Genomic DNA, 115,343 nt, shown 5'->3' with positions numbered 1-115,343 from the left:
AATACCCGTTTGCAGGTTGAGCACGGTATCACTGAATGCCGTTACGGTATCGACTTGGTGGAAGAGCAGATCGCCATCTCCTTTGGTTCCAAGCTGCGTTTGAATGAGAAGACCACCAAGCCGTATCAGTGGGCCATGCAGTGCCGCATCAACTGTGAAGACCCGCAAAAGAATTTTGAGCCGAATTCCGGACGTATCACCCGGTATGTGTCTCCGGGCGGGCAGGGCATCCGCATCGACTCCTGCGTGGGTGACGGATACCGTTTCCCGTCCAATTACGATTCGGCGGCCTCGCTGCTCATAGCCTATGGCAACTCATGGAAGAAGGTCGTTTCTTTGATGAAACGTTCGTTGCGTGAGTACATGGTCGGCGGGTTGAAAACGACCATTCCTTTCCATCGCAAGATTGTCGATCATCCAAAGTTTATCGATGCGGTTTATGATACCAACTTCGTTCGTCAGCACTATGCCGAACTCATGGATTATTCGGATCGTGAACCTGATTTCCTGCGCATGACCCGTCTGGTGGCCGAGATTTCGGCCATGGGTTACAATAAGTATGTACAGCTTGGGGAATACCGGAACCGGGACGATAAGCGCGTAGGCCGTTTTGAACTGGCCGATGCCCCTGAAGTTTCCTCCTGGTTCGAACCGCGCTTTACCCGGAGTATGGACCGGGAGGCCATTCTGGACGGCCTGCGGACTGATCGTGAGGCAGGTATCATCCATATGACTGATACCACTACGCGTGACATTACCCAGTCCAACAGCGGCAACCGTTTCCGTCTGGCGGAGGATGCCATTATCGGCCCCTCCCTGGACAAATGCGGGTTCTTCTCCCTGGAAAACGGAGGCGGGGCGCATTTTCATGTGGCCATGCTTGCCAACATGACCTACCCGTTTGCAGAAGCGGCGGCGTGGAACAAGTTTGCACCCGATACGCTCAAGCAGATTCTTATCCGGTCCACCAATATCCTGGGATACAAACCGCAGCCCAAGAATGTCATGCGGCTTACCGGAGAAATGATCAACGAGCACTACGATGTCATTCGTTGTTTTGACTTTCTCAACCATGTCGAGAACATGCAGCCCTTTGCCGAAGTGGCCATGAATTCGAAGAAGAATATCTTCGAACCTGCCATATCCTTGTCCTGGGCCAAGGGCTTCGATGTGGAACGCTACCTGACCGTGACCGATAATATTATTGCCATGTGTGCTTCTGCGGCAGGCGTCAGCAAGAAAAAGGCCGTGAAGATGATCATTCTCGGCCTCAAGGATATGGCTGGCGTTTGTCCTCCCAGGTTCATGCGGGAACTCATCGGTGCCATTACCAAGAAGTATCCCGAATTGGTCATTCACAGTCACCGGCATTACACCGATGGTTTGTTCGTACCAACTATGGGTGCGGCTGCCGAGGCTGGCGCGCACATCGTGGATGTGGCCATTGGCGCCAGTGTCCGTTGGTACGGCCAGGGTGAGGTCTTATCCACCGCCGCCTACATAGAGGACGAAATAGGCCTCAAGACGCATCTCGACAAGGACATGATCCGAGCGACCAATTTCAAGCTCAAGCAGATCATGCCCTACTATGATCGTTACACCGCCCCGTATTTTCAGGGGATCGACCATGACGTGGTCCGCCACGGCATGCCCGGCGGAGCCACTTCTTCCTCACAGGAAGGAGCGCTCAAGCAGGGCTATATCAAGCTTTTGCCCTACATGCTCAAGTTCCTGGAAGGGACTCGGAAGGTCGTCCGCTATCACGATGTGACGCCAGGCTCCCAGATTACCTGGAATACGGCCTTTTTGGCCGTGACCGGCGCTTACAAGCGCGGAGGCGAACGGGAAGTACGCAGGCTCCTCAACATCCTGGACGTTGTCACTCTGTGCAATGAGAATGATCTTACCGGCCTCGAACGCGAGGCTCGGCTTGATTTGTACCGCGACTCTAACGACGCTTTCCGCAACCTGCTGCTCGGCAAGTTCGGCAAGCTGCCTTTGGGCTTCCCCGAAGACTGGGTGTACAATTCCGCTTTCGGCTCCAGTTGGAAAACCGCAATCAAGGAGCGTACCGAGAAGTCTCCCCTGGTAACTTTGGTGGATGTGGATCTTGAGGCCGAGATGAAGGCCTTGCAGACTCGGCTCCACCGTCAGCCCAGCGAGGAAGAGTTCATCATGTATCTCAACCATCCTGGCGATGCCATCACGACCATCGATTTCTGCGAAAAGTTTGGTAACATCAACAACCTGCCTGTAGATGTGTGGTTTGAAGGGCTTGAGAAAGGCGAGGTTTTGAACTTCCAGGGCAATTGCAGAAAGCCGCACCGCATGCGTATTTTGGATATCTCCGAGCCGGATGAGAACGGTATGGCTGTTGTACGGTATGTCCTTGATTCAGAGATCATGAGCCATCAGGTCAAGGTGGCTGAGCCTGAAGTCGGCGGCAAGGAACGCATGGAAAAGGCCGACCCTGCCAATGAGTATCATGTAGGCTCGCCCAGCAACGGCGATCTGTGGGTCACGCATGTTCGTCCTGGTGACAAGGTCAAGGCGGGCGAGGAGTTGTTCAACATCTCAATAATGAAACAAGAAAAGTCTATCGTGGCCCCAGTCAGCGGCACGGTCCGCCGTGTGATCAAGTCTGCGAACTATACTGAAGATAAAAAGATGATCCCGGTCGTGGAAGGAGAACTGCTGGTCGAACTCGGACCAGAGGTCGGTGTTTGTCCTACGTGTAAGTTTGATGTCCCCAACGAAGATTGCAACTTCTGTCCTAACTGCGGCCAGAAAATATAAAAAAATACAAAGCCCCCTGCAAAGTGGTATAAAAACATACCTCAGCAGCCAGTGGCGTTGACATGGTATTCGCATGAAGGCCGACACACGTTAACAGTGTGTCGGCCTTCATTTTTATTTTCCCTGGCTGCCTTTTTTGCGCCTTTTTTATTCTTTGCTGGTAGAGATTTATAAGCAAAAAAGGTATAGTGGTCCAACCAATAGAGTCATTGACGAACGCCTGTTTTACCCTGTAAACGGTAACTCGAAGCGTATGTCCTGATTGTGTATTTTTGATAATTCACCATAGAGAGAGTCGTTTGTTTTGGTTCGTATGTGATCTTTAAGCCAAGAACCAGGCAGGCTTTCCAGGAGGAAGAAATGGCCAAGACCCAGAGTGCTGATGCCGAGAAGGCCGTGGCAGGCAAAGCCAAGAAAGTCGATGCAAAGGTTGAGACTCTTAAGAAAAAATTGGTTTTGAACGGAGCCGATATCAAGAAGATTGGCGAAGATGCCGAACTTCTCGTTGGCGGCAAGAACTACAATACCGCCATCATCAGTCAGATACCCGGAATCCGGGCACCTGAATTCAGGGCGATTTCTTCGCATGTTTTTCACACCATTCTTGATGATACCAAGGTCAATGCAGCCGTTGTCCGTTCGACTGTGGACAAGGAATACAATAAGATCGACTGGAATTCTGACGCGGTGAATGAGGATTCTGACTATCTCCAGCATTTTGTCCGGGAAGTGGGTAAAAAGATTCGTGAGCAGTCTGAAAAACAGTCGGGGACACCCATCCGGCTGCGCACCTTCATTAATAATGTCGTTGAAGGCTTTGCCACTTCTCCCGAAGGTATCGACCAGTTGCGTATGCGTTCGGTTTTGGTCCAGTCGGCTATCCTGTCCGTTGAATTGCCTGATGATATCGGCAAGGAAATCAAGGAAGCGTACGATTCCATATGTAAGGAAGCCGGATTGGACGATGTACCAGTCGCTGTTCGTTCATCGGCAGCCGGTGAAGACAGTCGCAAAAAGGCGTTTGCCGGTCTTCAGGATACCTATCTGAATATTGTTGGTGCTGATGAGTGCCTTGAAGCCTACCATTGGGATTGTGCTTCTGCCTATAATTTGCGCTCCATGACCTACCGTCGTGAGGCCATTCTCGATGCTATTACCAAGGCCGAGGAAACCGGTAACGATGCCATTGCCGAACTGGCCAAGAAGGAGTGGGCCATTGAGCATACCTCCTTATCCGTCTGCATTATGCGTATGATCAACCCGGTCATATCCGGTACGGCGTTCAGCGCGGATACGGCCACGGGGTGCCGGGGTACAGACCGTAACGATCTCGTGTCGATCGACGCCAGCTACGGCTTGGGCGAGGCGGTTGTCGGCGGTATGGTTACTCCTGACAAATTTTATGTTTTCCAGCGTGATGGGGGTCGTGAGGTCGTTATCCGTTACATGGGCTGCAAGGAAAAGAAAATCGTCTACAAGGAAGACGGTAGCGGAACGCATGTGGTTAAGGTGTCGGAAAGCGAGGTCCATCGATGGGCTTTGTCCATTGCTCAGGCCGAGACGGTTGCCCAGGGTGTGCGAGCCATTTCCAGGGCGTATGACGATATGATCATGGATACGGAATTCTGCATCGACAAGACGGATCGGCTCTGGTTTGTGCAGGCGCGTCCGGAAACTCGCTGGAACGAGGATCTTGAACACCATCCTGACACCATTTTCATGCGTCGTCGTGAAGTGGATAAAAAGGCTATTGATTCCGCTGAAGTCATTCTGGAGGGCAACGGCGCTTCCCGTGGTGCCGGCCAAGGTACGGTCAAATACCTCCGCTCTGCACTGGAATTGAACAAGATCAACAAGGGCGATATTTTGGCGGCTGCACGCACCGACCCGGACATGGTGCCGGGTATGCGTATCGCTTCGGCCATTCTGGCCGATGTCGGCGGTGACACCAGTCACGCGGCCATTACATCTCGCGAGTTGGGCATTCCAGCCATCATCGGTATTCAGCGTCTTGAGGCCCTGCGGTCCCTGGAAGGACAGCAGGTCACGGTTGACGGCTCACGAGGCAAGGTCTATCGCGGCGAACTGCCCTTGGTGGAAGTGGGCGGTGAAATCAATATTGCAAAACTGCCCACCACCAAGACCAAGGTCGGTTTGATCCTGGCCGATGTGGGACAGGCCTTGTTCCTTTCGCGTTTACGTCAGGTGCCTGATTTTGAGATCGGCCTGCTTCGCGCCGAGTTCATGCTCGGGAATATCGGTGTCCATCCAATGGCGCTCGAAGCCTATGACAAAGACGTCCTGAACGACTTGGTCGAAGACAAGATCATGCAGATGGATAGACGGCTGACCAAGGTAATGAAAGAGCAGCTCGACACCGGACTCATTACCATGCCGTTGAAACTTCGTGAATATGTCGGCCTGATTACCGGGCTGACCAAGAAGATGGAAGCACTGGCCGAGCAGGAGGGGGCGCGAAGCACCGATCAGGTCCTGGCCATGCATCGTCGTCTGCGCGAGATGGATCACAAGCTTGACGAACACATTTCTCATGCCACTGATCGTCTTGACATCCTTAAAACCTCCATTGATCCGGAAGCACATGTTGCCGTGGTGTTCGGATATCAGGATCTGCTTGAACCCACTCCGGCGATTCGGACCGAGGCATGGAAAATTCGCCAACAGCATGAAAAGATCGTGTCCGAGTACGTGGCTCGTTTGAAGACGGACCCGGAATTTGTGGCCCATATCGATAAGATCACCAGGCTGCGCGAGGAAGTCGCCCTCAAGATGGGCTTGAAATCCGAAATGGATGAGGTGGCAACCCTGCCGGATCGGATTCGTACCTTGCTCGAATCGAGGGGGTACACCACTGGCAAGGAAAACTATATCCAGACCCTGTCCCAGGGATTGGCATTGTTCGCGATGGCCTTCTACGGCAGCAACATCGTCTACAGAACCACGGACTTCAAGTCCAATGAATACCGCAATCTGCTCGGTGGATTGCTGTTCGAGGCCCATGAAGACAATCCCATGATCGGGTACCGTGGCGTATCCCGAAACATCCATGACTGGGAATTGGAGGCATTCAAGCTTGCCAGGGGCATTTATGGCGGCAGCAACCTGAGTATCATGTTCCCGTTCGTCCGCACCTTGGAAGAGGCGCGCAGCATGAAGCGGTATCTCAAGCAGGTGCACAACCTGGAATCCGGCAAGGATGGACTCAAGGTCATTCTTATGGCCGAAATCCCGAGTAACGCCATTCTGTGCAAGGAATTCCTCAAGGAAGTTGATGGGTTCTCCATTGGTTCCAATGATATGACGCAGATGGTTCTTGCCACCGACAGGGACAACGCCAGTTTGCAACACATATATGATGAAGAGGATCCGGCGGTCGTCTGGGCGATTCTGTCCGCCATTTTTGCCGGTCAGAAGGTCGGCAAGAAGGTTGGCTTTTGCGGGCAGGGCGTTTCCAACAGCGTCATCCTGCGCGGTCTGGTCGCCATTGCCGGCATCGTGTCCGCATCAGTGGTGCCCGATACATACCATCAGACCAAGTTCGACATGGCAGCGGTGGAAGCTGAAAACATCAAGACCCGTGATCTGGGGGCTTGGCTCAAGCAGCAGCATATGCTCAATCTTCAGAAACTGCTTGAGGGGAACAGCTATGGTCACATACTGAAGAAATACAAGTCCCCCGAAGACTTCATGGAGTGGTATGAGGGTGAGTTGGATCGCTTCAGCGAACAGTTGCGTGACCACATGGAGACCCCGAAGGAAGAGTTCTACCGTCAGGAGATGGAGCAGTTCCGTTCCGTTTTCCACAAGCCGGTTATCTATGCCAGTTGGGATTGGCATCATACGGTGGAGGACGCCATGCGTCACGCCGGTTTCAATTCCTTTGAAGAACAGGAAGCGGCGCTGGAACAACAGCGTAACAAGAAATGGTAGCCTTTGGCTGAACATAGCAAAAGGCCCCGGTCGTGAAGACTGGGGCCTTTTTTTGTCAGGACATATGCGAGGATCAGGCTATCTTGTCGGTGATGCTGCCAATGCCTGTGTCCGCAGCGGAAACAACGGCCTGTTGGATATCAATGTCGGTGCCTGTGGAGCTGAAATCCGTTCCGGCGCCGAAAAATTCTTCAGTGCGGGAAGCCACTTCAACACCGGCCACAGCCTGTTCCATGGAATCTATGCCTCGGGTGTTCAGGCCGGACGAAATTTCGTTGTCTGAACCGGTGAGCGATTCCGGGGCTGAAAACAGATTGTCCATCGCCATGGTCTGGACAGTGTCAGCTGAAATACTGATATCGGACATGATGACCTCCGAGTGTATAGCCATTTGTCCTATGTAGTATGCCTCAGCCCTCGGATGATGGCAAGCCTATGCGTTGGGGAAACGCCAAATACGCCCCGGCAGTCAGGCAGGGGCGTATTTGTTGGCGTAGGAGAAGGGCCTAGTAAACTTCGTTGAGAAAGCCTTGTCCGAGATTCTTCAGCGACTTGGTCAGTTTGATCAAATCGTCATCGGGTATCTTGCGGATGACCTTTCCATCCGAGTCCAGAACTTCCACTTGAATAGTGTCATTGTTCTCCAGGACATTGAACTTGAGCTTGATGTCATTGGCCTCAAGATGCTTTTCGGCCTCAGCGATCAATTCGTAGAGTTCTTCCTTCGTGCGTCCGGTGGATTGCTTGTCCTTTTCGGTCTTTGTCGGTGCACTGTCTGTGTTGGCGCTTTGAGACGTGTCTTTCTGACCAGGAGGTCTGGACACGGTCTTCGCCGGCACCACGTTCTCCGAACGCAGTCCTTGCTTCATCTCGATAGTCATTTCGGGGATATTCATGGTCTCCCTCCCTGGTGTTACACGAATCATCCCAACCTAATTTGCCTCTTACGTTTTATATCGGCATTAGCATCGATTTCTTTAGGTAATAAATATTTTTTTATGAGAAACGTTCCTGTTCGATAGTATTGTTAGTCGTTGACTGTGGTTTGAAATTTGAATATGTTTTCAAAATGTTGAAATGCGTTGAAATATCATCGTTTTTATAAAGCCATTAGCGGTTTCTTCTCTTTGCAGGTGAAGCCGTTTTTCCCATACGTGTCAGAGGGGCAATGCCTTTTTTGTTGAAACACTATTTTGATCCGGATTGGGATCCATCCAAACTGAAACCGGAAGAGCAGGCCGATGGCAGTGTGGATCATCATGAGTTGAATTTTGTCCAAAGCGTTGCCGCTGGGGATGTTATTGCCGAGTGGATTCCTCTCGATGAATCCAGCAGCGAAATCGACGAACGGTTTGTATCTGATGACAAGGTGTTTCCCGCAGGCCGAGGCACAGGACTGAAACGTAACTTTCCTGACAAGCTCTATGCAGCCGTCAACGGCTATGCGTGCTACAAGGAAGGCATCATTCTTGTCCGTGAGACGCTGACAGTTCGCGCTGATATTGACTATCGTACTGGAAATATAGAATTTGTTGGTAATATCACCATAGAAGGTTCCGTTCGCGGCGGATTTTCCATACTCGGCGAGGATGTGAAGGTTGTTGGGCAGGTGGAAGGGGTGCTTATCGAGGCCCGCAACAACTTGGACTGCCGCGGTGGTGTCAAGGGCGGCAAGACGGCGCACCTTGAGGCCGGTAACGACATCAAATTGGCATTTTGTGAATATGCGACTGTTGTCGCAAGTAATGATGTTCTGGTCAAAGGTGCTCTGATGCATAGTAACGTCTATGCCGGAAGACGTTTGGCAGTTGGGGGACGGCTCACGGGTGGAAATATCTGTGCTTACGAATACATCTATGTAGGAGAACAGCTTGGTGGCGGGATGGATACCGACACGTCTCTGGTCTTGGGATACGACCCCTCATTGCTGCATGCCGACAAGAAGTACAACGAGCGAATCAAAATTGTGCATGCGGATATTGCCTCTTTTGAAAAGATATTGAACAAGGGTGAAGAGTTCAGGGCAGAATACAGACCCAAGTTGGAATCGGCCCGCAAGGAATTGAAATTGTTGATGGCCTTGAAGGTGAAGCTTTGGGAAGGGATTTATGCCACGGAGCGCCTTGGCGAATGCAAGGTCCTTGTGCCCGGCGTTGTTAAACCCGGAGTGGAGATCAGTATAGGGTCTGCTTATCTCAAAGTTGATGATTTTTTGGAAGATGTGTTTTTCTATTATGAAAACGATGAAGTTAAAATCGGTACTTCTACCGGTAAAATCAAAAGATAACATATGGATATTGCAACTTTAATCGGTCTTGGCGGGGCATTCGGTCTTGTTGTCGCAACAATTTTCATGGGTGGCAATGCAGCCGGTTTTATCGATGTTCCTTCGATTGTCGTTGTGATCGGGGGTACCTTTGCCGTTACCTTTGTCATGTTCCCCATGGGTGTCGTCATCAATGCCATCAAGGTCGGCATGAAAACCCTGCTTTTCAAATCCAATGATCCGCAAGAGATTATCCGGCTTATCACCTCCTTGTCTGAAACTGCACGTAAGGAGAGTCTTGTTGCTCTTGAAAAAGTTAATATTGACGATGCGTTCTTGAAGAAAGGAGTGATGCTCGTCGTGGATGGTTCCAGTGAAGGTCTGGTCCGATCTGTGATGGAGATAGAATTGGAATTCATGAAACAACGTCACCGCCAGGGGCAGGCCGTGTTCAAGGGCATGGGTACCATGGCACCGGCGTTCGGCATGATCGGAACCTTGATTGGACTGGTCAATATGCTGTCAAATCTATCCGACCCGTCTTCCATTGGCCCGGCCATGGCTGTCGCCCTCTTGACCACCTTTTATGGGGCCATCATGGCCAACTGTTTATTTTTGCCCATGGCCACCAAGCTTGAGGAACGATCCGCAGAAGATGTCCTGTTCATGCAGATCATGATCGAAGGGGTGTCCTCCTTGCAAAGGGGCGACCATCCTTCCATGGTCAGGGAAAAGCTTCAGGCGTTTTTGTCTCCCGCATTGCGTCAAGAATCCGCATAGGTTCTCTCCGGAGTCCCAATGGCCAAACAAGCAGAAGAAGCCGTACGCAGAAAGCCTTCCGAAGATCCGCCTGGTGATGAGGGGCTGCCTCCGTGGATGGCGACATTTGCGGATATGGTGACGCTTTTGTTGTGTTTTTTTGTACTTCTGCTTTCTTTTGCCGAACAAAGTGAAGAGAAATACCGGGATGCTTTGGGCTCCTTGAAAGGGGCTTTCGGCGTGCGGGAAGTGCGAGCCGTGTCCGAGGATATGGCCCAGTTCAACACCAGTGCAACGGTCAAGGAGCTGGCAGCCAGTATCTCTCACGACGAGCGTTTGCTTCTCGGTGTGGTCATGCGCCTCAAGTCTTTGCTTGAGGAAGTGGATGTGAAGATGATGGAAGGCGCCGGTGTTTCCGCCGATCGTGATGGAGTGGTCTTCAGCGCCAGTTCTGCGGCACTTTTCTATCCGGGCACGGCAGATCTCAAGCCCGAAGCATCGGAACTCCTGGATAGGGTGATAAAGGTTCTCAAGGATTACAAGTTGAATATCGTAGTCCGTGGCCATACCGACGACACTCATATCTCAACAAAGAAGTACCCTTCCAATTGGGAGCTTTCGGCTTCCAGGGCGGCCGTGGCCTTGGACTACATCATCAATCAGGGCGGTATAGAAATCAATCGGGCCAAGGCGGTGGGATATGCGGACACGAGGCCGTCAGTTCCCAATGATTCTGAAGAAAATCGTCTGAAGAATCAGCGAGTTGAGTTTTATTTGCACATGCCCCAGCGGGATGCTTGGTAGAAGGTGTTTGATGGCTGAAAAAGAGGTGTTGGAACAGCAGGGAGGTGGGCCGAAGCCCGATCCGCCCAAGCCGGAAGAAGGGATTCCGCCGTGGATGGCGACCTTTGCCGACATGGTGACACTGCTTTTGTGCTTTTTCGTGCTGCTTCTCTCCTTTACCAATCAGGATGTCACGAATTTCAGGAAGATGATGGGGTCCATCCAGGAGGCCCTTGGTGTTCAACATGAAGATGCGGGAGCATATTCGGTTCCCTATGCAGACACGAGCTTCAATGAGCGTAAAAGTGTGCGGGAAAACCGGGAAATTGTCGAACTCGGAGCGCGTATCAAAAAGGCCATTCGGGCCAAGGATTTGAATCATATGGCCAAGGTGAGCAGCGACAAATCGGGTGTCATGCTCAGGTTGGGCAACCAGATTGTGTTTAAGAAGGGGTCTGCCGAATTGGCTGAAGACGCCCAAAAGGGGATGCAGGTAGTCATCGATGCTATGGAAAATACAGACTTTAATCTGGTGATTCGGGGTAATACCGATGGAGATCAGGTCGAGTCAAAGCTGTACCATTCCAATTGGGATTTATCAGCAGCTCGGGCAGCGCGTTGCCTACGGTATATTCTGGAGCATTCGGATATCTCGGCGAATCGTATGAAGGCAGTAGGGTATGCCAGCGCAAAACCTATCCTGCCGAGCACCTCTGAAGAGAACCGCATGGCCAATAGGCGAGTTGAATTCTATTATATCCCCACGGGGCGATCGAAGTGGTAATGAATTGATTTTTTGTCATAAAAAAACCCCGCCAAATAAAGGCGGGGTTTTTTTATGACATGGGATATCGGGTGGTGGAGGCGGGGGGAGTCGAACCCCCGTCCGAGAACGATCCGCGAAAGCGTCTACAGGTTTAGGCCCGGAATAGTGTTTCGCCTAGAGGATTGCACCGGGCCAAACAGCCCCTAGACTAGTTCTCCTATTATTTCGCACCACAGCCGAAGGAACCCAATTGTGATGCTAGCCCTATAGTTTGTCGATTCTATCCGCTTATAAGGCGTCAGCAGTAGAATCGTGACACGCTAGGTGTCAGGTAGCAATTCTGCCCTTAGGCAGCCATTGCGTAGTCGTAATTGTCGTTTGCAATTATCTTGTGGTCGATTTTTACGAGGCCATCGACCAACCTCGACCTGCGGCTTCGGCTTCAACTATCCCCGTCGAAACCAGTGCGCCCCCATGTCAAAGAACTGTACGGACAAGTTGTATATAAGCAGTCTAATGGTTTTGGCAACTAAAACAATTGAGATTTATATCAAGCCGAAAAGTTTTATTGTTTTATAAAAAGGCATAATTACGTGTTGTTAGATTGTTCTCTAGAAAAAAAATAGAAAATATCTAGATAAACGAAGCGAATAATTGTGAGATCGTCTGTAGGAAAATGCAGTCCAGTACGGGATTGAAGGGTCGGAAAAGAGGGATTGAAAATGAAAGGCCAGATTCCTGCAGTTTGAAAGAGGGGCATATGTGTCAAAGGCGTGGGGGGGGCAGGCTGGCAATTCCAAATCAATTGCTAGGATTATTTGATAGCTGGAGAGATTGCTTGAGTGCGAGGGGAAAAGCGGATGCTTTGCCGGACGGAACAACTGAGCCGCGGAGGATCGCGTGCCTTGAGGCTAATCGAGTGTACGGCGATATCGTTTCAAGCCAATGGCGACAACGACAAACCAAAAAAATAGAATGGGCCAGACATGTTGGATGGAATCTTCAAGCCCATTGCCTTTGAGAAGAATTCCACGAATGAGGCGAAGATAGTGGGTCAGCGGCAGGATCGACCCAACGACTTGCGCCCATTGCGGCATTCCTCTGAAAGGAAACATGAATCCTGAAAGAAGTAGTGATGGCAGGAAGAAAAATATCGACATTTGAACAGCTTGGAGTTGGTTCCTTACAACCGTGGAAATGGTGACGCCTACGGAGAGGTTGGCCCCAATGAAGAGCAGAGAGAGGGCAAATACCAAGGGAACACTTCCATGCATCGGCACATTGAACAGGAGCCGGGCAGCCAATACGATGAGTGTTATCTGGATGTAGCCGACAAAGATGTAGGGAACGATTTTGCCCAGCATGACTTCGAGAGGTCTGACCGGCGTGGCGAGGAGGTGTTCCATGGTGCCGCGCTCGGATTCTCTGGTAATGGCCAGCGAGGTTATCATGACAAGGGTCATGGTCAAAATGACGCCCATCAAACCCGGAACTATGTTGTACTGACTAATTGCTTCCGGGTTGTAATCATTATGGATTCGTATATCCACCGGAGCCAGTCCCTGATTGAGATTCGCTGCGTTCCCCTTGAGTTCCTTGGCCAGTGCGCGCCGAACAATCTCAGGGAATGAACCGGCTGCATTGCCTGTGGCCATCGGGTCTGTGGCGTCTGCTTCAAGCAGGAGAACCGGCCTGTCTCCACGAAGAATGTCTCGTCCGAATTGTTCGGGTATGGTGACGACGAACTGTACAACTCCTTTGCGGATGAGATCGGTTGCTTCAGCACGGGTTTTGGGAAAGCTCGTGACGTCGAAAAAGGTGCTGGTCTGCATTCCGGTGACAATTGATCGTGAAAAGGGGGAATTGTCGGCAGAAAGCACTGCTGTGGGCAGATGGCGGGGGTCGGAATTGATGGCGTAGCCGAAGAGGATTAGCTGAATGAGGGGAATACCTATCAACATGGCAAAGGTAAGCCTGTCTCGCCTCATTTGCACGAATTCCTTGCCCACCATGGCAATGAATCGTTTGAAGGAAAAAAGGCTCATCCGAGGCCTCCTTTACTCTGTTGCATGAGGTCGATGAAAACTTCTTCCAGGCTTGTATCGATCAAGGACCATTTATATGGCTGTTTTTGAAATGGGGCTATACTGTGTTCGAGAGCCTTTGCATTTCTTCCGCTGACATGGAGGGTGTTTCCGAATGCAACAACCTGATCGATACCAGGGAGCGGTTTGAGCTGTTCTGAAAGGTCATGCAGTGTCCCTTCCTGGTTATCAAAACTGACGCTCCATGTGCTCAATCGAGCGTTGGAGATCATCTCCTCCACAGTTCCCCTTGCAAGGAGTTTGCCGTATGCTATGTATGCAAGCCTGTGACATCGTTCAGCTTCATCCATATAGTGCGTGCTGATAAGGGCCGTGATTCCCTGGGCGGCAAGGGTGTGAACCTGATCCCAGAAATCCCGACGGGCACCCGGATCAACGCCTGCGGTCGGTTCATCCAACAGCAGGAGCTGAGGGGAGTGGAGAGTACAGACTCCAAGGGAAAGCCGTTGCTTCCAGCCCCCTGAAAGCGTCCCGGCCAGATGCTTTTCGAAAGGGCCGAGTCCCATTCGCTCAATACATTCACGTGTTTTTCGTGACGGGTTTTCCAGCCCGAAAATACGAGCCGTGAATTCGATATTCTCCTTGACTGTCAAGTCTTCGTAAAGACTGAACTTCTGTGTCATGTAACCCACGTGCGGTTTAATGCTGGCAGACTCGGTAATCACGTCATATCCAAGGCATGTCCCGGAACCGGAATTGGGTTTGAGCAGTCCGCAGAGCATGCGGATGGATGTTGTCTTGCCCGAGCCGTTCGGCCCGAGGAAGCCGTATATCTCCCCTTTGCGAATCCGCATGTCCAGATTGTTGACCACAGTTTTTGAACCAAACGATTTGGTCAATCCCTGGACATCGATGATAATATCAGAGGACATACAATTGATGGTCCCTATTGGAGGACGAGAGTGGGAATGGTGACGTCGACCGGCTGTCCTGGATGGAGTTTTTCAGCATCCTCTTGAGATGGTCTGGCCTTGAGCATGAAAACGAGTTTTGCCCGGCTTTGGCTGGAATAGATCACCGGGGGGGTAAACTCGGCAGAAGGGGAGATATAGGAGATCGTTGTATCGACGGGCTTTTCAGCGCCGTCATAGGTAACGATGGCCTTTTGTCCGGTTTGGATTTGGCTCACGATAGTTTGGGGCACATAAAAGCGGATTTCGATATTCTCGGGTGGCAACAGTGATACCACGGCCTGCCCTGAAGGCACCCATTCGCCCATGCGAAAGAGTGTGTCGAACACAAATGCCGAGCTAGGAGCGGTGCGGACTTTCTGGTTGTAGTTCCAGAGCGCCTGGACAAGCTTGGCCTGCTTTTGCATGATTTCCGATGCCGCGGCTCGAATGACATCGCTGCGCGCACCTAGACCAGCCGTTTGCAGCTCCGAGTTGATTTCACTTACTTGTTGTTTTTTCTGATCATAGTCGCTTTTTGATCGATCCAGTTCCTCTTGTGAAATGGTTTCCTCGGCAATGAGCTGGACCCGTCTCTTGTATTCAACCTTTGCCAAATCCGCTGCTGCTTTTGCCTGTCGCAGGCGGGCTTGGATTGAGGCTATCTCGGTTGGACGCTGACCTTTCTCCAGGTTGGCAAGATTGTCTTGAGCCCGTTGCAGGTCGTGTGTTGCCTCGTCAACGGCCGCTTTTTCAAAATCCCGTTCCAACCCAAAGAGAGGGGCGTCTTTTGAAACAGTCTGTCCTCGGGTGACGTTGAGTTCATCAAGTGTGCCGCCTATTGGAGCAGCCACGTGAACATATTCCCCTTCAACATAGCCCTGAAAGACATCCTGTGGTTCGCTTGAACAGGCTGCAAGAGAAAGAAGGGTGCAAATCGCAAACATAAAAAGTGCATTCTTGTTCATGGTATACCGATTTTGTTTATTGAAACAAATACGCATGTTCAATGAAAAATACAATGAAAAGAGGTCGGGAGGCAATCATTCTGACATAAGTTCTAGTATGAACGCATCGGTGAGGCGTTTTTGCCGTCTATGAAAAGTGAAGGGGGGAGAAAAAAAGAATCCCGTAAAACCTTTATGATTTTACGGGATTCTTATTCCATTCGTGGTAGCGAGGAGAGGACTTGAACCTCCGACTCTGCGGATATGAGCCGCATGCTCTGACCAACTGAGCTACCTCGCCACGTTTGTTTCGCCGAAGCGGAAACAGTCTATAGAACGTCTTTTTGTGCTTGGCAAGTGGAAATTCGGACTTATTCCAATTTTTTGGAACATCTTACAAAAACAGGAGAATCAGTGGCGCGAGAGCCAGTCTGTATATGGCAAAGGGACGAAGGGTAAGCCTGCCGAGAAGGTAGATGAACCCTTTGACGGCCAGCCAGGCAGAGACGAACGAGACCAAAAATCCGATGAGCAGGAAGGCCATGTCGTTGCTTTCAAACAATTGGTAATTCTTCAGGAAATCATAACCTGTGGCAGCGAACATGATGGGAACCGCAGCGATGAATGAGTATTCGGCGGCCACGGTGCGCTTGGCTCCAAGGAGCATTCCTCCCATAATGGTCGAAGCGGAACGGGAAAAACCGGGCCACAGAGCCAGGCATTGAAACAGTCCGATGCCCAGGGCAAGTTTAGGCGTGATATCATCCAAAGATGCAGTTGATTCATCCTTGCTGACGCCTTCGACCGCGAAAATGAACACCGCGCCCACTGCAAGCGCCACAGCGACTGTGGTTGGCGAGAAAAGGTACTGCTTGATGTAGCCGTGAGTCAGCAATCCGAGCACCGAAGCAGGCAGAGAGGTGAGAAATAGCAGCCACAGGCCGTATATCCCGGAGAATTTTCGTTTTGGGTCCGGGATGATGAGACCTATGAAGCGTTGCCAATAAAGAACAACGACGGCCATGATTGCACCGAGTTGGATAACGATTTCAAATGTTTCGGCCTTGGGGCCGGTAAAACCCAAGAGATGCCCCGTTATGATCAGGTGGCCGGTGCTGGAAATGGGGAGAAATTCGGTGAGGCCTTCAACAATGCCGAGAATGAACGCAACATACCAGGGTGCCATATGATCCTCAGGGATGAACAGGGTTTTGACGTGTCTTGAGTCAAAAGGTCTAGTCCAACTAACACTGCCTTGCAACCCCTTGGAAGCTGGTGTATTTCTATTGATTGGAAGCAAGGAAAAAACAGGAGCACTCGATGACGACCATAATGCCTCAGAGCGAATTAACCCGCAAAGCCATAGCCTGGATCAGCGAGATGATGGAAAGCCAGACGGAGAAGGGGCTTGCTGCACTTATTGAAGAGGCGGGCGTTCGTTTCAACATGGGGCCCAAGGACATGGAGTTTCTCCAACGATTCTATAAGGAAAACCAGAGCTAGTTATTGCCAGTGAAGCTCCTTCAGCGCCAAATTTTCTTTGAACTGCTCAAGCTGTTCGGCTTGACGGTGTCCTGTCTATTGGGACTCATCCTGATAGGCAGGATGTTGCAACTCCGTTCCCTGTTTCTTTCTCAGAACATCGGTTTTTTCAATATCCTGCAACTTTTCTTTTTCCTGACACCGTTTTTTTTGCTGCTCATTGCGCCCATCGCTACCATGCTGAGTGTTTTTCTGACGTTTCTGCGTATGAGTACGGACAATGAACTGATTGCACTCAAGGCGAGCGGGGTCAGTCTCTATCGTATGCTTTCCGCTCCGGCGGCATTCTGCGCCCTGGCAACCTTGTTCACATTTTTCATATCGTTCTGGGGACTTGCCTGGGGCATGGATATGTTCAAGACCAAGCTCTACTATTTTGCCAAGACCCATTCCAAGTTTGCCCTTCAGCCAGGCGTTTTCAACAAGGAGTTTCCCGGAGTCACTTTTTATGCGCATCAGGTCGACAATGAAAAGGGCGAGTTGAAGTTCGTCTTTGTCCGGGATGAATCCATAAAGGGAACATCCGTGGTGGTGGTGGCTCCGGAGGCGCAGATTGTTTCCAAGCCGGAACAGGCTGAAATACGGATCGTGTTCAAGAATGGGAACATCTTTCGAGAAAGCGGAGAGGAATTGAACGTCCTCAAATTCGGCAAGTATTCCATTAAGCTCGATCTCGGCAAGCTCCTCATGGGTTTCAATTTTACGGAAGAGAAGGCCAAGGATATGCCGTTTTTCCGTCTGAGTGCCATACGAAGCGATCCGGGGCTCATGCCGGATCAGGACGAGCGGTTTTTCAAGAAGGTTGACACCGAGTACTTCAAGCGTCTCACATTGCCTTTGGGCTGCTTTATTCTGGGCATGTTTGCCATTCCCATTGCCTCTGTGTTCAGAGGGTTGAAGCAGCAATACGGCCTGCTCTTGGCCATGGGCTTGTTCATGGTCTATTACACAATGTTCTCCATCGGCGTCAGTATGGGGGAATCCGGCACCATTCCGGCAATTTATGGGATGTGGGCACCCAATGTGCTCTTTGTCTTCGTCGCGTTGATCGGTATGCGGTATGCCAATCTTGAACGAACGCCCACCGTGATCCTGTGGCTCATGCATTTGCGGTTTCGCAAGGAAGCGGAAGCATGAGGAATATCCTTGGCATAGGTGTGTTGAGCCGTTATCTCATACGGCAAAACCTGTATCTCATGGCGGCCTGCCTGACCGTGGGAACCTGCCTTTACCTTCTGTCCGATATTTTTGACAGGCTTGATGATTTTATCCAGGCCGGACTGGGCGCGGAAACCATCCTGTTTTATTTTGTCGTTAAAATTCCGCTCATTGTTTCGCAGTTGATGCCTGCGATCTTCCTGCTCGCCATGGTTATCCAGATGGGGGTGTTGACCCGATCCAGGGAAATGTTGGCCCTGCGCGCCGGGGGCGTTTCCTTTACCTGGTTCATCCGTTTTTTTGTTGTTTACGCCATGATTTGGAGCGTTGGGCAGCTTGTGTTTTCCCAATTCCTGGGCGTGTTCGGCGAATATGAGGCCAATCGTATTTGGAAAGAGGACGTCAGGAAAAAACAACTGGACGAGATGACCATCGACAGCCTCTGGTTTCGGGACGGACCGTTTATTGTCCTTGCCGAGAAGGCGCACCCTGGTAAAAGTCGGGCAAGCGGCATCACAGTGTATGAATTTACCACTGATAATCAAGAGCTTATTCGGATACTCACAGCCAAAAAAGCCCTTATTGACGACCATGGATGGGGCCTTTTGGATGTGCATGAACTTGATACCAGGACATTCATCGGGGTAAGCCGGATATCCCAATTTTTGTCCGTTCGGCAGAATCTCAAGGCATACGCCGCCGTCGAGCTCAAGGGAGATAAGGCACAACTGCCGCTTCTTGAGTTGTCCAAGGCCATTGAAAAACTGGAGGAGTCAGGATCGAACGTCGAAATTCTCCAGACCGTCTGGCATGGAAAGTTCTCCTATGCCTTTTCCATGGTAACCATGGCGTTATTGGCCCTGGTGCTGGTCACGTTTTCCGAGAACGTCTATGCGAACATCGGGCTGGCGCTTATCTTGATCTTCGTCCAATACGGAGTGCATGTGGTCGGCGCAACAGCAGGCGAAAAAGGCGTTTTACCGCCCATCATCGCGGCCTGGCTGGGCAACGGCATCATGGCATCGCTGGCCTCTTTTCGTCTTGCCTGGGTCACTCTGCCGGGTTTCCAGAGGACGCTGAAAGAGTGGGGGAGTGGCCTACGGCTCCGGCGTGTCTGACGGCATTCCGGCGTATTCACTAAAGGTATCCCAGAGTTTGTCTTCACCTTTGCCGGTCTTGCTGGAAAAGAGAATCGGGAGACGCTCTTGTTGCAGGATGTCTTTCCACTGGTTTTGCAATTGCGCCAGTTCACGCTGTTTTGATTTGTCCGCTTTTGTCAGGACCGGAATCACGGGGATGCCCAGACTGCGAAGGTAGGCTGTCAATTCCATGTCGATTTTTTGCGGTGTCAATCGGGAGTCGAGCAACACTGCCACGGCTTTGAGCTGCGGATTGTTGTTCATGTAAGCCGCAATGAGTTTGGCCCATTTGTCGCGCTCGGTCTTGGAGCATTTGGCGTATCCGTAGCCTGGTAAGTCAACCAGATAATACCCGTCCGGATTGACCCGATAGTAATTCAGGCTGCGCGTTTTCCCGGGTTTGGAACTGATTTTGGCCAGTGCCTTGCGACCGGCCAGACGGTTGACCAGGGACGATTTGCCTACATTGGAGCGTCCGGCAAGGGCTATCTGCACCTCGCTGCACTCCTCAAGTTGCTTGATTTCGTATATTGTTTTGACTAACTCAATGGTTCGGTTCATAAAGAAGCACCGCTTTTATGGCAAATGGTTTTCGGACGTCCCTAATGTTCTGTTTTTACCGGGGCGCGTCAAGAAGCGTGTGAGGTAATTTTTGGGAAAGAGGGAAGAGCGTATGGGCAAACTCAATATTTTGATACTGAACGGCCCCAATCTCGGGCATATCGGAAAACGGCAACCTGAAATCTATGGTTCACAAACCATGGATGACATGCCGACGTTGTTGGAACAGGTCATGGGCGACAAGGCTGCCGAAGTGACCATGACGCATTTTCAGTCCAATTCCGAAGGCGGCCTGATTGACCGCCTTGAGCAGGCCCGGAAAGAGCAGGTGGACGGGGTGGTATTCAATGCAGGAGCTTATACACATACCAGTCTGGCCATTGCGGATTGCCTGGCCTGGATCGGGGTTCCATGCGTGGAAGTGCATATCAGCAACATATGGGCGCGGACCGATCAGCCGTTGAGACAGCAGTCCATCATGGGCGAGAGGTGCATCGGCGTTATTGCCGGTTTCGGAATTCTGGGTTATGCCCTCGGTGTCCAGGCGCTGTATGAGCGTTTGGCGACTGAATAAGACATTCAACCTACCGGGGAATGCCGGGAAACTTTTTGGAGCAGACATGATATCGACCAAGGACTTCAGAACAGGTCTGAAGATCGAAATTGATGGGAAACCATTCGAAATAATTGAATTTCAGCACTTCAAGCCCGGCAAGGGCGGTGCAATGATGCGTACCAAGCTTCGCCAGATGATGACCGGTCAGGTGCTGGATAAGACCTTCCGGTCTGGTGAAAAAGTCGACAAGCCCGATATGGCTATGACAGAGATGCAGTACATCTATAAAGAGGGCGACAATTTCGTTTTCATGGATCTTGCCACATATGAGCAGATGCATGTTCCTGGAACCAATGTCGGCGAGAAGGGCGGTTACATCAAGGAAGGGGACACTGTGAAAGTGCTCCTGTACAATGGGGAGCTGATCGGTGTGGATCTGCCCGCCAACGTCAGCTTGACCGTTGCCCAGACTGATCCCGGCGTACAGGGCGACCGTGTCAGCAATGCCACCAAGCCGGCCACCATGGAAACCGGTCTGCAGGTCAACGTGCCGCTCTTCATCAACGAAGGCGACACGATCAAGGTGGATACCCGTAGCGGAGAGTATCTTGGTCGCGAATAAAGCGGACTTGCAACACATCGTGAAAATTGCGTAAAAAGGTCGTGGGCAGCTTGCTGTCCAGGACCTTTTTTATCACAAGTGGGAATAATGGTACGACAACGAAAGACTATTAAGATCGGGGAAAAAGGGCGCAGCAACGAGATTGTCGGGCTGTTCTTCCTTTTTCTCTCTGCATTTCTTTTTCTGAGCATTCTCTCTTTCAGTCCTGGTGATCCGAGCTTCAATCAAGCCGTGTCCTCCGGGAGAAAAGTGCAGAATGTAGTCGGGTATGCAGGGGCTTACTGTGCCGGTTTCCTTGTGGAAACCTTTGGTATGGGAGCTGTTTTCTGGCCCTTGTATTTTCTGTATCTGGGGTTGATCAGGTTTGTTTCCCGATTAAGGCTTTCCACAACACGCTGGCTGGGCGTCATCGGGCTGTTTATCGCCTTTGAGGCTTGGGCCATGCACCCCTGGTTTTCCAATGTTCCCAAAGACGCCTATGGTCTCGTGGGCAGCGGATTGTTCGGCCGGAGCGTCATCACGAAATACACTCTGCCGTATCTCAGGCCGGTGGGTACCTTTCTTCTCTGGTTCTTTGTGACGATCATTTCCATTCAGGGCGTATTCGGTGTGACCTGGGCTTCGGTCTGGGACGTTCTTGTGAGGGCGTGGGCCGTTTGCCTTGAAAGGATACTCGAATGGCGAAAACAGCGTAACGAACGCATAAAAGCCAAGGCCCTGGAACGTGGTGAGGATATTGAGGAAGGAGATACGGAAGAGGATTATGAACTCCAATTCATTGATCTTGATGCGGGCGAATCGGACAAGCCGCAAAAGAGAGAACTCCCCAAGCCCAAGCCTCAGCCTGCTGCCAGGCCCGTTGCCAAGGCACCTGCCGCACCGGGGGGGCTGCCCAGTGTGGAGTTGTTGACCAGTCCTCCTGCGCAACGGACCTCGCAGACTCCGGAAGTATTGCAGCCATTGGCGGACAAACTCAAGGAATGCTTGAATGATTTTAATGTTCAGGGCGAAATCCAGCGGGTAGTTCCAGGCCCGGTGGTAACCATGTTCGAGTTCAAGCCTGCGCCGGGGGTCAAGGTAAGTAAGATCGAGAACCTGACCGACGATATTGCGCTGGCTTTGCGAGCCGAATCCGTGCGCATCGAGGCACCCATTCCAGGCAAGGACAGTGTGGGCATCGAGATACCCAACATTGAGCGCGAAATGGTCTACTTGCGTGAAATAATCGAATCCAAGGAATTTGTTGAATCAAAATCACCTCTGACGCTCGCCTTGGGCAAAGATATCCACGGTGCGAAAATGGTGGCCGATCTGGCCAAGATGCCGCATTTGCTGGTTGCCGGTGCCACGGGCGCAGGTAAATCAGTGGGCATCAACGGTTTTCTGCTCAGCTTGCTGTACAAGGCCGGTCCCGATGAAGTAAAATTGTTGCTGGTGGACCCGAAGCGTATTGAACTGGCTCCGTATGCCGAGTTGCCGCATCTGGTTCATCCCGTGGTCACGGACATGAATCTGGCCAAGAGCGCTTTGGACTGGGCTGTCTTCGAGATGGATTGCAGATATGAGAAGATGGCAAAGCTTGGTGTGCGCAACATCGAGGGATACAATAAGAAAATAGTTGAAATGGGTGACAATGTTCCCGAGGAATTCGAGAACATGAAGCACATGCCGTATCTGGTCATCATCATCGACGAACTTGCTGATCTCATGATGACCGCAGCCAAGGAAGTGGAGATGTGTATCGTCCGCCTGGCCCAATTGGCGCGTGCTGCGGGTATCCATTTGGTATTGGCTACCCAGCGGCCCAGTGTTGATGTCGTCACCGGTCTTATCAAGGCGAACTTTCCCACACGAATATCCTTTTTCGTGACTTCCAAGTTCGATTCCCGCACCATCCTCGATGCCGTAGGGTCTGAGCGGCTTCTCGGCAAGGGAGATATGCTCTTCAAGCCGAGTGGCGGCAAACTCAAACGTATGCACGGTGCGTACATGGACGAGACGGAAATAGCGCATGTGGTCGATTTCTGGAAGAACGCCGTCCCCCAGGAATTTGAGCTCGACTTCAGCGATTGGAGCCAGAATCCCAAGAACGGCGGGGGCCCTGGCAATGTTGATCAGACGGATGATCCTGTCTATGATGAAGCGGTACAGTTTGTGCTGTCTCAAGGTAAGGCGTCCATTTCGCTTTTACAAAGGCGGCTCAGAATTGGTTTCAACCGTGCAGCCAGGTTTATCGAACAAATGGAAATGGACGGTATCCTCGGGCCCCAGGAAGGCAGCAAGCCGCGCAAGGTTATTAAGCCGGAATAATTGGAGAATAATGAATGTCTAAATTGTATATCGCTATTTGTACGACAGTGCTGACCCTGGCATTCCCCCTCATGTCCATGGCCGCAGAGGCTGTTGCTCCCGAGGATTTGCCCGACCTGATTCAGCAACGCTATGAGACTCTCAAGACTTTTCGGGCTGACTTTGTCCAGGAGTTGACCAATGTAGCCAGCGGTGAAGTCGAAACCCGCGAAGGAAAAATCAGTTTTCGTCAGCCTTCCCAGGTGCGTTGGGAGACCACTGCACCGGAAAAGGAATTGCTTATTGTTGGCAAGGAGGTTGCTTGGAACTACATTGAGGACGAGGAGCTTGCCATAAAGTACAGTGTGGCAACCCTATTGAATTCCAAGACAATTTTGCGGTTTATCTCCGGTCAGGCCAATATCAAGGAAGACTTTGTGGTCAAGACTGAATGGGCTGGTGCCGATGAAGTCCGTTCCAGGTGGGGGAAGGGATTTGTTGTGCTGCAACTCGTGCCGAAGGAGGCCGAACCAGGCATGGTTTTGGCTTTTGTCGGCGTGGAGCCGGCTACCGGATTGCTTCGGCAGGTCATGATTGTTGATTTTTATGGCAACGGTAATGAGTTGCGGCTGTCCAACGTGGAAGTGGATGTGAATCTGAACCCTGAAATGTTCACCTTTGTGCCCCCTGAAGGCACACAGGTTGAAGACAATACAGAAGGAATCTAGGCGAGTTTTACTGCCTTTTTCAGGGCAATCAATTCCTCTTTCGACAGTTCTCGCCATTCTCCGCGTTTGAGCTTTCCAAGGTCGATGGGGCCTTGTTGGACGCGTTTCAGCCTCAGTATGGTCATGCCCAGTTCTTCGCACATGCGGCGAATCTGTCGATTTATCCCTTGTATCAAGGTGATTTCAATCTGTTGCGTACCGGCGACAGGTTTACTGACTTCCACTTTGGCCGGAGCCAGTTTATCTCCATCTCTCAAAACCATGCCTTTGCGCATGATCATGACGGCTCTATCCTGAACCGAACCCCTAATGGTGACGACATAGATCTTGGGCAGGTGGAATTTCGGGTGGGTTAGGCGGTAGCAGAGTTCGCCATCCGTGGTCAGCAAAAGCAGTCCTTCTGAAAAAAAGTCCAAACGGCCGACCGGGAATGGGCGCAATTTCTTAATGTCATTCGGCAAAAAATCAAGAACGGTTTTGCGTCCTTGCGGATCGTTGACCGTGGTGACGGTCTCGACGGGCTTATGTAGTACAATGGTCAATTCCCGACCTTTTCCGGGAAGGGCGATAGTCTTGCCTTTGACCGTGACCGTATCATTGTCGGGATCGACCTTGATGCCGGGAGAGTCTGCAATGATGCCGTTGACCTTAACCTGGCCGGAAAAAACCAGATCGTCTGCACCGCGACGGGAGGTTATGCCGCATTGGGCAATAAATTTGTTCAGCCGAATTGATTCTGTCGATGCATCACTCATGCAGTCTTCTAGACCTGAATGGTCTTGGTGGCAAGCTGGAAGCTGGTTACCACATCGAGCATGTTGGTGACTGCGCCTACGCCCCGTTTGTCTGTCAGGCCGAAGAACTCCAGGCAAGTGCCGCAGACGAGGATGGAAACGCCGCTTTCCTCAAGTCTCGCCAGCTCAGCCATGCATTTGTTGTCGGATATTGCCAGCTTTACACCGCCGTTGACAAGAATGATGCGCCAGAGATCGCTGTCCAGTTCCTTTAACGTCAGCAGGAAGTTGAACATGAGATTGCCGCCAAGGGTGCCGTCGCCGGAACCAATGGTGTCAGAGGCAATAAAAACCAGGATTTTCTCTTTGTCCGTCGCAGCGATTTTGGTGTCGTTCATGACGGTGCATTCGGCGCAGTCGCCGTCATCCTCTCTGGTGCCGGTGATGATATGATTCCTGCCTTCTTGCCGTGTCTTGACAGTGAACCCCTGGACGGTCATGAAACGGGAAACGTTTTCCTTGGCCGCATCATTGTCCACGGTAATCTCAAGCCTGTTGGGCGAGTTCCGTTCAATTGCGTCTTTGCATTTAAGGACGGGCTGGGGACAGGGAAGGTCTTTGCAATCAAGTGAAATTTCGGTCATGTATACTCCTTAATTATTAACAGCAGCATAGAATAACTCGTTTGGTCAAATTTATATTTAGTATGGCAATGCCGCCTTCGATCGATGTTGTCGATAGAGTTCTTTTCTTGCTCTCTGATCACTGAGTGGATAGATACATATGAAAATGAAGAGTCGCTTTTAATATGAAAATACCTTTTGATTTCGACAAGCTGTCTCCTTTCTTAGCCTGGGTGTTCCGGATGTGGTCCAGGACAATCCGTTACGAGTTTTTTGGTAATTCACAAAACTTGTTGGAACAGAAGAAGCAAGGGCAGGCCTTGATTATTGCCTTGTGGCACGGCGAAATATTTCCGATTACTGGCATAAGCGAAAAAGCGAACTCGAATCTCGTGATATTCGTCAGTCAGAGTAAGGACGGTGAGATAATCGCGCGCGTTCTGGAAAAGCTGGGGCATGCAACCGTGCGCGGTTCGAGTACCCGCGGCGGGGTCAAAGCCCTATTGCAGGCCAAGCGACTTATGATCAAGGAAAACCGCATGGCGGTTTTTACCATTGATGGTCCCAAGGGGCCGCGACACAAGGCAAAGGACGGGATAATCTTTCTGGCCCAGCGGGCCGAGGCGAAAATTATTCCTGTCCGGGCCTATCCATTGCGCAAAAAGGTTTTTGAAAAATCCTGGGACCGATTTATTGTGCCTTTTCCTTTTACCCGTTGTCCCCTCTACATTGGCGACCCCATGGAGGTGACTACGGAGAAGTTGGATAAGGAAGTGCTGAAGCGGGAAAGGGCACGTCTGGAAGAGCGCATGAGCTCACTTGGGCCACAAGAAAAAAGGGACGCTTGAGGCGTCCCTTCTGTCTAGTCGATCTTTATCCGGGCCGTGCCGTCCTTGTAGAAGGGCAGTGCGGCCTTTTTTGCGACAATCTCTGTCCGGGCCGTTTTCACGATGAACGAGTCTTTATCCTCATCCTCTGCGCGAACGTAGGCCAGGGCGATGCAGTGGCCCAGGCTCGGAGCGAACGAGCCGCTGGTGACAATGCCGGTTCTCTCTCCGTTGGGCAAAAGCACCTCATCGTTGTGGCGGGCGGTTCTGCGCCCCTCAATGGACAAGGCGATCAGGGATTCTCGGACTTTGTCCAGACCCGACTTCCCGATATAATTCGTTTCCTTCTTCAGGAAAAAGCCGCCTCCGGATTCTCTGGGAGTATGATCCTCGTCCAGATCCTGACCATACAGGGGATAGCCGATTTCAAGACGCAAGGTATCCCTGGCGCCAAGCCCTACGGGTTCGACGCGTTCGTCGGCCGCCAGCTTCTTCCATATCTCCAGTGCCTTGTCTGCCGGGAGATAGAGTTCATAGCCGAGTTCGCCAGTGTAACCTGTTCGACTGACAATCATGGGGAAGCCAGCGCAGTCGGTTTTCTCGAAGCTGAAATACTTCAAATGATTCCAGCTTGTACCAAGGAGATCGTTCAGAACGGCGAGGCTCTCGGGGCCCTGAACGTCGATCTTTCCGGTTTCATCGCTTATGTCAGTGAACTCAAGACCATCCGGCAGGTTTGCCTGGATCTGGTCGAAATCCTTTTGTCTGCACGCGCCATTGACCACGAGCATGTATTCATCCTCTGCCAGGCAATAGATGATCAGATCGTCTTTGATGCCGCCTGATTGGTTGAGCAGAAAGCCGTATCTGCATTTTCCTGGAGCCAGCGTGTTCAAGTCATGACTGACGATTTTGTTCAGGCCGTCTTTTGACCCGGAGCCGGAGAGTTTGAACTCGCCCATGTGGCAGATATCGAAAATGCCAGCCTTATTTCGCGTATGATTGTGTTCAATGATGATGCCTTTGTACTGCACCGGCATGTCGAAGCCGGCGAACGGGGCCATTTTCGCGCCATTTTCACGGTGCCATCCAGAGAGAGGGGTGGTGGCTAGGGTTTTCAAAGTATACTCCTTGATGGATTGCTAGAAGGGGCTGGAACTGGAACTGCTTGCCGTGCGAGATTTCCTGATGGAACGGAATTCGTCGAGCAGCATGACCAGTTGTTGATACATTTTCTTGATGTCGTGTCCATATGGTGAAAGCGTTTTGTCGTCCACCTGAATGTACTTGCGAAGCAGGTAGGAATCGGACACCACATCATTGCCTATTATCAAAACTTTGACGACAAGCCTGTCGAAATAATTAACAATTTCAAATTTAAGTTCGTTGAGAATTTCTGTCATCAGCTCCAACATTCGGTGGTAGGAAATGCTTTCACCCTTGTACTTGCGATTACGGAGATCCTCAAGAATACGGATTTTTCTGGCCTGCTGGATCTGGCCGTATCTGGACCAGACTTCCTGGTGCAATTCATAATGATCGTTGAAAATGCCGTAATTGTCCGGGGCGAGCAGATAGCCGTCGAGTACGCGCACGATTTGAGAGTAGTAGTCGTCCGAATAATCCACTATCCGATGCATGTGTTTGGAAAGCCATGTGTAGAGAGCCTTGAGTCTGTCCTCGTGGGTGTCTGTGCTTTCAATGATCTCGCTGCGTTTGTAATTAACGGGAATGCGATATTCGCCGCGGACGATGTCGTTGAGGCGCAGGATCATGTTGCGCACGTTCTGGATGATGTTCAGGTTTTCAATGGTGCGTCCGGTTATGGGATGAATGACCTCCTGCCGGAGCACGGAGAGGGCCCGGTCCTCGCGCACGTTTTTCGGGCTGTAGTCGTGTTGCTGGTAGGTGACCCTCAGGATGACCACTCGTTTTTTGTCATCAACGAAAAACCCTTGGTCCTTAAGGAGTTCCACTAAATCCTTCTGGTTTTCGTGGACTTGGACAAGGGCGGTTTTTTCCACTTTGGGGTATTTTGCCAAACGCCTGGGGGTGCCTGGCGGCGGCGACATCATGGTGGTGATGGTGCGGTCGCTTTGGCCGAGCACGCGTACGATGAAGCGTTCATGCTGCCTCAGAAGTCTGATGGCGAACATGGCCGAAGAAGTACGCCGTTCGGAAACAATGGGAAACCCGTGCAATTCCATCATGAATTGATAGACGAACAGCCGATTGCATTCGTACATGAGATTGTTGCCCGGCTTGAATTTGCCGATCTTCAGCCCAAACTGTTTGAGCTCGCTATCCAGATTTGAAGGCAGCGAAGCGTACATACCCTGGAGAGTGAATTCCCCCGTGGAATCATGAGCAATGACATGGGCACGTTCGAGTTCAAGCAGGAAGGGGAGTATTCGGTCGTAACTCTGCATGGAGCAGATGTTCTTTGATTCGAATTCACTCAGAAAAGCGGCATGGTATCTTTTGGGAAGGCGGCTTTGGAAGGTGCGGATATTGGTGGCGATGGCATTTTCTTCAACGGAACACGTGTCTTGAACCTGCATTTCCTCCCAATCCGAAAGGGAGTGCAGGGCATCGAACTGGAATATCTCCTGAAAGGAGTTGAGTTGCCTTTCGAAAGCCACCATGGAGAAGCCGGGGAGGGACTTGTATTCGTACAGGTCGACCTCGAATGAGGGCAGCAGCTCGCGCGCCTCGACCAAGGGATAATCCTTGACTTCAAAATACGGTTTTAAAAGACAGTACTTGATATGCTCAAAGTCAATGAAATCCTTGAGTTCCTCAAGGGTTTTCAAGCCGATAGTCTGAGACTTGTTTTTCTCTATTCTTTGGTAGCCTGGTGCCTGGCTGAATGCTTTTTCCCACATTGAAACCGTATCCATGATCAAAAAATGCACAGAGGAGATGCTCCCCTTATGGTGATCTTGTGATCATATACTTTTATGGCCTGAAAAACAACGTGTTGCGTATCTGTTCTTGATTTTATCGGATTGGCTGCTGGCGGGCAGTCGTATGAGGTCAGACTCGTCGATAACGAAACAATAGTCTTGAATTATTGACACTCTCAGTACTGTTGGCTATTATCTGAAATCTTATGAAATCGGCTTGGTTATTCATTTTGGAGAGGGGGTTATTATGAAGAAAAAAGATCAATGCCCACGATCAAAGATAAACGAACAATACTGCACTTGCACCTACAACTGCGACAAGCACGGCATATGTTGTGAATGTCTCCATTACCATCGGCAGCGGGGCGAACTGCCAGCCTGTTATTTTACCGTGGAAGAAGAAAAGACCTACAACAGGTCGGTGGAGTTTTTTGTCCAGCGCAGGGCGTAGCCATTTGATCTGAAACAGTTTTTAGGGGCGGTCATTACCGCCCTTTTTCTTTAAGGGGAGACGCATATGGATACGTTTGACGCCAATGGCATCATGGAAAGCCTCAAGGAAATCGTTGTCAGGGCCGGTGATATCGTCAAGGACGGCGCAAGTCGGACCCGGAAAATCCGTCTCAAGGGCAGGATCGATCTGGTTACCGAGACTGATTTGGCCGTTGAAACCATGCTCAAGTCAGAATTGATCAAACTGTTGCCCGATTCCGATTTTCTGGCGGAAGAAACAGCCAAGAATACCGACCTTGGGAAATGCACCTGGGTAATCGATCCTTTGGACGGAACCACCAATTTTGCTCACGGTCTGCCTTTTGTGGCTAATTCCATTGGGCTTTGGCGTCATGACCGTGTTGTGATGGGGGTGATTAATCTGCCCCTGATGGGGGAAATGTTCACTGCCGTGGAAGGGCAGGGGGCGTTTCTGAACGGAAACTCCATATCTGTGACAGACGAGACGGATATGGAGAAGTCCCTTCTGGCAACTGGGTTTCCCTATGACATAGAAGAAAATCTTGAGGATATTCTTAAAAATCTTAAAGTGTTGCTGCCGTTAACCAGAGGCATTCGCAGGCCGGGGGCGGCCGCCATGGATCTGGCGTATGTGGCTTGCGGTCGCTTTGAGGGGTTCTATGAGCGGGCTTTGAATCCTTGGGATACGGCTGCGGGAATCCTGCTCGTCAAGGAAGCAGGCGGAATGGTCAGTGAATATGATACATCCAGGCCCTATACGTTCGAATCAGGCAGCATTCTGGCGACCAACGGTGGAATTCATGAGGAACTGAGCAGGTTGCTGACCGCTGGTTAGGCCGGAACCAACAGACCGGACTCCCACAGGATAACCAGATTCGGCGTGAGCAGTTCTCTGAACTCCTTGACCAGGCAAGTCAGTTCTTCCGGTGAGTAGTAGAATCCCTCTGAAGCCAATTCGATGTTTGGAGAAATCGGCAGTGTGTTTTTAGTGACAGCATACAGTGTGACATGTTCGAATCCGGTTTCAGGACTGGCAGGCAGTTCCCTGATCAGTTGCGGGTGATCTATCTCCAGGTTCAATTCCTCATGGAGGGCGCGAAGGGCCGCGTCATAGGTCGATTCTCCGGCTCGGGGATGGGTGCGGGCGGAGATATCCCAGCGCCCCGGGAAAAACTGTTTGTTTTTGTTTCTTTTTTGCAGGTAAATCTTCTTTTCAGGATTAAAAACAAGGACCTGAACCGAACGGTGCATCAGCAGTTGTCTATGTGCTGAGCGTTTGGAAAGGATAGCCAGAGGGCGATTCTTTTTATCAACGATTTCCACACTGTGGTCATTGTCTTCGTTTTCGATCGGTTTTTTATTGAAAATCATGTTGTTATATTCTCATAATATTTTAAATTGCTTGCAAACTCCGTATACACATAATGCCTGGACATTTCCAGCCAACTGAAGGGGTGGGGTTTTTCCATGAAAGATACAGTGGTGCTGTTGGACGAATCCGATGTCCAGGAGCTTATTGATCTCGAGGGGCTGTGTTTTGATTACCATTGGACCCAAGAGCAGTTTCTTCTTGGATTAAAGAATAAGGCCTTTCGGGTGTTGGGGATTAGAAGGGGTGAAGCGCTGGTCGGATACATGGCTTTTTCGCTTATCGTAGATGAAATGGAAATACTGAACCTAGCCGTTCATCCGGAATACAGGCGGCAGGGACTGGCCGAGGTTCTTCTTGGTAAATGCTTTGAGATGTGTGTGAGTTGCAATATTAAAAAGAGCTTTTTGGACGTCAAGAGATCGAATGATCCGGCCTTGGCATTATATCGGAAATTCGGATACAAGAGAATTGGTGTGCGCAAAAATTATTATCCTGATACCAAGGAAGATGCGTTACTGTTTCGATATGATTTTTCGGAATAATTGAAACATGAGGATATGCATATGTTGTTTATCGATCAAATTGATTTAGCGGGAAAAAAATTGCTTTTTCGAGTGGATTTCAATGTTCCAATCGAAAACGGCATCATCACCGATGACAATCGGATCAAGGCTTCTCTGCCGACCATTCAATATGCTTTGGACAAAGGGGCAGCTGTCATTTTATGCGCTCATTTGGGCAAGCCCAAAGGCGAAGTCGTTCCAGAGCTGTCCTTGGGGTCGGTGGCAAACCGGATCGGGGAACTTCTTGGGGTATGCGTCCCCCTAATTCCGGGCAGGATCGGTGACCAGGCCGTAAAGATGGCTGCGTCCCTTCAGCCTGGTCAAGTCATCATGCTTGACAATCTCCGTTTCAACCCGGAGGAAACCGGCAAGACTCCTGAAGCCCGGGAGAATTTCGGAAAATTGCTCGCATCCCTGGCAGACATCTACGTCAATGACGCTTTTGGTGTGGCCCATCGAGAAAACGCCTCGGTTGTGGATGTTCCAAAATATGCAAAAGTCTGCTGTGCAGGGTTCCTTCTCAAGCGCGAATATGAATTTCTCGGTAAAGCTCTTAAGGCCCCCAAGCGTCCCTATGTCTGCGTTTCCGGCGGCGCAAAGGTTTCCAGCAAGTTGGGAATATTGAACAACTTGCTCGGCAAGGTGGATGATATCATCATCGGCGGAGCCATGGCCAACACATTTCTGTTGGCCATGGGGTATGAAGTAGGCCAGTCATTGGTGGAGCGTGATTTAGTGGATGATGCCAAGGCCATCATGGCCAAGGCCGAATCCATGGGGTCTGCCTTGCACCTTCCCGTTGATTTCCGCTACGCAAAGACCCATAAGGCAAAAAAGGCTGAGGGTATCTGTTCCGCCAAAGCCATCCCTTCTGATGCGTTGGTGCTGGATATCGGTCCCGAGACCACACAGAACTTTATCTCCATACTGAAAAAAGCAAAGACCGTGGTATGGAACGGCCCCATGGGGTTGTTCGAGACAACGGCCTTTGCAAAAGGGTCGCTGGCGGTCTGTGAAGCCATAGCCGACCTGGAAGACGCCCTGACCATTGTTGGCGGCGGTGATACAGATGCTGTGGTTCATCTGCTTCATTTAGCTGATAAATTTAGTTTTATCTCTACAGGTGGAGGCTCTTTCCTGGAATTTCTCGAAGGCAAGGAGCTGCCTGCATTTAAAGCTTTAAAGGAGTGCTCGAACAAATGAAGAAACTCATGGCTGCCAACTGGAAGATGTTCAAAACCTGGGAAGACGCCAAGTCCACTGCTGAGGATCTGGTTGCTCTGGCTGCGTCCAAACTGCCGAAAGACAGAGAGGTCCTTATTTTCCCCCCCTTTACGGTTCTCAAAGGAGTGGGGGATGTCCTGAAGTCTGTGGAAGGATTCTCTGCGGGCGGTCAAGACTACTATACCGAGGAAGAGGGTGCATTTACAGGTGAAATCTCTCCCAAGATGCTTTTGGACGTTGGGGCGACATATGGACTGACGGGACATTCCGAGCGTCGGCATGTGTTGGGTGAGGATGATGAGTATATCGGGCGCAAGACCGCTTATGGTCTGGAAGCCGGGTTGAAGGTCGTGCTGTGCATCGGAGAGAAGATCGATGAGAGAAAGGCAGGGAAGGTAGAAGAGGTGCTCGAGCGTCAGCTTCGCTTGGGTTTGAAAAACGTGCCTGTTGATATAGCACCCGAAAGGTTGAGCGTTGCCTATGAACCGGTTTGGGCCATCGGGACCGGCGAGGTGGCGGGACCAGAGGAAATTGAGGATGCCCACGCCTTTACCCGGAAAATTCTTGTCTCCATCTTTGGTGATAATGGTAATGAAATCAGGGTATTGTATGGAGGAAGCGTCAAGCCGGGCAATTGTGCCGACATTATTGCGCTTGACAACGTTGACGGAGTATTGGTAGGAGGCGCGAGCTTGCAGAGCGAAAGTTTCAGTCAGATCGTATTGGCCTGATTTTGCAAGCGGAAAAAGTTTTAAGAAAAGGGAAGAATTGTGGAAACCATAGTCATAGTCATCCATGTTTTGGCTTGCATATTTTTGATCGGCGCAGTAATGCTCCAATCCGGCCATGAAGGGATGGGAGTCATCTTTGGCGGCGGCAGCAGCACCATGTTTGGTAGCTCCGGCGCAGGCGGACTTCTGGTGAAAGTCACCGCAGGCCTTGCAACGGTTTTCCTGGTTACCTCCCTCGGTTATAACATCCTGACCGGTAACAAGGTTTCTCAAGAAGAATCCATCATGTTGCAGGGTGACACGGCGGTAGAAACCACGGTGCCGGCTGAACAGGCCAAGCCGGGTATCACCTTCAAGGACGCCGGAGAAGACGCCAAGAGCGAATAGCTCAACGCATATCGTGCCGTGGTGGTGGAATTGGTAGACACGCTGTCTTGAGGGGGCAGTGGAAGAAATTCCGTGGGGGTTCGAATCCCCCCCTCGGCACCACGATAATAAAAGGGTTGCGGCTAACAAGCTGCAACCCTTCCTCTTTTTGTTTTTTTTGAGTTGCTAAAGAACTAGACGAAATGTCATGTCTCCGTCCTCTGGGCCAGCGGGCAGGTTTAGGCTCCGGCGTTTCTTTTCATGCTCAGATTGATGCGGCCGCGTTTTTCATCCACACCTATAACGGTTACCTCGACTTCGCGGCCTGCGGTGACCACTTCGGACGGATCGCGAATGAACTTGTCGGCCAGTTGGCTGATATGGACCAGCCCGTCACGGTGTACGCCGATGTCCACGAACGCGCCGAATTTGGTGACGTTGGTGACGATGCCCGGTAGTTTCATGCCTTCATGCAGGTCCTTGATGTCATTGACGCCCTCGGTAAATGAAAAGGCACTGAACTCGGCACGCGGGTCACGACCAGGTTTGGTCAGTTCGTTCATGATGTCTCGCAGGGTCGGCTGTCCCACATCTTCAGAGATATAGTTGTCGATCTTTACTCGTTCGCGGGCCGTTTCGTTGTTGATCAGGTCGGCCACGGAACAGCCAACGTCTTTTGCCATCTGCTTGACGAGTGCATACCGCTCCGGGTGGACCGCACTTCCGTCCAGCACTTCCTTTCCTTTGACGCGCAAAAAACCTGCGGCCTGCTCAAATGCCTTTGGCCCAAGGCGTTTGACCTTAAGCAATTCCCGGCGCGAACCGAACGGGCCGTGCTCGTCGCGGTGGGTCACAATGTTTTCCGCCAGGATCTGGCCGAGACCGGAAACGGATGCAAGCAACTCACGACTTGCGGTGTTCAGGTCCACGCCCACCGAGTTGACGCACCGTTCCACCACGTCATCCAGGCTCTTCTTGAGAGCAGTCTGATCCACATCATGTTGATACTGGCCCACCCCAATGGATTTCGGGTCAATCTTGACCAGTTCGGCCAGTGGGTCCATGAGTCTGCGTCCGATGGAGGCCGAACCGCGCACGGTCAGGTCCAGATCCGGGAATTCCCGTCGAGCGACTTCCGATGCGGAGTAAATTGATGCCCCGGACTCGTTGACCAGTACGGCCGGGATGCCGAGGTTCAGTTCCCGGACAAAGGTCTCTGTCTCGCGTCCTGCTGTGCCGTTACCAATGGCAATGGCCTCGACTTCATACTTTGCGCACAGGGCGCGGAGGGTCTCGCAGGCCTCGGTCTGTTGCTTTTTCGATCCTGTGGGGAAAATGGTGGTGTGTTCCCGGAGCGCGCCCTGGGCATCGAGGACAGTAAGCTTGGCCCCGGTACGGAATCCGGGATCCAGGGACAGCACACGCTTTTGCCCGAGCGGAGCAGCCAGCAACAGTTCGCGCAGGTTGGCTGCGAACACGCCGATGGCTTCAGCGTCAGCCCGTTTTTTGACTTCGGCACGCACCTCGTTTTCTATGGACGGACCGAGAAGCCGTTTATAGCAATCATCAAGAGCCAGTCCCACCTCCTGGGTGTCGGTGCCATTGCCGCGCAGGACAGAGCTCCGCAAGAGGGAGGAGGCCTCTTCCTCGGGCGGGCGCAGGGAGAGTTTGAGCAGTTTTTCGTTTTCCCCCCGAAACATGGCCAATGCCCGGTGTCCGGGTACCCGTGCTAGCGGTTCATCCCAATCAAACCAGTCGCGGTAGGTGGCCCCGGCTTCTTCCTTGCCTTTGGCGACCTTTGAAACAAATCGGCCACGTTTGACGAACAGGGCTCGCATGGCTGCCCGTGCGTTGGCGTTTTCATTGATGTTTTCGGCAATGATATCCCGAGCCCCGGCCAGGGCCGCAGCTACATCGGGCACGTCCTTGTCCGGATTCACGAATCGCGCAGCCTCACGCTGAGGGTCCAAGCCGCGCTGGCTGAAAAGGGCGTTCGCCAGAGGTTCCAGGCCTCGTTCCTTGGCTACGGCCGCTCGTGTTCGTCGTTTGGGCCGGTAGGGCAGATAGACATCCTCAAGCCGCGCCTTGTCCTTGGCCTGTTCGAGAGCTTGTCTGAGGTCATCAGTGAGTAGGTCTCGTTCGGTCAGAGATGAAAGGATCGCTTCGCGCCGCTTGTCCAGTTCCGCCAGTTCAATCAGCCTGTCACGCACTCCGGCCACACCCACCTCATCCATGGTGCCTGTGGCTTCTTTGCGATACCTGGAAATGAACGGCACTGTGGCTCCTTCCTCCAGGAGGACAGCCACGGCTTTGACATGCTGAAGTTTGAGGGACAGTTCGCGGGATATGGTTTGAATATGGGTGTCGGTCATGAGGTGTGCAGTCCTTTCAGGTGAAGTATAAGTCACCCCCGTTGGAACGTGTTCGGGCCCAGGAGTCAAGCAGGGAAACACTGTATCGGCAGTGAAGGGGGCAAAGGTGTTGATCTGCCCAGTGGTTGTAAGGTAGCCACACGGAATGTTCGAATTTATGACAATCGGATTGATCCTTGGACTGTCTGCGGGCTGCTCTCCAGGGCCGCTGCTGACCCTGGTCATAGCCGAAACCCTGAGGCATGGAGCTGGGGCGGGCATGAAGATGGCCATATCCCCGCTTTTCTCGGACCTTCCGATCATCCTGGCCGTGCTTTTCCTGCTCGATCAACTCTCCGGTTTAGACAATATTCTCGGCTGGATATCGATACTGGGCGGAATACTCATTGTGTATATGGGGTATGAAAACATGCGGACACGGCCAGTTTGCGTAGATTATTCACAGGCAGCGTCAGTCCCATTGTTCAAGGGAATTCTTGTGAACATGTTCAGCCCCCATCCGTACCTCTTCTGGGTAAGCGTGGGGGCTCCGATCATTCACAAGGCCATGAGCCGGAGTGTATGGGCTTTTGTGGGGTTCATCTGTTGTTTCTACATGAGTTTGGTAGGATCAAAGATTATTTTGGCCCTTATCGTGGGCAGATCAAGGTCATTCATCACAGGGAAGTCATATATATGGATAATGCGCGTTCTCGGGATGACCCTGTGCCTGTTGGCCCTGATCCTGGTTGAGGACGGGTTCAAACGTTTGGGATGGATGCCGTGATGGGCCGGATCCTGTGCCGATGAGCCTGCTGCCGTTGCAGCAGGCCGAAAGGGGGATGATGCTGCCGGAATTTGTGTTCCAGGCAGCTACTGTTTCACTCCGGTCTAGAATGGATAGACCAGAGCGTTGTCGGTAGCATCGATGTTTTCCTTGCCCATCTTTTTGTCGATGGCGTCTATGCGCGCCTTGGCAGCCTCGCGCTGTTCAGGCCGGGCGGCATTGCGCACGACCGTGCCGAGCAGCTTTTTGGCAGTCTCGTATTTTCCCCGTTTTTCATAAATCAAGGAGGCACGGTACATGGCCGTCAAAGCCCAGATATTCTCTTGGGGATACTGCCAGGCCAGCCTCAGGTAGTAATCAAGCGCCTTGTCAGTGTTCCGCATGGCGTGTTCGCCCTCGCCGAGCCAGAACAGTGTTTCGGCCTGGAGCGTTGTCGTCATGGATGCGCTTGATTTCCACATCGTCAGCAGCTCATCCTGTGCAGCCTGATATTCCTTGCGTTGCTGATAAAGGAGCGCCATGCGCAACCGGGTCATTACGGGAATGGGTTCGCCGGTTTCGGTCATTTCCTTATAAGTTTCCAGAGCGGCAGACTGCCGACCGGAATCCAGCTCCAGGCGGGTCTTGATATCCAGCCAGGATATTTTCAGATTGGAGGGGAGGGTGGACTCGTCGATTGTATTCAAATAAAAGGCCCCCAATTGAAGCCTCTTTGCCTTTACGGCGTCATCGGCCAGGTAGAGCAGTCCTTGAATGCCGAACGAGGAATCGTCAAACACGAAGGCTGCCCGTTTGGCCATGTCCGTGGACGGTGCCTTTGTGAAATGTTGCTGCCAATAGGCAAGGAGCAACAGGCGGTCAAGAGGGTATTGTTCCGACAAGGTCTGCAATTGCTCGGCAGGTGCGGCGGTCCAGAATGGGGCTTCGGTTTTATCATGGAAGGTTTGACCGGCAGCAGCGGAAAGAGCGGACAGTATCGGGTACAGGGCGTATGCTTCGGCCGGTTTTTCCGGCAGGACTTTGTTCAAGTTGTCCTTGAAGGCCAGTATGCCCGCCAACCTAAGGCATATTGGAAGCGATTGTTTATTGATGTTATTCCAGGTTGTTGCGGATAGAACAAAATTGCCGTTGGAGAGAGAAAGAGCCAATTTGAAGTTGTTCAGAAGGCTTGCAGTCTGTTCAGAGATAAGCATGGATCCAAGTTCGTTGTTGATGGCTTTTTCAGCTTCAACGTAAGGCATGGTCAGGAGGTTGTTCCTGAATTTTGTCCATGGTGCAGAGTCGGGATTTCCCAGGAACCACTGGCTGCGTGACTTGGAGTAGGGGGCCAGAATGTTTCCTGCCCAGAAAGCATGCGCTTTGAGGTAGTTTCCCTGAATAAAGACTTCAAGGTTTTCCGGGAGGTTGCCTTGTTCCAGAAAAGCAAGGATGGAAGACCAGAAAGAGCGGCCAGGCTCTTGGGTTATTTGGGAAATAAAACCAGAGGCTTCTTCAAATTTTTCCAGTGAAACAGAGGCCATGGCTTGTGCGATCAGTTTGGTATCCTCGATCGAAATCGGAGCGGCCAGGGATGTGACAGCCATTGGCTCGGGAGATTGCTCCTGAGCGACCGGATTCAACTGATAATTGGCCGTTTTCCAGAAGTTGTTATCCCAGACCTTGCGCCCGGCGGTCATGACCATATTCAAGGCTTCTTTTTGAGAATTCCTGGATAGGGTGTAATTGGCCATGTAGGACCAGTACATCTTGAGCCAGACATCGTGCCATATGGTATCGAGATTCGGTTCAGATTTGAATTTGGCCCTGATCTCATTGTCATTGGCCATGAATTTAGTCGCTTGGGTGAACCACAGGACAGCTTTTGTCAGATCACCAAGGCTGCGATGCGCCTGTCCGCCCATCCACAGACGTTCCGCTTCAAGCGAACCTTCAAAAGCGGGCGTCATTTCAATGATTTCAAGCGCTTTTTCAGGAGAATTCAAGTTCAAATAGACTTGGGCACGCTTGAGGACAGCTTCAGGGGTGTCGGCAGTGGTTTCCTGGGCGAACTCTTGTTCAAGGCGATCCCAGGCACTATAGTGCTCAAGCCAGTCTTGGAAAGTTTGTTTTTCTGCAGCAAATACGGGAGTTATCCCGGTTATAATCAGGCAGCCGATCATGAGTGAGAGCACCAGTCTTGATTTCATTGTTCTCCAAATGCCGTGTGAGTGGCTTTTATCTGTTTTGATGTGTGTCACATTATCAGGACCTCAAAAAACTCTCAATGGGCAGTTTCCCCAATTGTTCAATTGATTTCTTCAAAATGAGTGGGGGGGAAAAAACAGTTGTAAATTGCAGGCAGATTTTACCCTTACTTTGTTAAAAGTTTACATAATTTACATTATGAGACAAACATATAACATGCTGAAGATGCAGAATTAAATCATTACCAAGCTGAATCCCTATTCCTTTTGATTCGATTTTCACCCCTGTTCTTGGAATGCGGTTGCTGAAATTGGGTTGTGCTGGTTTTTACGGATTAATCCGGGTTGGGGGTCATGCTGAAGCCTGAAATGGCTTACGAACGATTCTAGGCAAAAAAGAAAGGCCCTGGTGTGGGCCTTTCTATGCGTATTGGAATTGGGAGAAGCTAATTATTTTCTTTTTCGGTCGTTTTGGCCTGAATCTGCTTCAGGTATTTGTCGCGACATTCATAGGAACAGAAGACATGGACCTTATCCCCTTCCCGGACGCGGATGTCGCTGTCTTTGTCGACATAGGTTCCGCAAGCAGGATCCTTGACCATATCACCAGAGGCCACCTTTTCTTTGACGACCTTCTCATTTTGCATATTCTTATTCTTCTTGTCGCCCATGAAGAGCTTGTAGACAAGAAAAAGTGCTGCGCCAATGACTAAGAACTTCAGCATGGTTTGCCTCGTTGGTTTTGCGGTTAGGATTTCTGCCAGATTTTGTTGCCTTCCTGCCTGTATTCGATGGCATCAAGTGCTTCGTCGATACTCGTACCGTCAGGAAAGACGAAATCAGGGGCGATTTCCTTCAGCGGAACAAGCACGAATGCCCTTTCCTTGGCCCGCGGATGCGGGAGGGTCAGGAAGTCCATGTCCATTTGGACATCTCCCCATGCGATGATGTCCATGTCCAGGGGTCTGGGACCGCCGGGAACGGCTCTGGTCCGCCCCATCTTGGCCTCAATGGCAGTACATGTGGACAGGAAACCGGGCGGAGACCATATCTCGGCGTCGATTTCAAGCATGATGATTTGGTTGGTGAACCAGGGTTGATCCTGGACCTCGCCTTGAGGTTCCGTCTGATAGTATTCGGAAACACCCTTGAGCCTGATCTCATCGCCGTAATCTTCAAGCAGGATCAAAGCCTCATGGAGATTATCTTCGGTATCCCCTACGTTGGAGCCTAGGCTCACGTAGCAGATTACAGTTTCGAAATTCTGGATACGGCCTCCTCGAGCAGATCGTTATTTACGGTCAGGGAGATTCTGAAATACCCTTCTCCCGGCGTTCCGAATCCATTGCCCGGCGTGAGCACAACGCCTGTCTGTTTCAACACGTTGGTCACGAATTCCGAGGACTTGTAGCCTGCCGGAGTGTTGCACCACATGTAGAAAGAAGCATCGGGGATGCGATGCTTGATGCCGGCCTTGGTCAGGGCGGTGCTGACAACATCCCGGCGCTCTTTGTAGATGGTACGGAAACTCTCGGCATAAGGTTCGCCGTCCCTGAGGGCTGCGATACCTGCCTCTTGAACGGCCTGGAAGATGCCGGAATCCACGTTTTCCTTGATTTTTCCAAGACCTGCGATGAGGTCCTTGTTGCCTACCGCCATGCCGACACGCCAGCCGGTCATGTTGTAGGTTTTGGACAGGGAGTGGAATTCGATGCAGACGTCCTTGGCCCCGGCGCATTCAAGTATGGAAAGGGGCTTGTTGGTCGGATCATAGTATATTTCGGTATAGGCGGCATCGGAAACAACGATCACGTTGAATTCCTTGGCCTTTTCAATAAGCTTTTCGTAAAAGCCCCTGGTGGCTGTGGCTGCGGTCGGATTATTCGGGTAACATACGAATATCATCTTGGCCTTGGCCCAGGAATCGTTGGACACAGCGTCCAGATCCACCAGGAAATCGTTTTCTTCGATCAGCGGCAGGTATTCGACCTTGCCTCCTGCAAATTCGGTGGCAATACCGTATACCGGATAGTTGGGCGTGGCGACCAGTACCGTGTCTCCGGGATTGACATAGGCCAACGGAAAATGGGCAATGCCCTCTTTGGAACCGATCAGGCTGACCACTTCGGTTTTGGCGTCCAGGTCCACGTTGAAGCGCAGCTTGTACCAATCCGCTACGGCCTGGCGATAAGCGAGCATGCCGACATAGTCAGGATATCTGTGGTTTGCAGCTTTTTTAGCACCTTCGTACAGGGCTTCGATGATGAAGTCAGGCGTGGGAAGGTCTGGGTCGCCGATACCCAAGCTGATGATGTCCATGCCTTTGGCCGCGACTTCTGCCTTGGCCTTGTCTATGGCCGCAAACAGGTACGGAGGAAGGGATGACAACCGGTCGGCTAACTTGAAATCTGACATGTATGAACTCTCCTTAAATGACACAATACGGAAGCACTTTCATAATGGTGGCATGACCCGCTGTCAATGCGAACCATTGCGCTTTGGGCGGCTCCTTGCTAGCAAGGAAGCTGGAAGCGGTGCTTGGTTTCAATTTGGTGTGACCACTAGCCTTCTTCCATTGATATTATCCAATACTTTTATCATATTAAATATGATCTAGCCGTGATCATGAAAAAATACGAAAAAATAAAAAACAATATTGATTTCAATCACCCATGGGTGGACAGCTACCTTGAGCACGTCCTCATCGAAAAAGGGTTGTCCGAAAACAGCCTGTCTGGTTACGCCCAGGACCTGCATTCCCTGTTGGCCTTTCTCGAAGAAAAATCCTTTGCGCTCAAGGATCTTTCGGACAGGCCCCTCTTTCTCTATCTGACCTATCTTCGGGCAAAGGGATTGAAAAGCCGCTCCCTGGCCAGGCATCTTTCTTCCCTTCGAGGTTTCTTTGCATACGCCATGGACCAGAAATGGTTCAAGGAAGATCCCGGTCATTTGTTGGAAAACCCCAAGTTGCCTAAAAAACTACCGGAATTCTTGACCAGGGATGAAATCAGTCGAGTACTTGCCCTGCCGGACACCTCCACCCTGCTCGGGATGCGCGACAAGGTCATGCTGGAGTTGCTCTATGCCGCCGGACTCCGTGTATCCGAATTGATTCAGATGAAGGTGCTTGACTTCGATCCGCAGGTAGGGATGCTCAAGGTATTCGGCAAAGGGTCCAAGGATCGTTTGATTCCCATTCACTTTACGGCACAGGACTATTTGAACAGATATCTTGAATTTACCCGTCCTTCTTTCAAGCCTTTGGAAGATTTCATGTTTCTCAATCGTTCAGGCAAGGGGCTTACCCGACAGGGCGTATGGAAACTGATCAAGAAATTTGCTACATTGGCCGGGATTCGAAGGTCGATTTCTCCGCACACCTTTCGACACTCCTTTGCCACCCATCTGCTTGAGGGCGGTGCTGATTTGCGGACCGTGCAACTGCTTCTCGGACATGCGGATATCAGCGCCACTGAAATCTACACTCATGTTGAATCGAGCAGGCTGAAGACATTGCATCAGAAATATCATCCGAGATCATCCATGTAATCACTGCAACAGATTTGAATATCATATGAAAAACAAAATTGAAAAGATATCAGCTCCGACCGTGATCACAGCCCATGCCAATGCGGACTTTGATGCCCTTGCAGCAATGGTGGCGGCCAGCAAAATCTATCCCGATTCGGTGCTGATCTTCCCTGGCAGTCAGGAAACCAGCCTGCGCAATTTCTTTATTGAAAGCACAACCTATCTTTTTAATTTCAAGGCGTTCAAGGATATCGACCCCGAATCCGTGGAGCTTCTGGTGGTCGTCGATACCCGGCAGCGTTCGAGAATTCCGCATGTCCGTCCTGTGCTGGATAACAAGAATCTGCGTATACACCTTTATGACCACCATCCTGACAGCGACGAGGATCTTCCCGCCGAAAAAAGCGTGGTCAAACCTTGGGGGTCCACAACCGCCATCCTGGTTCACGAGATTCGGGAACAAGGGTTGTCTCTCAATAGAGAAGAGGCCACCCTTCTCGGCCTTGGTATTTATGAAGATACCGGGTCATTCGGCTTCAACACAACTACGCCGCATGATTTCGAGGCTGCCGGTTGGCTGAAAAGCCAGGGCATGGACATTGAGGTCATCAGCGATCTTCTTTCTCACGAACTGTCCGCCGAGCAAATTACCTATCTCGGTGAATTGCTTAAAAATGCAAAGACATATGATATCCATGGCATTGATGTCATTATTACCGAATTGTCTACAGACATGTTCGTGCCCGATTTCGCGCTGCTGGTTCACAAGCTTATGGATATGGAAAAGGTCAAGGTCGTTTTCGCATTGGGAAGGATGGCGGACCGCATTCATGTGGTTTCGAGATCACGAAATCCTGATGTAAATGTAGGGCAAATATGTGCCTCTCTGGGCGGAGGCGGTCATACTGCCGCAGCTTCGGCCACCATCAAGGACAAGACTCTGGCTGAAGTACGTGACGACCTGTTCGCCCTCTTCTACTCCCAGATCAATCCGCAAATCGTTGTGGACAGTCTCATGTCGCGCCCTCCAGTGGTCATTGAGGGCGACAAGACCATGAAAGACGCCGTGGAGCTCATGACGCGTTATGGCTTGAAAGATGTGCCGGTGGTGGCGAAAGACAGTATGCAGTGTATTGGAATCATGGGACATAAGACTGCTGACAAGGCAATCACTCATCATCTGGGTGATATCGGTTTGAGCGAGTACATGACCAGGAAATTCGATACGGTGGAGGTCAAGACCGATTTATATAGAGTCATGGAAATCATTCTGAGCAATCGTCAACGAATGCTTCCCGTTGTGGAGGACGGCCAACTGGTAGGCGTAATCACACGGACGGATTTGATGAACATGCTCATTGAGGAGCCCGCCCGCATTCCCGATTCTCTCATGCCGGACAGCCGACGCGTAAGAGACATTGGTTCCCAGGTCAAAAATCGTTTGCCGCAAAAGATGCTTGATCTGCTGAAGTCAGCCGGGGAACTCGGGGCCGAACTTGGTTGGGAAGTCTATGCGGTGGGCGGATTCGTCCGTGACATTCTCCTCGGCAGGCCCAATCTTGATCTCGACCTTGTCGTTGAGGGGGACGGTATCGAATTCGCCAGAAAATTTGCAGAGAGGATCGAAGGCAGGGTCAAGGCCCATTCCAAATTTAAAACTGCGGTAGTCATTATGGAAGACGGTCAACGCGTTGACGTGGCCACCGCCCGCCTTGAATATTATGAATATCCTGCCGCCCTGCCCACCGTGGAACTGTCGTCAATAAAAATGGACCTGTATCGGCGTGATTTTACGGTCAATGCGCTCGCTTTGCGCATCAACCCCGGCCGGTTCGGTCAGTTGGTGGATTTTTTCGGTGCCGAGCGGGATATACGAAACCGGACCATTCGTGTTTTGCATTCCTTAAGCTTCGTGGAAGACCCTACCCGTATTCTCCGGGCCATCCGGTTCGAACGCCGTTTTGATTTTCAGATCGGTGGTCAGACTATGCGTCTCATTAAGAATGCCGTGAATCTCCAGTTGTTCAGCAAGCTGTCCGGTACCCGTGTCATGCATGAGCTGCAATGGATAATGAACGAGGAAGATCCGCTGGCATGCCTTAACCGAATGCAGGAACTTGGTATCATGGAGGCAATCCATCCCCTGCTCAAATTGACCCGGGAACGGATTCAGATTCTGACGGAACTGGTCAAGGTCCACAACTGGTACAAGCTGCTCTACCTGGAACCGGCTATAACTCCTTGGAAGCTTTACCTTCTCGGTATGACCATGGGCATCAAACGCAATCAAATAGACCAGATTTCCACAAGGCTGCATTTTACCCAAAGGGAGGAACGGGATTTTTATCAACTCCGCGACATGATTGGTGACGCCCTTATGAAATTGATGACCTGGAAGGAGGGGGCATCAAAGCTGAGCAGACTCTACGCGATCCTTCATCCCATCCCGGTCGAAGGCGTGTTGTTTCTGATGGCTCGGAGCAGGAAAGAACACATTCGAAGAAATATTTCCCAATATCTTGCCCGGTTGCGTTATATGAAAATTGACATCAACGGCAATGATCTTCAAAAGATGGGGGTCGAACCGGGGCCGATGTATGCGATTATCTTGGACAAGCTCATGGTCGCCAAGATCGATGGAAAGGTGGAAACCCGGACGGATCAATTGAACATGGCGAAAAAATTGAAAAAGGAGCTGGCCACAAATCTTATCCCGGGCAGTCAGGTCTAAACGGTTTCCCGCTTGCTCTCCAGGTGTAAGCCGTGTAGAAAATCAAGGTGTTGGTGGCTGTATTTCAATGGGCTTCATCGTTTGCCCATAGTTGTCATCATTTCAAAACAGAGCGGATAATCATAGCATGGAAGTCTTGTGGGCGCCTTGGCGCCTGAACTACATACTCGGACCGAAACCTGAAGAATGCGTTTTCTGCATCCCCGGGGATACGGCTGAAGACGAAGAGCGGTGTATTCTTGCCCGCGGAGAACATTGCTTTGTCATAATGAATAAATTTCCATACAATAATGGACACCTCATGGTTACTCCCTATCGTCATGTGAGCAACCTGACGGAGTTGACGTTGGAAGAATCCAACGATTGTATGTTGTGGCTCAGGCGCTGTACCGATATATTGGAAAAAGCCTTCAACCCTCAGGGGATCAACCTGGGACTCAATCTTGGAGAAGCGGCCGGAGCAGGTATTGCCCAGCACATGCATTTTCAGATAGTCCCCCGCTGGAACGGTGATGCGTCCTTCATGGCCGTTTTTAGCGAGACCACGGTTATTCCCGAACATCTGTCTTCAACTTACAGCCGTCTCAAGCCGCTGTTTGATGAAATAACTGCTTAAGGAGATATTCATGCGTTTTATCAAAGTGTTATTTCTGTTGGCTCTTTTTGTCTTTTCCATCCTTTTTTTCAGTCAGAATAATGATGTCCTGCTACAGGGGCTGACTTTGGTCCTGGATATACCCTATGTGGCTACCCTGCATTCAATCCCCCTGCCCTTTGGCGTTCTTATTCTGGCAGCCTTTGTCGCAGGCTCCCTGCTGACCATCATTTATTTCATCATTGATAAATTCCGTTCTGGAGCCAACCTCAAGGAATGCCGGACTCGCATGGCCAGTCTCGAACAGGAACTCAATTCTCTGCGCAATATGCCCATCAGTGAAGATCAGCCGTACAATGAAGTGAAAGAAGACGATCAACTTTAAGGATTTTCATGGTTTGGAATTTTTTCAGTCGTCACAAGACACCGAGCTTTGATTTGAACCTTCAGGCAGCCCGTGCTGCTGGCGGAGGCGAATCCTTACCCGTGCAGGATACTCGCGCGGCTATTGAAGAGCTGAGCAAGGTTGTCCAAAATGATCCGGAAGCGGTTGAAATCTATCTTGCGCTCGGGAGTCTTTACCGTTCCCAGGGAGAAATCGAGCGCGCCATCCAAATCAGAAACAGCCTCATTGTCAGGCCGGGACTTGACCGTGAATTCAAGGCTCGCGCCTGGTTCGAACTTGGGCGCGATTTTCGCCGCGCCGGTTTTCTTGATCGAGCGGAGAAGGCCTTCCATGAAGCCCGATCGCTCGGCCAGGATCCCAGCTCCATTCATCAGGAAATGGCTCGGCTCACTGCTGAACGTGGAGATTTCGAGAAAGCGGCTGAGTCCTACGGGCAACTCAATTTGCCCCTTCCACAGGCGCATTACCTGGTCCGCCTTGCCATGGATCGATTCGCCGAAGGAAATGATGCACAGGGCAACCGCTCGCTTCGCCATGCCATCCGGGCCTATCCCGGTGCCGTGGAGGCTTGGTTGGAACAACTTGTCCAGGCATACAAAGGCGGCGGCGTCAACAAGGTTGCCGACATACTCGGCCAGGCATTGCAACAGGTTGAGCCTGAATTGCGTTTTGTGCTTTTCGAAGGACTCCTGCTTGTTCTCGACAAGGCGGAAAAGGCCAAGCAGGCCTCTTTCGGTGAAGAGACCGAGTGGTCCAGTGCTTGTTCAGACAACAAGCTTGTTGCTGTTCTTTTGCCGATTATTGAAACTCAGGAGCCGGACGCACTGTTGCTTTACTATGGGGCCTTGTTGCTTCTCAAGATCGGTGACCTTGACAACGCCCGATCCTGGCTTGAAAAGGCCTTGATGCTGCAACCAAACTTCTGGCTTGCGCGGTTGGAGCTTTTCGAGCTGTCACGGGCTGATCAGACATTGACCCCTTTCTACAAGGAACAGCTTTCCTTCTTCATTGGCCGCGCCCGAAATGTTCGCAGGTTCTTTTGCCGCCGTTGCGGTCTGAAACGTGATCAACTGTTTTTCAATTGCCCTCGCTGTCGCAGTTGGCACTCCATCGCTTTTCGAATTGATATTTCTGAATAATTCTAATCAGCTTCATATCTCGTGATACAAAGAAAACTGACTCCCATGCTTGAGCAGTACCTCCATTTCAAGGAGGAACATCCCGATTGCCTGCTGTTTTTTCGCATGGGCGATTTCTATGAGCTTTTCTTCGAAGACGCCGAGATAGTGGCCAGGGCCGTGCAGATTACCCTGACCAGCCGTAACCCCAACGATGAAAATCCTATTCCCATGTGCGGTATGCCCCACCATTCAGTGGAGCCATACTTGAGCCAATTGCTCAACAAAGGGTACAAGATCGCCATCTGTGATCAGATTGAGAACCCCAAGGAAGCCAAGGGGTTGGTTAAACGTGACGTGACGCGGGTGCTCACGCCTGGAACCGTGGTTGAAGATTCCAATCTGAAATCCAAAGGCAACAATTATCTTGGGTCCCTCTATTGGGATTCCGCCAAGGACGCAGGCGGCATTGCCTGGCTCGATTTTTCCACTGGTCAGTGGTCGGGACTGCATAGCCGCCGGGAATCCGAACTGTGGCAGTGGATGGTCAAAATCAATCCCAGTGAACTCCTTCTCCCCCAGGGCAAGAAGGTACCGCCGCAATTCGGAGAGCTGTCCTCTCAGGTAACCTATGTTGTGCCGGGGACATATTTCGATCTTGCCACAGGCAGGAATAGAATCCTTGAAATGCAGGGAGTTGCCGACTTGGACAGTCTGGGGCTGTCCAACCGGAACGAATTGGTACGGGCCTGTGGCTGTCTTTTGACCTATTTGGATCATACCCAGAAAGGGAAATTCGGGCATTTGGGCGAATTCAAACCCTTGAATCTGACCAAACATCTGTTGCTTGATGAGATAACTGAAAGAAATCTTGAAATATTCAGACGCCTTGATGGCAAGACCGGTATCGGCACACTCTGGCATGTCATGGATAAAACCTTGACCCCCATGGGTGGTCGACTGCTTGAAGCACGCCTGCGTCAGCCCTGGCGGCAACTGGGGCCTATTGAAGCAACGCTCGATTGCGTGAGCTTCTTCTTTGAGCGGGACCAGCTGCGCAGCGGCATCCGGCACGGCCTGGATTCCGTGTACGATCTCGAACGGCTCTCCACGCGTATTTTTCTGGGCCGAGCCACTCCAAAGGATTTCATCGCCCTTCAGCGAAGCCTGTCCACGCTACCGATCCTCAAGAATCATCTGGAGGATCAAGTTATGGACAATGCTCCAAGCTTGAATAAAATATTCGACAAATGGGATGGGATGGAAGATCTCTCCGCCCTTCTTGATTCTGCATTGGTGGAAAATCCCCCCCCGGTGATCACTGACGGCGGTTTGTTCAAAAAAGGGTTTGATCCGACCTTGGATGAGCTGATCGAACTCAACGAGCATGGAGAAGACAAGCTCAACGAGCTCTATAAAGAAGAGTTGTCCAAGAACGATATTCCCAAGCTCAAACTGGGTTTCAACAAGGTCTTTGGTTATTATTTCGAAGTTTCCAAGGCGTACAAGGGGCAAGTGCCCGAGTATTTCATCCGTCGCCAGACCCTGGTCAGCAGCGAGCGGTATATCACGCCTCAACTCAAAGAACTCGAAGACCGGATTATTTCTGCCTCTGAGGAACGCAAGAGTCTGGAATACAAATTGTTTCAGCAGTTGCGTGAACGTCTTGCCCAGGCTCGCAGTCGTTTTCAGTTCATGGCCGACATCGTGGCGGCCCTGGACTATTGGCAGGGACTGGCCGAGGCGGCCCGGACGAATGAATGGAGCCGCCCTGTCCTTCATGACGGGCTGGAAATCGAAATCGTATCGGGGCGTCACCCTGTGGTGGAAGCCGCCATGGGCGCGTCCAACTACATACCGGGTGATCTGAGAATGGACCCGGACCGGCGCATCCTGCTCATCACCGGCCCGAATATGGCCGGTAAGTCCACGGTACTCAGGCAGGTGGCCATTCTGACCATCATGGCCCAGATCGGGTCATTCGTTCCGGCAAAATCCGCTCGCTTGGGGCTTGCCGATCGTGTTTTTTCGCGGGTGGGAGCTTCGGACAACCTGGCCCAGGGGCATTCGACCTTCATGGTGGAAATGACTGAAACAGCACGCATTCTCAGGCAGGCTACCAAACGCAGCCTGGTGATATTGGATGAAATCGGACGCGGCACCAGCACCTATGACGGCCTTTCCCTGGCATGGGCCGTAGTCGAAGAATTATCCACCCGTGCTCGCGGCGGCATCCGTACCCTTTTCGCTACCCATTATCACGAGCTGACGTCTCTTGAAGGCAAGATCGAGGGATTGCGGAATCTCAATATCGCGGTCAAGGAATGGAAAGGCGATATCGTGTTTTTACGCCGACTTGTACCCGGCCCGGCCGATCGCAGCTACGGCATCGAGGTGGCCCGTCTGGCAGGTGTGCCCAAATCGGTGGTAGACCGCGCTCGCGAAATCCTTGCGAAACTCGAAGAAAAATCGCAGGATAACCAATCCAAAGGATCAGTTGAACGGGCATCGCAAACTCTTCTGCCAGGGTTCGGCGCTCCTCCCATCGTGATCAGTGGTGAGTTGACTGAGCATCCGATCGTCACCCAGCTAACTGAGCTTGATGTGGACGGCATGACGCCCATTCAGGCGCTAATGCTGCTTAACCAATGGAAAGACATGGTCAAGGAATAGCCCCGTGTGCAAGCGTTTAGTCATCATCCCCCTGCTCTTTTTCGGTTTGGCCGTTGTGTCCGGTTGTGCTCTTGGTCGCAAGGAGTGGCCATCCGCAAACAAGAGCGAAGATACCTTTTCGCTCAACCTGATTGAGGGCGTCCGGCAAGATGATTGCCTGATGTTGCAGGTGGCGGTCAAAGGCGCTGTGCACCGTCTCTGGAGGGCCAGTGTACTGTACGAGGCCGTGGGCAGCGACGAAGGCCAAGGGTGTGCCGGTTGTCCGTTCGTGCCGCGTGAAGCCGTACATTTCACACGGGATCAAGAAGGATTCGTTATGCAAGGCAATATCTTGAAACTCAGCATCTGCGGGCTTGAACCTGGCACGGAATATCGATTCCGTGTGTCGGGGAAAAGCGAGTTGCCGACCATGCCCCTCAAATACACCGACGTCTATGAGGCTGCGCCGTAATTGTGTCCGATGCAATTTCCATATCATAAAAGTATTGGATTATACTTTTCATTACAGCGTAGTCGTCTCTATATATCACTTTCTAGGAGATTGACCCACCATGCATCATTTTGAACATCGCGACGGCGTACTGTTTGCTGAAGAACTGAGCGTCACCCAATTGGCCGAAACATACGGTACCCCGCTCTATATTTATTCCGCAGCCACCTTCAAACGGCATTATCAAGCCTTTGATTCCGCCTTCAAGGACCTGGATCACCTGACCTGTTTTTCGGTTAAAGCAAATTCCAATCTGTCGGTTCTCAAGTTGCTTGCCGAACAAGGGGCGGGCATGGATATCGTCTCTGGAGGAGAACTTTATCGCGCCCTGCGAGCAGGTGTGGATCCTTCCAGAATCGTTTACTCCGGTGTTGGCAAACGCGATTCGGAAATACGTGAAGCCCTGGAAGCCAGCATTCTCATGTTCAATGTGGAATCCGTGGCAGAACTGGAAAGAATCAATGCCGTTGCCGGGGAAATGGGAACCATCGCCCAGGTCGGCTTTCGCATCAATCCCAACGTGGACCCGCAGACCCATCCCTATATTTCGACGGGTATGCAGAAAAACAAATTCGGTCTGGATGTCGAACATTCGATGGAAGCTTACAAGATGGCTGCCGAGATGCCCAACGTGGAACCTATAGGCATGGATTGCCACATAGGCTCCCAACTGACCAGTATCTCGCCATTTCTGGAAGCTCTTGATATATTACTCTCTTTTTATGAAGAACTCATAAAAATCGGCATCAATATCAAATACCTTGATCTCGGTGGAGGCCTTGGTATCCCTTATGACGCCGAGGAACCGCCGCATCCCACCGAGTTCGGACAGGCCTTGAGCGAGAAACTCAAAGGGCTGCCCCTCAAAGTCATTCTGGAGCCTGGTCGCGTGATTGCCGGGAATGCTGGTATCATGGTCACCAAGGTGGTGTATACCAAGTCCAATCCCAGCAAGAACTTCCTGATTGTAGACGCTGGTATGAATGACCTGATTCGCCCCAGCCTTTACGGATCGTTCCATCGCATTGAAGAAGTGGAGCCGAAAGGTCGGGCGCCCAAGACTTTTGATGTGGTTGGTCCCATATGCGAATCAGGGGATTTCCTGGCTCGTGACCGGGAGTTGCCCGAGGTGAAGCAGACGGAGCGTCTTGTGCTCTACTCCGCCGGAGCCTATGGTTTCACCATGTCCTCCAATTACAACAGCCGACCTCGTGCCTGCGAGTTGCTCGTGGATGGAGACAAGGTCACTGTCGCCAGGAAACGCGAGACGTACGACGATCTCATAATCAACGAACTCTAGTCCAAAGGGCCGGAGGTTCTCCTTCGGCCCTTTTTTTCAGGTTAACTTATGTCGCGATTGAACTCATTTTTCCTGTCCCCGAACGAATGGCCCTGCAAGGCAGGCGATACCGTCTCCCTGAGCGGGGCCGAGGCTCGCCATATGGGTACCGTTCTCCGCACCGAAAAGGATCAGACAGTCAGACTGTTTGACGGCATGGGGCACGAGGGACTCTTCTCGGTTGTCGAAATATCGAAAAACCAGGCCAGGCTTGAAGCCCTTGAACTCAAGGCTCATCCTGTTCCGACTTCGGGTCTCACCCTGGCCATAGGTTGGGGCAAGTCCAAGAGACGCGGATTTCTCTTTGAAAAAGTAGTTGAGTTAAAGGGGCTTGGGGTTATCCTGTGGCAGGCCCTAAGGAGTCAGGGAAACGTTCCAAAGGATATAAAGGAGACGTGGACTGATAAATGCGTTCAAGCGGCGAAGCAATGCGGCAACCCGTTTATTCCTGTGTTGGAAACAGTGTCTGGTGGCATTGATTCCCTGATTGCCATGGCTGACCGATTCGACCACTGCTATTTGGCCTGGGAAGCTGAAGAGGCAATCACGCCATTGGCTCCACCAATGCTTTCCAAAGGCCCAACTCTTGTAGTAATCGGCCCTGAAGGCGGTTTTGATCCCAGCGAGGCCGAGAAATTGATTCAAGCCGGATTCATTCCGGTGACTCTCGGTAGCTCCATACTCCGATGGGAAACCGCTGCACTGTATTGTCTCAGTCTTGCTATGTATGGAATTCAGGATATACAATGAAGCTTGAAATTGAAGAAAATCAACCTCTTGCGGATAGAATTCGCCCAACAACGCTGGATGATTTCGTAGGGCAGGGTCATATTCGCAACCGGATAGAGGCCTTTACACAGTCTCGGCGCATGCCGAGCCTGCTGCTGTTCGGTCCGCCTGGTTGTGGCAAATCCACCCTGGCCATGCTCCTGGCCCAGTTGACCGGCAAAAAGTATCTTCGGGTCAGCGCTCCTGAAGCCGGGTTGACCGCCTTGCGCAAGATGCTGCCCGGTCAGGATATTCTCATTCTTGATGAGCTGCATCGATTCAGCAAGGCGCAGCAGGATTTTTTTCTGCCTATCCTGGAGAGCGGCGAAATCACCCTGCTCGCCACCACCACGGAGAACCCTTCCTTCAGTGTGACTCGTCAGTTGCTCTCTCGCTTGCACGTCCTTCGTCTTCGGCAGCTCAGTCGTGAGGAATTGATAGACGTGAGCATGCGTGGGGCCAGGGAGCTCGGAGTTGAACTGGAAGCGGACAGTCACAAGATGTTGGCGGCCATGGCTGGAGGTGACGCACGTACCCTGTTGAATCTGCTTGAATATTCCGCTGAATTGCCCAAAGAAAAGCGATGCCCTGAATGCCTGCGTGAATCATTGCCGGAAATATTGGTGCGCGGCGATCGCGACGGGGATTCGCATTATGAACTGGTGTCTGCTTTGATCAAATCCATTCGCGGCAGCGACCCTGATGCGGCCTTGTATTATCTGGCCTGCCTGCTTGAGAGCGGTGAGGATCCCCGTTTTGTCACACGCAGGCTGATAATATCGGCTTCGGAAGATGTCGGCTTGGGCGATTCCTCTGCTCTCAATCATGCCATGGCCTGCCATCAGGCTGTGGAAGCCATAGGAATGCCTGAGGGTTTTATCCCCATGGCGCAAACGGCCGTCTATCTTGCCCTGGCCCCGAAGAGCAATTCCACCTATGCCGCTTACAGGACTGCACAAAAAGAGGTCCGGGAAAACGGTCCCATGCCGGTGCCATTGCATCTGCGTAATGCCACCACTTCCCTACAGCGTGAATGGGGATATGGACGCGGTTATCTTTATCCGCACAATTTTCCCAAATCATGGGCTGATCAGGACTACCTGCCGAGCGAACTGGTTGGTCGGAAATTCTATCACCCCAAAGAACAGGGAGAAGAACTGAAACTCTTGTCCTGGATCAAACAGTTCAAACGCCAACGGTAAATTTATCAAAGAAAAGACCCATTTGAAAATTCAAGTGGGCCTTTTCTTTAACTGTTGCTTTAAGGAATCAGGTGTTTTTTTTTGTAGAGTTTCTGCCACTCATCCAAAAAGAGAATGGCCGTATCCAAATCCGATAATGTGCCCTGTTGTTGTCTGACTGCCCAGACAAGGTCTTCAAAGGAGACATCGTTGGGCAGGCTCAGTTTTCCAAGGAGATTACGGATATCCTTTTCAAGTTCCGGTGGAAAGTTGGTAGCAAAAACAGGAGAGACAGTCCTTTTCCTGGGCCAGGATTCAATGCGTTCCCTGGTGAAAGCGATAAGTGAGCGCATACGATGGACATATGTATGTTCCTTGAGGACCCGCTCTCTGCTCTTTTTTGCAATCTGTTCCCGCTCTTCGGGTCTGGATGCAAAATAGTCAATCTTATCGACAAGTTCCTCCATCGAAGTAAAGGTTGCCAATTCCTCTTCCGTAAACGCATCTTTCATGAGGGTACGCTTGTCCACCAACTGGAAGGCTCCGCAGGCAGCCAGTTCGAATGTACGCGGGTTGACGAAATCGCTCAACGTCACCAATTCATCGGTTTGAATGCTTGAATGCAGATTCAGGTTGATTTTGGTGGCGTTGAAAATTTTTACGCATTCTTCAGGGGTTACGCGTGCTCCCTTGAGCTGAACCAGAGGTTGGAGCACATGGTCGCCATCCCATTCATTGCCCCATATCTTGAAATCATGATTGATCAGTTCCCGGAAGGCCACTCTGCGGTTGGGGTACCCTGCTCCCATGAAGGAAACCTCGGAACCGAACTTGCGTTTTTCCACCGGGGTCAGGTCCATTGGCTTGTGAAAATCCGGTTGGGCGGCCAAGGGCAGATACAGGGCATTTGGTTGGCCTATTGTTGCAAGATCCTCGAATATTTTTCCTTTTTGGATGACGGCAAAAACATCATACATGGGAGCAAAGGATTTCCAGTAGGTAAAGAGATTGTAGTCCTCCACGAACCACATGGCCGTGGCTACCCCGTCACGGCGAAGCCGTTTGAGAGCCTGGTGGTTGAGCGGGGCCTGAGCCATGGCCAGGACCAGATCCGGCTCAAAGGTTTCCACCTTGGCCAGAATTGATTGGCTGACGACATTCAGATAGGAATTCCGCAAGTATTCCAAGCGGTCCGTGGTTACCTTCAGGTTGTTGAGCGAGTCATAGGCCGAGTAGAATTCCGGGGCCTCGAACACTTCTGCCAAGTGCCCGTCTTCGTTCAGGGCCGAAGCAACGTATCTCCCTATGGGAAGTGAGCCGCCGTAAAACGGCAACACCACAAGAATGCGTAATGTATTCATATTGTTATCCATGTATATCACCGGGCTTTTCAGGGGTCATCCAGTCCTTGTCCCTATACAGTTGTTGGGCAAAAAAATGTTCAAGCTCTGAAAACCCTTGTTCGCTTCCGCAGAGATGATGCCTGATGAAATTCCTGAGCGCAGTTCTTTGCTCGGCGTCCGCATCATCACCGGCAAAAGGCGTGTAAACCTGGCCTAATGCGTCAAAGGAGGAGTGGAATCCAAGGATTCCCGCAGGGGCATGTTCACTCTTTCCAGTAGCCAGAAAACGCATGAATGCCGGATCGCTGAATCCGTTCAGGCACTTGACGCCCTCATTGCAGGGGCTGACCTCAAGGCATGGCAGGCAGTCTGTCCTGGCCTGGAATACGGTGTGTCCCTCACCATAGGGGCCGGTTTCGAAGCACCAGGCCGAAGACAGGAAAAAAGCGGTAACCGGGGTGCCCAGGTGGGCGGCAAGATGCATGGTGCCTGTGTCGGGCGTCAGCAGCATGTCCAGGGAACCCACGGTACTGACAAGCTGTTGCCAGTTGGTCTGACCGGCCAGATTCTTGGTTCGGGATTGCAGCGATGCAGGCATTTCCTTCAATACGGTCTGCCCCGCCGGTCTTTCGGCCGCACTGCCAAGCAGGGTAATGCTGTCCGCCTTGGTCATGTTGACGGTGGTACCGATTATTTTTGCCAGAAGCGGCGCAGGCAAAGAACGTCGGGATTCCCGTCCGGCCAGCACCACCCCGATGCCGTCGCCTTTGGGGCGAGCCTTGGGGTTGACTTTTTCCGGCGAGATCATGTCCGAACAATAGCCGCCCCAGAAATCCACCAGATTCATGCCCAGCCGCCGGTAATTCGACCAGCGCATGGCCATGGCCGGCCATTTCCCGATCATCTCCTGGCCGTTGTTCCAGCCGTACCCCTTAACTCGATCCGGGTCGAACAGGGCAGCGAGCCGAAAGTTCAGCCCCGAGAAATTGAGGTTGTACACGGTGTCAAAGTCCCGGGCCGCCAGCAAGGCGAATGCCTGTCTGTTTTCCACCAGTATTTTCATGGCGGACTCAGGACCGCTCATCCCTGAGCCATGGGCCATGATCGGGTGCAGAACCACATCAGGATAAACAAGGCGTGCCAAAGGCTCCAGGGAAGCGTCGAGACATAGATGCACCTGTGTGTCCGGGCGGGCGGAAAGGGTCGCCAGCAGTCGCTTGGTCTGGATGAGGTCCCCGAAACGGGCAAGTTGTATGACAAGGTAGTTTTTCATGATAAGTGCGCGTGTCAAAATAGTAGCGTAATACCGGTGAATATTGCAAGAACCGGGCAATTTCCCATTTTACATGTTCCGTGGCATTGGTTATCAAGGCACATGCGATATTATCCCATCTTTGTGAACTTGGAAAACAAGCGGTGTCTCGTGGTCGGCGCAGGCGAGGTCGGCAAGCGGAAGATCCAGTCCCTGCTTGATTCCGGGGCGGATCATGTGACCATCATCGACACGCGTGAGGCCGATCCTGAGATGAATTTCATCCTGGCGCAGCCCAATGTGGTCTTCCAATGCCGCGAATTTCTGGATATCGACCTGGACGGGGTATTTCTGGTCATTGCCTGCACCTCTTCCGAAGAGGTCAATTGGCGTATCAGCAACCTTTGCGCCGAGCGCGGAATTCTGTGCAATATTGTTGATCAGCCGGAGAAGTGCAGCTTCATCGTTCCGGCCACGGTCAAACGCGGCGACCTGACCGTTGCCATCTCCACCGCCGGACAGAGTCCTGCCATGGCAAAGCGTATCCGCAAGGATTTGCAGGAGAGTTTCGGTGACGAATATGCCCATTTACTCACAGTCATGGGTCGCATCCGTCCGCTCATGCTCGGACTCGGCCTGGGGACATGCGATAATACCGCCGTATTCAGGAGGCTGGCCAATTCCGAACTTTTGGCGTCAATAAAGAGTCGCGACCTTGACGTGTCCATGGAAATACTTAAAGAATCGTTGCCCGAACCATTGCACGACAATATCCCGGAGTTGCTAGATGGGCTTGTTTGATACGCTCCATATATTCATTCTCGCACTGTACGCTCTCGGTACGGTGTTGTTCCTGACTGGTATATCCACGGACAATGGTCGGTTGAAACGGATTGCCATCTATTTTGCCGTCCTCGGCTTTTTTCTCAACACCGTTGACCTGGCTTTCATCATCAACCGCGACCCGGCCGCATTGAGTGGAGGAACGTTCTATCTGAACATCCTCGGCTGGTGCGTTTTGGCCCTGTACTTCTTTCTGTGGTGGCGGTTGCGGCTTGAATTCCTGGCCATCACCGCCCTGCCCTTCGCCTTGCTGCTGTTCGTGGCTTCCATGGCCATCGGCGGCATCCGGGTGATAATGCCTCCGCAGTTGACTCTGCTCTTTTTCGGGCTGCATATCGGCTCGCTGGTCCTGACTCTGGTCGTACTCATGATGGCGTTCGGGGCAGGCCTGGCCTTTATTTATTATAATCGAAAACTCAAGACCAAGGCCGGTTTGACCAGCATGGGGCACGGCATTCCGTCTTTAGATAAATTTGATTCGGTGAACCGGTGGGCCGTTGCCCTTGGCTTTCCCCTGTATACGCTCGGACTCTTCTCTACATTTTTCTGGTATCTTATTGCACCCAATAAACAATTTGCCTGGGACATCATGAAGATCGGGTCTCTGGCGGTCTGGTTTCTTTATGCATTTCTTTTCCATCAACGTATCGTCCTCGGTTGGCGCGGCCGCAAACCCGCCATTCTGGCCATCTGGGTTTTTGCCGGGATGTGCGTCTCACTTATCCATCACAGCATTACCTTCAAGGCCATGCCATGAATAGACAGATCATACTCATAGGCCTCAACCACCGTACTGCCGGTGTGGACATACGTGAAAAATTCGCCCTGACCGATGTGGATAATTTCGAACAGGGCTTACTGGCCCACTGTCCGGTCCTTGAATGTATGGCGCTTTCGACCTGCAATAGGGTTGAAATCGTTGCCGTGGCCAAACGTACTCCCAACCGTGAAGTCATGGATTCCATAATCGAATATTGGGCCAGTGTCTGCAAGGGTGCCCCCGAACTTTTGGTGGACAATATTTACCAATACACCAACATCCAGGCCGTGAAGCACCTTTTCACTGTTGCCAGCAGCTTGGATTCCATGGTCATGGGCGAGCCTCAAATTCTGGGCCAGCTCAAGGATGCCTATCGCTCTGCAGTTGAACATGGAACCGCCAAGACGATAGTAAGCCGCTTGCTTCACAAGTCTTTTTCCGTGGCAAAACGAATCCGCACGGAAACGGCCATTGCCTCCAGCGCAGTCTCTATCAGTTATGCCGCTGTGGAACTGGCCCGCAAGATATTCGGAGATCTGCACGGCACCAAGGCCATGCTCGTCGGAGCCGGTGAAATGGCTGAATTGGCTGCCACACACCTGCTCAGAAATGGTGTTGAAGATATCATCATTGCCAACCGGACCCTGTCCCGCGCCAAGGAATTGGCCGACACCCTGGGGGGCGAACCCATCCAGATCGAAAACTTGTCCGATCGGTTGCATGAAGTTGATATCGTCATCAGTTCCACCGGTTCTCCGGTGGCCGTGATCAAGGCCAAGGACGTCAAAACCGTTCTCAAGAAACGCAAGAACAAGCCCATGTTTTTTATCGACATCGCGGTGCCCCGCGATATCGATCCCGACGTCAATGCCCTCGACAACGTCTATCTCTACGATATCGATGACCTCAAGGAGGTGGTCGAGGACAACATGGCCCAGCGGCAGGAAGAGGCCACCAAGGCCCACGCTGTTGTGGAATTGGAGACGGAGACCTTTGGGAACTGGCTCAATTCCCTGAGCCTTCAGCCCACCATTGTGGATTTGGTGGACAAGGCGGAAGATGTGGCCATGCGCGAATTGAACAAAACCTTGAAAAAAATCGGCATGGTTGATGAGTCTACTCGCAACTCACTTGAAACGTTGGTTCTTTCTGTTGCCCGTAAGTCTTTGCATGAGCCTATCTGTTTTTTGAAACGTCGGACTCAGGAAGAAGGCTCGGCTGAACGTTTCATTGATTTGGCCCGGCGCATGTTCAATCTGGACGAAGAATCCATCCCGGACACAGCCCATCTGGATCGCAAGTCGGCAGCCTGTACTCCCGAAGATGTCGAGCAGCTCATCAATGCGTCAAAAAAGGAACAATAATGCGTAGTTATCTTATTGAGGATCTGGTCGACAAAGACTACAAAACCATTCTCTCGGCTTTTGACGAACTTGGCCTCAAAGGCCCTCTGGATGGTATTTATTATTTACCCATGCCGTCAGAGCTGCTTCAGAGTGAACAGCAGGCGCATCTGGATGAGTGTGGTCCCTATTTCATGGCCCTTGAGGGCATTGAATCGCCGGACGACAACCGTCTTATGCTGGAATTGCTCGTACGCGGCAGGAACAAGATTCGATGCTCCTGCGTCACTTACGCCACCGCCGCCCAACGCAAGCATATGATCGAATATCTTGACCAGTTCATCGAGGAGCTGGAAATTTCCGTGTAATATGAACAGCACTCCCTGCAACATTCCGCAATCCTTGCAGGACCTGCTCCCTAAATGGGCGCATTTCTGTCTTTACGTAGAAAAATTCATTACAGAGGAACTGGGGATCGACCTGTCCGGAAAACGGATTTTGGTTGGTCTATCTGGTGGCGTGGATTCGACCGCCCTGTTGTGTGTACTGCATTACCTTTCGCAACGGGCCGGTTTCCATGTTCTGGCAACGCATCTCAATCACGGGTTGCGGCCCGAAGCCACTCAGGACGCTATCTGGGTCAAGTCTCTATGCGATACGCTCGGCGTTGAATGTCATGTGGCGGCGCAGGACGTCAGCAGATTGGCGCAGAAGCAGGCCGTTGGCATCGAAGAGGCTGGACGGAATGCGAGATACGCTTTGTATGCGGACGTCTGTATGGAGAATGGTGCCGATTACGTCGCTCTGGGCCATCAACTGGACGATCTGAGCGAAGACGTGCTCATGCGCCTCATCCGCGGCACGGGTTGGCCCGGCCTGTCAGGCATGGCCGGCTACGACCCTGACCGCGCCCTTGTTCGTCCTTTGCTGATGATTCCCAAATCCACCCTGATCGCCTTTGTCACGCATTTGGGTATCGTCTGGAGGGAAGACCACACCAATACCGACCTGAACATGACACGGAATCGTGTCAGGAATGAGATCCTTCCGCTTATTCAAAGGGAAAATCCGAATTTCTGGCAATCCGTGGCTCGGTTATGGAAAATTGGCCGGATTGAAACTGATTACTGGGATGTTGCTACCGCTGACACGACAGAGTGTTTGGAAAACGACCGACTGCAAAAACTCCATAAGGCATGCAGGCTTCGCCTCTACAAGGCCTGTCTGGACACGTTTGGTCCGGGGCAGGTGTTGGCAGAAACCCTGTTCAAGCTCGATGAGGCCTGGCAGGACAAACGGGTGGGAACGGTCTTCCAATTTCCGGGGGACAAAACCGCTTCGGTTACTGCTTCGGGTGTGCTTTTCAAGGGCACCCATTGACTTCCGGGATTTCCCGGTATAATACATGTGATCTTTTGCACAATGTCCCAAAATGCCACTCTGGCATTTTGCTTTTTCATCATCAGGAGGAAATATGAATATTCTGATTTTCGGCCCCAACGGCTCCGGTAAAGGCACCCAGGGTACCCTGGCTAAAGACAAATACGGTCTGGATCACATCGAATCCGGCGCCATTTTCCGCAAGCACATCGGTGGCGGCACCGAACTCGGCATGAAAGCCAAGGAATTCATCAACAAGGGTGAACTGGTTCCTGATGACATCACCATCCCCATGGTTCTTGACGTTCTGGCCAGCTCCAAGAACGGCTGGCTGCTCGACGGTTTCCCCCGCTCCCTGGTTCAGGGTGAAAAGCTGTGGGAAGCCCTGCAGAAAGACGGCGTGAAGCTCGACTACGTCATCGAAATCAAGCTGCCCCGTGAAATCGCCAAGGGTCGCATCATGGGCCGTCGTCTGTGTGAAAACAATCCCAACCACCCCAACAACGTCGGTATCCCTGTCATCGCTCCTGACGGCGACAAGTGCCGCGTCTGTGGCGGAGCCCTGTCCGCCCGCGACGACGACCAGGACGAAGGCGCCATCGACGTGCGCCACAACATCTACTACGATGAAGAGACCGGAACCATGGCCGCATGCAACTTCTACAAGAACATGAAGGACGGCGGCTTCAAATACATCGAGCTTGATGGTGAAGATTCCATCACCGCCATCAAAGAATACCTGATGACACAGCTCGTCTAGTTCAGTATTCATACAGAATGTTCAAAGTCCCTCCGGCTGATGCCGGAGGGACTTTTCTTGTGCCGGTTGAAGGGCCAGTAAAAAGGGGAGGACCGAATGGCCCTCCCCTTCTGATTCAATATCCGTTCAGTCGACTAGGCTTCGACTTTTTCCTTCTCGGGAAGAACGCTGGGACCGAATCCAAGGAGGATCGGGCTGGCAACGAAGATGGAGGAATAGGTACCCACGCCCACACCGATGAGCAGGGCCAGGGCGAAGTCGTGGATGACGGAACCGCCCAGGACGAACAGACAGAACACGACCATCAGGGTCGTGGCCGAGGTCATGATCGTGCGAGACAGGGTCTGGTTCACGGACATGTTGATTATCGCGGCAAACGAGGAGTTGGCTCTGCGGGCGAGCGTGTTTTCGCGGATACGGTCGAACACGATGATGGTGTCGTTGAGCGAGTAACCGATGATCGTCAGCAGGGCCGCAATGATGGTCAGGTCGAATTCCTTGCCCAGAATGGAGAAGATGCCCACCGTGATGATCACGTCGTGAATCAGGGCGACCACTGCGCCAAGGGCGTAGTTGAGTTTGAGGTACCAGCACAATCCCACGGTGATGACCAGGGCCGCGATGATCAGCCAGCCCATCTCCAGGCCAAGCAGGCCGATGCCGTATACTCCGCCTGCCAGGGCGGCAGCCATGATGGCGGCCACGGTCCACCGCTGTTCAAAGCGGCCGGAGATATACACGGCTATGAGCAGAACCGCGTAGAACAGCGCCTCAAGCGCTTTTGAGCGCAAATCCGCACCGACCTTGGGGCCGACCATTTCAAGCCGCTGTATGTCGAATTTCGCACCGTCCAGATTGGACGAGAGCGCCTCCGTCACCTTTGCCCGGACATCTTCGGAAGAGATGTTCGAACTGGAGGTACGGATCATGTATTCATGGTCCCCGTCCAGGCCGAGGGTCTGCACGACAAGGCCGGGCAGATCCACGCCGCGAACAGCGTCTTTGACCACGTCGATGTTGGTGTCTTTGTCGATCTTCACCTGGACGATCATGCCGCCGGCGAAATCGATGCCGTATTTGGGGCCGCCCTTGATGACAAGGGAGCCGAGGCCGATCAGAATGATGATAGCCGAAGCAAGGTAGGCGATCTTCCTGAGGCCGATGAAGTCGATTTTAGTATCGGGTTTGATTATTTGCAGTCCCATGATCGTCTCCCTAAATGCTCAGTTTCGCGTTGTCTGCGCGGCTTTTTAAATACAGGTCGAACAGAATGCGCGACACGAAGATGGCCGTGAACATGGAAGTGATGATGCCGAGCGTCAGGGTGACGGCAAATCCGCGAACCGGTCCGGTACCGAACTGGTAGAGGATGACGGCTGCAATGATCGTTGTCACGTTGGCGTCAAGAATGGTCAGGGTTGCCCTGCCATAGCCTTCCGATACGGCCTGGGTGGCGGACAAGCCGCGCCGCAGTTCCTCCCGGATACGCTCGAAGATGATCACGTTGGCGTCAACGGCCATACCGATAGTCAAAATGATACCCGCGATGCCCGGCAAGGTCAGTGTGGCTCCGAATGCGGCCAGACCGGCCATGATGAGCATGATGTTGATGCACAGCACCACATCAGCCACTAAACCGGCAAAGCCGTAGTAGACAACCATGAAAAGGAGCACTGCTGCCATGCCGATGAGCGCGGACAAGATGCCGTTGTCGATGGATTCCTGTCCGAGGGACGGACCGACCGATCGCTGTTCCAGGATGTCCACGGGGGCTGGAAGGGAACCGGCGCGAAGTACGACAGCCAGGTCGCGGGCTTCCTCGCGGGTGAACTGCCCTGTGATGGAAGCGCGGCCGCCGGAGATGCGCTCACGAATGGCCGGTGCGGAATAGACCTTGCCGTCCAGAACGATAGCCATGCGCTTGTTCACGTTTTCACCTGTCAGGTTGGTGAAAATGGCTCCGCCGCGTGTGTTGAAGGTCATGGAAACATAAGGGGTATTCCACTGGTCCAGCAGCACCTTTGCGTCGGTCACGTATTCGCCTGTCAGCACCGAGTCCTTTTTAAGGACAATAGGCGTTTCCCCATATTTGCCGTTTGGCAGCTTATGAAGGATGACCGAGAGTTCACGGCCGGGGGCGAGAATGCCCTGTTGGGCCTTCTTCACGTCAGCCGTATCATCCACCATCTTGAATTCGAGGTGGGCGGTCTGGCCGATGATCTTGATGGCCCGTTCCGGGTCTTGCAGGCCGGGCAGCTGCACCTGAATGCGATTGCCCTGCTGCTTGCGGATGTCAGGCTCGGCAACACCGAACTGGTCGATCCTGTTGCGGATGGTCTTGATGGCCTGTTCCATGGTCAGCTTTTCGATATCGCTGCGGTACTGCGGTGAAATGGACAGGATGTATTTTTCCTTGCCGCCGTCGAGAGGGTTGCTCTCTTCCACGGAAAACTGCGAAAAATCTTTGATGATCCCTTCAAATGCTTCCTTTTGTTCACTCTTGAGAAGCACGACTTCTATCTGGGATTCATTGAGTACTGTCGGACGCAGGACAAAGACTTCCTGGTCGCGGGAAGCGGCTTTGAGGTCGTCGCCCAACCGAGCGAGATTGTTGTCCATGGCGGTGACCATGTCGACTCCGAGAGTCAGATAGATGCCGCCCTTGAGATCAAGACCGAGACTGACGGAGTCGCCCGGCAGGAACTTGCCGAGTGCCGATTCCTTGACTCCGGGCAGGGACGGCAGCATGTAAGCCAGTCCCGTGGCCAGGACGATGAGAGCAATTATGGCTCTCCAACGCAAACTTTGCATGAAAACTCCCTTAATACGAACTGGTTGCTACCTGCCTGAAACTTTCATTGATAAACACAAACGCGGATCGGGCCACCATATGGATGTGGTCCGATCCGCACGGAAGTTTCAGGTACTGGTGCAAAAACCTACTTCTTGCCAGCTGCGGATGCGCCGCCATCCTTGTCGGCAACGAAACCGCGCTTGATCACGACGTTGACGCCTGCAGCGATCTCGATGGTGAGATTGTCGCCATCAATATTCACGATGGTTCCGAGGATGCCGCCGTTGGTCCAAACCTTGTCACCCTTTTGGAGGGCTTCGAGCATGGCCTTGTGGGTCTTTTGCTTTTTCTGCTGCGGGCGGATGAGCAGGAAATAGAAAATGGCGAACATCAGGACCAGCATCGGCAGCGGACCGCCGAGAATGCCGCTCAGGCCACCTGCTTCACCGCCACCGGAAGGTGGAGCCATTGCGTAGGCTACAGAATCGAAGAACATAGGTTCCTCCAAGAGTGTTAGTGTTGTATCTTACCCGCCGTCTAGCAATGAACGTAGAGATTGCCATATGGTCGGTGCGAAAACGGACGAATTTTCACGAAGTTCTCGCTTAAAATTGCCTTGCTGTCCAGCTTCAATTCTCTGGCGTACTCGTTGACCAAGGCCTCGATGGCCTTGATATCTTCCGAATCAACAGGGGTGGCAGTCAAACCTGGACCAAGCTGAACTTCGGGGATATCGCCACGAACGTAGATTACGCCACCGTGCATGCCAGTCCCGAGACTCCGTCCCGCGATAGGCGCATCAGGCTTATCAGAAAACATACCCAAGAGCAAAATAATTCCGCCAGCCATGTATTCTCCGAGGAAGTCCCCGGCCTTGCCTCCGACCACGATTTTGGGTTGGTGGTCGAGATAGGCTTTCATGTGTATGCCGACTCGGTAGCCGACGTCGCCCTTGATGAATATTTCGCCGCCGCGCATGGCGTACCCGATGACATCACCGGCTATGCCGTCAATGATCACCCGGCCGTCATCCATGGTGTTGCCCACGCCGTCCTGGGCGTTATTATGGATATGCACTCTGGGACCACGCATGAACGCGCCCAGATCCTGACCCGGGACACCATAGATGTCAAAAGTCAAATCCCCATCCAGAGCCGTGGCAATATAGCGTTGGCCGTTGCACTCCTTGATGGTGAAATCGGTCACACCCTCTTTTACAAGCGCCCGAATTTCTTCATTGAACTGCTTGTAATATGTCCGCCCTGCCGTGAGGGTCTTCTTTATTCTCTTTGCTGCCATCTAATCCTCCAGATCCACGATGACGGGTTCGCCCGCTTTGGGCATCCAGACGCGGTCCAACTCCGGACACACGTCGCGCACGGCCGATTCCTCGCTCGACATAAAAACCATGTCGTCCTTCTCGGCCACCAGCAGCGGCCTGAGCTTGATTCGGTCGTTGAGTCCCATGAGCCGGGTGTTGTCCGCCACCAGAATGGCGAAGGGACCGTTGAGCATGGCCGGGCCGTAGGTGGCGCGCAGCGTGGTGTAGAGTTCCTTGTCGTCATCGTCCATGCGCTCGATCTCATCCCAAAACGGCGGCGCAAAGCATTTGGCTGCCATTTCCCAGGAAAGTCCATGCTTGCGAATGAGCATGTCCAGTTCGTAGGCCACGACCTCGGTGTCGGTCATCATGGTGCACAGGTAATCGTGTTCGCACAAATAGCGACGGTTGATGCCGTAAGAGGAGATCTCGCCGTTATGCACGATGGACCAGTTCAGGATGGTGAAGGGATGCGCCCCGCCCCACCAGCCCGGGGTATTGGTGGGGAAGCGGTTGTGGCCGGTCCAGATGTACGCCTTGTATTCTTCAAGGCGGAAGAAGTCGGCGATGTCCTCAGGGAACCCCACGCCCTTGAAGGCCCCCATGTTTTTGCCGGAGGAAACCACGAAGGCGCCGGAAACCGCGGTATTGATTTTCATGACCACGGCCACGATGTAGTCCTCTTCCGGCAGCTCCCAGAATTCGTTATCCGGCTTTTCGGGTACGGTCACAAAATACCGGTTGAATTTCGGCGGATTGGGGATGGCCAAAGTCCGGCGGGTGGGAATGGGCTCGTAAAAATGCAAGTCGAAGTACGTCTTGATCATTTCCTCGGAGCCCTTGATGGACGCATCATCGTCGCACATCATGTGAAAACAGTATTTTTCTGCGTGATCCGGGTAAATGCCATAGGCCGCAAATCCGCCGCCCAGGCCGTTACCCCGATCATGCATACAGGCCATTGCCTGGATGGGCATGTCCCCGGGGATCAGCCCCCGCTTCTTGTGGATGACGCCGAATATTCCGCAACCGGAGATATCCTTTTCGAAATCATAATATCTGTCAGGTGCTTTCATTGCATTTTCCTTGTATGAGGCTGTTCAAAAATATGCGAGTGCGAGGCGCGAAAAAGAGGCAAGGCCGAAGCGTATTCCTCGTACGTGAGGATTTGTCTCTTTTGAGCAACGAAGCAATCGTGTGTTTTTCAACAGACTCCTCTTAGTCGGGTTCCACGACGCCGGGGTTCCATGTTTCCTTGAAGAAATCGTCCGGCCACATGAGCACGTCAGGCTCACCTGCCATGATCTGCTTCTTGGCGTCTTCCGGGACTGCCATCTGGAACTTGACGAATGCCGTATACATGCCGGCCATATCGATATCGCCGACCAACACGTAACCCACGAGCCGGTCGTTCTGGAAAACGAGCTTGCGGTAGCTTTTTTTCTTCTCGTCCAGGGCTGCGGCGATCTCGAAGGAGTCGTCGCCTTCTGGCGGATTGACGGTTCCCACGGAGATGGTGGGCAGTCCATAGAAGGAAATGGAATTCATGGACAGGGAACCGGTGTACCGGATATCCGCGCCGGCCATGTTCTTGCCGGCACAGAATCCCTGGTTGTAGGCATTGGTCCAGATGGGGATGACGCGGTCTTCGCCGAACAGCAGGTCCTTGGCCTGGGCCACGTCTCCTGCCGCGAATACGCTGTCGGCGCTGGTGTGCATGTGCTCATCGACCTTTATCCCGCGATCCACTTCAATGCCGGATTCCTTGGCGAGGTTGTAGTTGGGCACGACACCGATGGCGATGACCACGACATCGCATTGCAGGAAATCACCGTCCGTCAGGTGCACGCCCTTGAGGTTGCCCTCGGCGTCACGCTGAATTTCCTTGGCGGAAACGCCACAACGGACGTTAAGGCCCACCTCGGCAAGACGGCCTCCGGCCAGGGAAGCCGCGTTCTCGTCGAAGGCCAGGCTCAGGATGCGCGGGGAGAGTTCCAGGATAGTCACATCCACACCACGGTCGAACAGGGATTCGCCTGCCTTGAGACCGATGAGCCCGCCACCGATGACCACTGCCCTTTTTATATCCTTGGCCTTGGAAATGAGGGTTTGTGCGTGTGCGAGATTGGTAAAGTTGTACACATCCGATCCGTCGGCCCCCGGAATGGGCGGCGTAAATGGAATACCGCCAGTGGCGATGAGCAGATGCTCGAACGCCACGGTCTCGCCTTTGTCGGTGGATACGGTCTTGGCCTTGGCATCGATACCGGTGACCTTGGTGCCGAGCATCAACGAGACATTGCTTTTCTCAAAGAATTCCTGAGGCCTGAGAGCCAGACGGTCCGGCCCGATCTTGCCTGCCAGCAGGTAGGATATCAATGGACGGCCATAGGCAGGGGAATCTTCTGCCCCGATGATCAATATTTCGTTTTCGGTGTCGACCTTGCGGATGCCTTCGATGGCTCCGATGGAAGCAATGCCGTTGCCGATGATGACGTATTTCATGCTCTGCTCCCTACCGTTCCTCGAATTTCAACGCAGCGTTGGGACAGGCAGCCACGCAGGCCGGTCCCTCTTCGCGTCCTTCGCACAGGTCGCACTTGACGATTTTGCTCTCGATCGGATGCCGTTTTATCGCCCCGTATGGACAGGCCATAAGGCAGGACCAACATCCCACGCACTTGTTGCGGTCATAGACCGTGCGGCCGGTTTCGGGATCCTTGTACAATCCGCCGGAGATGCAGGCAGCCACACAGGAAGGCTCGTCGCAATGACGGCAACTGATGGCGACACAGGTATCACCCTTTTCAAAGACCTTCTTGCAGGCGGACAGGCCGTCCTTTCCCCGCTCTTCGCGGTAGGCCAATATCAGATCCTTGGATTTGGAATGGGCAGTGATGCACGCCAACTCGCAGAGATGGCAGCCGATACAGTATTCTTTATCCGGATAGACTCTTTTCATATCGCCCTCCGCTTAGCGTCCGGCATGTTTGATGCCGAGGATGTCGAGTTCAGTGTCGGATATGCCCACGCCGCGCAGCTTGTCGCGGTTGCCGCGAAGAGACTCGATGGAGTTCAGCCCCATGCCTCCGAGCATTTCCTCAATTTCATGGCCCCAGGCCCGGATGAGATTGGCCAGTTTTTTGGCTGCGATATCCGGATTCTGGCGTTTGGACAGCTTGGGATCGTTGGTGGCGATGCCCCACGGACATTTGCCGGTGTAACACCGACCGCATATGGTACAGCCCACGGCGATCAGGGTGGCCGTTCCGATGTACACAGCGTCCGCCCCCAGGGCGATGGCCTTGATGACGTCGCCGGAACAACGGATGCCGCCGGCAGCGACCACGGAGACGTTGTTCCGGATGCCCTCGTCGCGTAAACGCTGATCCACCTGGGCAAGGGCCAGTTCGATGGGAATGCCCACGTTGTCACGGATCATGGCCGGAGCCGCACCCGTTCCGCCGCGCATACCGTCAATGGTGATGATGTCCGCACCGGCCCGGGCAATGCCCGAAGCTATGGCGGCCACGTTGTGCACGGCAGCGATCTTGACCGATACCGGGGCCTTGTATTCAGAGGCCTCCTTCAGCGCGTATATGAGCTGAAGCAGGTCTTCAATGGAATAGATATCATGGTGCGGTGCCGGAGAAATGGCATCGGAACCGATGGGAACCATCCGGGTCTCGGACACCTTGTCGTTGATCTTTTCGCCGGGCAGATGGCCGCCGATGCCGGGCTTTGCACCCTGCCCCACCTTGATTTCGATACCTGCACCAGCCTGAAGGTAGTCGCGATGCACCCCGAAACGACCGGACGCCACCTGAACGATGGTGTTGGCGCCGTATTTATATAATGACTTGTGCAGACCGCCTTCACCTGTGTTGTAATAGGTGCCGGTTTCCGTGGCTGCACGGGCCATTGCCCGATGGAGATTGAAATTGATGGCACCGAAGCTCATGGCCGCGAACATGATCGGAACATCAAGCTCAAGTTGCGGAGTCAGTTTGGTTTTCAGTTTCGGTTTGCCGGTCTTCTTGTCCGTGACGATGTCCAATTTTCGCGGTTTGGCACCAAGAAAGGTCTTGAGCTCCATCGGCTCGCGCAGAGGGTCGATGGACGGATTGGTCACCTGGCTGGCATCAAGCAGGATATGGTCCCAGTAAACCGGGATATCCACAGGTGAACCCATGCCTGCCAGAAGAACGCCGCCAGTATCCGCCTGTTTGTAAATGTTCTGCAGGAACACGGGACGCCACAGCTTGTTTGTCCTGAAGTCAGACGGCTTGTTGACGATATTCAGGGCGGCTGTGGGACACAGGGCTTCGCAGCGGTGGCAGCCGATGCACTTGGTATTGTCGTGCATGACTTTTTGCCGGGCTTCATCCCAAAAATGAGCTTCATACGAGCACTGACGGACACAGACCTTGCAGTTTATGCACAGGTCGGAGTCCCGCTCGATGCAAAACTCATGGTAGTTCTTGTTGATGGGCTGAAAAAGCAAGACAGGTAACCTCTTTCGTTTGTTGCCAAAAAAGTCATCTTGAGAACAAGATGGATGGAGCAGGCCTCCGAAACTTTCACAATTCAGTCAATAACACCGAACAACAAAGGGGAAACACCAAAGCACAGGACTGCATATCCTGTCAAGAAAACTGTTAACTTACTGAATTTACAGTACTTGTATATATTTGGAAATACTATCGAACCATATTGAAATTGTATGGATCACCCTTGTTGCCAATTATGTAGTATGCATGTGTTGCGCATTCGCTTTCAGCTTGACTTTGTCACTGGTTAAGACTAATGAATTTTTCATGAATTCACTACAGAACCGCTTCAGCTTCTTTTTCTTTTTTAGCTTCCGCTTTTTTAGAAGCGCCTGCGGTCTTGGAGTGTGCGTGTAACGCGAGTTAGATTCATCCACAACAAGGGCCGCAGGCGACAAGCTTGCGGCCCCTTTTTTTATGGGTCGCAAGGGTGTTCTCGGCCTCTAGCAAGGGGGTTGGTTATGATGCTGGGATTCGGAAGTGTTGAAATAGCGTTGGCCTTTTGGCTTTCCATTGGGGCAACGATATTGTGCGTGGTTTACGGAATTGTGAACTGGAACAATAAAGGGAATGAAAAGCCGGGGGAGGATGCTTAGATGGAAGGTAAAATCCTCGGTATTGCCATATATTTAGGAGTCATTTTTTATCTCGGTTATAAGGCCTGGAAGAAAACCAGGGAATCTACTGACTATATGCTCGCCGGCCGTTCGATGAATCCCTTCATCCTGGCCATGTCCTATGGCGCGACCTTTGTTTCCACATCAGCCATTGTCGGTTTTGGCGGCGTTTCGGGCATGTTTGGCATGTCCTTGCTCTGGCTGACTTTTCTGACTATTTTCGTGGGGATATTCGTGGCCATGGTCTTTTTCGGAAAGCGTACCCGCCGCATGGGACTGGCTCTGAATTCACATACCTTCCCAGAGCTCCTGGGACGGCGTTACAAGTCCAAATTCATCCAGCAGTTCACCGGCGTGGTCATTTTCGTCTTCATCCCGGTATACGCCGCAGCCGTACTCATCGGCATTTGCCGCATGCTCGAAGTGGCCTTCCCGGCTGTCAGCTACGGCTTCTGGCTGCTGATTGTCACGGCGATCGTGGCCATGTACGTCATCACCGGCGGCCTGAAGGCGGTCATGTACACCGACGCCTTCCAGGGGTCGATCATGGCCATGATGATGCTTATCCTCATCATTACCACTTATTCTATGCTCGGCGGTGTGACCGAGGCCCATCAGGCCCTCACCGACATGGTCAATCTGGTGCCGGAAAAACTGCTGAAAGGCGGCCTGACTGGCTGGACCACCGGCCCGAACTTCCAGTCGCCCATCGGACTGACTATTTACACCACCATCATTTACGGTGTTGGTATCGGCGTCCTGGCCCAACCCCAGCTCGCCATTCGGTACATGACTGTTCCGTCTGACCGCGAACTCAACAGGGCCGTGGCTATCGGCGGTATCTTCATTCTGCTCATGACCGGCGTTGCCTTTCTGACTGGAGCATTGTCAAACGTGGTCTTTTACAAGGAATTCGGTAAGATATCCATCGCCATGGCCGAGGGCAACTTCGACAAGATCATTCCTCTCTATATTGACAAGATCATGCCCGGCTGGTTTTCAGGACTCTTTCTGGTGGCCATGTTCGCTGCGGCCATGTCTACCATGAGCTCCCAGTATCATGTGGGCGGCACCTCGCTCTCCCGTGATTTCCTGGAGCAACACGTCAAGATCGGCAACGAGGGTTCCTCCATGAAGTTGAACCGTCTCGGTGTGACCGTGGCCGTTATCGCCACCCTGGTTTGGGCCTGGCTGCTGCCCGGAAGCGTCATCGCCCCGGCAACCGCCTTCTTCTTCGGCCTGTGCGCTGCAGCCTTTCTGCCCATCTACGTTCTTGGATTGTATTGGAAAGGGATGACCAAGATCGGTGCCAAAGTCTCCATGGTGGGCGGATTTGCCTTCTCCATGTTCTGGCTGTTGTTCATCCATCTCAAGGAAGCCGCGCCCATTGGTCTGTGTCAGGCCATCTTCGGCAAGGTCACCCTGGTTGCCGACGCTGCTCCCATGTCGTGGATGTGGATGATGCAATGGGTCGATCCCAACGTGGTTGCCCTGCCTGTCTCCCTGACCCTGGCTGTAGGTGTCAGTCTGGCCACCCGACGAATTGAAGAGAAACACTTGGATCTCTGCTGGGAAGGACTCTGTTAACCTTTGAAATGTTGACGTATTCAGGGTGCCGGAGCAGACGCTTCGGCGCCCTTTTTTTATGTCCGATTGACAGTTGCCTTCAATACGAACATAAACAACCATTCGCTTTAAACAAGGACTGGACTTGCAATGAACAAGATTGATGTGAACGTACAATTCCTGCATCCGGTTTGGCAGGAAAATGAATTGGCCTATGCAACGGAACATTCGGCAGGCCTGGATCTGCGCGCCTGCATAGACACCGATGACCTTGAGATCGGACCCGGTGAAAAAGCCGCTATTCCGGCCGGTGTCGCCATTGAAATTCGTGAGCCGAGTGTCGCCGGGTATGTTTTTTCCCGCAGCGGCCTGGGTACTAAGGACGGTCTGACCGTCAGCCAGGGAGTGGGGGTCATTGATCCCGACTATCGTGGCGAAATCAAGGTTTCCCTGCTCAACACCTCCGGCGAGGTCCGACGAATAAAGCGCGGACAGCGCATAGCCCAACTCGTGTTCATGCCCGTTTTCCAAGCCATAATCACGCCTGTGGACGTACTTGGCAAAACCGACCGCGGGGCCGGAGGATTCGGATCCACAGGGAAACACTAAGCAACAAGAGACTGATAATGAACAATAAATTTGAAGAGATGAAAGAAAGGGAATCCAACCTCCTCTGCCATACCTATGGCAGGTATCCGTTGGCAATATCCAGGGCAAAGGGGTGCAGGCTCTATGATCTCGACGGTGTCGAGTATCTGGACTTTTTGGCCGGTATTGCCGTGTGCAGCCTCGGTCACAGCCGGGACGACCTGGCGGACGTCATGGCTGTACAGGCCCGAAAAATGGTCCACGTGTCCAACCTGTTCTACCAGGAACCCCAGCTTGAATTGGCTGAAAAGCTCCTGTCCACCTGTCATGCTGGCAAGGTCTTTTTTTGCAACTCCGGGGCCGAGGCCAACGAGGGCGCGATCAAGCTGGCCCGGCGGTACATGCACATGGTCCGCAATGAGGACCGCCATGAGATCATCACTCTGGAAAAGTCCTTTCATGGAAGGACGTTGTCCACACTGACGGCCACCGGACAGACCGGACCCATCAAGGATGGCTTCAACCCCCTGCCCGAAGGATTCATAACGGTTCCCTTCGGCAACGTGAACACCCTGCGCGGCGCCGTCAACAAGCATACGGCCGCCATCATGATTGAGATGGTCCAGGGTGAGGGCGGTGTCCGCCCTCTGCCGACGGAGTACGTCAACGACATCACCGCGGTATGCAAGGAAAACGGCATCCTGCTCATCGTGGACGAAGTCCAGACAGGCCTGTGCCGCACCGGCAGGGTCTGGGCGCACCAACACTACGGCATCACCCCCGACATCTTCACTTCGGCCAAGGCGTTGGCCAACGGGCTGCCAATGGGCGCAGTTTTGTGCACCGACACTGTGGCCAGGGGATTCGAGCCGGGTTCCCATGCCACCACTTTCGGAGGTGGGGCCGTGGTCGCTGCCGTAGCCTCCAAGGTGCTGGACATCATGATCAACGAAAAAATGAGTGAACGCGCCTTGGAACTGGGCAATTTTGCCAGGGCCGAAGCGCAGAAGCTGAAAGACAAGTATCCCGACAAGATCGCAGGAACCAGAGGGTTGGGCCTGCTCTTCGGCATTGAGCTGACTTTTACCGGCACCGATGTCTGGAAAGCCTTGTTGGACAACAAGATGGTCTGCAATTTGACCCAGGGAAAGATTCTCCGCCTGGTACCGCCTCTGACCATCGAAGAGGCCGATATCATTGCCTTCATGGAAGTTCTGGACTCCATACTGGCTACGATACAAATCGAGTCGGCTTGACCGGCCTCAATTGAAGAGGTATTTATTGGCTAGAGGTTCGAAGTCATGAGTACCGTTGCTCCCGTAGGTCCTGCGTCGGAATATCGTCCCAGACGCGAAGATGAACTGGAACGCATTGAACCGGCGAGCAAGCAACCCGTTGAGGATAAACCTCCGGCGGCAGTCGATGCCGATGTGCAGAAGCAGGCTGAAAAAACCACGCTCAACGATTTCAAATATACGGGCAAAGGCTCATTTGTAGACAAGATCTTTTGATGTAATTTTAGACTGATAGCATTGGACAAGGCCGGGGCATGGTCCCCGGCCTTGTCATATTCAACATTCGGAGAATAGCACTTATATGCCCACCCTGCTCAAGATCGAATTCATCATCCCCGAAGACATGGCCGATGCAGCCGAAGTTTTCATTGCTTCCAAAGTACCGCATGGCTGGGAGGAAACTGCACATGAAACCGGCCGGAAGTTCACCCTGTACCTGGAAGATCATCCTCTGGGTCTTGAGATGGTGAAGGAGTTCCAGGCGCAGTTCGCAGAAGCGGACGTTACCTGGTCTGAACAGGCGTCCGAAGATTGGACCATGGCATGGAAGGATTTCTTCGTCCCTGTCAATTGCGGGGAAACATTCAGGATATACCCTCCGTGGTTGAATGATGGCGAGGACAACGGTTTCACTCATATTGTCATTGAACCCAAAATGGCTTTTGGAACCGGCCATCATCCCACCACATCATTGTGTTTGGTGACCATCGGCAAACTGGTCAAAAACAACGTCATTCGTGCAGGACAGACATTTCTGGACCTGGGTACCGGTTCCGGCATCCTCGGCATAGGATTGGGCAAACTCGGGCTGACCGGCGTCGGCCTGGACAACGACCCGCTAGCCATTGTCTGCGCTCTGGAAAACGTGAAGAACAACGGAGTTGATCACGCCATGCATTTGGCGGTCGGCACCATTGATTGCCTGGAAACGGATCTTACTTTTGATTTGGTGGTGTCAAACATCCTGTCCGGCCCACTTATCGAGATGGCACCTGAAATCATCTCTCGCATAGCCCCCGGCGGGTCGTTGATATTGTCTGGTATCCTGACGGAGAACCAATCTGATGCAGTGGCCCAGGCCTATGACAAACGCGGATTGGGGCAACCCAAGCGCTTTGAGGATGCAGAGTGGGTCTGCCTGGTCTGGGAAAACATCGAGAGGTAACGACCATGGCGCGGGCTGACATATTGATGGACATGTTCGAGACCATGAAAACGGCACTCGGGCCGAGCCATTGGTGGCCAGGCGATACCCCTTTTGAAATATCCATCGGTGCCATTTTGACCCAGAACACCAACTGGCAAAACGTGGAAAAGGCCATAGCCAATCTCAAAGCCAACGACCTGCTTGATGCTGAAGCCATGCACGGTTTGGACATGACCGAACTGGCCGAGTTGATCCGCCCTGCCGGATATTACAATATCAAGGCCAGGCGCATTCATCATTTTCTGGAATTCCTCAGAAACGAGGTCGATTTCGATCTTCCCGCACTGAAGAAGCACTCTTTGTATGACCTCAGACCAAAGGTACTCAACATCAACGGCATAGGGCCGGAGACGGCAGATTGCATCCTGCTGTATGCATTGGGTTTTCCGACATTCGTCGTGGACACGTACACAGCTCGCCTCATGGGCCGGCACGGTCTGGCTTACGAGGACATCGACTATCACGGGTTGCAGACCATTTTCATGGACGCCTTGCCGGAAGATGTGGCATTGTATAATGAGTATCATGCTCTTGTCGTCCGGGTCGGAGCAAATTGGTGTAAAAAGAAAGCCGGACTGTGTGAAACCTGCCCCCTCCAACCTTTTTTGGAACTCTAAGGCCGCATGTATCGATTCATTTTGCTGATCATTCTCTCAATCCTTTTCATATCCGGCGCTTCTCCGGCACAGGATCGGGATGAGGTATTAAGCGAGACCTTGCAGCAGGAGCATCAGCGCGCCGATGAAAACGAACAGAAAGTCCGTGAACTGACGCAAAAGGCCGGACAGATTTCAACGCGGCTTTCCGACATCGAGCACGATGTAAAACTGCTGCAGAGCAAGATTCGTGAACAGGAAAAAGTGTTGAACACAATCAAGGAAAACGAACTCAAGACCCGCAACGATCATTTTGCCCTTGAAAAGGAACAGCAGCGCATTACTCTGGAATTGTCGGGGTTGATGCAGACGTTATGGCCGGTGCATCTGCAAAATGTCAGGGCCAGATTCGGAGGCGTGGACAGCTGGGCAATGTTCGATCGCCGTTTCAACTGGCTTGCAGGTATTTACGAGGCAACAAGTCTCAAGTTGGCCGAGGCCAAATCCAATTCCGAAAAAATAATCAAAAATCTTGAGCATCAGCGGAGATTGGAGGCTGAGGCGGAAAAACAATTGGTACAGGTCAATCAGAGCAAAGACCGACTTCTGGGCAACAAGTACGCTCTTCGCAAGAATTTGCGCTCGATAACAAAACAACGCAAGGATGCGGAAACCGAACTGACCGAGATCCTGTCCACCATCGAGAATCTCAAATATCAGCTACAATCTCAAAAAACCAAACAATTTTCATTATATAAACGTGCCCTTCCCTGGCCGGTCAATGGGCGTGTCGTATCGGAATACAGTCCCCAGGCCAAACCGCCGGTCAGAGGGCTTGTTATTGGAACAAATGACGGGGCAACGGTTCAATCTATATTTTGGGGAAAAATAGTTCACAATGACACGTTGCGTGGGTTCGGGCATGTGATCATCATCTACCATGGGTACAACTATTACAGCCTTTACGCATACTTGTCAGAAACGTTCGTGCGAAACGGGCAAGAAGTGGAAAAGAATGAACCCTTGGGAACAGTCGGTTATTATCCAAAAGCCGATGGGCCGGGGTTGTATTTTGAATTGCGTTTTCATCAAAAACCAATTAACCCAAAAACTTGGTTAACAGCCGTAAAATGATATCTAGTTAAACCAACTTATTAGGACTCCGTTTTTCGGGAGGCATACATGCGTGTTACGCTTTGGATAGTAACTTTTCTTTTCCTTTTCACTCTGACTGTTGCCCCGGCTCCTACCATCGCCGGCAACGAAGACCATTTTGAAGCACTCAAACGCTTTTCTCAAATTCTTGATCTGGTCGAGGGCAACTACGTACAGCCTGTTACCCAAAAAGAACTCATAGATAATTCCATCAAAGGAATGCTCGAAGAGTTAGACCCTCACTCGACGTATCTTTCACCTGAAGATTTCAAGGATATGCAATCTGATACGGCGGGCAAGTTCAGCGGTATCGGCATTGAGATCAGCCTGGACCAGGGACGGCTCATCGTGGTTTCCCCCATTGAAGATACTCCGGCCTATAAGGCTGGTCTTCTTGCCGGAGACCTCATTCTTGAGATAAACGGCGAATCCACCCAGGATATGACATTGATGGATGCGGTTAAGAGAATTCGAGGCGAAAAGGGAACAACCGTCACTCTGCTTATTTTGCATAAGGATACGAACAAGCCCGAAGAGGTCGCCATTGTTCGCGGCACCATTCCCATCGTCAATGTCAAAACCCAGTCCCTGGAAGACGGCTATCTCTATCTGCGTCTGACCAAGTTCCAAGAGTCCTCCACCAGAAACTTGCGTGACGAGATCGCCGCATACCAAAAAGAGCACACCCTCAAAGGTATCGTCTTTGATCTGCGCAACAACCCCGGCGGACTTTTGGGGCAAGCTGTCTCCGTTGCCGACACCTTCATTGAAGACGGCACCATCGTCTATATTCAGGGCAAGGACAAAGCCAGCCGCAAAGACTTTTATGCCACCAAAAACGCCAATGAAATTCAGGTTCCTTTGGTTACGCTGATCAACGCGGGTTCCGCTTCCGCCTCGGAAATCGTGGCCGGAGCCTTACAGGATCACAAACGTTCGCTCATCGTTGGCGAACGCTCCTTTGGCAAAGGATCAGTCCAGACCATTATTCCCATGTCCGACGGCTCAGGAATCAAACTGACAACTGCCCTTTATTACACTCCGGGCGGCCGTTCCATTCAGGCCAAGGGAATCGAACCGGACATCCGCTTGCCGTATATTGCGCCTAGCGAGAACGAAAACAACATGCGTGATCTTTACACCGTCAGGGAAAAAGATCTGAGCGGCCATCTTGAAAATGGCGATAAGTCCACGAAGAACAAGAAGGATGAGGATGCCGAAAAGGCCAAGGATATGCTGGCTCGTGACAACCAGCTTCGCATGGCCCTCGAACTGGTCAAGAGTCTGCCCAGGCTGAAAGAGATTCAGTAGAAAACAGGCTCCATTCATGGACGACCATTCTCCCGATAAAACACCGAAAGAACAGACCGGGGTCGATAATCTTCTCAGGAAGATATATCGGCCCGGTCCTCTTGTTTTTTTGTTTTCACTGGCTTTTTTTGCTCTTGCCGGTCTCGGCTACTTGGTGCTGAAAGATGACCCACCACCGCCCGAGATCATCATGGCACCCATGGCTGCCGAGTCTATTGAGATCGATCAGGCAAAAGAATACGAGGAAAAGACCTCCGAAATGGAAGACTGGGTCAAACAGGCCGATCTCGCCATCATCGAAACCATGCGTGACCTGAGTTTCAAGATGAATGAGCTCGACCTCGTTGACGTTGAGCTGCGTCAATATGACGGCCGAGGGTATCATTACCAGGTTCTTCAGTTCCCAAAGGTGGAGAATAGAACTCAATTCCTCGTGACCTTGCGCAAACGCCTCTATAACAGACTTCCCGAGGCTGTCCTGCTCGACAACGGCGACAGTGAAGCCATTGTGGAAATCAACAAGCTTCCCACCCACCGTCTATTGCTTGAGTCCAAGCCCAGCACGCTGGCCCGTCCCGAGGCCAAAGGCCCGAAAATCGTCATAGTCATAGACGATGTCGGCGAAAATTACGGTATTCTCAAGGGACTGATCGGTTTGGACATACCACTGACATTTGCGGTCTGGCCCAACGCGAGCAAGACCAGAGCCTCGGTTGAACTGATCTGCAAAAAGAAACGCGACCTGATTGTCCATTTCCCCATGGAGCCAAAGGGATATCCAGCTGTAAAGCCTGGGAATGACGCGCTCTTCGTTTCCATGTCGAGCGACGGCATACGAAAGCAGATCAAGTATAATCTGAACAAGATTCCTGAAGCCATCGGCGTCAACAACCATATGGGGTCGCTGTTCACGGCAAATGAGCCGGGCATGACCGTGGCCCTGTCCGAATTCCGACGTAACGGATTGTTTTTCCTGGACAGCCTGACTTCTTCCCGGAGCGTGGGCAGAGCTGTTGCCAAGACCACCGAAACTCCCTTCTACGAGCGCGATACATTCCTCGACAATGTCAAGGATGTGAATGCCATTCTCCATCAACTCAAGAAGACCGAACGGGTCGCTCTCGGAAAAGGTTGGGCCATCGCCATCGGCCACCCCCACGCGGAAACTTTGGCTGCTTTGAAGGTGTGGCAAAATAGTCGTAATCAGGCCATCACGGTCATTCCTATTTCTAAACTTTCTCCTGAATAACTCACCCGCTCATCCAAATTCATTTTTGATGACTTCCGTTTGTTTTCAGCGACCATTCAAAGCTCGAATGATGTCGTTTGTTTTATTGTTTTATAACCTGTTTGAATGTCTTCTATATTCATAGACTTTGATGTTGATATTTGAATTTGTCTCATGATTCTCTAAACCATTTCATGATAAAATGGGCTCATAATCCGCCTTTGTATTGCCATTGTTCAATGTCATGTGTAGAAATGGATTTAAGCAATTCTGATTTCAGTCGATACAATATATTATATCCGGCCCGGATTTTGCTAATATATACTAGACGTTCAAATTCCCGGCACATGCCGGTTCAAAACGGGCCGAAAATCGGCAAACATGAGGCTTTTTCCCCATGAGCAAAATCCTCGAACAAGATGAAGTTGACGCCCTGCTCCGAGGTCTTTCCGGCGGGGATGTTGAAACGGAGACAGAGATACCGGAGGACGATACCGGTGTAGTCGCCTTTGACCTGGCCAATCAGGACAGGATCATTCGCGGTCGTATGCCCGTTCTCGAAATCGTCAACGACCGTTTCGCCAGACTGTGCACCAATGCGCTGGCCAACACCATGCGCAAACGGGTGGATATCAATCCCATATCCATTGACATGTCCAAATTCGGCGACTTCATGCGCTCCCTGCCGGTGCCTACGTCCATTTCCATTTTCAAGATGGACCCTTTGCGCGGCAACGCCCTGCTTGTGGTCGATTCCCGTCTGGTTTTTGCCCTGGTCGAAAATTTCTTCGGCGGCGCGGGCAGTCAGCCCAAGGTCGAGGGCCGTGATTTCACGCCCATCGAACAGGCCATTGTCGAACGCGTGGTCAAGATTGCACTGGCAAATATGGAGGAATCCTGGAAACCGGTGCATGAAGTGCATGTGGAGATGGTCCGCACGGAGGTCAACCCTCAATTTGCGGCCATTGTCCCGCCTTCGGACGTCGTCATCGTCGTCACTTTCGAAGTGGAACTGGAAAATGCCATAGGCTCGCTCATTGTCTGTCTGCCCTACGCCACCATGGAGCCCATCCGCTCGAAGCTGCACGCCTCCTTCCAGTCCGAACGACTGGAAGTTGACCATGTGTGGATCAACCGCTTCAAGGAGCGGCTCATGGAAACGCCGGTGGAAATGGTCGTGCGCATGGGCAGAACCACCATCAGTGGCCGCCAGCTTCTCTACCTGCAAGAAGGCGACATCATTCTGCTCGATACTGACGAAGACGAGCTTCTGGAAGCTGAAATCGAAGGTATCCGCAAGTTTCAGGGGTTGCCTGGCCGCGTTAAGGGCAACAAATCTTTTCAGGTTGTCAAAGAAGAAGCGATTCGCTTCTAATACCTTACTATCTACGATTAGAGAGGGCCGCAAAACGCGGCCCTTTTTGTTGCCCTCAAATGAAAATATCTTGACTAAAAGTCACTCTGAAAGTCATGTCTAAATTTTACAATACACAAGAAAAGGAGTTGCTTCCGTGAAAAGAATATTTCTGACCCTTGCGGCGATTCTGTTAGTTGCCGCTTCTGCCTTTGCAGGCAAGACCTACACTATTTCCGTCACCCAGATTGTGGAACATCCCGCCCTTGACGCCATGCGGATCGGTGCAGCCGACCGATTGAAGGAAAAAGGTATTGAGGCCACTTTCAATGTCCACATTGCACAGGGCAATCCGGCCACCAACGTCCAGATTATCAGCCAGATTATGGGCGAGGCCCCCGACCTGGTCATGGCCATCGCCACACCGGGCGCACAAGCTGCCGCGCAGAAGATCCATGACCGCCCCATCGTCTTCACCGGCGTCACAGATCCCGTCTCCGCCGGTCTTGTCAAGGATTTGAACAACACGGATGGCAAGAACATCACCGGCATGTCCGATTTCAGCCCCATCAACAAGCACGTGGAACTGATCAGGGAAATCGTGCCTTCGGCAAAGGCCATCGGCGTCATCTACAACGCGGGCGAACCCAATTCCGTGGTCCTGGTCGAAAAACTGCGCGATGAGGCAGCCAAGGCCGGCCTGATCGTCGAAGAGGCCACCATTGCAAACTCCAGCGGCGTGTATCAGGCCGCCAAGAGCCTTGTGGGCCGTTGTGACGTCATCTACATTCCCACCGACAACACCGTCATTTCCGCTGTGGAGTCCGCAGTCAAGGTCTGCACCCAGAGCCAGCTTCCTCTGATCGTCGCCGATGTGGACTCCGTTGCCCGCGGCGCCATTGCCGCTGTGGCCGTCGATTACTACAAGATGGGCCTTCAGACTGGCGACATGATTGCAAAAATTCTTGTTGACGGAGTTGCCCCCGCCGACATGCCTATCGAGTTCCTCAACGACCTCAACCTGCACATCAACAAGAAGGCTGCCGCTGCCATGGGAGTGACCCTGCCCGAGGCGACCCTCAATCGGGCCGCAAAGATCATCGAATAGGTATTGAACCGATTTGCTAATTCTGCTCAATAACGATACAAGGCGCGTTGCTTACAACGCGCCTTTTTCGTTGTGTTCGCCGAGGCTCTCAAGCAAAATTTACCTCGGCAAATTAGGATGACATATGACACTGTACGCTTTTTTGGGAGCTCTGGAGCAAGGGTTTGCCTATGGCCTGATGGTCATTGGCGTCTATCTGACCTTTCGGGTGCTCGATTTCCCTGACCTGACGGTTGACGGAAGCCTGCCTCTGGGAGCGGCTGTTTCAGCCGTGGCCATTACTTCCGGCTACTCGCCGGTCCTCGCCATCCTCATGGCCAGCGGGGCTGGATTCCTTGCAGGTATGGTCACCGGAATTCTCAACACCAAGTTCAAGATACTGCATTTGCTGGCATCCATCCTGACCATGATAGCGCTCTATTCCATCAACCTGCGCATCATGGGCCGCCCCAATATGGCACTTTTGGGACAGGATACCGTTGTTGACAGATTTATCAATTTTTCCAGACTGTTGCCGCAACATGCCGCCCCGCTGCTCTTTGCTGTCATCTGTTTTGTAATCGTGGCCGTACTCATCTGGTTCCTGCACACGGAAAAAGGACTGGCCTTTCTGGCGACAGGCGACAACAAGCAAATGATCACCAGCCAGGGCGTGAACACGGACAACGTCATAATTTTCGGGGTCGGCCTGTCCAATGCCCTGGTGGCCGCGTCCGGGGCACTGGTGGCCCAGAACCAGGGTGCTGCCGATGTCAACATGGGGGTGGGAACCATCGTTGCGGGGTTGGCGTCCGTCATCATCGGTGAAACCGTGTTCGGCGACAAGACCATCAGCCGCGCACTGATTGCCGCCCTGCTCGGCTCGGTGCTGTATCGGATCGCCATCGGTCTGGCCCTGGGCCTCAAACTGGGTTCCTTTTCCATCACCCCGAGCGACCTGAATCTGATTACGGCCATCCTGGTGGTCTGCGCCCTGATAATGCCCAGAATGAAGCGCAAGTTCCTTGCCGGGAGGTCCAAATGATATCCATTACCGGGGTAACCAAAGCCTTCAACAAAGGCGACGTCAACGAAGTGGCCGCCCTGACCGGCGTGAACCTGGAAGTGAAGGACGGTGACTTCATCACCATCATCGGCTCGAACGGTGCCGGAAAATCCACATTCCTCAATGCACTTGCAGGCTCCTTCCCCATAGATTCCGGAAAGATAGTCCTCGACGGAACCGACATCACCAAATGGCCTGAGCACAAACGAGCCTCCCTGATCGGGCGTGTATTCCAGGATCCGTTGCTCGGCACCTGTGCCGGGGCCACCATCGAACAGAATTTGTCCATGGCCAACAAGCGGGGCCTGCCCCGTGGCCTGTCTTTTGGAGTCAAAGCCGGCGACCGCGTGTTTTTCAAAGAAAAGCTTTCCATCCTCGGGCTCGGGCTTGAAGATCGCCTCAAAACCCATACAGGGCTGCTCTCGGGCGGACAGCGCCAGGCCCTGACCATGCTGATGGCCACCTTGGTGAGGCCTCAGTTGCTGCTCCTGGATGAACACACCGCTGCCCTTGACCCCAAGACCGGAGGCATGGTTCTTGACCTGACGGCCGAGATTGTCAGGTCATTGGGATTGACCACCCTGATGGTTACTCACAACATGAACCAGGCCATTGCCATGGGCAACCGGCTGATCATGTTCCACCGCGGTCAGATTGTTCTGGATATCTGCGGTGAGGAAAAACAGACTCTTAAGGTGGAAGACCTGCTCCTGCGCTTTTCCAAGCTGCGTGGAGATGAAGGAATATCCGATCGAATGTTGTTGAGTTAAGGCCCTGTGCAGGCCTTTTGGCATATACTGGCAAATCATTGCCAATACGTATAAGACATACACACAGACAAACGGAGGCTTTTAATGGCTATTGAAAAAACTTTTTCCATCATCAAACCTGATGCGGTTGAGCGTGGCCTCATCGCGGAAATCCTGAAAATGATCACTGACTCCGGTCTGAAGATCAAAGCCATGAAGATGATCCACATGGACCGCGCCAAAGCCGAGGGTTTTTACGCTGTTCACAAGGAACGGCCCTTCTTCGGCGAACTGGTTGATTATATGATTTCCGGTCCGGTCGTGGTTTCCTGCCTTGAAGGCGAAAACGCCATCGAAAAATACCGCGCCCTGATGGGTGCCACCAACCCGGCTGATGCCGAGGAAGGAACCATCCGCGCAGCTTACGGTCAGGACATCCAAAACAATTCCTGCCACGGTTCCGACGGTCCCGACACCGCCAAAACCGAAGTGGCCTACTTTTTCAAAAACGATGAGCTGGTGGGATAATGAATAAGAAAATCGGGTTCATAGGCGTTGGCAACATGGGGTCAGCCATCATCAAAGGGCTGGCTTCACGTGATGACATTGAATTGCACGGAGCCGACCTGCACACGGACACCCTTGCAAGACTGAGCAAGAAATACGGTCTGGTCGTTCAGAAGAGCGCCGCCGACCTTGCCAAGGCATGTGACTACATCGTCCTTGCCGTCAAGCCGCAGCACGCCGAGCCCGTGGTCAAGGAGTTGACGATCGATTTGGATACGTCCAAATGTCTCATCTCCATCTGTGCCGGTATCACCCTGGCGCAATACGAAGACTGGACCGAAGACCGGTGTGCCGTTGTGCGCGTCATGCCCAATACTCCCGCCCTCGTCGGGCAAAGTGTGTCTGCCATTTGTCTGGATAACCACCACCTTTCAAATGGGATGAAGACCTTTGTCCCCGAGGTGTTCATGAGTATCGGTCAAACACACATTCTGCCGGAAAAGCAATTTGATGCTTTTACCGGAGTGATCGGTTCCGGTCCGGCATATGTCTTCTACTTCATGGAAGCCATGATCGAGTCCGGCGTGGCATTGGGCCTGAGTCGTCCCCAGGCCACTGAAATGGTCAAGGGGCTGTTCCTCGGCTCTGCCGCAATGGCTGACGAGAGCGATTACTCCGTCACCCAGCTTCGGGAGATGGTCACTTCTCCCGGGGGGACGACCATCCGCGCACTCATGCACTTTGATCGTCAGGGCATGAAAGGAGACATCATCGACGGTGTCTTCGAATCCTACTATCGAAGTATCGAACTCGGCAAAAACTAAAAAAAGGGGCTTCATTTGAAGCCCCTTTTTTTATTGGTGTTACTTGAAGAATCAGAACATGAGCTGCAGCAGTCCGAGCGTTGGGATGAGCACCCACGCCGCCAGACTGCCGGTCTTCTGGCACAATGACATCAGGGAAAGGATCATGGACTTGTCCCATACTTTCCCTTTAGGTCCGAGTGCGGGTTTATCCTTGATCTTGCCGAAATAGACTGTGGGACCGCCCATTTGTCCGCCCATGAGCCAGGCTGCCGCAGCCATGGGCCAACCGGCGTTGGGACTTTCCATCTTCAGTGCATCGGCTTTGAAGCGGGCTCGGGCCTGTTCGTGGGCAAGTTTTTGTCGTTTTCCAACGAATATGAGCAGATACGCTGTGATTCGGGCCGGGATATAAGCCAGGAAATCATCCGTCTTGGCTGCACCGCGACCCAAGTCATTGTATTGTTTGGTTCGATATCCCCACATCGAATCCATGGTGCTGACCGTTTTGTAGGCCCACAATCCGCCGGGACCGAACAGGGCGAGGTAAAACAATGGAGCGACGAATCCGTCATTGAGGTTCTCACTCATGGTTTCGGCCAGGGTTCGGCGGATGCCGTTGGCGTCAAGTCCTTTGGTATCGCGGCTGACCAACATGGACAGCGCATGACGCGCCCCTGCAAGGTCTCCGGTGTCGAGGAGGCGAGTCACCTTGCGCGCTTCACGAACCAGGCAGCCCAAGGCAAGCCCGGCATAGGCGAAATAGACGCCTATGATCACCCCCAGATAGGGAATGTGCATGAGCAGCGCCACCAAAGCCCAGGCTCCTGCTCCGAACAGGAATACGGCTATCCAGCCTGCTGCCCGCAGATCAAGGCCGACTCTGCGGGCCGAGGCCTCGTAGAGATCGAGTCCTTTTCCGATCAGCCTGACAGGATGCGGCAGTGACTTCGGATCGCCGAAGATACCGTCAAGAATGACGGCCAGTACTGGAATCGTGAAAATGAGGATTGTTGATTGCATGGGGCGTAAAAAAGGGCCGGGAAGCACTGTGTCTTTCCGGCCCGGTCTGATCTAGTTTTCGAAGTAGGACCGCAGGAGCGCGCTTCTGACGGGATGGCGCAGTTTACGGAGCGCCTTGGCCTCGATCTGTCGGATACGCTCACGGGTTACATTGAACAACTTGCCGACTTCCTCAAGGGTGTGGTCAGACTTCTCGCCGATGCCGAATCGCTTCCTGAGCACCTGCTCCTCACGAGGAGTCAGGTCGGAAAGGACCGAAGCGATCTGTTCGCCAAGTTTGGTGGAGACCACTTCCTCGGCGGGTGCGGTGGCTTTCTTGTCTTCGATGAAATCACCCAGGCTCGAATCTTCCTCGTCTCCGATGGGAGTCTCAAGGGAAATGGGCTCCTTGGCGATCTTGAGTACCTTCTTGACCTTTTCCAGCGGGTAATCCATGCGCTCGGCTATTTCTTCCGGGGAAGGATCGCGTCCCAATTCCTGCACAAGGTAGCGGGAGGTACGGATCAGCTTGTTGATAGTCTCGATCATGTGCACCGGAATACGAATTGTCCGGGCCTGGTCCGCAATGGCACGGGTAATGGCCTGACGAATCCACCAGGTGGCATAAGTCGAGAACTTGTAGCCGCGTTGATATTCGAACTTGTCCACGGCCTTCATCAGACCGATGTTGCCTTCCTGAATGAGATCCAGGAACTGAAGGCCTCTGTTGGTGTACTTCTTGGCGATGGACACCACCAGCCGCAGGTTCGCACGAATGAGCTCCTGCTTGGCCTGCATGGCCGTGCGTGTACCGGATTTGATGCGCCACAGGACCTCTTCGAGATCATGCACGGAATGGCAGCACTTGTCCTGAAGCCGCCCCATGATTTCCAGTTTGCCGGCCAGCATTTCCTTGAAGGAGAAGAACTCCTCCACAGTCATGCCAAGTTTGTCGGCGGCCACCACTGGGTTGATCTCGCGGTCGTCAACCTGCTTGAACAGTTCCTTTATTTCGGCCTTGGTTTGGCCCACAGACAGGACGTAAGCAGAAAGATCGCGCTGACAGTTATGCATCTGCCGCACGTAATCGTTGACCGTTTCAATGATGCGGTCAATGAGTGTCTTTTCAAGCTTGATGTCGCGCAACCTTGTGACAATCTCTTCCTTGAAGTTGAGAATGTCCATCTGCACGCTATAAACGCGTTTGTCCAGGCACGCGCAGTAATCAAGCTTTTCGTAGATTTTTTTCTTTTTATTGTAGAGCTTCCTGACTTCGGCAAGCAGGAAAATGACCCGCTGGCGTTGGTTCATCTCGTCTTCGGAGGGATCATCCTCTTCGATGGTCTTGACGACATCCTTGAGCTTTATGCGACCTTCTTCCAGGTCTTCCCCCACGCAGATCAGCTCCTCAACGGCAACAGGAACCTCGACCAGAGAATACAAAACGTCCATCTCGCCGTTTTCGATCTTCTTGGCGATGACGACCTCGCCTTCACGATCCAAAAGCGGCACAGCGCCCATCTCGCGCAGATACATGCGTACAGGGTCGGTGCTGCGAGAGGCATACTCCGTGGAATCTTCGTCGTTGTCTTCCAACTCCAATTCCGAATTGTCGTCATCTTCCGTGACCTTTTTGGCCATGTCTTCGGAATCGACGATAGCGATATCCATCTGATCGAAAATGGCGTGAATTTCTTCAAGCTGCTCCGGGGTGTTGTAGTCGGAAGGCAGAGCCTTGCTCAACTCCTCGTATGTCAAAAACCCCTTTTTTTTGCCTTCGGCAATAAGGGTTTTTATCTGCTGAATTTCCTTAATGTTGCTCATCATCCCTCCTGCGAGATTCTTTCAAGGCCAAAAGTTGCATCGCCTTCTCGGTGTTGCCGCTTTCATATGCCTGACGTATGGCCTCTGTGAGCTGACGTTTGTCCATTTTTTCAAGTTCAAACGCTATCTTACTACAAATATGATTCCACTCATTCGATAATTCCCGACCGGAAAGTGCGTTTGTGTGCATCTCTTCGCGGCACCTGAAGTAAAAGCCTTTTTCATGTTCGTTCAGCAGGCTCGTTGCTTGGCCTGGCTGCGTCGTTGTAAGCTTTTCCCAAAGTGCCTTTGCCCAATCAGTACGAAGAATCTGTTCAAAACCTCTTTTGGTCAATTCCGGTATATAATCCGGATACTGGATCGGAAACTGCAAAAAAAACCTGTCATCCTGATCATCCTTGCCAACGCCCATGGCCGGTTGCTGAACGATTGCACTTGCTTGTCTAGGCTGTTGCTGTGGATTGCGCGACAGCGGCATAGCCCCTGCATCACGCCTGAAATCAGCCTCCGACAATCCAAGTCCGTTTGCCAACCGAGGCAGGTAATACGCCCGCAAGGATGCATCGGACAAATCCGACAAAAAACTCTTGGCCCAAGCCACTATGTCCCTGGGAGCATACTCCGTCCGCAGGGTGTTCATACAGAAATTCAAACCGTCCGGAGCCTCCCCCATGCAGGCTTCGAACCCTTCAGCGCCCTTCGTCTGAAGCAGGCTGTCCACGTCCTCGCCATCCGGCATGAGAACGACTTTGCAGGCCACGCCTTGCAGGAGAATCATCCTGCTCGACTTCATGGCGGCCTTACGCCCTGCTCCATCGCCGTCAAACACCAGGTCCACACGCGAGCAAAATCCAGCCAACCTTTTCACCTGGTCCGATGTCAGGGCTGTGCCCAAAACGCCGCAGGAATCGGTATAGCCGAACTGATGGAGCGATATAACATCCATGTATCCTTCGGTCAGAATGGCTCTCTTTGAACGAGTCATGGTAGACCGTGCCAGGCTCAGCCCATACAAGTGGTCGCCCTTCTTGTAGATAGGCGTATCCGAGCTGTTCAGATACTTGGGTTCTCCATCTGTAATGATTCTGCCGCCAAAAGCAATAACCCGCCCTGATAAATTTTGGATGGGAAAAATCAGTCTTCCACGAAACCTGTCGTAAATATTACCTTTTTCATTTTTTGACAAAAGTCCTGCATCCACACCCTGTTCGGAATTCCTGCCTTTTGTCTTGAGAAAATTGTCCAGACCGTGCCAATCTTCAGGGCTGTATCCGAGACCGAATCGGTTGATCATCTCCTCGGTCATACCTCGATTCATCAAATACCGTCGGCAATGATCCCCGGCCGCCATACGAAGGTTGCGCTGGAACCACTGATCCGCTTCTTCATGTATGTCAAGGAGCAACTGCTTCCGAGCCTTATGCGCCGAAGCATTGGGATCGTGGGGAACATGAGACAGTTCGACTCCGGCCTCAGCCGCCAACTGCTCCAAGGATTCCCTGAAATCAAGACCGTTAATGCGTCCGTAAAAATCAATGACATCGCCCGATGCCTGACACCCGAAACAATAAAAGAAGCCCTCATCGTCATTGACGGACATGGAAGGCTTGGTCTCCTGGTGGAACGGACACGCCCCCATCCACCGGCCAGAAACCGGCTTCAGGTCCACGTAACGGCGCACTATGTCCGAGATGTTGATTCGGGCCTTGACAGCCTCGACACCACTTCTGTCCACCAAACGCCTCCAGGCTATCACTACTATTTAAGCGTTACTTCAGTCATACCGTCTCCGCCCCGATCTTCGGGTGCCAGAGAAAATTTCTCTACCGCAGGATAATATGTAAGAAATTCATGCACCTCGCGCCTGAGCGCTCCGGTTCCGCGGCCATGCACGATTTCCATTTTACCAGCACCTTTGCGCAAGGCACTGTCCATAGCTCTTTCAAGTTCACTGATGGCAACATCCGCACGGTTGCCGCGAAGGTCCACTTCCACAACCAGGTCACTGGGGATCGGAGCGGACTCGACAACCTGCCTGACTCCTTTGGAGTCCTTGGTGGCCGGACCAAGATGGTCGACTTTGACCCACATGGCCACTCCGCCGATGTCGACTTTGGCCTGCTTCTTTTTCTCATTGATTTCCAGCACAACACCGGACTTGTTCCAAGCCAGATACGACACTTTCATGCCCGGGACAACATCGGAAAAAGAAAAGGCCGGAGCCTCTGGCTTCGTTGTGTCGATTTCTTCAATCTGCACCCGCATCTGGGCAAGTTTCTTTCGCACTTCCTTGCGCCCGATCCTTTCAGCTTTCCACTCTTTGACCACATCCTGGGCGCGAGCCTGGATATCCTTGAGCAACTTGGTGCGTTCCTTCTCGAATTTAACTTCGAGATTGGCCCTTTTCTGCTCAATCCTGGTGCGTTCCTTTTCAATGGCGTCCAGCTCGTCCTCTTTCTTGACGGCCATGGCATTGAGACGATCCAAAACTGTGGTCGTATCCGAACCGTCCAGTAACAAATACTTTTCGGCGCGTTCCAGGATTACGTTAGGTAATCCGTGTTCTTTGGCCACATCCAGCGCAATGGACGCACCGACCTGATCATAGGCCAATTTGAAGAGCGGCTTTTTGGTGCCGGGATCGAAAAGCACGCTTGCGGCCCGCACGGATAAAGCGGCCATGGCATAAGCCTTGAGAGCCGGGAAATGGGTGGCGGTGAAAGTCGTCGCCTGTTTTTCGACCAAAGAATCGATGACGGCCTGAGCCAGTGCAGCGCCTTGAGTCGGATCAGTGCCAGCGCCGAATTCGTCCAATATAAAGAGCGAATGTGCGTTTACCTGATCCCACACCCGACGCAGGTATTGTATCTGCGCCGTAAAGGTGGACACGTTTTCTTCCAGGCTCTGCTCATCACCGATAATCACGAAAATATCTTTCCAGAAAGGCAACCGGCTTCCCTCGGATGCTGGCACCGGCAGTCCGGAAAAGGCCATCAGGCTTATGAGGCCCAGGGTTTTGAGGCAGACGGTTTTTCCACCGGCATTGCCGCCGGTGATGATCATGGCTTTTTGACCGTCAAGCAGCTCCAGGGTAAGCGGCTGCACCGAGTCGTCTGTCAAGGCCAGGAGCGGATGACGGGCTTTGAGAAGATTGGGAACGCCCTGCTCCACGATATCTATAGTCCGACCATTGTATGCCTGGGCAAGTCGCACCTTGGCCATGAGCACGTCCAAGAGGACAAGTCCCTTGTAGGCACCATGAATATCATGGCGTTCCTGACGGACAAGACTGGTCAGATATTGCAGGATCTTGTATTCTTCAGCCCGCTCTTCACGCTTCAGCTCTTGAAGCCTGTTGTTGGTCTCCACCAAAAAAATGGGTTCGAAGTAACAGGTTTCCCCGGTCTGCGAATAGTCGTGGATTATGCCCTTGGTTTTGTTCTTGAAATTCGCCTTGATGGGCAAGACATAACGATCTGATGAGATCGTCATGTATTCATCTTGCATGGCCGAAGCCATGTTTTCCTGCAAAATGAAATCCTTGACCCGCTTGGTACAACGCTGATGGATGGCACGGATTTCCTGACGAACCGCCAGAAGGCCGGGGGAGCTTTCGTCCCTGATCTGTCCTTCGGCATCCAGACAACGCACTATGCCGGATACGGTCTTTTGCGGCCAGTCGTAGGCGAACAGATCCTGATTCAGGATGTCCCAGTCGCGATCTTCGTATGTATCCAGGGATTCTCGGGCAGTTTTGACCTGATCGAGTATGATTCTGAGCGCAAAAAGCGCGTCCTGATCCAATACGGCCAATTCGCTTTCGAGATGGGGAAAGATGCCATCCAGTTCAGGAAACGGTCGGATGGTGAACCCGGATTCATTCACCCATGACGCGGCCTGCTCGAACAGCAGCCCTGCGCGCAGAACTTCTGCAATGGTCTCAAATGGCCGGATGCTCAGACACGCGGAAACACCGGGTTCGGAAACGGCGAAACCGGATAGTACCCCGAGAATCTTGGGGAATTCCAATACTTGGTAAGTTCTGGATTCCATCGTGAACCGGGGTTGGAAAGTTAGGATAATTTGGCCTTGACCAGCCCGCTGGCTTTCTTGCCGTCGATCTGTCCCGTGTAGGCGCCAAGAACAGCCTGCATCACCTTGCCCATATCTGCCATGGAAGACGCGCCGACATCGGCTATGGCCTTGTCTATGGCCGCGTCAAGTTCCTTGTCGGATAACTGCTTGGGAAGATACACTTCAAGCTCGACGAGCTCCAGGGCTTCGACCTGTGCCAGGTCGCTTCTGTCTGCCTTGGTATACTGCTCGAAGGAATCCTTGCGCTGTTTAACCTGCTTGGCGATAAGATCAAGAACGATCTCATCGGAAAGATCTGCGACTTTGTCTTCGACCATACGGTTTTTAATGGCCGTCTTGAGGTGTCTCAAGACGGCCACTTTTACCGTAGCTTTGGCCTTGTAGGCCTCTATGTAGTCTTTGTCTATTTGTTTTGACAGACTCATATTCTAAATGCTGCGAACTTTGCGCATTTTTTTGGCAAGCCGTTTCTTGGCGGCAGCTTTCTTTTTCTTCTTCTGCACGCTGGGCTTTTCGTAGTGCTGACGTTTTTTCAGCTCGGACAGGATTCCGGCCTTCTCAACCTGCTTCTTGAAGCGGCGGAGAGAGATGTCGAAATTGTCGTTTTCGTCAAAGTATACACCTGGCAATGGAAATCACCTCCTCGGTGAACTGCCCGCTTGCGATGGCGGGCCAGCGAAATAGGAGCAACTACATATACGCATTATAATCGAAAAGCAACCATAAATCCATAATTGGATCACGATACTTTTCACAGAAAAAGGCCTGCTCGGGAATTGCCGAGCAGGCCTTCAATTCTCATACAAACAGGCTAGTGGTCAGCTTGCTTAGCGTCACGCAGGGACTGCATGACAGTAACGGCCAAGGCAACGCCTATGATGCCGAGGACTATATACAGGACGCCGAAGAAAACGAAATGATCAGGCATCCACCAAGGAAGGTCCATGGGCAGCGGGCTGTGAACGGTTTCACCGTGAATCATCATAGGATTATCTCCAAACTATTTTACGGTGTCCTTGAGGATCTTGCCGGGACGGAATTTGACAACCTTCGTAGCCGGAATCTTAATCTCGGCACCGGTACGGGGGTTGCGGCCAACACGTGCCTTACGAGCTTCGACCATAAATGTGCCAAAACCTGTCAGGGTCAACTTTCCTTCGGAAACCAGTGTGCTTTCAACGGTTTCGAGGAATGCGTTCAGAGCACGCTCTGCATTCGCTTTGGTCAGGTTAGCCTTTTCTGCGATTTTGACAACCAATTCAGCCTTTGTCATTAGTCCTTCCTCCTCAGTGAAATAATTACCTTAACGTATCTAGTTAAAGTGCAGCCAGAGCACAAAATGCACTCGCACTTTGTTTCCTTTTACAACTCACCTCTTGGCCTTTAATTGAACTTTCGGTCTGTGTCCAGCCTGTGAGCTGAAAAAAACGAAAAAAACAACGCTATATGGAGCTTCTGGGGTGTTTTTGGCATTGTGATCATACTCCCGAAAAACCGCTTTCAGGTCTGCCGCAACGGAGAGGACTTCAATAATTGTGAATCGTTGCACTAAAACAGCACGGAAAGAGACCTGAATTGCTCCGGACTCAGGTTTTCCGGGCGCATTCGGGGATCGACGCCCTGGGCTTCGAACCATTGCTCGACGGCGGGCGTCATTCGATTTTTCAGAATGGTGGAGATCTGTTTTCTTCGTTGTTGAAACAGAATTTTTATCAATTCCGACAACTTGTCTTTGTCATCAGGCCAGTCTTCCATGGGCAGCGGGTCGAAACGAACCACTGCCGAATCAATTTTGGGCTGAGGCCTGAAGACTGTCGGAGGCACTTTGAAAAGATATCGGGTGCGGCAAAAATTTTTCACCCAGGCGGTCAACCCGCCGAAGGCCTTGCAGCCGGGCTCGGCCGTCAACCTGAGAGCCACTTCGTGCTGGACCATGAATACAGCCCGTTCAAGCGTATTCACCTGACTGACAATATCCCATATGAGCTTGGAGCCGACATTGTAGGGAAGGTTGCCGATGATCTTGCACGGTCCGCTTTGGTTGAGCGATGGCCATGGAAATTTCAGGGCGTCCGCTCGGATCACATCCAGTTCGGGCCAATCCCGGGCCAGATTGTCTGCGAGATGATCATCCATTTCGATGACAGAAAGCCTGCGCGCTCCGACTTCGACCAGATGCTCGGTCAAGGCTCCTCGTCCCGGACCGATTTCAATGATATGGTCATCCTCTAGCGGATCGAGAGCGTTCACAATTTTTCGACAGATATTCTGATCCGTGAGAAAATTCTGGCCCAAGCTCTTCTTGGCCCTATGGTGCGGTCGTGCGTCAGACATGTTTTGTTCTCCGTGACCACTGGATAGCCGATGCCCAATTGTCTGGCAACAGCATTGACACCCAAGTCACTCAAAACGTATGGCTCTTTGATATTCGTCTTTGAGGAGGCAACATGGATTTACGACTGCATGTCCGAGACATTCCGGACTATCCCAAAAAAGGCATCACCTTTTTCGACATCACTCCAATATTGATCAATCACAAAGCATTTGAGTATGTTATTGATCAATTTGTGAAAAAATACAAGAATTGCGGAGCCACCAAGATCGTGGCCGCCGATGCCCGCGGTTTCATTTTTGGAGCCCCTTTGGCGCTCAAGCTCGGCATCGGCTTTGTCCCCATCCGCAAACCCGGCAAGCTGCCCTATAAGAATCGTTGCGTCACCTATGATCTGGAGTACGGTTCCGACACCTTGTGTATGCATGTCGACGCCGTTGAGGAAGGTGACAAGATCCTGATAATTGACGATCTGCTGGCTACCGGCGGCACTGCCGAAGGCATGATAAAGCTGGTCAGGGAGGCCGGAGGCGAGATCGTGGGAGCAGGTTTTGTCATTCAACTCAGTTTTCTGGACGGCGACGAAGTCATGCGTGCGGCTGGCATCAAACACGATTTCCTGGTTGAAATAGACTAGCGAGGATATTTTATGACGATAATAGGTATTATAGGCGGCAGCGGACTGGATGATCCGGATCTGTTGCAGAACGCCCGCGACATTGAGGTCGACACCCGATTCGGAAAACCCTCAGCCCCCCTCAAGGCGGGAACCATCGAGGGCAAGGACGTGCTTTTGCTTGCCCGTCATGGTCGTGCACACACCATTCCTCCAACATTTGTCAATTACCGTGCGAATATCCAGGCCCTGAAAGATGCCGGATGCACGAGGATTCTGGCCACCACCGCCTGCGGCTCCCTGCGAGAGGAAATTGACCGGGGACACCTTGTCATCCTGGACCAGTTCATCGATTTTACCCGTCGCCGCCCTGTTTCCTTCTACGAGGAATTCGAGCCGCATGGCGCAGTCCATACCGGCATGGCCGATCCTTTTGACGAAAAGCTGCGCTCTCTGTTCAACCAGGCATGCAAAGCCCTGGCGCTCACCTCCCACGAAACCGGCACTGTCATCACCATTGAAGGTTCCCGTTTTTCCACCAGGGCGGAATCGAACATGTTTCGGATGTGGGGCGCGGACGTCATCAACATGAGCGTGGCGCCGGAATGCATCTTGGCCAACGAGGCCGGTATTCCCTATGCCGCCGTGGCCATGAGCACTGATTATGACTGCTGGAAGTCGGATGAAGCCCCGGTCACCTGGGAAGACATCCTTGAAGTTTTCCAAGGCAACGTCGAGAAGGTCACCTCCCTGCTTGTCGAAGTCATCAAGCATATTGATTAGCCGGGATATCATGTCGCAATCAACAACAGAAAACATACTGCCGCCCTGCGACCTGCTCGTCAGGGCGGATGTCATTGTAACTCAGGATAACGACCGCCGTGTCCTGACCTCGGCAGGAGTGGCCGTCAAGGACGGCAACGTGCTTGAAGTGGACGACTACGCCACTCTTGAAACACGCTATATCCCCGTTCAAAGGTTGGATCTTTCCGGTAAGATGCTCATGCCCGGCCTTGTCAACGGCCATACCCATTTACCCATGACGCTGCTGCGCGGCTTTGCCGACGATCTTCCGCTCATGGACTGGCTGGAAAACCACATCTGGCCGTTGGAACGTCACCTCAACGACGATCTGCTGGCCGTGGGCGCAAGACTCGGTTGTGCCGAATTCATCCGAACCGGCTGCACCTCGTTTCTCAACGGATACTTCAATGAGTATGTCACGGGGCAGATCGTTTCAGATTGCGGCCTGCGTGCCGTTCTGGGTGAAGGCTTCTTCAGTTTCCCCTCACCCATGTTTTCTTCAGCTGAAGACTGCTGGAAGACCCTCCGCGAGCTGAACAAACGATTCGAAAACCACCCCCGGGTTCGCACGGCAGTCACGCCCCATGCCGCTTTCACCGTGGCCCCGGATGATCTGGTGGCCAGCTTCGAGCTTGCCGAACGCCTGGACATCCCCTGGCAGATTCACCTGGCGGAATCCCCCACGGAAACCGCCGTCTGTCTGGGCAAATACGGAAAACGTCCCGTCGAGTTGCTGCAATCCCTCGGCCTTCTCACGCCGCGCACCACCCTGCATCACTGCGTGGACGTGACCGACGGGGAAATCGAGATTCTGGCCGATGGCGGCGTTAACGTGGTGCACAACCCCGGTTCCAACCTGAAGCTGTGCTCCGGCCTATCTCCGGTGCAAAAGATGCTGGATGCCGGAATCACTGTGGGGCTTGGCACGGATGGCGCTTCGAGCAACAATCAACTTAATATGTTTCGCGACATGGCGCTTGCCGCTCTGATCGGAAAGATACGCCACAACGACGCTTCGGCAGTCAACGCTCAAACGGCGTTGGACATGGCCACCCGCAACTCGGCAAAGTGCCTTGGCTGGCCGGAGCTTGGACGCATAGAAGCCGGTTATGCCGCCGACATGATCGCCCTGGATCTGAGCAGCCCCAATCTCATGCCGGTGTTCAATTATGTCTCCCATGCCGTTTATGCGGCCACGGGCCTGGAAGTGTGCATGACCATGGTGGCCGGCGAGATTCTGTATCTGTACGGAGAATATCGGACAATGGACGTAAAGTCGTTGCGGGACGAGGCTTTCCAGTGTACTCAATGGGCACTTGAGACGGCAAGAAAATGAAAAAAGAATCGCAAATAACTTGACAACACCCACCCCTGATGCATATCGAATTCTGCTCTTGCATTAATATGAAATTTTTTATGCCGCTGGCATCCTGTGAGCCGCATTATTTTTAGGAGGAAGGCACAACATGGCCAAGAAAAAAGTTACCGTTTCCTTTGATGGCGCAGTCAAGACCGATGCAGGTCTGACCTACAAAGGCGTTGTCATGGAACCCATTGATGAGAAATGTGAAGGTTGTGAACGCATCGTCCCCTTTGAAGACGAGAAATTCTGCCCCACCTATGCACAGCCCGCGCGTAAATGGGCTCACGGCGTCTGCAATTTCGCCACCCACGTCCGCGCAGAAGTCGACAAGACCGGTAAGGTCAAGGTCAACCCGCTCAAGGCCTCCAAGCGCGCTGCACGCGGCCGCTAGGCAACAGCAATCAAGAAAGGCGGGGCATTGTCCCCGCCTTTTTTTGTTTGTATTGTTTTTCAGATGGCCTACTCTATAGAAAAATCAACGGAGATTCCCATGGACGCACTTTTTTGCGAATTGGATAAACAGTCTGAAGCTGTCGTAGAACTGCAAAGCAAGCTTACGGCCATTCCTGCGCTCGGCCCCATGAACGGCGGCGACGGAGAAAAGGAAAAAGCGGAATTTCTGCTTGATCATCTCAAGTCCATGGGCCTTGCCGACATTCGCGAATTCAATGCTCCGGACCCGTCCGTTCCCTGCGGATACCGCCCCAATATTGCTGCCGTTATTCCCGGTAAAAAAACTTCTCAGACCCTGTGGGTCATCTCCCATATCGACGTGGTTCCTCCGGGCGATCTTTCACTCTGGAACTCTGATCCCTACACAATGATCCGGAACGGAGATATTCTCATCGGCCGCGGTGTCGAGGACAACCAGCAGGGCATCGTTTCCTCGATCTTGACCGCCCAGGCCTTGCTGGACCTCAAGATCACCCCCGAAATAAATTATGGCCTGCTGTTCGTGGCTGACGAGGAAACCGGTTCCACCTTCGGATTGGACTACCTGGTCCGCGAACATGAAGACCTTTTTGCAAAAAACGACCTCTTTCTTATCCCGGACTTCGGCGAACCCAATTCAGAGATGGTCGAAGTGGCCGAGAAGTCGATGTTCTGGCTGAAGATCATTATCCAAGGCAAACAGTGCCACGCATCCACGCCCGCTCAAGGACTGAACACGTTGGTGCCCTGTGCCGAATTCATCCTCCGCATCAAGGATCTCGAAGCGATGTACCCGGCCGAGAACCCCATCTACGACCCGCCCTGCTCCACGTTCCAGCCGACCATGAAGGAAGCCAACGTGGCCAACATCAACACCATCCCTGGGCGCGATGTCTTCTACGTGGATTCCCGAGTCATGCCCGAATACGATGTGGCTGAAGTACTCGACACCATCAAAGGTTTCGGCAAGGAAATCGAGCAGAAGTACGGCGTGGCCATCACCTATGAAGTCACCCAGTCCGAACAGGCGGCACCGGCCACTCCGGTGGACAGCGAAATTGCAATCAGGACCATACGATCCGTCAAAAAAGTATATAATAACAATCCGCGCACCGTGGGTGTGGGGGGGGGCACAGTGGCCGCTTTCCTGCGCCGCAAGGGGTATCAGGCCGTTGTGTGGGCCACGTTGAATCACAACGCCCATCAGCCCAATGAATCCGCGTCTATCAAAAGCACCATCGGTGACGCCAAAGTCATCGGTGACATACTCCTGACCAGCTAGCCCGGCGGAGGGTGTATGCAGCATAAGACCCCGTTCCCGGAACGCTTCGATCTCATTGTGGTCGGTGCGGGCCATGCCGGTTGTGAAGCCGCCATGGCCTCTTCCCGGCTGGGCCTCAAAACGCTGCTCCTGACCATAAACATCGACCGTATCGGCCATCTGTCGTGCAACCCCGCCATCGGCGGACTGGCCAAGGGACACATGGTCAAGGAGATCGACGCCCTTGGCGGCATGATGGGATTGTGGGCAGATGCCGCCGGTATCCAGTTCCGTATCCTCAACACCAGCAAAGGACCGGCTGTCCGGTCCAGTCGCGCTCAGATCGACCGAGCTGAATATATGCGGGTTGTCCAGGACTCCATTTTCAGCCAAGACAACCTCTGGGTCTTTCAGGATATCGGTGCGGCAGTGATGACCAAAGACGGTCGGGTAAGCGGCATGCTCACCGAGCTTGGTGAACGGTTTCCCGCCAAGGCCGTGCTTTTGACCACAGGCACCTTTCTGCGCGGCTTGATGCATATCGGGCTGGAAAATTTCAGCGGAGGACGCATGGGCGACCCTGCCTCCAATGCCCTGTCCGACAACCTGCGCGAACTTGGATTCGAACTGGGACGCCTTAAAACCGGCACCACGCCGAGGCTGCTGAAAGATTCCATCGACTTCGACGCCATGCAGATTCAGCACGGCGACGATCCGCCGCAACCGTTCAGTTTTCGCAATACCACGGTTCCGCTGCCGCAGGTGCCCTGCTACCTTACGTACACCAATGAAAAAGCGCACGAGGCCATCCGATCTGGGTTCGATCGTTCGCCCATGTTCACCGGCGTCATCGAGGGAACCGGCGCCCGCTACTGTCCGTCCATCGAGGACAAGGTTGCCCGGTTCCCGGAAAAGGATAGGCATCAGATTTTCGTGGAACCGGAAGGGCTGAACAACCCCGAGATGTATCCGAGCGGCATTCCCACCAGCCTGCCGTTCGATATACAGAAAAAGATGGTTCGGGCCATAGTCGGCCTGGAAAACGCGCAGATAGTGCGCCCCGGATATGCCATAGAATACGATTTTGCTCCGCCCACGCAGTTGAAGCCCACCCTTGAAACCAAGGGAGTTCCGGGGCTCTATTTCGCGGGCCAGATCAACGGCACCTCCGGGTATGAAGAGGCAGCCGCTCAGGGACTGTGGGCCGCCATCAATGCCAGCAACCGGATTCTTGGTCGGGAACCGTTCATTCTGTCCAGAGATCAAGCGTATATGGCTGTGTTGACAGATGATCTGGTCACCAAGGGGACGGAAGAGCCCTACCGCATGTTCACCTCACGAGCCGAACACCGGCTCTTGCTTCGTGAGGGCAATGCGGATGAACGGCTGACGCCCATAGGGCGGGCGCTCGGGCTTGTTGATGACGCGCAATGGAGTTTGTTCCTCACAAAGCAGAACAAGTTGCAGGCAACCCTCGAAGCGCTGCGGACCATACGCATCCGGCCGGACGCCGCAAACAGGGAGACCATGCAGCAGATCGGTGCGGCCATACCGGGCAAGGCCGTTGAACTGGCAGCCCTGCTGCGGCAACCCCAAATGACCATCGAGAAACTGACGATATTCCACCCCGCCATAGCCGACCTTGATGAAGACGTCCTGCGTGAAGCCGAAACTCAGGTTCGGTACGAGGGATACCTGGTCAAACAAGAGGAGCTGGTTGCCAAGTCAAAATCATTGGAACACGCTGTTCTTCCAGACAATTTTGATTATACCGCAGTCTCTGGATTGACCCGCGAGGTCGTTGAAAAAATGACAAAAGTTCAACCCATGACATTGGGCCAGGCCGGACGCATATCCGGCATCACCCCGGCAGCCCTGTCCTGTCTTGAAATTCACTTGAAAAAACTCGGTTTATTGTAACTCAAAGTCTGAACTTCCCGTATTGACACAGTGTTGCAGTCTGTCTAAGTATAATACATATGACGAATTGGTTATTACTAATAATCTTCATCTTTCATACATTGTAACAAACCCTTTCAAGGAGTCGGTCTTGGACGAAGGATCTGACAGTCGATTTCTCACTATCTTCAAAAAAATATTTGGCTCCAACAGTCATCATATCGAGGAACATATCCTTGAAGCCAAGGCCGATGGCGAATTAGACAGCCACGAAGTCTCCATGTTGCTCAACGTCCTGGAGCTGGACGAGAAGTTGGTTGAGGAGATCATGGTTCCGAGAACGGACATGGTCTGTGCCGATTCTGCCAGCACGGTCAAGGATGTTGCTGAGATCATTGTTCAGCAAGGTGCACACTCCCGGATTCCGATTTACCAGGACTCCAAGGATTATATCCTTGGTGTCGTTCACGCCAAGGATTTGCTTGCCCCTCTTTTGGAAGGCCGTATGGACGCGCTTGTGCACGATCTGATGCGACCCGCCTATTTCGTGTACGAGGAAACCCCTTTGAACGAAGTGCTTTCTTCCTTCAAACGGGAGAAATTGCATATGGGCATCGTTCAAGACGAATACGGCGGAACCTCCGGCATGGTCACCATGGAAGATGTCCTGGAGGAAATCGTCGGTGAAATTGCCGATGAATACGACCAGCAGCGTCCGGACGAAATTCAGGAATCATCGGACGGAACTTTCATTGTCTCTGGCCGAACCTCCCTCGAAGAAGTAAGTCAAAAGTATGCTCTGGGCCTGGAAAGCGAAGATGTCGATTCCATCGGCGGATTCCTTGCGGCCATGTCGGGGCGTATCCCTGCACAGGGAGAGCTTTTTACGTTCAATGGATGGCGCTTCACCATACTTGAAGCTGACGATCGCCAGATATGGACCATCAAGGTTGAACCGTCGGGACTTGGATAATCCGTGTTCAAGCTGATTCTCATCGCAACGCTCGGTGCCTGGATAGGGTTTGCCAACCCGCTCTTCCAATTCCCTCTGGCCGCACTCGCCTTTCCCCTTGGTCTGGCCTGGATCGGACTGCGGGCCACTTCGGGCAAAAAAGCCTTCAAGTACGGCTGGATGTCCGGGACTCTCGCGGCAGTCGGCTGTTTCTACTGGATGGTCATTCCAGTTCAAATCTATGGCGGATTGCCCTGGTTCATCGCCCTGCCCTGCCCCGTGCTGCTGGCCGCCTTCATCGGTCTCTACTTTGCATTTTTTTCCTTTGGCATGTATCAGGCCGGGCGACTGCTCAATGGAATTCCGCTTTGCCTGCTGGCCGGTTTTGCCTGGACGACCATGGAAATGCTCATGGGAACACTCCTTTCCGGCTTTCCATGGATCAACCTGGCATCGGCCTTCGCTCCCTGGCCCTTTGCCATACAGGGGGCATCCCTGGTCGGCGCGTTTGGTCTTTCCGGCATCCTGACCACCCTTGCCGTTGCAGTCCTGCTCTACTCCACCTATCGCAGCGCACTCTGGCTGGCCCTGGGCCTCACAATATCCCTGACCTGCTTCGGACTCTACCAAACATCGACGGTGGATGTCGGTAGCCGGGATTACACGGTCTCCATCATCCAGGGCAACGTTGACCAGGGTCTGAAGTGGAGCCCGTCATATCAGGCGGAGACCATCAAGAATTACAGCAAGCTCAGCCTTGACGCCATCCATGCCGACGCGCCCGACCTGATTATCTGGCCGGAGACGGCCATGCCGTTTTACCTTCAGGACCACACGCCCTTTCGCAAGGCCGTCGAGATGCTCGCCCGCGACACGAATACGCCCATCGTCACCGGTTCTCCCGCCTATCGCATCATAAACATGAAGACCAACGCCTACGTCCTCTACAACAGAGCCTGGCTCATGGATTCGACCGGCAGGACCACCCAATTTTACGACAAGGAACATCTGGTCCCATTCGGCGAATATATGCCATTGGAAAAGTGGGTTCCGTTTGACAAGCTGGTCCAGGCTGCAGGCAATTTCAAGTCCGGTGAAGATAATCACCCGCTTCGCCTGAACGGCGTTGCCCTCGGTATGCTCATTTGTTATGAAGCCATATTCCCGGAGCTTGCACAGAAGCAGGTTGAACGGGGCGCTACTGTGCTTTTGAATATCAGTAATGACGCGTGGTTCGGAAACACGTCCGCCCCAGGTCAACATCTCAGCCTGTCGATCATGAGGGCCGTCGAACAGGGGCGGTGGCTGGTACGCTGCACCAATACCGGCATATCCGCCTTCATTGATCCCACGGGGCGCATAGCAGCCGTGAGCAACCAGTTCCGGGCCGAGAGTCTGAGTTTGAAGATCGCAGCCCTGAATAAAATGACCGTATACCATCAGATACAGAACCGATTGGCCCTGTTTGTTTATGTCATGACATTGGCCGCATTCGGGTTTATAGGCTACGCTGCCATACGTAATAAAGGAATAGCCACATAATGCCAGATTATCCAGAACTCAAAGCCGCTTCAGCGGATCTCATAGAACAATTCGACTCCCTATGGGGGCGTCTTTGACTATGGCGAAACCAAGTCCCGGCTCGAAGAAATAGAAAAGGAACTCTCCAAGCCCGGCGCATGGGATAAGCCAGATGCCCTGACCCCATTCCTCAAGGAAAAAAGTCAACTCTCCTCCAAGCTGGGCATGTATGACGGATTGTCCGAAGCTCGCGAAGATCTCGATGCATGGTTGGAATTGGCCCAGGAAGACCCTGAAGAAGAGTCTCTGACCGCTCTCGACGCTCAGGTCGCTTTGCTCAAAAGCCGGTTGAACGTGACCGAAATGGCGACCATGTTCGCCTTTGAACATGACAAAGGAAACGCCATTCTTGAAATCCACCCCGGAGCAGGCGGCGTCGAATCACAGGATTGGGCCGAGATGCTTCTGCGCATGTATAACCGATATGCCGAGCGCAAGGGGTTCAAGGTTTCCCAACTCGACTATCAGGCCGGGGATGAAGCGGGAATCAAATCCGTCACCCTTCAAATCGAAGGCTTGTTCGCCTACGGCCTGCTCAAGGGCGAGGCCGGCGTTCATAGGCTTATTCGCATTTCTCCATTTGATTCATCCGGAAGACGGCACACGTCTTTTGCCTCTGTCGATGTCTACCCGGACATGGATGACGATATTGAAATCGAGGTCAAGGACGAGGATTTGCGGGTGGATACCTTCCGCTCCAGCGGTCCCGGCGGTCAATCGGTCAACAAAACCAGTTCGGCTGTCCGTATTACTCACATCCCGACGGGCATCGTCGCCCAGTGTCAGAACGAGAAATCCCAGCACCGCAACAAGGCCACGGCGTTACGTCTCGTCAAAGCCCGGTTGTATGAGGTGGAATTGAAAAAGATTGAGGAAAGCCGCAGACAGGACTACCAGGCCAAGGATTCCATTGCCTGGGGCAGCCAGATACGGACATATACTCTGCAACCGTATCGTTTGGTCAAGGATCACCGATCCAACAGTGAAAGCGGCAATGTCGACGCTTTTCTGGACGGTGATCTGGACGAAATGATCAGAAACCACCTACTATTCATCCATGCCCACGGAAAATAAAATCAGCTTCCCCGAGGATGCCCTTGCCACGGAACTCTCCGCGCTTCAAGAAGAATTGAGCGCCATTTCAAAGGATGATTCCGAACAGCTTGACGAGGCGGTCTGGGTCTTCAGACTTTTTCAGGGTGTCTCAACCGAAGAATGGGAATCGGTCTCAGCCAGGCACGATCTCAGGCAATGGCTCACCCTGCCCATTAACGGCAATGCATATCCTCATCTGAAACAATTCCAGGAAACCCTGGAACGACTCGCCTACCAGACCGACCATGACCCCCTTACCGGCTTGGCCAATCGCAGGGCCTTTGACCGCATTCTTGACATAGAGATGGAACGTTCCAAGCGGGCCAAGACGCCCTTGTCTCTGGCCATATTGGATCTCGACAACTTCAAGGCGGTCAATGACAATTACGGCCACCCCAAAGGCGATGAAGTCCTGTCGAAATTTGCCCGTCATCTCGAGGAGTCCACCCGGCGATATGACTTGGCAGCCCGGTTCGGCGGGGAGGAATTCGCCCTGATCCTAGCTGGATCCGGACTGGTAAAATCACAAGGACTCCTGAATCGGGTACTGACAAAATTCAAACAAATAGAATTCAAATCCCCGGACGGGAAAACGACTTTCAACGTCACCTGCTCCGTCGGACTCACCTGCTTCAAAGGTACTGTGACCCTTTCGGCTGAAGAACTCATAAAGCTGACCGACGAGGCCCTTTACGAAGCCAAATCATCAGGCAAGGACCAGGTCAAAGTGTCCAAACTCTCCTTCGTGGAAACCGTCCCTCGCGACACGCTGGTCCATGCAAACGAGAAGCAATTCCTGTTCGGTGGAAAATAACGGAGACAGCCAATGAATCATAATAATACACTCAGTCTCTCCATAATGAGCGGCAAGGGCGGCGTTGGCAAAACCAATATCGTTCTCAACCTTGGATATGCCCTGCATTTCGCCAAGATGACGGCCTTACTCATGGATTGCGACCTCGGACTGGCCAACCTTGATGTCTTGCTCGGCATCTCCCCGGACCGAAACCTGAACGATCTGTTGCAGACCGGAGTTAACGCCGAAGACATCCTGGTTTCCATTGAAGACGGTTTCGACATGCTTCCCGCCACGAGCGGCGTTCCTGAACTGGTGGAAATGGACGAAGACCTCCAGGATATCCTTTTCAAGAAGCTCGTGACCCTGGCCGGTGAGTATGATTTTCTCATGCTCGATCTGGGAGCAGGCATCAGCCATACTGTGCTGTCCTTTGCCGCCCTGTCCCAACTGCGGATCGTGGTCGTTACACCGGAGCCAACCTCTCTGACGGACAGTTATGCCATGATCAAGATCCTGGTCACACAACACGACGTCAAGGACTTCCTGGTGCTGGTAAACCAGGCAACCAGCGCAAAAGAAGCCAACCAGACGTTTGACAGACTGTCGGCTGCATGTCGGAATTTCTTGAATATCGAACTGCGCAACCTCGGTTTCATTCACCAGGATTCCACCCTGGTCGAATCTGTCCGCCGCCAGACGCCGCTCATGAAATATGCCCCGGAAGCCACAGCCAGCAAGGATATCATCGGGGTCGCCCGAAAGATCATGCGCTACCGGAATGACAACCTCGAACGCATTGGAGACCGTCCGATCCTAAAGAATTTTCCTTCAGAATGAAAATTGTAAATAAGGGGTTGACGAAAAGAGTTATTTTTCGGCATAGTTAGTAAGAATTTCGGGACTGATTCCTTTTTAGTTTCCTCGCGGTACGATCGTGTATCCCGCGGACAACGCAATGTTTCAGGGGGAACATCATGAATAAGAGCGAATTGATCAAGGCTCTGTCAGAACAGAAGAAAATGCATGTTGACGAAGCAACCAAAGTGGTTGGTGCTTTTGTCGATTCCGTCAAGGAAGCCCTTTTGCGCGGTGACCGAGTCGAAATCAGAGGTTTTGGCAGCTTCAAGATCAAGGACTACGAGGGTTACACTGGACGCAATCCGAAGACGGGTACCGTTGTTCAGGTAAAATCCAAGAAACTTCCCTTCTTCCGTCCTGGTAAAGAGCTGAAAGAGTTTATCAACCAATAGGATGAGACGGCTTTTTTACTGCCTGATTGTGGCGGTGTGTCTTTCCGTGTGCAATATCGCGGAAGCACAACAATCTGTCCTGACCATTCTATATACGGCAAATACGTATGGCACGGTGCAGCCATGCCCGACCTGAGGTGGTAAAACCCTCGGGGGGGTGGCTCGTCGGGCTACGTATTTTTTTGACGTTCACAAAACTGCGTCACCGTTACTGCTGGTTTCCGGCGCATGGGAATACATGCGCCCCAACGGCCCTGCTCCCTCCGCAGAAGACATGACCGCCCTGGGCAAAGCCTTTGCGCACATGCCCTATGACGTGGGACTGATTTCAGAGGAAGAAGCAGCGTCCTTTTCTGCAAACGGTGTCTCCCCCGGCTTGTCAAAGACAGCCGAAGAAGAGCCGTACACGGTAATTTCTACCGAAGATGGTCATACTATAGGTATGTTACGCTTCCCGGCCTTATCCAAAGACGCGTCTGCTCCTTCCGACGAACTTATAGGCCAGCTTTCCGAACGTATCGCCAAAATAAAAGACCATGTCGACCTGCTTATCGCCCTATCCGACTGGGGATGGGTGGCGGAAAACAACTATCTCAAGGAAAACCCTCGCCACGTTCCCGACTTTCTATTCGGAAGCGGCGGCGGGTCCGGCGTTAACGGCCGCATACTGGCTGATGACCGTTGTGTTTGGGTTCGCCCCTATGACAAGGGACGTAGCGTAGCCGAGGTTGTTATCTACAAATGGCCGGAACGAAATAATTCATTTGCCTGGAAGGAAACGAACAATTATAAAACGACTTCCATAGGCATGAATGACGAGATAAAAGACGATCCGAAAATAGAGGCCCTGCTTCATTAGGGCTTGCCTTCTAGTCAATTCGGAAAGTTTGATACATCAAAGGAGATGACGATGGAATTCAGAGGAGCATTCACAGCCCTCTCGACCCCGTTCAAGGATGGCGAAATCGACGAATCGACCTATCGCGATTTCATTGAATGGCAGATCGAGCAGGGAATCAACGGGCTGGTGCCGTGCGGCACTACAGGCGAAGCTGCGACAATGTCCCACCAGGAACAGGGGCGTGTCATCAAAATTTGTGTGGAACAGGCCAAAGGTCGCGTTCCCGTCATTGCCGGGGCAGGCTCCAACTCCACCAAGGAAGCCATAGAGCTGACCAAGATGGCCAAAGCCGCCGGCGCTGACGCTGCCCTGCAGATTACGCCGTACTACAACAAACCCACCCCCGGCGGCCTGGTGGAGCATTTCAAGGCCATTGCTGCCGCGGCATCCATGCCCTTGGTCATCTACAATGTCCCCGGACGCACCGGGCTCAACTGTCTGCCGTCTACCCTCAAGATGATCAAGGACGCCGTGCCTGAAGCCGTGGCCGTCAAGGAGGCGACGGGCAATCTGTGTCAGTGCGCTGAAGTCGTAGAGGTTTGCGGCAAGGATTTCAGTCTGTTGTCCGGCGACGACTTCACGGTTTTGCCGCTGCTGGCCGTGGGTGGTGTCGGTGTCATTTCCGTTGTCTCAAACATCATGCCCAAGACCATGAGTGACATGTGCAAGGCGTTCTTTGACAAGGATCTTGAGAAGGCATTGGACCTGAGCCTGAAGATGGCTCCTGTGAACCGGGCCATGTTCATGGAGACCAACCCCATTCCGGTCAAGACTTCCTTGTCCATGATGGGTATTTTCAAGGACGCCCAATTCCGTTTGCCCATCGTTCCCCTTCAGGACGAGAATAAACCGAAATTGAAAGCCGTGCTGAAAACTGCCGGAGTCCTATAGTATTCAAGCCTCTGCCTTTCGGGCAGGGGCTTTTTCGTCATCTCCTTGAGGGGCGGCATCGGCCGTCCCTTTTCTTTTGTCGTTGGCCACAAAAAACCCGGTGCGGACAATCCGCACCGGGCTACTTTGCGCTTGATCAGATCAATTCAACTAGGCTTCGAAGGCCTTGATGAAGTTGGGAGCAACCTGCTTCTTGCGGCTCATGACGCCATCCAGCCAAACCGGGGAGCCATCAGTGGCAACACCGAAGGCCTTCTCGACGACAGAAGTATCGTCGGAGGCGATGAGCATTTCGGAACCCTCTTTCATGATGTCGGTCAGGAGCAGGAAGACGGAGTGACGACCGTCAGCCTTGACCTTTTCAATCTCAGCCTGCAGGGCAGCCTTGTGGGCGTCCAGCATGGACAGGTCAACGACTTCCAACTGGCCGATGCCGACCTTGTTGCCGGACATGTCGAAGTCCTTGTAGTCACGGAAGACCAGCTCGGTGGGAGTGGCGCCGTCAACAGCAGACTTGACCTTGAACATTTCCATGCCCAGGGCCATGGTGTCAGCAACACCGGCGATCTTGGCCAGAGCTTCGACAGCAGCCTTGTCGGCGTCGGTGCAGGTGACGGACTTGAACATGACGGTATCGCTCAGAATGGCGCACAGCATGATGCCGGCGATATTGGCAGGGATTTCAATGTCGTAGAAATCATACATGGACTTCAGCACGGTACAGCTGCAACCCACGGGCCAGACCCACATCTCCAGCGGGCCGGAGGTGGTGATGTCGCCCAACTTGTGGTGGTCGACGACGGCCAGGAGCTCGCCCTTGTCCAGATTGTCGATGGTCTGGGAAATGTCAGTGTGGTCGACCAGAATGATCTGCTGATCGGTGGCATCGGCGACGATCTCGGGAGCGGCAAAGCCGAACTTTTTGAGAACGAAAGCGCTCTCAGGGGCAATTTCACTCTGGGTAACAGCCTTAGCTGCCATTCCACGCTTGGTGTACAAATCGGCGGCACCAATCGCGCAGGCGACAGTGTCGGTATCGGGGTTTTTGTGTCCAACAACCAGAATAGCCATATTTAGTCCTCCTAATTGAATTATCCTCATTATAAGGAAATTGTGCAGTCAAAAGAGAATGTGACGAATATCACAACCTGCCTCGACTGCCAAGCTAAAAGCGTGGCCAAATAGCGAAAAGAATGAAAAGACTTATGCCTGTTGCCAGGATGACATAGGCACGTTTTAAGCGCAGGGCCATCACCCCGCCCAACGTGGCAGCCATCCACAGGTGCACCCAGGTCACATTTATGGACGTAAACAGCTCAGGATACATTGAAAATATGAATTGGAAGAATTGTTTCAAAAGTAAAATGGAAATGAAGAAAGTCACCCATCCCATGATCAGGGTTCTTCCCAGGGATTGCAGAATGAGTCGGCTGGGCACATGAGAGGATTCAGGATTTCGTGCCCAATTTAACAAGGTGTTGTACCCGGCCCGCTCACGATCGCGAAGCCAGCCTTCCAGTTTGGTTCCAAGCCACGCCAAGGGCATACTGGCAAAAACAATCCCCATGATTTTTGCCGGATTCTCCAAACCGAAAAAAGTGGTCAACGAAAGTGCCGCAAATGTGGCCGCCGTCAACTGCGGCGGAATGAATGTACCGGCAGGAATCATGTCGAGCCAAAAAAGCTCAAAGAATATGGCTATGGAAAGACTTGTCGAGTACTCGCCGGTAAAGATGCCCCAAAAGAATCCTACCACGAGGGGACGTTCCAGCAAGCCGATGCTTATGGAGAAACGAAATAAGGAGAACAGGGCAAAAAAAAAGCGACCAGGGCAAACCAAGCAAGTGGATTATGAATGAGCATGAATCAGAACCTCACCTGAATTGGGTCGTTTGGAACGCATCTGAAGTCGAGCTCAACACCCTTCCGACTCAGATGCCTCAGACAACTCTCGTCTTCATCCGATAAAGCGACACTCGGAGAGACCTGTCTTTTCCCCGGTTTGTAATGCACATTTCCGATATTCAGCACAGCGAAACCGAAGCCGGAATCAAATGCCCTACGGGCATCCACGCAACTGGAAAACAGGACCAGAGCTTCCGTCCCGTCATCGGCATTCAGAGATGATAATGCCTGGGCAACATTTTCCACTATAACGAAGGAACTGTTGACGGTCTGCGGGATCGCCAGGGACATTATCTCCTGCTGCAACACATCATGCGCGAGTTCGTCATTGGCGACGATGAGCGTCCTGGCACCGGTATACGGCAGCCATGCTTCAATTATCTGACCGTGAATCAAGCGGTTGTCAATTCGGACAAGAATCACGGTGTCACCTTACTTTGCTGCTTTTTTGCGCAGCATGGCACCCGCGACCTTGATACCCTGCTGGCCAGCTTCCTTGGCCTTTTCGGCCAACGCGTGAAGTTTCATGGATCGTGATTGCAGCGTGGATACGAGCATGGGCAGGTTGACCCCGGTGATGACCTCCATGTTTTCGGATTTCATCAGGGAAAGGCTCATGGTGGTAGGAGACCCTCCAAAAAGGTCTGTCAGTGCAACTACGCCCTTGCCGTTCTCCACGGACTGAATGGCATTTCTGACTGCCTCCATGGTTTCATCGACGCTTTTGTCAACGTCGATCCCCACGGCCAGACAGTTTTCCTGTTTGCCCATGACCATTTCAGCCGCCCCCAGCAATGCTTCGCCAAAGGCACCGTGTGTCACCAGAACCACGCCAACCATAGTAGTATCAGACTTTGCAGTCATATTTATCCAAGTTCCATGTGTCTATGTTCAATTGACGCTGTATACCCTTTTTTCTTGAGGGTTGCCAGCACCGACTCGGCCACTGAAACCGACCGGTGGCGTCCTCCTGTGCAACCAAGGGCGATGGTGATCCTGTACCGCCCTTCGTCCGCATAGAGCGGCAAAAGATAGGTCATGAATTCAAGGAAACGCTTTTCGAATTCGCTGCCGACATCACTGCGCAGGACATACTCGGCAATGACCTTGTCTTTGCCGGACAATGGCCTGAGTTCCTTTACAAAATATGGATTGGGCAGGAATCGTAAATCAAAAACCAGATCGGCCTCGGAAGGAACTCCATACTTGAAACCAAAGGTGATGATATGCACCCGCATACCGCGTCCAGCTTCTTCGATGGACGACCACTTGGTCTGTATGACGCGGCGAAGGTCGTGGATGGAATAATCCGTAGTGTCAAGGACCAGAGCCGCTCCAGAACGCACTGGAGCCAGGAGTTCCTTCTCCTGTTCCAAGGCCTGTTCCAGGCCAAGATTCCGGCTCTCCAGAGGATGGGGGCGGCGCGTGGTGGCGTAACGCCTGACGAGTTCACCCATTTTGGCCTCCAGGAACAACACCTGAGGTGCAATTCCCAGATTGGCAAAATCATGTAAGGCCTGCTCCCATCCATCGACAAACTCAAATTGCCGTAAATCCATGCCCAAGGCCAGCCCTCTGTATTTGCTATCGAATTTGAGAATCAGATCAGCAATCTTGGGTGACATCTCTGATGGCAACCCGTCAATACAGAAAAAACCAAGGTCTTCGAATACCTTGAGGGCAGTACTTTTTCCGGAACCGGAAAGTCCCGTAATAATGACAACAGGGAATGGATTTGTCGGGGTCAATGGAAGCCACCTGCCCCTTTAAACGCCCTTGAGAAGCCCCCACAGGGCTTCAAGGTTGTCAGCAGCCTGAAATGCCTTGCGGAACTCCTCGTCCTTGAGAAGACGGGATATCTGTGCAAGTACTCTCAAGTGCATACCAGCCACCTGCTCCGGTGCCAGTACTAAAAAGATAAATGTACATGGATTATGGTCAAGAGCCTCAAATTCAACACCTTTTTGACTTCTCCCAACGACCACGACAACTTTATCAAGGTCATCCAACTTGCCATGGGGAATGGCAATTCCGTCACCAATACCCGTAGTACCGAGTTTTTCACGTTCAAGAAGGACACGGACCGCCTGGTCCGTGTCCATCTCTGGATATTTATCGCCCAGCGGGACGATGAGTTCCTTCAGTACGTCCGATTTGGTCACGGACACAAGGTCTGGAAGGATAAGCTCCTTCGCCAAATATTCACCGAGCTTCATAGTTAGTTTCCAGGGTCGATCAGGCCGTAATCGCCGTTCTTTCTTTTATAAATCACATTGACGCCTTCCGTCTCCGCATTGCGAAAAACAAGGAAGTCGTTTTCACGGGCATCAAGTTGCATTGCCGCTTCATCCACGGACATGGGCTTAGGCTCATACGAATCCGTCCCGACAATTGTTGGGGGGGCGTTGGAAGCCATGTCTTCATAGGACAGGTAGTTCATCTGCACCATTTTATTCGGTTGAGCCTGCCGGGGCCGATTCTTCATCTTTTCCCGCATCCTGCGCAATTGGGCTTCAAGCTTGTCCAGAACCATGTCTATGGTAGAGTACATATCTTCGGAATCTTCGTAGGCGGATATATGTATGCGATCCGAATTGAGGATCACATCCGCCTTGTGGCGAAACTTGTCGACCAACAGATTCACCTGAAGATCGGCTTCAGCATCGGAAACGTATTTGGACACCTTTTCAAACCGCTTTTCAGCGTAGCCCTTGAGATGATCGGACGGCTCAAAGTTCTTGAAAGTGAAGCTGATGTTCATACGCTGCCTCCTGGTTGTGAGTGCGACAAGCAGAATCAGAAATACTGCTTGCGTTTTGAAGACGAAGCAATCCCCATTGCCGAACGGTATTTGGCAACCGTGCGCCTGGCGATATTGACATCAAGCTTTTCTTGAAGAATTTCGCCAATCCGTTCATCGCTGAGCGGTTTCTTCGTGTCTTCACCTGAGATCATTTGCTTGATGAGGGCCTTGACGCTTTCCGAACCCACCTGCGAACCATCGTTCAAATCCAGAGCAGAATTGAAAAAGAATTTCAACTCGAAAATGCCGTGCGGAGTTGAAACGTATTTACTTGTGGTTATACGGCTCACTGTGGATTCGTGCATCTCGATATCCTCGGCTACCTCCTTGAGAATCAAGGGCTTGAGCTTAGTCACACCCTCTTCGAAAAAACCTCGTTGAAAGCGGACAATGCTCTCTACTACTTTATACAATGTTCGCTGCCGCTGGTACAGGCTTTTCATAAGCCAGGCGGCAGAGCGCATCTTTTCCTGAAAGTACTCTTTTTCCTTGTCAGCCGCACCCTTCATGGAATCCATGTAGAAGGTGTTCATCTGCAGCCGGGGCATTCCGTCTTCATTGAGAATGATGACGAAATCCTCGCCATACTTGTACACAAAGACATCCGGGCTGACATAGTGCGGTTCCGTGCTGGAAAAATTGGCTCCGGGCATGGGATCCAAGGTCTGAAGCAAATCAAGATACGCCTTGAGTTCATCCATGGATATCTTGAATTTGCGAGTCAAAGGCTTATATCGATTCTTCTCCAGATCCTCCAGATGGTCGCGAACCAAGGACACGAGAATCGGATCGTCGTATCCAAGAACCTCCATCTGCACGAGCAGACATTCCTGGGGAGTTCTGGCCGCCACTCCAACAGGATCAAGATGCTGGACACGAAGAATAACGGATTCAACTTCTTCTTCAGTGGCCTGAACCATGGAAGTCAATTCTTCCATGGTGGCCTGAAGGTATCCGTTGGAATCAATGTTGCCGAGAATGACATCACCAATGGCGATTTCATGCTCCGTAAAAGTGGAAAGCCTCATCTGCCAGCTGATGTGTCCTTCAAGTGACGGCTTGGAGGCAAGCCGAGCTTCAAAGGACATCCCCTCCTCAAGCATTTCGGCATCACGGGACGCGGCCTGCTTGGAGGTGCTGGAAAACTCGCCGAGATAATTTTCCCAGTCCGCTGTGCGAACCAGTTCTTCCTGAACTTGAGACTCGGTCAGCACTTCGGGAGTTTCAGGAACCAGGGCTTCGTTCTCGGCTTCATCAAGAAAAGGATTCTCCAAAAGCTCTTGCTGCACAGTCTCAAGCAGTTCAAGACGGGAAAGTTGCAGCAGCTTAATGGCCTGCTGCAACTGGGGCGTCATGACCAGTTGCTGAGAAAGCTTGAGTTGTTGTCTGAGTTCCAATCCCATAATCTTGAGGCTGCTCTTTTTTTTAACGTGGAAAGAATATACTTTTTTCCAGACAGTCCCGCATTAATATGATTTCATTGTGCCACAGCTGAATCGAGGACGCAATACAATTGTTATAACATCCCGTTACTATTAATAATCCAACAACAAAATTTGAGCATGAAAAAAGTGTACCAACCTTTGGGTACTGTGTAAATCGCCAAAGCGTGAAAGTTATGGAAAAGGGGAATTTACAGGCTGAAATCTTCGCCCAGATATATCTGTCGGGCACGACTTGATTGAACGATCTCCTCAGGAGATCCTTCCAAAATGACAGTCCCTTCGTAAACCAGATAGGCTCTGTCGCAAATGTTCAATGTTTCCCTGACATTATGATCTGAAATCAGGATACCGATCCCCATGCTCTTGAGCACGGAAATGATTTCTTGAATATCAATGACCGCGATAGGATCGATGCCGGCAAATGGTTCGTCCAGCAAAATGAACTGAGGGGACAGGATCAACGCCCGGGCGATCTCCAGCCTGCGCCGTTCGCCGCCGGACAAGAACATGGCCGCCTGGTCCGCCAACCTGGAAATGGTGAACATCTCCATCAGCTCATCGGCTCGCGCTTGCTGCTCTCTCGACGTCATCGAGGTCTGTTCGAGAATGATTTCCAGATTCTGCCGAACAGTCAGTTTCTTGAATATGGAACTCTCCTGCGGGAGGTAGCTCACGCCCAATCGAGCACGCTCATGCAGCGGCTTGTCCGTCAGGGTTTGGCCCCCCAGCGAGACATGCCCGGTGTTGGGTTCGACGATACCCACAAGCATATAGAAAGTAGTCGTCT

112 protein-coding genes, 2 tRNA genes and 1 other RNA gene (2 of these 115 cut by a window edge) are annotated in these 115,343 nt (G+C 52.4%); 68 read left to right on the top strand and 47 right to left on the bottom strand.

What is annotated here, in order from left to right:
• Together DWB63_RS04490 and DWB63_RS04485 are read left to right on the top strand one after the other, a co-directional pair.
• Window positions 1–2,796 carry the 3' portion of a pyruvate carboxylase gene (locus DWB63_RS04490; RefSeq protein ID WP_128327618.1) on the top strand. It extends 906 nt beyond the left edge of the window, so the window shows 2,796 of its 3,702 coding nt (coding positions 907–3,702); its start codon lies off the left edge, out of view; the stop codon is at window positions 2,794–2,796.
• A 360-nt stretch (window positions 2,797–3,156) separates the two neighbouring features.
• Entirely contained in the window at window positions 3,157–6,747 is a 3,591-nt protein-coding gene (locus DWB63_RS04485; RefSeq protein ID WP_128327617.1) for a PEP/pyruvate-binding domain-containing protein, read from the top strand.
• A 73-nt stretch (window positions 6,748–6,820) separates the two neighbouring features.
• Here the strand turns inward: DWB63_RS04485 and DWB63_RS04480 are convergent, their stop codons facing one another.
• Window positions 6,821–7,114 (bottom strand): hypothetical protein, encoded by a 294-nt coding sequence (locus tag DWB63_RS04480; RefSeq protein ID WP_128327616.1) that lies wholly within the window; start codon window positions 7,112–7,114, stop codon window positions 6,821–6,823.
• A 139-nt stretch (window positions 7,115–7,253) separates the two neighbouring features.
• Window positions 7,254–7,643 carry a flagellar protein FlaG gene (locus DWB63_RS04475; protein WP_128327615.1) on the bottom strand — a complete coding sequence of 130 codons (390 nt, stop codon included), beginning with the start codon at window positions 7,641–7,643 and terminating at the stop codon, window positions 7,254–7,256.
• A 284-nt stretch (window positions 7,644–7,927) separates the two neighbouring features.
• Here DWB63_RS04475 and DWB63_RS04470 point away from each other — a divergent pair, with 284 nt between their 5' ends.
• From DWB63_RS04470 to DWB63_RS04455, 4 genes are read left to right on the top strand one after another with little or no spacing between them, the layout of a single operon-like run.
• On the top strand, window positions 7,928–9,034 hold the full coding sequence (locus tag DWB63_RS04470; RefSeq protein WP_241648618.1) for a FapA family protein: 1,107 nt from the start codon (window positions 7,928–7,930) through the stop codon (window positions 9,032–9,034).
• Between the two features lie 3 nt (window positions 9,035–9,037).
• Complete coding sequence (locus tag DWB63_RS04465; RefSeq protein ID WP_128327613.1) at window positions 9,038–9,793, top strand: MotA/TolQ/ExbB proton channel family protein; 756 nt, start codon at window positions 9,038–9,040, stop codon at window positions 9,791–9,793.
• A gap of 18 nt (window positions 9,794–9,811) precedes the next feature.
• Window positions 9,812–10,576, top strand: a complete 765-nt coding sequence (locus tag DWB63_RS04460; RefSeq protein WP_128327612.1) for a flagellar motor protein MotB — start codon at window positions 9,812–9,814, stop codon at window positions 10,574–10,576.
• Between the two features lie 10 nt (window positions 10,577–10,586).
• Window positions 10,587–11,339: a flagellar motor protein MotB gene (locus tag DWB63_RS04455; protein WP_128327611.1), complete on the top strand. Its 753-nt coding sequence runs from the start codon at window positions 10,587–10,589 to the stop codon at window positions 11,337–11,339.
• A gap of 72 nt (window positions 11,340–11,411) precedes the next feature.
• On the opposite strand, the gene ssrA is transcribed toward DWB63_RS04455, so the two are convergent.
• The 6 genes from ssrA to DWB63_RS04425 all read right to left on the bottom strand — a co-directional run bounded on the left by ssrA (window position 11,412) and on the right by DWB63_RS04425 (window position 16,449).
• Window positions 11,412–11,795: a transfer-messenger RNA gene (ssrA, locus tag DWB63_RS04450) on the bottom strand.
• 437 nt (window positions 11,796–12,232) lie between these two features.
• Window positions 12,233–13,366 carry an ABC transporter permease gene (locus DWB63_RS04445; protein WP_128327610.1) on the bottom strand — a complete coding sequence of 378 codons (1,134 nt, stop codon included), beginning with the start codon at window positions 13,364–13,366 and terminating at the stop codon, window positions 12,233–12,235.
• On the bottom strand, window positions 13,363–14,298 hold the full coding sequence (locus DWB63_RS04440) for an ABC transporter ATP-binding protein (protein WP_128327609.1): 936 nt from the start codon (window positions 14,296–14,298) through the stop codon (window positions 13,363–13,365). Before DWB63_RS04440 ends, DWB63_RS04445 begins: the two co-directional genes overlap by 4 nt.
• A 14-nt stretch (window positions 14,299–14,312) precedes the next feature.
• Window positions 14,313–15,284 (bottom strand): HlyD family efflux transporter periplasmic adaptor subunit, encoded by a 972-nt coding sequence (locus DWB63_RS04435; RefSeq protein ID WP_128327608.1) that lies wholly within the window; start codon window positions 15,282–15,284, stop codon window positions 14,313–14,315.
• A 203-nt stretch (window positions 15,285–15,487) separates the two neighbouring features.
• Window positions 15,488–15,564 (bottom strand) — tRNA-Met (locus tag DWB63_RS04430).
• A 93-nt stretch (window positions 15,565–15,657) separates the two neighbouring features.
• A complete protein-coding gene (locus tag DWB63_RS04425) occupies window positions 15,658–16,449 on the bottom strand; it encodes an undecaprenyl-diphosphate phosphatase (protein ID WP_128327607.1) in 792 nt (263 codons plus the stop codon).
• A 134-nt stretch (window positions 16,450–16,583) separates the two neighbouring features.
• Here DWB63_RS04425 and DWB63_RS04420 point away from each other — a divergent pair, with 134 nt between their 5' ends.
• From DWB63_RS04420 to DWB63_RS04410, 3 genes are read left to right on the top strand one after another with little or no spacing between them, the layout of a single operon-like run.
• On the top strand, window positions 16,584–16,766 hold the full coding sequence (locus DWB63_RS04420; RefSeq protein ID WP_128327606.1) for a hypothetical protein: 183 nt from the start codon (window positions 16,584–16,586) through the stop codon (window positions 16,764–16,766).
• A 9-nt stretch (window positions 16,767–16,775) separates the two neighbouring features.
• Entirely contained in the window at window positions 16,776–17,942 is a 1,167-nt protein-coding gene (gene lptF / locus DWB63_RS04415; RefSeq protein WP_128327782.1) for an LPS export ABC transporter permease LptF, read from the top strand.
• The gene (locus tag DWB63_RS04410) at window positions 17,939–19,081 is read left to right on the top strand and encodes an LptF/LptG family permease (protein WP_128327605.1); all 1,143 of its coding nucleotides are present in this window, start codon (window positions 17,939–17,941) and stop codon (window positions 19,079–19,081) included. Before lptF ends, DWB63_RS04410 begins: the two co-directional genes overlap by 4 nt.
• Here the strand turns inward: DWB63_RS04410 and yihA are convergent.
• A complete protein-coding gene (gene yihA / locus DWB63_RS04405) occupies window positions 19,061–19,663 on the bottom strand; it encodes a ribosome biogenesis GTP-binding protein YihA/YsxC (RefSeq protein WP_128327604.1) in 603 nt (200 codons plus the stop codon). The two genes, DWB63_RS04410 and yihA, sit on opposite strands and share 21 nt — an antisense overlap.
• Window positions 19,664–19,775: 112 nt before the next feature.
• On the opposite strand from yihA, the gene DWB63_RS04400 reads away from it, so the two are divergent.
• The 4 genes from DWB63_RS04400 to DWB63_RS04385 all read left to right on the top strand — a co-directional run bounded on the left by DWB63_RS04400 (window position 19,776) and on the right by DWB63_RS04385 (window position 23,858).
• Window positions 19,776–20,237 (top strand): type II 3-dehydroquinate dehydratase, encoded by a 462-nt coding sequence (locus DWB63_RS04400; protein WP_128327603.1) that lies wholly within the window; start codon window positions 19,776–19,778, stop codon window positions 20,235–20,237.
• Window positions 20,238–20,283: 46 nt separating this feature from the next.
• Window positions 20,284–20,841: an elongation factor P gene (efp, locus tag DWB63_RS04395; protein ID WP_128327602.1), complete on the top strand. Its 558-nt coding sequence runs from the start codon at window positions 20,284–20,286 to the stop codon at window positions 20,839–20,841.
• 87 nt (window positions 20,842–20,928) lie between these two features.
• Window positions 20,929–23,151: a DNA translocase FtsK gene (locus DWB63_RS04390; RefSeq protein WP_128327601.1), complete on the top strand. Its 2,223-nt coding sequence runs from the start codon at window positions 20,929–20,931 to the stop codon at window positions 23,149–23,151.
• Between the two features lie 14 nt (window positions 23,152–23,165).
• Window positions 23,166–23,858, top strand: a complete 693-nt coding sequence (locus DWB63_RS04385) for an outer membrane lipoprotein carrier protein LolA (protein WP_128327600.1) — start codon at window positions 23,166–23,168, stop codon at window positions 23,856–23,858.
• On the opposite strand, the gene DWB63_RS04380 is transcribed toward DWB63_RS04385, so the two are convergent.
• Both DWB63_RS04380 and yedF read right to left on the bottom strand, forming a co-directional pair.
• Window positions 23,855–24,613: a pseudouridine synthase gene (locus DWB63_RS04380; protein WP_128327599.1), complete on the bottom strand. Its 759-nt coding sequence runs from the start codon at window positions 24,611–24,613 to the stop codon at window positions 23,855–23,857. The two genes, DWB63_RS04385 and DWB63_RS04380, sit on opposite strands and share 4 nt — an antisense overlap.
• A gap of 8 nt (window positions 24,614–24,621) precedes the next feature.
• Window positions 24,622–25,236 carry a sulfurtransferase-like selenium metabolism protein YedF gene (gene yedF, locus DWB63_RS04375; protein ID WP_128327598.1) on the bottom strand — a complete coding sequence of 205 codons (615 nt, stop codon included), beginning with the start codon at window positions 25,234–25,236 and terminating at the stop codon, window positions 24,622–24,624.
• 164 nt (window positions 25,237–25,400) lie between these two features.
• On the opposite strand from yedF, the gene DWB63_RS04370 reads away from it, so the two are divergent.
• Window positions 25,401–26,063: a lysophospholipid acyltransferase family protein gene (locus DWB63_RS04370; protein ID WP_128327597.1), complete on the top strand. Its 663-nt coding sequence runs from the start codon at window positions 25,401–25,403 to the stop codon at window positions 26,061–26,063.
• Window positions 26,064–26,077: 14 nt separating this feature from the next.
• Here the strand turns inward: DWB63_RS04370 and gcvT are convergent, their stop codons facing one another.
• Window positions 26,078–27,163: a glycine cleavage system aminomethyltransferase GcvT gene (gcvT, locus tag DWB63_RS04365; protein WP_128327596.1), complete on the bottom strand. Its 1,086-nt coding sequence runs from the start codon at window positions 27,161–27,163 to the stop codon at window positions 26,078–26,080.
• A gap of 21 nt (window positions 27,164–27,184) precedes the next feature.
• Entirely contained in the window at window positions 27,185–28,927 is a 1,743-nt protein-coding gene (locus DWB63_RS04360; RefSeq protein ID WP_128327595.1) for a hypothetical protein, read from the bottom strand.
• A 268-nt stretch (window positions 28,928–29,195) separates the two neighbouring features.
• On the opposite strand from DWB63_RS04360, the gene DWB63_RS04355 reads away from it, so the two are divergent.
• Complete coding sequence (locus DWB63_RS04355) at window positions 29,196–29,399, top strand: DUF6485 family protein (RefSeq protein ID WP_128327594.1); 204 nt, start codon at window positions 29,196–29,198, stop codon at window positions 29,397–29,399.
• Window positions 29,400–29,465: 66 nt separating this feature from the next.
• Window positions 29,466–30,257: an inositol monophosphatase family protein gene (locus DWB63_RS04350; protein WP_128327593.1), complete on the top strand. Its 792-nt coding sequence runs from the start codon at window positions 29,466–29,468 to the stop codon at window positions 30,255–30,257.
• Here the strand turns inward: DWB63_RS04350 and DWB63_RS04345 are convergent.
• Window positions 30,254–30,793 carry an NUDIX domain-containing protein gene (locus DWB63_RS04345; protein ID WP_128327592.1) on the bottom strand — a complete coding sequence of 180 codons (540 nt, stop codon included), beginning with the start codon at window positions 30,791–30,793 and terminating at the stop codon, window positions 30,254–30,256. The two genes, DWB63_RS04350 and DWB63_RS04345, sit on opposite strands and share 4 nt — an antisense overlap.
• A gap of 96 nt (window positions 30,794–30,889) precedes the next feature.
• On the opposite strand from DWB63_RS04345, the gene rimI reads away from it, so the two are divergent.
• From rimI to DWB63_RS04320, 5 genes are all read left to right on the top strand, one after another.
• A complete protein-coding gene (gene rimI, locus DWB63_RS04340; RefSeq protein ID WP_128327591.1) occupies window positions 30,890–31,336 on the top strand; it encodes a ribosomal protein S18-alanine N-acetyltransferase in 447 nt (148 codons plus the stop codon).
• A 21-nt stretch (window positions 31,337–31,357) separates the two neighbouring features.
• Window positions 31,358–32,560 (top strand): phosphoglycerate kinase, encoded by a 1,203-nt coding sequence (locus tag DWB63_RS04335; protein ID WP_206613137.1) that lies wholly within the window; start codon window positions 31,358–31,360, stop codon window positions 32,558–32,560.
• Window positions 32,557–33,312 (top strand): triose-phosphate isomerase, encoded by a 756-nt coding sequence (tpiA, locus tag DWB63_RS04330; protein ID WP_128327590.1) that lies wholly within the window; start codon window positions 32,557–32,559, stop codon window positions 33,310–33,312. The genes DWB63_RS04335 and tpiA overlap by 4 nt, the downstream gene beginning before the upstream one ends.
• A gap of 39 nt (window positions 33,313–33,351) precedes the next feature.
• A complete protein-coding gene (gene secG, locus DWB63_RS04325; RefSeq protein ID WP_128327589.1) occupies window positions 33,352–33,699 on the top strand; it encodes a preprotein translocase subunit SecG in 348 nt (115 codons plus the stop codon).
• A 15-nt stretch (window positions 33,700–33,714) separates the two neighbouring features.
• Window positions 33,715–33,801, top strand: a tRNA-Leu gene (locus DWB63_RS04320).
• 116 nt (window positions 33,802–33,917) lie between these two features.
• Here the strand turns inward: DWB63_RS04320 and DWB63_RS04315 are convergent.
• On the bottom strand, window positions 33,918–36,050 hold the full coding sequence (locus tag DWB63_RS04315; RefSeq protein WP_128327588.1) for a Tex family protein: 2,133 nt from the start codon (window positions 36,048–36,050) through the stop codon (window positions 33,918–33,920).
• Between the two features lie 157 nt (window positions 36,051–36,207).
• On the opposite strand from DWB63_RS04315, the gene DWB63_RS04310 reads away from it, so the two are divergent.
• Entirely contained in the window at window positions 36,208–36,816 is a 609-nt protein-coding gene (locus DWB63_RS04310) for a LysE family transporter (protein WP_206613131.1), read from the top strand.
• A 104-nt stretch (window positions 36,817–36,920) separates the two neighbouring features.
• On the opposite strand, the gene DWB63_RS04305 is transcribed toward DWB63_RS04310, so the two are convergent.
• The 4 genes from DWB63_RS04305 to DWB63_RS04290 all read right to left on the bottom strand — a co-directional run bounded on the left by DWB63_RS04305 (window position 36,921) and on the right by DWB63_RS04290 (window position 41,414).
• Entirely contained in the window at window positions 36,921–39,002 is a 2,082-nt protein-coding gene (locus tag DWB63_RS04305) for a tetratricopeptide repeat protein (RefSeq protein ID WP_128327586.1), read from the bottom strand.
• Between the two features lie 443 nt (window positions 39,003–39,445).
• Window positions 39,446–39,724 carry a transcriptional regulator gene (locus DWB63_RS04300; RefSeq protein ID WP_128327585.1) on the bottom strand — a complete coding sequence of 93 codons (279 nt, stop codon included), beginning with the start codon at window positions 39,722–39,724 and terminating at the stop codon, window positions 39,446–39,448.
• Between the two features lie 23 nt (window positions 39,725–39,747).
• Window positions 39,748–40,239: a 2-amino-4-hydroxy-6-hydroxymethyldihydropteridine diphosphokinase gene (gene folK / locus DWB63_RS04295; RefSeq protein WP_128327584.1), complete on the bottom strand. Its 492-nt coding sequence runs from the start codon at window positions 40,237–40,239 to the stop codon at window positions 39,748–39,750.
• Between the two features lie 8 nt (window positions 40,240–40,247).
• On the bottom strand, window positions 40,248–41,414 hold the full coding sequence (locus tag DWB63_RS04290; RefSeq protein ID WP_128327583.1) for an LL-diaminopimelate aminotransferase: 1,167 nt from the start codon (window positions 41,412–41,414) through the stop codon (window positions 40,248–40,250).
• Between the two features lie 210 nt (window positions 41,415–41,624).
• Here DWB63_RS04290 and xerD point away from each other — a divergent pair, with 210 nt between their 5' ends.
• From xerD to DWB63_RS04240, 10 genes are all read left to right on the top strand, one after another.
• A complete protein-coding gene (xerD, locus tag DWB63_RS04285) occupies window positions 41,625–42,548 on the top strand; it encodes a site-specific tyrosine recombinase XerD (protein ID WP_128327582.1) in 924 nt (307 codons plus the stop codon).
• Between the two features lie 25 nt (window positions 42,549–42,573).
• Window positions 42,574–45,261, top strand: a complete 2,688-nt coding sequence (locus DWB63_RS04280) for a CBS domain-containing protein (RefSeq protein ID WP_128327581.1) — start codon at window positions 42,574–42,576, stop codon at window positions 45,259–45,261.
• A gap of 127 nt (window positions 45,262–45,388) precedes the next feature.
• Window positions 45,389–45,877, top strand: a complete 489-nt coding sequence (locus DWB63_RS04275) for an HIT domain-containing protein (RefSeq protein ID WP_128327580.1) — start codon at window positions 45,389–45,391, stop codon at window positions 45,875–45,877.
• A 10-nt stretch (window positions 45,878–45,887) separates the two neighbouring features.
• Window positions 45,888–46,241: a lipopolysaccharide assembly protein LapA domain-containing protein gene (locus DWB63_RS04270; protein WP_128327579.1), complete on the top strand. Its 354-nt coding sequence runs from the start codon at window positions 45,888–45,890 to the stop codon at window positions 46,239–46,241.
• A gap of 8 nt (window positions 46,242–46,249) precedes the next feature.
• Window positions 46,250–47,401 carry a tetratricopeptide repeat protein gene (locus DWB63_RS04265; protein WP_128327578.1) on the top strand — a complete coding sequence of 384 codons (1,152 nt, stop codon included), beginning with the start codon at window positions 46,250–46,252 and terminating at the stop codon, window positions 47,399–47,401.
• A 45-nt stretch (window positions 47,402–47,446) separates the two neighbouring features.
• Complete coding sequence (gene mutS / locus DWB63_RS04260) at window positions 47,447–50,053, top strand: DNA mismatch repair protein MutS (protein WP_128327577.1); 2,607 nt, start codon at window positions 47,447–47,449, stop codon at window positions 50,051–50,053.
• Between the two features lie 4 nt (window positions 50,054–50,057).
• Window positions 50,058–50,504: a hypothetical protein gene (locus DWB63_RS04255; RefSeq protein WP_128327576.1), complete on the top strand. Its 447-nt coding sequence runs from the start codon at window positions 50,058–50,060 to the stop codon at window positions 50,502–50,504.
• Window positions 50,505–50,604: 100 nt separating this feature from the next.
• On the top strand, window positions 50,605–51,843 hold the full coding sequence (lysA, locus tag DWB63_RS04250; RefSeq protein WP_128327575.1) for a diaminopimelate decarboxylase: 1,239 nt from the start codon (window positions 50,605–50,607) through the stop codon (window positions 51,841–51,843).
• 48 nt (window positions 51,844–51,891) lie between these two features.
• Window positions 51,892–52,632, top strand: coding sequence for an RsmE family RNA methyltransferase (locus DWB63_RS04245; protein WP_128327574.1), 741 nt, complete (start codon window positions 51,892–51,894; stop codon window positions 52,630–52,632).
• Window positions 52,629–53,852 (top strand): replication-associated recombination protein A, encoded by a 1,224-nt coding sequence (locus tag DWB63_RS04240; protein WP_128327573.1) that lies wholly within the window; start codon window positions 52,629–52,631, stop codon window positions 53,850–53,852. The genes DWB63_RS04245 and DWB63_RS04240 overlap by 4 nt, the downstream gene beginning before the upstream one ends.
• Window positions 53,853–53,911: 59 nt before the next feature.
• On the opposite strand, the gene DWB63_RS04235 is transcribed toward DWB63_RS04240, so the two are convergent.
• Together DWB63_RS04235 and DWB63_RS04230 are read right to left on the bottom strand one after the other, a co-directional pair.
• Complete coding sequence (locus DWB63_RS04235; protein WP_128327572.1) at window positions 53,912–55,192, bottom strand: glycosyltransferase; 1,281 nt, start codon at window positions 55,190–55,192, stop codon at window positions 53,912–53,914.
• 4 nt (window positions 55,193–55,196) lie between these two features.
• Complete coding sequence (locus tag DWB63_RS04230; RefSeq protein ID WP_128327571.1) at window positions 55,197–56,447, bottom strand: glycosyltransferase family 9 protein; 1,251 nt, start codon at window positions 56,445–56,447, stop codon at window positions 55,197–55,199.
• 102 nt (window positions 56,448–56,549) lie between these two features.
• On the opposite strand from DWB63_RS04230, the gene DWB63_RS04225 reads away from it, so the two are divergent.
• The 6 genes from DWB63_RS04225 to DWB63_RS04200 all read left to right on the top strand — a co-directional run bounded on the left by DWB63_RS04225 (window position 56,550) and on the right by DWB63_RS04200 (window position 61,512).
• Window positions 56,550–57,227, top strand: a complete 678-nt coding sequence (locus DWB63_RS04225) for a bifunctional precorrin-2 dehydrogenase/sirohydrochlorin ferrochelatase (protein WP_128327570.1) — start codon at window positions 56,550–56,552, stop codon at window positions 57,225–57,227.
• On the top strand, window positions 57,214–58,026 hold the full coding sequence (ccsA, locus tag DWB63_RS04220) for a cytochrome c biogenesis protein CcsA (RefSeq protein ID WP_128327569.1): 813 nt from the start codon (window positions 57,214–57,216) through the stop codon (window positions 58,024–58,026). Before DWB63_RS04225 ends, ccsA begins: the two co-directional genes overlap by 14 nt.
• Window positions 58,023–59,393, top strand: a complete 1,371-nt coding sequence (hemA, locus tag DWB63_RS04215) for a glutamyl-tRNA reductase (RefSeq protein ID WP_128327568.1) — start codon at window positions 58,023–58,025, stop codon at window positions 59,391–59,393. The genes ccsA and hemA overlap by 4 nt, the downstream gene beginning before the upstream one ends.
• Window positions 59,393–59,740 carry a hypothetical protein gene (locus tag DWB63_RS04210; RefSeq protein WP_128327567.1) on the top strand — a complete coding sequence of 116 codons (348 nt, stop codon included), beginning with the start codon at window positions 59,393–59,395 and terminating at the stop codon, window positions 59,738–59,740. The genes hemA and DWB63_RS04210 overlap by 1 nt, the downstream gene beginning before the upstream one ends.
• Before the next feature lies 1 nt (window position 59,741).
• On the top strand, window positions 59,742–60,752 hold the full coding sequence (gene tilS / locus DWB63_RS04205) for a tRNA lysidine(34) synthetase TilS (protein ID WP_128327566.1): 1,011 nt from the start codon (window positions 59,742–59,744) through the stop codon (window positions 60,750–60,752).
• Window positions 60,753–60,846: 94 nt separating this feature from the next.
• Window positions 60,847–61,512: an adenylate kinase gene (locus DWB63_RS04200; protein ID WP_128327565.1), complete on the top strand. Its 666-nt coding sequence runs from the start codon at window positions 60,847–60,849 to the stop codon at window positions 61,510–61,512.
• 134 nt (window positions 61,513–61,646) lie between these two features.
• Here DWB63_RS04200 and secF read toward each other — a convergent pair whose 3' ends face one another.
• The 8 genes from secF to DWB63_RS04160 form a co-directional block, all read right to left on the bottom strand.
• On the bottom strand, window positions 61,647–62,717 hold the full coding sequence (gene secF, locus DWB63_RS04195) for a protein translocase subunit SecF (RefSeq protein ID WP_128327564.1): 1,071 nt from the start codon (window positions 62,715–62,717) through the stop codon (window positions 61,647–61,649).
• Between the two features lie 10 nt (window positions 62,718–62,727).
• Complete coding sequence (gene secD, locus DWB63_RS04190) at window positions 62,728–64,323, bottom strand: protein translocase subunit SecD (protein WP_128327563.1); 1,596 nt, start codon at window positions 64,321–64,323, stop codon at window positions 62,728–62,730.
• A gap of 128 nt (window positions 64,324–64,451) precedes the next feature.
• Entirely contained in the window at window positions 64,452–64,802 is a 351-nt protein-coding gene (gene yajC / locus DWB63_RS04185; RefSeq protein ID WP_128327562.1) for a preprotein translocase subunit YajC, read from the bottom strand.
• A gap of 41 nt (window positions 64,803–64,843) precedes the next feature.
• A complete protein-coding gene (locus DWB63_RS04180; RefSeq protein WP_128327561.1) occupies window positions 64,844–65,605 on the bottom strand; it encodes a hypothetical protein in 762 nt (253 codons plus the stop codon).
• Entirely contained in the window at window positions 65,606–66,703 is a 1,098-nt protein-coding gene (locus DWB63_RS04175; protein ID WP_128327560.1) for a glutamine amidotransferase family protein, read from the bottom strand.
• A 142-nt stretch (window positions 66,704–66,845) separates the two neighbouring features.
• The gene (locus DWB63_RS04170; protein WP_128327559.1) at window positions 66,846–68,132 is read right to left on the bottom strand and encodes an FAD-dependent oxidoreductase; all 1,287 of its coding nucleotides are present in this window, start codon (window positions 68,130–68,132) and stop codon (window positions 66,846–66,848) included.
• 10 nt (window positions 68,133–68,142) lie between these two features.
• The gene (locus DWB63_RS04165) at window positions 68,143–68,589 is read right to left on the bottom strand and encodes a 4Fe-4S dicluster domain-containing protein (protein WP_128327558.1); all 447 of its coding nucleotides are present in this window, start codon (window positions 68,587–68,589) and stop codon (window positions 68,143–68,145) included.
• 12 nt (window positions 68,590–68,601) lie between these two features.
• Window positions 68,602–70,131 carry a glutamate synthase-related protein gene (locus DWB63_RS04160; RefSeq protein ID WP_128327557.1) on the bottom strand — a complete coding sequence of 510 codons (1,530 nt, stop codon included), beginning with the start codon at window positions 70,129–70,131 and terminating at the stop codon, window positions 68,602–68,604.
• Between the two features lie 507 nt (window positions 70,132–70,638).
• Here DWB63_RS04160 and DWB63_RS17545 point away from each other — a divergent pair.
• The 16 genes from DWB63_RS17545 to proC all read left to right on the top strand — a co-directional run bounded on the left by DWB63_RS17545 (window position 70,639) and on the right by proC (window position 85,327).
• Entirely contained in the window at window positions 70,639–70,773 is a 135-nt protein-coding gene (locus DWB63_RS17545; protein WP_347231960.1) for a symporter small accessory protein, read from the top strand.
• The gene (locus DWB63_RS04155) at window positions 70,774–72,381 is read left to right on the top strand and encodes a sodium:solute symporter family protein (RefSeq protein WP_128327556.1); all 1,608 of its coding nucleotides are present in this window, start codon (window positions 70,774–70,776) and stop codon (window positions 72,379–72,381) included.
• Between the two features lie 129 nt (window positions 72,382–72,510).
• A complete protein-coding gene (dut, locus tag DWB63_RS04150) occupies window positions 72,511–72,969 on the top strand; it encodes a dUTP diphosphatase (RefSeq protein WP_128327555.1) in 459 nt (152 codons plus the stop codon).
• A gap of 17 nt (window positions 72,970–72,986) precedes the next feature.
• Window positions 72,987–74,204, top strand: a complete 1,218-nt coding sequence (locus DWB63_RS04145; protein WP_128327554.1) for an aspartate aminotransferase family protein — start codon at window positions 72,987–72,989, stop codon at window positions 74,202–74,204.
• A gap of 45 nt (window positions 74,205–74,249) precedes the next feature.
• Window positions 74,250–74,459, top strand: coding sequence for a hypothetical protein (locus DWB63_RS04140; protein WP_128327553.1), 210 nt, complete (start codon window positions 74,250–74,252; stop codon window positions 74,457–74,459).
• An 85-nt stretch (window positions 74,460–74,544) separates the two neighbouring features.
• On the top strand, window positions 74,545–75,408 hold the full coding sequence (locus DWB63_RS04135; protein ID WP_128327552.1) for a 50S ribosomal protein L11 methyltransferase: 864 nt from the start codon (window positions 74,545–74,547) through the stop codon (window positions 75,406–75,408).
• 5 nt (window positions 75,409–75,413) lie between these two features.
• A complete protein-coding gene (locus DWB63_RS04130) occupies window positions 75,414–76,067 on the top strand; it encodes an endonuclease III domain-containing protein (protein ID WP_128327551.1) in 654 nt (217 codons plus the stop codon).
• Window positions 76,068–76,073: 6 nt separating this feature from the next.
• Complete coding sequence (locus tag DWB63_RS04125; protein ID WP_128327550.1) at window positions 76,074–77,180, top strand: peptidoglycan DD-metalloendopeptidase family protein; 1,107 nt, start codon at window positions 76,074–76,076, stop codon at window positions 77,178–77,180.
• Between the two features lie 48 nt (window positions 77,181–77,228).
• Window positions 77,229–78,512 carry a S41 family peptidase gene (locus tag DWB63_RS04120; protein WP_128327549.1) on the top strand — a complete coding sequence of 428 codons (1,284 nt, stop codon included), beginning with the start codon at window positions 77,229–77,231 and terminating at the stop codon, window positions 78,510–78,512.
• Window positions 78,513–78,666: 154 nt separating this feature from the next.
• A complete protein-coding gene (locus DWB63_RS04115; protein WP_241648638.1) occupies window positions 78,667–79,761 on the top strand; it encodes a divergent polysaccharide deacetylase family protein in 1,095 nt (364 codons plus the stop codon).
• Between the two features lie 376 nt (window positions 79,762–80,137).
• Window positions 80,138–81,115 carry a flagellar motor switch protein FliM gene (gene fliM / locus DWB63_RS04110; protein ID WP_128327547.1) on the top strand — a complete coding sequence of 326 codons (978 nt, stop codon included), beginning with the start codon at window positions 80,138–80,140 and terminating at the stop codon, window positions 81,113–81,115.
• 136 nt (window positions 81,116–81,251) lie between these two features.
• Window positions 81,252–82,202 carry an ABC transporter substrate-binding protein gene (locus tag DWB63_RS04105; protein ID WP_128327546.1) on the top strand — a complete coding sequence of 317 codons (951 nt, stop codon included), beginning with the start codon at window positions 81,252–81,254 and terminating at the stop codon, window positions 82,200–82,202.
• A 124-nt stretch (window positions 82,203–82,326) separates the two neighbouring features.
• Window positions 82,327–83,226, top strand: coding sequence for an ABC transporter permease (locus tag DWB63_RS04100; protein WP_128327545.1), 900 nt, complete (start codon window positions 82,327–82,329; stop codon window positions 83,224–83,226).
• Window positions 83,223–84,017 carry an ATP-binding cassette domain-containing protein gene (locus tag DWB63_RS04095; protein ID WP_128327544.1) on the top strand — a complete coding sequence of 265 codons (795 nt, stop codon included), beginning with the start codon at window positions 83,223–83,225 and terminating at the stop codon, window positions 84,015–84,017. Before DWB63_RS04100 ends, DWB63_RS04095 begins: the two co-directional genes overlap by 4 nt.
• A gap of 84 nt (window positions 84,018–84,101) precedes the next feature.
• Complete coding sequence (gene ndk / locus DWB63_RS04090) at window positions 84,102–84,524, top strand: nucleoside-diphosphate kinase (RefSeq protein WP_128327543.1); 423 nt, start codon at window positions 84,102–84,104, stop codon at window positions 84,522–84,524.
• Entirely contained in the window at window positions 84,524–85,327 is an 804-nt protein-coding gene (gene proC / locus DWB63_RS04085) for a pyrroline-5-carboxylate reductase (RefSeq protein WP_128327542.1), read from the top strand. Before ndk ends, proC begins: the two co-directional genes overlap by 1 nt.
• A gap of 51 nt (window positions 85,328–85,378) precedes the next feature.
• Here proC and cbiB read toward each other — a convergent pair whose 3' ends face one another.
• From cbiB to rsmA, 9 genes are all read right to left on the bottom strand, one after another.
• Window positions 85,379–86,329, bottom strand: a complete 951-nt coding sequence (gene cbiB, locus DWB63_RS04080) for an adenosylcobinamide-phosphate synthase CbiB (protein ID WP_128327541.1) — start codon at window positions 86,327–86,329, stop codon at window positions 85,379–85,381.
• Window positions 86,330–86,380: 51 nt separating this feature from the next.
• Window positions 86,381–88,132: an RNA polymerase sigma factor RpoD gene (gene rpoD / locus DWB63_RS04075; protein ID WP_128327540.1), complete on the bottom strand. Its 1,752-nt coding sequence runs from the start codon at window positions 88,130–88,132 to the stop codon at window positions 86,381–86,383.
• The gene (dnaG, locus tag DWB63_RS04070) at window positions 88,119–89,867 is read right to left on the bottom strand and encodes a DNA primase (RefSeq protein WP_128327539.1); all 1,749 of its coding nucleotides are present in this window, start codon (window positions 89,865–89,867) and stop codon (window positions 88,119–88,121) included. The genes rpoD and dnaG overlap by 14 nt, the downstream gene beginning before the upstream one ends.
• A gap of 23 nt (window positions 89,868–89,890) precedes the next feature.
• Window positions 89,891–92,185, bottom strand: coding sequence for a Smr/MutS family protein (locus DWB63_RS04065; RefSeq protein ID WP_128327538.1), 2,295 nt, complete (start codon window positions 92,183–92,185; stop codon window positions 89,891–89,893).
• Window positions 92,186–92,205: 20 nt separating this feature from the next.
• Entirely contained in the window at window positions 92,206–92,652 is a 447-nt protein-coding gene (locus DWB63_RS04060) for a GatB/YqeY domain-containing protein (protein ID WP_128327537.1), read from the bottom strand.
• A gap of 3 nt (window positions 92,653–92,655) precedes the next feature.
• On the bottom strand, window positions 92,656–92,856 hold the full coding sequence (rpsU, locus tag DWB63_RS04055) for a 30S ribosomal protein S21 (protein ID WP_128327536.1): 201 nt from the start codon (window positions 92,854–92,856) through the stop codon (window positions 92,656–92,658).
• Window positions 92,857–93,038: 182 nt separating this feature from the next.
• Window positions 93,039–93,212 (bottom strand): hypothetical protein, encoded by a 174-nt coding sequence (locus DWB63_RS17205; protein ID WP_164879779.1) that lies wholly within the window; start codon window positions 93,210–93,212, stop codon window positions 93,039–93,041.
• A gap of 15 nt (window positions 93,213–93,227) precedes the next feature.
• The gene (locus tag DWB63_RS04050; RefSeq protein WP_128327535.1) at window positions 93,228–93,500 is read right to left on the bottom strand and encodes an HU family DNA-binding protein; all 273 of its coding nucleotides are present in this window, start codon (window positions 93,498–93,500) and stop codon (window positions 93,228–93,230) included.
• 275 nt (window positions 93,501–93,775) lie between these two features.
• Window positions 93,776–94,561: a 16S rRNA (adenine(1518)-N(6)/adenine(1519)-N(6))-dimethyltransferase RsmA gene (gene rsmA, locus DWB63_RS04045; RefSeq protein WP_128327534.1), complete on the bottom strand. Its 786-nt coding sequence runs from the start codon at window positions 94,559–94,561 to the stop codon at window positions 93,776–93,778.
• Between the two features lie 113 nt (window positions 94,562–94,674).
• Here rsmA and DWB63_RS04040 point away from each other — a divergent pair, with 113 nt between their 5' ends.
• The 14 genes from DWB63_RS04040 (at window position 94,675) to dapA (ending at window position 108,403) form a co-directional block, all read left to right on the top strand.
• The gene (locus DWB63_RS04040) at window positions 94,675–95,196 is read left to right on the top strand and encodes an adenine phosphoribosyltransferase (protein ID WP_128327533.1); all 522 of its coding nucleotides are present in this window, start codon (window positions 94,675–94,677) and stop codon (window positions 95,194–95,196) included.
• Between the two features lie 12 nt (window positions 95,197–95,208).
• The gene (gene mtnP, locus DWB63_RS04035) at window positions 95,209–95,958 is read left to right on the top strand and encodes an S-methyl-5'-thioadenosine phosphorylase (RefSeq protein WP_128327532.1); all 750 of its coding nucleotides are present in this window, start codon (window positions 95,209–95,211) and stop codon (window positions 95,956–95,958) included.
• A gap of 10 nt (window positions 95,959–95,968) precedes the next feature.
• Window positions 95,969–97,315: an amidohydrolase gene (locus DWB63_RS04030; RefSeq protein ID WP_128327531.1), complete on the top strand. Its 1,347-nt coding sequence runs from the start codon at window positions 95,969–95,971 to the stop codon at window positions 97,313–97,315.
• A 130-nt stretch (window positions 97,316–97,445) separates the two neighbouring features.
• Window positions 97,446–97,733: a PxxKW family cysteine-rich protein gene (locus tag DWB63_RS04025; RefSeq protein WP_128327530.1), complete on the top strand. Its 288-nt coding sequence runs from the start codon at window positions 97,446–97,448 to the stop codon at window positions 97,731–97,733.
• 99 nt (window positions 97,734–97,832) lie between these two features.
• A complete protein-coding gene (locus tag DWB63_RS04020) occupies window positions 97,833–99,056 on the top strand; it encodes a M20 family metallo-hydrolase (protein ID WP_128327529.1) in 1,224 nt (407 codons plus the stop codon).
• A 15-nt stretch (window positions 99,057–99,071) separates the two neighbouring features.
• Window positions 99,072–100,955 (top strand): tRNA uridine-5-carboxymethylaminomethyl(34) synthesis enzyme MnmG, encoded by a 1,884-nt coding sequence (mnmG, locus tag DWB63_RS04015; protein ID WP_128327528.1) that lies wholly within the window; start codon window positions 99,072–99,074, stop codon window positions 100,953–100,955.
• Between the two features lie 130 nt (window positions 100,956–101,085).
• Window positions 101,086–101,907: a hemolysin family protein gene (locus DWB63_RS04010; protein ID WP_128327527.1), complete on the top strand. Its 822-nt coding sequence runs from the start codon at window positions 101,086–101,088 to the stop codon at window positions 101,905–101,907.
• Window positions 101,908–101,910: 3 nt separating this feature from the next.
• Window positions 101,911–103,428, top strand: a complete 1,518-nt coding sequence (lnt, locus tag DWB63_RS04005; RefSeq protein WP_128327526.1) for an apolipoprotein N-acyltransferase — start codon at window positions 101,911–101,913, stop codon at window positions 103,426–103,428.
• Window positions 103,428–104,541 (top strand): peptide chain release factor 2 gene (gene prfB / locus DWB63_RS04000; protein WP_241648613.1). Its coding sequence is split into 2 segments (ribosomal slippage): window positions 103,428–103,502 and window positions 103,504–104,541, totalling 1,113 coding nucleotides; the frame shifts between segments, so codons are not numbered across the junction. Before lnt ends, prfB begins: the two co-directional genes overlap by 1 nt.
• Complete coding sequence (locus tag DWB63_RS03995; protein ID WP_128327524.1) at window positions 104,525–105,376, top strand: GGDEF domain-containing protein; 852 nt, start codon at window positions 104,525–104,527, stop codon at window positions 105,374–105,376. The genes prfB and DWB63_RS03995 overlap by 17 nt, the downstream gene beginning before the upstream one ends.
• 12 nt (window positions 105,377–105,388) lie before the next feature.
• Window positions 105,389–106,198, top strand: a complete 810-nt coding sequence (locus tag DWB63_RS03990; RefSeq protein ID WP_128327523.1) for a MinD/ParA family protein — start codon at window positions 105,389–105,391, stop codon at window positions 106,196–106,198.
• Window positions 106,199–106,332: 134 nt separating this feature from the next.
• Window positions 106,333–106,611, top strand: a complete 279-nt coding sequence (locus DWB63_RS03985) for an HU family DNA-binding protein (protein ID WP_277749737.1) — start codon at window positions 106,333–106,335, stop codon at window positions 106,609–106,611.
• Window positions 106,612–106,849: 238 nt separating this feature from the next.
• Window positions 106,850–107,470: a hypothetical protein gene (locus DWB63_RS03980; protein ID WP_164879782.1), complete on the top strand. Its 621-nt coding sequence runs from the start codon at window positions 106,850–106,852 to the stop codon at window positions 107,468–107,470.
• A gap of 51 nt (window positions 107,471–107,521) precedes the next feature.
• Window positions 107,522–108,403 (top strand): 4-hydroxy-tetrahydrodipicolinate synthase, encoded by an 882-nt coding sequence (gene dapA / locus DWB63_RS03975; RefSeq protein ID WP_128327520.1) that lies wholly within the window; start codon window positions 107,522–107,524, stop codon window positions 108,401–108,403.
• A gap of 150 nt (window positions 108,404–108,553) precedes the next feature.
• Here the strand turns inward: dapA and DWB63_RS03970 are convergent, their stop codons facing one another.
• From DWB63_RS03970 to lptB, 9 genes are all read right to left on the bottom strand, one after another.
• On the bottom strand, window positions 108,554–109,474 hold the full coding sequence (locus DWB63_RS03970; protein WP_128327519.1) for a manganese-dependent inorganic pyrophosphatase: 921 nt from the start codon (window positions 109,472–109,474) through the stop codon (window positions 108,554–108,556).
• A 94-nt stretch (window positions 109,475–109,568) separates the two neighbouring features.
• Window positions 109,569–110,243: a PTS sugar transporter subunit IIC gene (locus tag DWB63_RS03965; RefSeq protein ID WP_128327518.1), complete on the bottom strand. Its 675-nt coding sequence runs from the start codon at window positions 110,241–110,243 to the stop codon at window positions 109,569–109,571.
• Window positions 110,244–110,269: 26 nt separating this feature from the next.
• Complete coding sequence (locus DWB63_RS03960) at window positions 110,270–110,731, bottom strand: PTS sugar transporter subunit IIB (protein ID WP_128327517.1); 462 nt, start codon at window positions 110,729–110,731, stop codon at window positions 110,270–110,272.
• Window positions 110,732–110,740: 9 nt separating this feature from the next.
• Window positions 110,741–111,172: a PTS sugar transporter subunit IIA gene (locus DWB63_RS03955; protein WP_128327516.1), complete on the bottom strand. Its 432-nt coding sequence runs from the start codon at window positions 111,170–111,172 to the stop codon at window positions 110,741–110,743.
• 2 nt (window positions 111,173–111,174) lie between these two features.
• Entirely contained in the window at window positions 111,175–112,056 is an 882-nt protein-coding gene (gene rapZ / locus DWB63_RS03950; protein WP_128327515.1) for an RNase adapter RapZ, read from the bottom strand.
• Window positions 112,057–112,074: 18 nt separating this feature from the next.
• On the bottom strand, window positions 112,075–112,524 hold the full coding sequence (locus DWB63_RS03945; protein ID WP_128327514.1) for a PTS sugar transporter subunit IIA: 450 nt from the start codon (window positions 112,522–112,524) through the stop codon (window positions 112,075–112,077).
• Between the two features lie 2 nt (window positions 112,525–112,526).
• Complete coding sequence (raiA, locus tag DWB63_RS03940) at window positions 112,527–113,069, bottom strand: ribosome-associated translation inhibitor RaiA (RefSeq protein WP_128327513.1); 543 nt, start codon at window positions 113,067–113,069, stop codon at window positions 112,527–112,529.
• A 35-nt stretch (window positions 113,070–113,104) separates the two neighbouring features.
• Window positions 113,105–114,514, bottom strand: coding sequence for an RNA polymerase factor sigma-54 (gene rpoN / locus DWB63_RS03935; protein ID WP_128327512.1), 1,410 nt, complete (start codon window positions 114,512–114,514; stop codon window positions 113,105–113,107).
• Window positions 114,515–114,744: 230 nt separating this feature from the next.
• Window positions 114,745–115,343, bottom strand: partial view of an LPS export ABC transporter ATP-binding protein gene (lptB, locus tag DWB63_RS03930; RefSeq protein WP_128327511.1) — the 3' portion only. The gene runs 127 nt beyond the window's last position; only the last 599 of its 726 coding nucleotides appear in the window; its start codon lies off the right edge, out of view; the stop codon is at window positions 114,745–114,747.

This window comes from Pseudodesulfovibrio sp. S3 (assembly GCF_004025585.1).
Lineage (GTDB): Bacteria > Desulfobacterota > Desulfovibrionia > Desulfovibrionales > Desulfovibrionaceae > Pseudodesulfovibrio.
This window is presented reverse-complemented; position numbering and strand designations above follow the sequence as displayed.

Coding starts and splice junctions, on each gene's coding strand:
- DWB63_RS04485 (WP_128327617.1), top strand. CDS start 3,157: ATGGCCAAGACCCAGAGTGCTGATGCCGAGAAGGCCGTGGCAGGCAAA.
- DWB63_RS04480 (WP_128327616.1), bottom strand. CDS start 7,114: ATGTCCGATATCAGTATTTCAGCTGACACTGTCCAGACCATGGCGATG.
- DWB63_RS04475 (WP_128327615.1), bottom strand. CDS start 7,643: ATGAATATCCCCGAAATGACTATCGAGATGAAGCAAGGACTGCGTTCG.
- DWB63_RS04465 (WP_128327613.1), top strand. CDS start 9,038: ATGGATATTGCAACTTTAATCGGTCTTGGCGGGGCATTCGGTCTTGTT.
- DWB63_RS04460 (WP_128327612.1), top strand. CDS start 9,812: ATGGCCAAACAAGCAGAAGAAGCCGTACGCAGAAAGCCTTCCGAAGAT.
- DWB63_RS04455 (WP_128327611.1), top strand. CDS start 10,587: ATGGCTGAAAAAGAGGTGTTGGAACAGCAGGGAGGTGGGCCGAAGCCC.
- DWB63_RS04445 (WP_128327610.1), bottom strand. CDS start 13,366: ATGAGCCTTTTTTCCTTCAAACGATTCATTGCCATGGTGGGCAAGGAA.
- DWB63_RS04440 (WP_128327609.1), bottom strand. CDS start 14,298: ATGTCCTCTGATATTATCATCGATGTCCAGGGATTGACCAAATCGTTT.
- DWB63_RS04435 (WP_128327608.1), bottom strand. CDS start 15,284: ATGAACAAGAATGCACTTTTTATGTTTGCGATTTGCACCCTTCTTTCT.
- DWB63_RS04425 (WP_128327607.1), bottom strand. CDS start 16,449: ATGGCACCCTGGTATGTTGCGTTCATTCTCGGCATTGTTGAAGGCCTC.
- DWB63_RS04420 (WP_128327606.1), top strand. CDS start 16,584: ATGACGACCATAATGCCTCAGAGCGAATTAACCCGCAAAGCCATAGCC.
- DWB63_RS04410 (WP_128327605.1), top strand. CDS start 17,939: ATGAGGAATATCCTTGGCATAGGTGTGTTGAGCCGTTATCTCATACGG.
- yihA (WP_128327604.1), bottom strand. CDS start 19,663: ATGAACCGAACCATTGAGTTAGTCAAAACAATATACGAAATCAAGCAA.
- DWB63_RS04400 (WP_128327603.1), top strand. CDS start 19,776: ATGGGCAAACTCAATATTTTGATACTGAACGGCCCCAATCTCGGGCAT.
- efp (WP_128327602.1), top strand. CDS start 20,284: ATGATATCGACCAAGGACTTCAGAACAGGTCTGAAGATCGAAATTGAT.
- DWB63_RS04390 (WP_128327601.1), top strand. CDS start 20,929: ATGGTACGACAACGAAAGACTATTAAGATCGGGGAAAAAGGGCGCAGC.
- DWB63_RS04385 (WP_128327600.1), top strand. CDS start 23,166: ATGTCTAAATTGTATATCGCTATTTGTACGACAGTGCTGACCCTGGCA.
- DWB63_RS04380 (WP_128327599.1), bottom strand. CDS start 24,613: ATGAGTGATGCATCGACAGAATCAATTCGGCTGAACAAATTTATTGCC.
- yedF (WP_128327598.1), bottom strand. CDS start 25,236: ATGACCGAAATTTCACTTGATTGCAAAGACCTTCCCTGTCCCCAGCCC.
- DWB63_RS04370 (WP_128327597.1), top strand. CDS start 25,401: ATGAAAATACCTTTTGATTTCGACAAGCTGTCTCCTTTCTTAGCCTGG.
- DWB63_RS04360 (WP_128327595.1), bottom strand. CDS start 28,927: ATGTGGGAAAAAGCATTCAGCCAGGCACCAGGCTACCAAAGAATAGAG.
- DWB63_RS04355 (WP_128327594.1), top strand. CDS start 29,196: ATGAAGAAAAAAGATCAATGCCCACGATCAAAGATAAACGAACAATAC.
- DWB63_RS04350 (WP_128327593.1), top strand. CDS start 29,466: ATGGATACGTTTGACGCCAATGGCATCATGGAAAGCCTCAAGGAAATC.
- DWB63_RS04345 (WP_128327592.1), bottom strand. CDS start 30,793: ATGATTTTCAATAAAAAACCGATCGAAAACGAAGACAATGACCACAGT.
- rimI (WP_128327591.1), top strand. CDS start 30,890: ATGAAAGATACAGTGGTGCTGTTGGACGAATCCGATGTCCAGGAGCTT.
- DWB63_RS04335 (WP_206613137.1), top strand. CDS start 31,358: ATGTTGTTTATCGATCAAATTGATTTAGCGGGAAAAAAATTGCTTTTT.
- tpiA (WP_128327590.1), top strand. CDS start 32,557: ATGAAGAAACTCATGGCTGCCAACTGGAAGATGTTCAAAACCTGGGAA.
- DWB63_RS04315 (WP_128327588.1), bottom strand. CDS start 36,050: ATGACCGACACCCATATTCAAACCATATCCCGCGAACTGTCCCTCAAA.
- DWB63_RS04310 (WP_206613131.1), top strand. CDS start 36,208: ATGACAATCGGATTGATCCTTGGACTGTCTGCGGGCTGCTCTCCAGGG.
- DWB63_RS04305 (WP_128327586.1), bottom strand. CDS start 39,002: ATGAAATCAAGACTGGTGCTCTCACTCATGATCGGCTGCCTGATTATA.
- DWB63_RS04300 (WP_128327585.1), bottom strand. CDS start 39,724: ATGCTGAAGTTCTTAGTCATTGGCGCAGCACTTTTTCTTGTCTACAAG.
- DWB63_RS04290 (WP_128327583.1), bottom strand. CDS start 41,414: ATGTCAGATTTCAAGTTAGCCGACCGGTTGTCATCCCTTCCTCCGTAC.
- xerD (WP_128327582.1), top strand. CDS start 41,625: ATGAAAAAATACGAAAAAATAAAAAACAATATTGATTTCAATCACCCA.
- DWB63_RS04280 (WP_128327581.1), top strand. CDS start 42,574: ATGAAAAACAAAATTGAAAAGATATCAGCTCCGACCGTGATCACAGCC.
- DWB63_RS04275 (WP_128327580.1), top strand. CDS start 45,389: ATGGAAGTCTTGTGGGCGCCTTGGCGCCTGAACTACATACTCGGACCG.
- DWB63_RS04270 (WP_128327579.1), top strand. CDS start 45,888: ATGCGTTTTATCAAAGTGTTATTTCTGTTGGCTCTTTTTGTCTTTTCC.
- DWB63_RS04265 (WP_128327578.1), top strand. CDS start 46,250: ATGGTTTGGAATTTTTTCAGTCGTCACAAGACACCGAGCTTTGATTTG.
- mutS (WP_128327577.1), top strand. CDS start 47,447: ATGCTTGAGCAGTACCTCCATTTCAAGGAGGAACATCCCGATTGCCTG.
- lysA (WP_128327575.1), top strand. CDS start 50,605: ATGCATCATTTTGAACATCGCGACGGCGTACTGTTTGCTGAAGAACTG.
- DWB63_RS04245 (WP_128327574.1), top strand. CDS start 51,892: ATGTCGCGATTGAACTCATTTTTCCTGTCCCCGAACGAATGGCCCTGC.
- DWB63_RS04240 (WP_128327573.1), top strand. CDS start 52,629: ATGAAGCTTGAAATTGAAGAAAATCAACCTCTTGCGGATAGAATTCGC.
- DWB63_RS04235 (WP_128327572.1), bottom strand. CDS start 55,192: ATGAATACATTACGCATTCTTGTGGTGTTGCCGTTTTACGGCGGCTCA.
- DWB63_RS04230 (WP_128327571.1), bottom strand. CDS start 56,447: ATGAAAAACTACCTTGTCATACAACTTGCCCGTTTCGGGGACCTCATC.
- DWB63_RS04225 (WP_128327570.1), top strand. CDS start 56,550: ATGCGATATTATCCCATCTTTGTGAACTTGGAAAACAAGCGGTGTCTC.
- ccsA (WP_128327569.1), top strand. CDS start 57,214: ATGGGCTTGTTTGATACGCTCCATATATTCATTCTCGCACTGTACGCT.
- hemA (WP_128327568.1), top strand. CDS start 58,023: ATGAATAGACAGATCATACTCATAGGCCTCAACCACCGTACTGCCGGT.
- DWB63_RS04210 (WP_128327567.1), top strand. CDS start 59,393: ATGCGTAGTTATCTTATTGAGGATCTGGTCGACAAAGACTACAAAACC.
- tilS (WP_128327566.1), top strand. CDS start 59,742: ATGAACAGCACTCCCTGCAACATTCCGCAATCCTTGCAGGACCTGCTC.
- DWB63_RS04200 (WP_128327565.1), top strand. CDS start 60,847: ATGAATATTCTGATTTTCGGCCCCAACGGCTCCGGTAAAGGCACCCAG.
- secF (WP_128327564.1), bottom strand. CDS start 62,717: ATGGGACTGCAAATAATCAAACCCGATACTAAAATCGACTTCATCGGC.
- secD (WP_128327563.1), bottom strand. CDS start 64,323: ATGCAAAGTTTGCGTTGGAGAGCCATAATTGCTCTCATCGTCCTGGCC.
- yajC (WP_128327562.1), bottom strand. CDS start 64,802: ATGTTCTTCGATTCTGTAGCCTACGCAATGGCTCCACCTTCCGGTGGC.
- DWB63_RS04180 (WP_128327561.1), bottom strand. CDS start 65,605: ATGGCAGCAAAGAGAATAAAGAAGACCCTCACGGCAGGGCGGACATAT.
- DWB63_RS04175 (WP_128327560.1), bottom strand. CDS start 66,703: ATGAAAGCACCTGACAGATATTATGATTTCGAAAAGGATATCTCCGGT.
- DWB63_RS04170 (WP_128327559.1), bottom strand. CDS start 68,132: ATGAAATACGTCATCATCGGCAACGGCATTGCTTCCATCGGAGCCATC.
- DWB63_RS04165 (WP_128327558.1), bottom strand. CDS start 68,589: ATGAAAAGAGTCTATCCGGATAAAGAATACTGTATCGGCTGCCATCTC.
- DWB63_RS17545 (WP_347231960.1), top strand. CDS start 70,639: ATGATGCTGGGATTCGGAAGTGTTGAAATAGCGTTGGCCTTTTGGCTT.
- DWB63_RS04155 (WP_128327556.1), top strand. CDS start 70,774: ATGGAAGGTAAAATCCTCGGTATTGCCATATATTTAGGAGTCATTTTT.
- dut (WP_128327555.1), top strand. CDS start 72,511: ATGAACAAGATTGATGTGAACGTACAATTCCTGCATCCGGTTTGGCAG.
- DWB63_RS04145 (WP_128327554.1), top strand. CDS start 72,987: ATGAACAATAAATTTGAAGAGATGAAAGAAAGGGAATCCAACCTCCTC.
- DWB63_RS04140 (WP_128327553.1), top strand. CDS start 74,250: ATGAGTACCGTTGCTCCCGTAGGTCCTGCGTCGGAATATCGTCCCAGA.
- DWB63_RS04135 (WP_128327552.1), top strand. CDS start 74,545: ATGCCCACCCTGCTCAAGATCGAATTCATCATCCCCGAAGACATGGCC.
- DWB63_RS04130 (WP_128327551.1), top strand. CDS start 75,414: ATGGCGCGGGCTGACATATTGATGGACATGTTCGAGACCATGAAAACG.
- DWB63_RS04125 (WP_128327550.1), top strand. CDS start 76,074: ATGTATCGATTCATTTTGCTGATCATTCTCTCAATCCTTTTCATATCC.
- DWB63_RS04120 (WP_128327549.1), top strand. CDS start 77,229: ATGCGTGTTACGCTTTGGATAGTAACTTTTCTTTTCCTTTTCACTCTG.
- fliM (WP_128327547.1), top strand. CDS start 80,138: ATGAGCAAAATCCTCGAACAAGATGAAGTTGACGCCCTGCTCCGAGGT.
- DWB63_RS04100 (WP_128327545.1), top strand. CDS start 82,327: ATGACACTGTACGCTTTTTTGGGAGCTCTGGAGCAAGGGTTTGCCTAT.
- DWB63_RS04095 (WP_128327544.1), top strand. CDS start 83,223: ATGATATCCATTACCGGGGTAACCAAAGCCTTCAACAAAGGCGACGTC.
- ndk (WP_128327543.1), top strand. CDS start 84,102: ATGGCTATTGAAAAAACTTTTTCCATCATCAAACCTGATGCGGTTGAG.
- proC (WP_128327542.1), top strand. CDS start 84,524: ATGAATAAGAAAATCGGGTTCATAGGCGTTGGCAACATGGGGTCAGCC.
- cbiB (WP_128327541.1), bottom strand. CDS start 86,329: ATGCAATCAACAATCCTCATTTTCACGATTCCAGTACTGGCCGTCATT.
- rpoD (WP_128327540.1), bottom strand. CDS start 88,132: ATGAGCAACATTAAGGAAATTCAGCAGATAAAAACCCTTATTGCCGAA.
- DWB63_RS04065 (WP_128327538.1), bottom strand. CDS start 92,185: ATGGAATCCAGAACTTACCAAGTATTGGAATTCCCCAAGATTCTCGGG.
- DWB63_RS04060 (WP_128327537.1), bottom strand. CDS start 92,652: ATGAGTCTGTCAAAACAAATAGACAAAGACTACATAGAGGCCTACAAG.
- DWB63_RS17205 (WP_164879779.1), bottom strand. CDS start 93,212: ATGATGATTCACGGTGAAACCGTTCACAGCCCGCTGCCCATGGACCTT.
- DWB63_RS04050 (WP_128327535.1), bottom strand. CDS start 93,500: ATGACAAAGGCTGAATTGGTTGTCAAAATCGCAGAAAAGGCTAACCTG.
- rsmA (WP_128327534.1), bottom strand. CDS start 94,561: ATGTCTGACGCACGACCGCACCATAGGGCCAAGAAGAGCTTGGGCCAG.
- DWB63_RS04040 (WP_128327533.1), top strand. CDS start 94,675: ATGGATTTACGACTGCATGTCCGAGACATTCCGGACTATCCCAAAAAA.
- mtnP (WP_128327532.1), top strand. CDS start 95,209: ATGACGATAATAGGTATTATAGGCGGCAGCGGACTGGATGATCCGGAT.
- DWB63_RS04030 (WP_128327531.1), top strand. CDS start 95,969: ATGTCGCAATCAACAACAGAAAACATACTGCCGCCCTGCGACCTGCTC.
- DWB63_RS04025 (WP_128327530.1), top strand. CDS start 97,446: ATGGCCAAGAAAAAAGTTACCGTTTCCTTTGATGGCGCAGTCAAGACC.
- DWB63_RS04020 (WP_128327529.1), top strand. CDS start 97,833: ATGGACGCACTTTTTTGCGAATTGGATAAACAGTCTGAAGCTGTCGTA.
- mnmG (WP_128327528.1), top strand. CDS start 99,072: ATGCAGCATAAGACCCCGTTCCCGGAACGCTTCGATCTCATTGTGGTC.
- DWB63_RS03995 (WP_128327524.1), top strand. CDS start 104,525: ATGCCCACGGAAAATAAAATCAGCTTCCCCGAGGATGCCCTTGCCACG.
- DWB63_RS03990 (WP_128327523.1), top strand. CDS start 105,389: ATGAATCATAATAATACACTCAGTCTCTCCATAATGAGCGGCAAGGGC.
- DWB63_RS03980 (WP_164879782.1), top strand. CDS start 106,850: ATGCGCCCCAACGGCCCTGCTCCCTCCGCAGAAGACATGACCGCCCTG.
- dapA (WP_128327520.1), top strand. CDS start 107,522: ATGGAATTCAGAGGAGCATTCACAGCCCTCTCGACCCCGTTCAAGGAT.
- DWB63_RS03970 (WP_128327519.1), bottom strand. CDS start 109,474: ATGGCTATTCTGGTTGTTGGACACAAAAACCCCGATACCGACACTGTC.
- DWB63_RS03955 (WP_128327516.1), bottom strand. CDS start 111,172: ATGACTGCAAAGTCTGATACTACTATGGTTGGCGTGGTTCTGGTGACA.
- DWB63_RS03945 (WP_128327514.1), bottom strand. CDS start 112,524: ATGAAGCTCGGTGAATATTTGGCGAAGGAGCTTATCCTTCCAGACCTT.
- raiA (WP_128327513.1), bottom strand. CDS start 113,069: ATGAACATCAGCTTCACTTTCAAGAACTTTGAGCCGTCCGATCATCTC.
- rpoN (WP_128327512.1), bottom strand. CDS start 114,514: ATGGGATTGGAACTCAGACAACAACTCAAGCTTTCTCAGCAACTGGTC.